The 113154-nt window shown below is 71.8% G+C and carries 98 protein-coding genes and 2 pseudogenes (1 of these 100 running past the window's edge); 34 read left to right on the forward strand and 66 right to left on the reverse strand.

All coding sequences use genetic code 11. The features are described from left to right. Window positions 1-310: 310 nt before the first annotated feature. Window positions 311-1087, reverse strand: coding sequence for a GNAT family N-acetyltransferase (locus tag ACFRFC_RS20815; protein WP_382679034.1), 777 nt, complete (start codon window positions 1085-1087; stop codon window positions 311-313). A gap of 188 nt (window positions 1088-1275) precedes the next feature. Here ACFRFC_RS20815 and ACFRFC_RS20820 point away from each other — a divergent pair, with 188 nt between their 5' ends. Next, a complete protein-coding gene (locus ACFRFC_RS20820) occupies window positions 1276-1758 on the forward strand; it encodes a nucleoside deaminase (protein WP_382679031.1) in 483 nt (160 codons plus the stop codon). A gap of 197 nt (window positions 1759-1955) precedes the next feature. Here the strand turns inward: ACFRFC_RS20820 and ACFRFC_RS20825 are convergent, their stop codons facing one another. After that, window positions 1956-2666: a chaplin family protein gene (locus tag ACFRFC_RS20825; RefSeq protein ID WP_382679028.1), complete on the reverse strand. Its 711-nt coding sequence runs from the start codon at window positions 2664-2666 to the stop codon at window positions 1956-1958. 387 nt (window positions 2667-3053) lie between these two features. On the opposite strand from ACFRFC_RS20825, the gene ACFRFC_RS20830 reads away from it, so the two are divergent. The 3 genes from ACFRFC_RS20830 (at window position 3054) to ACFRFC_RS20840 (ending at window position 7262) form a co-directional block, all read left to right on the forward strand. Continuing rightward, a complete protein-coding gene (locus tag ACFRFC_RS20830; protein ID WP_382679025.1) occupies window positions 3054-4958 on the forward strand; it encodes an alpha/beta hydrolase in 1905 nt (634 codons plus the stop codon). Between the two features lie 95 nt (window positions 4959-5053). After that, the gene (locus tag ACFRFC_RS20835; protein WP_382679022.1) at window positions 5054-6148 is read left to right on the forward strand and encodes a chemotaxis protein; all 1095 of its coding nucleotides are present in this window, start codon (window positions 5054-5056) and stop codon (window positions 6146-6148) included. A gap of 97 nt (window positions 6149-6245) precedes the next feature. Beyond that, entirely contained in the window at window positions 6246-7262 is a 1017-nt protein-coding gene (locus ACFRFC_RS20840) for a Gfo/Idh/MocA family protein (RefSeq protein WP_382679019.1), read from the forward strand. Window positions 7263-7623: 361 nt separating this feature from the next. On the opposite strand, the gene ACFRFC_RS20845 is transcribed toward ACFRFC_RS20840, so the two are convergent. Both ACFRFC_RS20845 and ACFRFC_RS20850 read right to left on the reverse strand, forming a co-directional pair. Continuing rightward, window positions 7624-8709, reverse strand: a complete 1086-nt coding sequence (locus tag ACFRFC_RS20845; RefSeq protein WP_382679016.1) for a maleylacetate reductase — start codon at window positions 8707-8709, stop codon at window positions 7624-7626. Continuing rightward, window positions 8699-8911, reverse strand: coding sequence for a hypothetical protein (locus tag ACFRFC_RS20850; RefSeq protein ID WP_382679013.1), 213 nt, complete (start codon window positions 8909-8911; stop codon window positions 8699-8701). The genes ACFRFC_RS20845 and ACFRFC_RS20850 overlap by 11 nt, the downstream gene beginning before the upstream one ends. 216 nt (window positions 8912-9127) lie before the next feature. On the opposite strand from ACFRFC_RS20850, the gene ACFRFC_RS20855 reads away from it, so the two are divergent. Further along, a complete protein-coding gene (locus ACFRFC_RS20855; protein ID WP_382679010.1) occupies window positions 9128-10063 on the forward strand; it encodes a dioxygenase in 936 nt (311 codons plus the stop codon). A 58-nt stretch (window positions 10064-10121) separates the two neighbouring features. Here the strand turns inward: ACFRFC_RS20855 and ACFRFC_RS20860 are convergent, their stop codons facing one another. Further along, the gene (locus ACFRFC_RS20860; RefSeq protein WP_382679007.1) at window positions 10122-10532 is read right to left on the reverse strand and encodes an SsgA family sporulation/cell division regulator; all 411 of its coding nucleotides are present in this window, start codon (window positions 10530-10532) and stop codon (window positions 10122-10124) included. Between the two features lie 417 nt (window positions 10533-10949). Here ACFRFC_RS20860 and ACFRFC_RS20865 point away from each other — a divergent pair, with 417 nt between their 5' ends. Continuing rightward, the gene (locus tag ACFRFC_RS20865) at window positions 10950-12371 is read left to right on the forward strand and encodes a PP2C family protein-serine/threonine phosphatase (RefSeq protein WP_382679004.1); all 1422 of its coding nucleotides are present in this window, start codon (window positions 10950-10952) and stop codon (window positions 12369-12371) included. A gap of 54 nt (window positions 12372-12425) precedes the next feature. Here the strand turns inward: ACFRFC_RS20865 and ACFRFC_RS20870 are convergent, their stop codons facing one another. Then, the gene (locus tag ACFRFC_RS20870) at window positions 12426-13916 is read right to left on the reverse strand and encodes a hypothetical protein (protein ID WP_382679001.1); all 1491 of its coding nucleotides are present in this window, start codon (window positions 13914-13916) and stop codon (window positions 12426-12428) included. A gap of 245 nt (window positions 13917-14161) precedes the next feature. Here ACFRFC_RS20870 and ACFRFC_RS20875 point away from each other — a divergent pair, with 245 nt between their 5' ends. Together ACFRFC_RS20875 and ACFRFC_RS20880 are read left to right on the forward strand one after the other, a co-directional pair. Beyond that, entirely contained in the window at window positions 14162-15334 is a 1173-nt protein-coding gene (locus ACFRFC_RS20875; protein WP_382678999.1) for an aminoglycoside phosphotransferase family protein, read from the forward strand. A 717-nt stretch (window positions 15335-16051) separates the two neighbouring features. Continuing rightward, complete coding sequence (locus ACFRFC_RS20880) at window positions 16052-18022, forward strand: N-acetylmuramoyl-L-alanine amidase (RefSeq protein WP_382678996.1); 1971 nt, start codon at window positions 16052-16054, stop codon at window positions 18020-18022. Window positions 18023-18031: 9 nt separating this feature from the next. On the opposite strand, the gene ACFRFC_RS20885 is transcribed toward ACFRFC_RS20880, so the two are convergent. The 3 genes from ACFRFC_RS20885 to ACFRFC_RS20895 form a co-directional block, all read right to left on the reverse strand. Further along, window positions 18032-18529, reverse strand: a complete 498-nt coding sequence (locus tag ACFRFC_RS20885; protein WP_382678993.1) for a hypothetical protein — start codon at window positions 18527-18529, stop codon at window positions 18032-18034. Window positions 18530-18814: 285 nt separating this feature from the next. Beyond that, window positions 18815-19708: a universal stress protein gene (locus ACFRFC_RS20890; RefSeq protein ID WP_382678990.1), complete on the reverse strand. Its 894-nt coding sequence runs from the start codon at window positions 19706-19708 to the stop codon at window positions 18815-18817. A gap of 109 nt (window positions 19709-19817) precedes the next feature. After that, on the reverse strand, window positions 19818-20060 hold the full coding sequence (locus tag ACFRFC_RS20895) for a DUF397 domain-containing protein (protein ID WP_382678988.1): 243 nt from the start codon (window positions 20058-20060) through the stop codon (window positions 19818-19820). 181 nt (window positions 20061-20241) lie between these two features. On the opposite strand from ACFRFC_RS20895, the gene ACFRFC_RS20900 reads away from it, so the two are divergent. Beyond that, complete coding sequence (locus tag ACFRFC_RS20900) at window positions 20242-21960, forward strand: sulfatase (RefSeq protein WP_382678985.1); 1719 nt, start codon at window positions 20242-20244, stop codon at window positions 21958-21960. 45 nt (window positions 21961-22005) lie between these two features. Here ACFRFC_RS20900 and ACFRFC_RS20905 read toward each other — a convergent pair whose 3' ends face one another. Together ACFRFC_RS20905 and ACFRFC_RS20910 are read right to left on the reverse strand one after the other, a co-directional pair. After that, window positions 22006-23454: a hypothetical protein gene (locus ACFRFC_RS20905; RefSeq protein WP_382678982.1), complete on the reverse strand. Its 1449-nt coding sequence runs from the start codon at window positions 23452-23454 to the stop codon at window positions 22006-22008. Continuing rightward, window positions 23451-24950, reverse strand: coding sequence for an acyl-CoA synthetase (locus tag ACFRFC_RS20910; RefSeq protein ID WP_382680150.1), 1500 nt, complete (start codon window positions 24948-24950; stop codon window positions 23451-23453). Before ACFRFC_RS20910 ends, ACFRFC_RS20905 begins: the two co-directional genes overlap by 4 nt. 951 nt (window positions 24951-25901) lie before the next feature. Between ACFRFC_RS20910 and ACFRFC_RS20915 the strand changes: the two genes are divergently transcribed. The 3 genes from ACFRFC_RS20915 to ACFRFC_RS20925 are packed head-to-tail and all read left to right on the forward strand — an operon-like array spanning window position 25902 to window position 27902. Then, window positions 25902-26507, forward strand: a complete 606-nt coding sequence (locus ACFRFC_RS20915) for a hypothetical protein (RefSeq protein ID WP_383112639.1) — start codon at window positions 25902-25904, stop codon at window positions 26505-26507. Further along, window positions 26504-27307, forward strand: coding sequence for a hypothetical protein (locus ACFRFC_RS20920; RefSeq protein ID WP_382678976.1), 804 nt, complete (start codon window positions 26504-26506; stop codon window positions 27305-27307). Before ACFRFC_RS20915 ends, ACFRFC_RS20920 begins: the two co-directional genes overlap by 4 nt. A gap of 43 nt (window positions 27308-27350) precedes the next feature. Next, window positions 27351-27902 carry a YciI family protein gene (locus ACFRFC_RS20925; protein WP_382678973.1) on the forward strand — a complete coding sequence of 184 codons (552 nt, stop codon included), beginning with the start codon at window positions 27351-27353 and terminating at the stop codon, window positions 27900-27902. 208 nt (window positions 27903-28110) lie between these two features. On the opposite strand, the gene ACFRFC_RS20930 is transcribed toward ACFRFC_RS20925, so the two are convergent. After that, window positions 28111-28905 (reverse strand): recombinase family protein, encoded by a 795-nt coding sequence (locus tag ACFRFC_RS20930; RefSeq protein ID WP_382678971.1) that lies wholly within the window; start codon window positions 28903-28905, stop codon window positions 28111-28113. A 107-nt stretch (window positions 28906-29012) separates the two neighbouring features. On the opposite strand from ACFRFC_RS20930, the gene ACFRFC_RS20935 reads away from it, so the two are divergent. Continuing rightward, window positions 29013-29183 (forward strand): hypothetical protein, encoded by a 171-nt coding sequence (locus ACFRFC_RS20935; RefSeq protein ID WP_383112640.1) that lies wholly within the window; start codon window positions 29013-29015, stop codon window positions 29181-29183. A gap of 48 nt (window positions 29184-29231) precedes the next feature. On the opposite strand, the gene ACFRFC_RS20940 is transcribed toward ACFRFC_RS20935, so the two are convergent. Further along, window positions 29232-29933, reverse strand: a complete 702-nt coding sequence (locus ACFRFC_RS20940) for a TetR/AcrR family transcriptional regulator (protein ID WP_382678965.1) — start codon at window positions 29931-29933, stop codon at window positions 29232-29234. An 87-nt stretch (window positions 29934-30020) separates the two neighbouring features. Here ACFRFC_RS20940 and ACFRFC_RS20945 point away from each other — a divergent pair, with 87 nt between their 5' ends. Next, window positions 30021-30878 carry an aldo/keto reductase gene (locus ACFRFC_RS20945; protein ID WP_382678962.1) on the forward strand — a complete coding sequence of 286 codons (858 nt, stop codon included), beginning with the start codon at window positions 30021-30023 and terminating at the stop codon, window positions 30876-30878. Between the two features lie 199 nt (window positions 30879-31077). Here ACFRFC_RS20945 and ACFRFC_RS20950 read toward each other — a convergent pair whose 3' ends face one another. Beyond that, window positions 31078-31545 carry a Tn3 family transposase gene (locus ACFRFC_RS20950; RefSeq protein ID WP_382678959.1) on the reverse strand — a complete coding sequence of 156 codons (468 nt, stop codon included), beginning with the start codon at window positions 31543-31545 and terminating at the stop codon, window positions 31078-31080. A gap of 430 nt (window positions 31546-31975) precedes the next feature. Between ACFRFC_RS20950 and gap the strand changes: the two genes are divergently transcribed. Further along, window positions 31976-32986 (forward strand): type I glyceraldehyde-3-phosphate dehydrogenase, encoded by a 1011-nt coding sequence (gap, locus tag ACFRFC_RS20955; protein WP_382678956.1) that lies wholly within the window; start codon window positions 31976-31978, stop codon window positions 32984-32986. A 174-nt stretch (window positions 32987-33160) separates the two neighbouring features. Here the strand turns inward: gap and ACFRFC_RS20960 are convergent, their stop codons facing one another. The 4 genes and pseudogenes from ACFRFC_RS20960 to ACFRFC_RS20975 form a co-directional block, all read right to left on the reverse strand. Next, a complete protein-coding gene (locus ACFRFC_RS20960; protein WP_383112641.1) occupies window positions 33161-33508 on the reverse strand; it encodes a hypothetical protein in 348 nt (115 codons plus the stop codon). Window positions 33509-33529: 21 nt separating this feature from the next. Continuing rightward, a pseudogene (locus ACFRFC_RS20965) lies at window positions 33530-34378 on the reverse strand (beta-ketoacyl synthase N-terminal-like domain-containing protein); the annotation flags it as partial. 17 nt (window positions 34379-34395) lie between these two features. Beyond that, entirely contained in the window at window positions 34396-35988 is a 1593-nt protein-coding gene (locus ACFRFC_RS20970; RefSeq protein WP_382678950.1) for a phytoene desaturase family protein, read from the reverse strand. A gap of 793 nt (window positions 35989-36781) precedes the next feature. Then, window positions 36782-39175, reverse strand: coding sequence for a tetratricopeptide repeat protein (locus ACFRFC_RS20975; protein WP_383112642.1), 2394 nt, complete (start codon window positions 39173-39175; stop codon window positions 36782-36784). Between the two features lie 351 nt (window positions 39176-39526). On the opposite strand from ACFRFC_RS20975, the gene ACFRFC_RS20980 reads away from it, so the two are divergent. Then, complete coding sequence (locus ACFRFC_RS20980; protein ID WP_382678944.1) at window positions 39527-39898, forward strand: DUF6479 family protein; 372 nt, start codon at window positions 39527-39529, stop codon at window positions 39896-39898. 62 nt (window positions 39899-39960) lie between these two features. Here ACFRFC_RS20980 and ACFRFC_RS20985 read toward each other — a convergent pair whose 3' ends face one another. From ACFRFC_RS20985 to ACFRFC_RS21000, 4 genes are all read right to left on the reverse strand, one after another. Next, complete coding sequence (locus ACFRFC_RS20985) at window positions 39961-40857, reverse strand: NAD(P)-dependent oxidoreductase (RefSeq protein ID WP_382678941.1); 897 nt, start codon at window positions 40855-40857, stop codon at window positions 39961-39963. 4 nt (window positions 40858-40861) lie between these two features. Further along, complete coding sequence (locus ACFRFC_RS20990) at window positions 40862-43282, reverse strand: glycoside hydrolase family 65 protein (protein ID WP_382678938.1); 2421 nt, start codon at window positions 43280-43282, stop codon at window positions 40862-40864. Between the two features lie 58 nt (window positions 43283-43340). Continuing rightward, on the reverse strand, window positions 43341-43826 hold the full coding sequence (locus tag ACFRFC_RS20995; protein WP_382678935.1) for an RpiB/LacA/LacB family sugar-phosphate isomerase: 486 nt from the start codon (window positions 43824-43826) through the stop codon (window positions 43341-43343). Window positions 43827-44005: 179 nt separating this feature from the next. Continuing rightward, window positions 44006-44986: a RimK family alpha-L-glutamate ligase gene (locus ACFRFC_RS21000; protein ID WP_382678932.1), complete on the reverse strand. Its 981-nt coding sequence runs from the start codon at window positions 44984-44986 to the stop codon at window positions 44006-44008. 1303 nt (window positions 44987-46289) lie between these two features. Here ACFRFC_RS21000 and ACFRFC_RS21005 point away from each other — a divergent pair. Further along, on the forward strand, window positions 46290-49658 hold the full coding sequence (locus tag ACFRFC_RS21005; RefSeq protein ID WP_382678929.1) for a CARDB domain-containing protein: 3369 nt from the start codon (window positions 46290-46292) through the stop codon (window positions 49656-49658). An 86-nt stretch (window positions 49659-49744) separates the two neighbouring features. Here the strand turns inward: ACFRFC_RS21005 and ACFRFC_RS21010 are convergent, their stop codons facing one another. From ACFRFC_RS21010 to ACFRFC_RS21030, 5 genes are all read right to left on the reverse strand, one after another. Then, complete coding sequence (locus ACFRFC_RS21010) at window positions 49745-52441, reverse strand: immunoglobulin I-set domain protein (RefSeq protein WP_382678926.1); 2697 nt, start codon at window positions 52439-52441, stop codon at window positions 49745-49747. Window positions 52442-52529: 88 nt separating this feature from the next. Next, window positions 52530-53075, reverse strand: coding sequence for a hypothetical protein (locus ACFRFC_RS21015; RefSeq protein ID WP_382678923.1), 546 nt, complete (start codon window positions 53073-53075; stop codon window positions 52530-52532). Window positions 53076-53232: 157 nt separating this feature from the next. Beyond that, window positions 53233-53778: a hypothetical protein gene (locus ACFRFC_RS21020; protein ID WP_382678920.1), complete on the reverse strand. Its 546-nt coding sequence runs from the start codon at window positions 53776-53778 to the stop codon at window positions 53233-53235. 238 nt (window positions 53779-54016) lie between these two features. Next, window positions 54017-55024: an HtaA domain-containing protein gene (locus tag ACFRFC_RS21025; protein ID WP_382678918.1), complete on the reverse strand. Its 1008-nt coding sequence runs from the start codon at window positions 55022-55024 to the stop codon at window positions 54017-54019. Window positions 55025-55062: 38 nt separating this feature from the next. Then, on the reverse strand, window positions 55063-55902 hold the full coding sequence (locus ACFRFC_RS21030; RefSeq protein WP_382678915.1) for a hypothetical protein: 840 nt from the start codon (window positions 55900-55902) through the stop codon (window positions 55063-55065). An 85-nt stretch (window positions 55903-55987) separates the two neighbouring features. Between ACFRFC_RS21030 and ACFRFC_RS21035 the strand changes: the two genes are divergently transcribed. After that, complete coding sequence (locus ACFRFC_RS21035) at window positions 55988-57130, forward strand: hemin ABC transporter substrate-binding protein (RefSeq protein ID WP_382678912.1); 1143 nt, start codon at window positions 55988-55990, stop codon at window positions 57128-57130. 172 nt (window positions 57131-57302) lie between these two features. Here ACFRFC_RS21035 and ACFRFC_RS21040 read toward each other — a convergent pair whose 3' ends face one another. The 3 genes from ACFRFC_RS21040 to ACFRFC_RS21050 all read right to left on the reverse strand — a co-directional run bounded on the left by ACFRFC_RS21040 (window position 57303) and on the right by ACFRFC_RS21050 (window position 60123). Further along, complete coding sequence (locus ACFRFC_RS21040) at window positions 57303-58163, reverse strand: hypothetical protein (protein WP_382678909.1); 861 nt, start codon at window positions 58161-58163, stop codon at window positions 57303-57305. A gap of 7 nt (window positions 58164-58170) precedes the next feature. After that, window positions 58171-58461 (reverse strand): DUF6343 family protein, encoded by a 291-nt coding sequence (locus ACFRFC_RS21045; protein WP_382678906.1) that lies wholly within the window; start codon window positions 58459-58461, stop codon window positions 58171-58173. A gap of 126 nt (window positions 58462-58587) precedes the next feature. Then, entirely contained in the window at window positions 58588-60123 is a 1536-nt protein-coding gene (locus ACFRFC_RS21050; protein WP_382678903.1) for an MFS transporter, read from the reverse strand. 394 nt (window positions 60124-60517) lie between these two features. On the opposite strand from ACFRFC_RS21050, the gene ACFRFC_RS21055 reads away from it, so the two are divergent. Further along, complete coding sequence (locus tag ACFRFC_RS21055) at window positions 60518-61345, forward strand: lipase family protein (protein ID WP_382678900.1); 828 nt, start codon at window positions 60518-60520, stop codon at window positions 61343-61345. A gap of 51 nt (window positions 61346-61396) precedes the next feature. On the opposite strand, the gene ACFRFC_RS21060 is transcribed toward ACFRFC_RS21055, so the two are convergent. The 7 genes from ACFRFC_RS21060 to ACFRFC_RS21090 form a co-directional block, all read right to left on the reverse strand. After that, on the reverse strand, window positions 61397-62608 hold the full coding sequence (locus ACFRFC_RS21060) for a cytochrome P450 (RefSeq protein ID WP_382678897.1): 1212 nt from the start codon (window positions 62606-62608) through the stop codon (window positions 61397-61399). Window positions 62609-62684: 76 nt separating this feature from the next. Then, window positions 62685-64070 carry an NAD(P)/FAD-dependent oxidoreductase gene (locus tag ACFRFC_RS21065; RefSeq protein WP_382678894.1) on the reverse strand — a complete coding sequence of 462 codons (1386 nt, stop codon included), beginning with the start codon at window positions 64068-64070 and terminating at the stop codon, window positions 62685-62687. Beyond that, complete coding sequence (locus ACFRFC_RS21070) at window positions 64060-64269, reverse strand: ferredoxin (RefSeq protein WP_382678891.1); 210 nt, start codon at window positions 64267-64269, stop codon at window positions 64060-64062. The genes ACFRFC_RS21065 and ACFRFC_RS21070 overlap by 11 nt, the downstream gene beginning before the upstream one ends. A 334-nt stretch (window positions 64270-64603) precedes the next feature. Beyond that, window positions 64604-65002 (reverse strand): hypothetical protein, encoded by a 399-nt coding sequence (locus tag ACFRFC_RS21075; protein ID WP_382678888.1) that lies wholly within the window; start codon window positions 65000-65002, stop codon window positions 64604-64606. Between the two features lie 42 nt (window positions 65003-65044). After that, window positions 65045-66130, reverse strand: a complete 1086-nt coding sequence (locus ACFRFC_RS21080) for an ABC transporter ATP-binding protein (RefSeq protein WP_382678886.1) — start codon at window positions 66128-66130, stop codon at window positions 65045-65047. After that, window positions 66127-67689: an ABC transporter permease gene (locus ACFRFC_RS21085; protein ID WP_382678883.1), complete on the reverse strand. Its 1563-nt coding sequence runs from the start codon at window positions 67687-67689 to the stop codon at window positions 66127-66129. Before ACFRFC_RS21085 ends, ACFRFC_RS21080 begins: the two co-directional genes overlap by 4 nt. Before the next feature lie 29 nt (window positions 67690-67718). Then, a complete protein-coding gene (locus tag ACFRFC_RS21090; protein ID WP_382678880.1) occupies window positions 67719-68780 on the reverse strand; it encodes an iron ABC transporter substrate-binding protein in 1062 nt (353 codons plus the stop codon). 397 nt (window positions 68781-69177) lie between these two features. Between ACFRFC_RS21090 and ACFRFC_RS21095 the strand changes: the two genes are divergently transcribed. Then, on the forward strand, window positions 69178-70302 hold the full coding sequence (locus tag ACFRFC_RS21095; protein WP_383112643.1) for a tyrosine-type recombinase/integrase: 1125 nt from the start codon (window positions 69178-69180) through the stop codon (window positions 70300-70302). Between the two features lie 34 nt (window positions 70303-70336). Here ACFRFC_RS21095 and ACFRFC_RS21100 read toward each other — a convergent pair whose 3' ends face one another. From ACFRFC_RS21100 to ACFRFC_RS21110, 3 genes are all read right to left on the reverse strand, one after another. Continuing rightward, on the reverse strand, window positions 70337-70567 hold the full coding sequence (locus ACFRFC_RS21100) for a helix-turn-helix domain-containing protein (protein WP_382678874.1): 231 nt from the start codon (window positions 70565-70567) through the stop codon (window positions 70337-70339). Beyond that, window positions 70546-71136: a WhiB family transcriptional regulator gene (locus tag ACFRFC_RS21105; RefSeq protein WP_383112649.1), complete on the reverse strand. Its 591-nt coding sequence runs from the start codon at window positions 71134-71136 to the stop codon at window positions 70546-70548. The genes ACFRFC_RS21100 and ACFRFC_RS21105 overlap by 22 nt, the downstream gene beginning before the upstream one ends. 939 nt (window positions 71137-72075) lie before the next feature. Then, on the reverse strand, window positions 72076-72690 hold the full coding sequence (locus ACFRFC_RS21110) for a helix-turn-helix domain-containing protein (protein WP_382678871.1): 615 nt from the start codon (window positions 72688-72690) through the stop codon (window positions 72076-72078). A 161-nt stretch (window positions 72691-72851) separates the two neighbouring features. On the opposite strand from ACFRFC_RS21110, the gene ACFRFC_RS21115 reads away from it, so the two are divergent. The 3 genes from ACFRFC_RS21115 (at window position 72852) to ACFRFC_RS21125 (ending at window position 77165) form a co-directional block, all read left to right on the forward strand. Further along, a complete protein-coding gene (locus ACFRFC_RS21115) occupies window positions 72852-74090 on the forward strand; it encodes an IS110 family transposase (RefSeq protein WP_382678868.1) in 1239 nt (412 codons plus the stop codon). 889 nt (window positions 74091-74979) lie between these two features. Further along, window positions 74980-75657 carry a CHAT domain-containing protein gene (locus ACFRFC_RS21120; protein ID WP_382678865.1) on the forward strand — a complete coding sequence of 226 codons (678 nt, stop codon included), beginning with the start codon at window positions 74980-74982 and terminating at the stop codon, window positions 75655-75657. A gap of 572 nt (window positions 75658-76229) precedes the next feature. Beyond that, on the forward strand, window positions 76230-77165 hold the full coding sequence (locus ACFRFC_RS21125; RefSeq protein WP_382678862.1) for a helix-turn-helix domain-containing protein: 936 nt from the start codon (window positions 76230-76232) through the stop codon (window positions 77163-77165). Between the two features lie 21 nt (window positions 77166-77186). Here ACFRFC_RS21125 and ACFRFC_RS21130 read toward each other — a convergent pair whose 3' ends face one another. Then, window positions 77187-78014: an SAM-dependent methyltransferase gene (locus tag ACFRFC_RS21130; RefSeq protein WP_382678859.1), complete on the reverse strand. Its 828-nt coding sequence runs from the start codon at window positions 78012-78014 to the stop codon at window positions 77187-77189. 251 nt (window positions 78015-78265) lie between these two features. Continuing rightward, window positions 78266-78496, reverse strand: coding sequence for a DUF397 domain-containing protein (locus tag ACFRFC_RS21135; protein WP_382678856.1), 231 nt, complete (start codon window positions 78494-78496; stop codon window positions 78266-78268). 541 nt (window positions 78497-79037) lie between these two features. Between ACFRFC_RS21135 and ACFRFC_RS21140 the strand changes: the two genes are divergently transcribed. Together ACFRFC_RS21140 and ACFRFC_RS21145 are read left to right on the forward strand one after the other, a co-directional pair. After that, a complete protein-coding gene (locus ACFRFC_RS21140; protein ID WP_382678853.1) occupies window positions 79038-79271 on the forward strand; it encodes a hypothetical protein in 234 nt (77 codons plus the stop codon). 131 nt (window positions 79272-79402) lie between these two features. Further along, on the forward strand, window positions 79403-79663 hold the full coding sequence (locus ACFRFC_RS21145; RefSeq protein WP_382678850.1) for a helix-turn-helix domain-containing protein: 261 nt from the start codon (window positions 79403-79405) through the stop codon (window positions 79661-79663). Window positions 79664-79975: 312 nt separating this feature from the next. On the opposite strand, the gene ACFRFC_RS21150 is transcribed toward ACFRFC_RS21145, so the two are convergent. Beyond that, the gene (locus ACFRFC_RS21150) at window positions 79976-80527 is read right to left on the reverse strand and encodes a YciI family protein (protein ID WP_382678847.1); all 552 of its coding nucleotides are present in this window, start codon (window positions 80525-80527) and stop codon (window positions 79976-79978) included. Window positions 80528-80694: 167 nt separating this feature from the next. On the opposite strand from ACFRFC_RS21150, the pseudogene ACFRFC_RS21155 reads away from it, so the two are divergent. Together ACFRFC_RS21155 and ACFRFC_RS21160 are read left to right on the forward strand one after the other, a co-directional pair. Continuing rightward, window positions 80695-80946: pseudogene (locus ACFRFC_RS21155) on the forward strand (IS5/IS1182 family transposase); the annotation flags it as partial. Beyond that, a complete protein-coding gene (locus tag ACFRFC_RS21160; RefSeq protein ID WP_382678845.1) occupies window positions 80943-81347 on the forward strand; it encodes a hypothetical protein in 405 nt (134 codons plus the stop codon). The pseudogene ACFRFC_RS21155 and the gene ACFRFC_RS21160, both read left to right, overlap by 4 nt. A 17-nt stretch (window positions 81348-81364) precedes the next feature. Here ACFRFC_RS21160 and ACFRFC_RS21165 read toward each other — a convergent pair whose 3' ends face one another. Beyond that, window positions 81365-81877 carry a hypothetical protein gene (locus tag ACFRFC_RS21165; RefSeq protein WP_382678842.1) on the reverse strand — a complete coding sequence of 171 codons (513 nt, stop codon included), beginning with the start codon at window positions 81875-81877 and terminating at the stop codon, window positions 81365-81367. 344 nt (window positions 81878-82221) lie between these two features. Between ACFRFC_RS21165 and ACFRFC_RS21170 the strand changes: the two genes are divergently transcribed. The 3 genes from ACFRFC_RS21170 to ACFRFC_RS21180 all read left to right on the forward strand — a co-directional run bounded on the left by ACFRFC_RS21170 (window position 82222) and on the right by ACFRFC_RS21180 (window position 85326). Then, entirely contained in the window at window positions 82222-83226 is a 1005-nt protein-coding gene (locus tag ACFRFC_RS21170) for a helix-turn-helix domain-containing protein (RefSeq protein WP_382678839.1), read from the forward strand. 143 nt (window positions 83227-83369) lie between these two features. Beyond that, complete coding sequence (locus ACFRFC_RS21175) at window positions 83370-83765, forward strand: hypothetical protein (protein ID WP_382678836.1); 396 nt, start codon at window positions 83370-83372, stop codon at window positions 83763-83765. A gap of 484 nt (window positions 83766-84249) precedes the next feature. After that, window positions 84250-85326 (forward strand): S1 family peptidase, encoded by a 1077-nt coding sequence (locus ACFRFC_RS21180; protein ID WP_382678833.1) that lies wholly within the window; start codon window positions 84250-84252, stop codon window positions 85324-85326. Window positions 85327-85393: 67 nt separating this feature from the next. Here the strand turns inward: ACFRFC_RS21180 and ACFRFC_RS21185 are convergent, their stop codons facing one another. From ACFRFC_RS21185 to ACFRFC_RS21265, 17 genes are all read right to left on the reverse strand, one after another. Further along, on the reverse strand, window positions 85394-85621 hold the full coding sequence (locus ACFRFC_RS21185) for a hypothetical protein (protein ID WP_382678831.1): 228 nt from the start codon (window positions 85619-85621) through the stop codon (window positions 85394-85396). 141 nt (window positions 85622-85762) lie between these two features. After that, window positions 85763-86776 carry an alpha/beta hydrolase gene (locus tag ACFRFC_RS21190; protein ID WP_382678828.1) on the reverse strand — a complete coding sequence of 338 codons (1014 nt, stop codon included), beginning with the start codon at window positions 86774-86776 and terminating at the stop codon, window positions 85763-85765. A gap of 96 nt (window positions 86777-86872) precedes the next feature. Beyond that, on the reverse strand, window positions 86873-87832 hold the full coding sequence (locus ACFRFC_RS21195; RefSeq protein WP_382678825.1) for an alpha/beta hydrolase: 960 nt from the start codon (window positions 87830-87832) through the stop codon (window positions 86873-86875). Between the two features lie 11 nt (window positions 87833-87843). Further along, window positions 87844-88347 (reverse strand): carboxymuconolactone decarboxylase family protein, encoded by a 504-nt coding sequence (locus ACFRFC_RS21200; RefSeq protein WP_382678823.1) that lies wholly within the window; start codon window positions 88345-88347, stop codon window positions 87844-87846. A gap of 143 nt (window positions 88348-88490) precedes the next feature. Then, entirely contained in the window at window positions 88491-89294 is an 804-nt protein-coding gene (locus tag ACFRFC_RS21205) for an SDR family NAD(P)-dependent oxidoreductase (RefSeq protein ID WP_382678820.1), read from the reverse strand. A 100-nt stretch (window positions 89295-89394) separates the two neighbouring features. Beyond that, on the reverse strand, window positions 89395-91014 hold the full coding sequence (locus tag ACFRFC_RS21210; protein WP_382678817.1) for a flavin-containing monooxygenase: 1620 nt from the start codon (window positions 91012-91014) through the stop codon (window positions 89395-89397). Further along, the gene (locus ACFRFC_RS21215) at window positions 91011-91952 is read right to left on the reverse strand and encodes an SDR family NAD(P)-dependent oxidoreductase (protein WP_382678814.1); all 942 of its coding nucleotides are present in this window, start codon (window positions 91950-91952) and stop codon (window positions 91011-91013) included. Before ACFRFC_RS21215 ends, ACFRFC_RS21210 begins: the two co-directional genes overlap by 4 nt. After that, complete coding sequence (locus ACFRFC_RS21220; protein WP_382678811.1) at window positions 91949-92836, reverse strand: SDR family NAD(P)-dependent oxidoreductase; 888 nt, start codon at window positions 92834-92836, stop codon at window positions 91949-91951. The genes ACFRFC_RS21215 and ACFRFC_RS21220 overlap by 4 nt, the downstream gene beginning before the upstream one ends. 100 nt (window positions 92837-92936) lie before the next feature. Continuing rightward, on the reverse strand, window positions 92937-94058 hold the full coding sequence (locus ACFRFC_RS21225; RefSeq protein WP_382678808.1) for a zinc-binding dehydrogenase: 1122 nt from the start codon (window positions 94056-94058) through the stop codon (window positions 92937-92939). A gap of 41 nt (window positions 94059-94099) precedes the next feature. Then, on the reverse strand, window positions 94100-94711 hold the full coding sequence (locus ACFRFC_RS21230) for a TetR/AcrR family transcriptional regulator (protein ID WP_382678805.1): 612 nt from the start codon (window positions 94709-94711) through the stop codon (window positions 94100-94102). 63 nt (window positions 94712-94774) lie between these two features. Continuing rightward, entirely contained in the window at window positions 94775-95788 is a 1014-nt protein-coding gene (locus tag ACFRFC_RS21235; protein ID WP_382678801.1) for an alpha/beta hydrolase, read from the reverse strand. Further along, window positions 95785-97269, reverse strand: coding sequence for a flavin-containing monooxygenase (locus ACFRFC_RS21240; RefSeq protein WP_383112644.1), 1485 nt, complete (start codon window positions 97267-97269; stop codon window positions 95785-95787). The genes ACFRFC_RS21235 and ACFRFC_RS21240 overlap by 4 nt, the downstream gene beginning before the upstream one ends. A gap of 282 nt (window positions 97270-97551) precedes the next feature. After that, on the reverse strand, window positions 97552-98814 hold the full coding sequence (locus ACFRFC_RS21245) for an acyl-CoA dehydrogenase family protein (RefSeq protein ID WP_382678795.1): 1263 nt from the start codon (window positions 98812-98814) through the stop codon (window positions 97552-97554). A 6-nt stretch (window positions 98815-98820) separates the two neighbouring features. Further along, a complete protein-coding gene (locus tag ACFRFC_RS21250; protein ID WP_383112645.1) occupies window positions 98821-99855 on the reverse strand; it encodes a phosphotransferase family protein in 1035 nt (344 codons plus the stop codon). A 145-nt stretch (window positions 99856-100000) separates the two neighbouring features. Next, complete coding sequence (locus ACFRFC_RS21255; protein WP_382678788.1) at window positions 100001-100618, reverse strand: TetR family transcriptional regulator; 618 nt, start codon at window positions 100616-100618, stop codon at window positions 100001-100003. Window positions 100619-100650: 32 nt separating this feature from the next. Then, window positions 100651-102321, reverse strand: coding sequence for a class I adenylate-forming enzyme family protein (locus tag ACFRFC_RS21260; protein ID WP_382678785.1), 1671 nt, complete (start codon window positions 102319-102321; stop codon window positions 100651-100653). A 19-nt stretch (window positions 102322-102340) separates the two neighbouring features. Further along, the gene (locus ACFRFC_RS21265; protein WP_382678782.1) at window positions 102341-103309 is read right to left on the reverse strand and encodes an NADPH:quinone oxidoreductase family protein; all 969 of its coding nucleotides are present in this window, start codon (window positions 103307-103309) and stop codon (window positions 102341-102343) included. 456 nt (window positions 103310-103765) lie between these two features. Here ACFRFC_RS21265 and ACFRFC_RS21270 point away from each other — a divergent pair, with 456 nt between their 5' ends. After that, window positions 103766-105097 (forward strand): SGNH/GDSL hydrolase family protein, encoded by a 1332-nt coding sequence (locus tag ACFRFC_RS21270; protein ID WP_382678779.1) that lies wholly within the window; start codon window positions 103766-103768, stop codon window positions 105095-105097. A gap of 247 nt (window positions 105098-105344) precedes the next feature. Continuing rightward, a complete protein-coding gene (locus tag ACFRFC_RS21275) occupies window positions 105345-106127 on the forward strand; it encodes an enoyl-CoA hydratase/isomerase family protein (RefSeq protein ID WP_382678776.1) in 783 nt (260 codons plus the stop codon). A 309-nt stretch (window positions 106128-106436) separates the two neighbouring features. Here ACFRFC_RS21275 and ACFRFC_RS21280 read toward each other — a convergent pair whose 3' ends face one another. From ACFRFC_RS21280 to ACFRFC_RS21300, 5 genes are all read right to left on the reverse strand, one after another. Beyond that, on the reverse strand, window positions 106437-107321 hold the full coding sequence (locus ACFRFC_RS21280; protein WP_382678773.1) for an enoyl-CoA hydratase-related protein: 885 nt from the start codon (window positions 107319-107321) through the stop codon (window positions 106437-106439). Between the two features lie 81 nt (window positions 107322-107402). Next, on the reverse strand, window positions 107403-108323 hold the full coding sequence (locus ACFRFC_RS21285; protein WP_382678770.1) for an SDR family oxidoreductase: 921 nt from the start codon (window positions 108321-108323) through the stop codon (window positions 107403-107405). 83 nt (window positions 108324-108406) lie between these two features. Next, a complete protein-coding gene (locus ACFRFC_RS21290; RefSeq protein ID WP_382678767.1) occupies window positions 108407-109372 on the reverse strand; it encodes an acyl-CoA dehydrogenase family protein in 966 nt (321 codons plus the stop codon). Beyond that, on the reverse strand, window positions 109357-110562 hold the full coding sequence (locus ACFRFC_RS21295) for an acyl-CoA dehydrogenase family protein (protein WP_382678764.1): 1206 nt from the start codon (window positions 110560-110562) through the stop codon (window positions 109357-109359). The genes ACFRFC_RS21290 and ACFRFC_RS21295 overlap by 16 nt, the downstream gene beginning before the upstream one ends. Window positions 110563-110793: 231 nt before the next feature. Then, window positions 110794-111609 carry an enoyl-CoA hydratase/isomerase family protein gene (locus tag ACFRFC_RS21300; protein ID WP_382678761.1) on the reverse strand — a complete coding sequence of 272 codons (816 nt, stop codon included), beginning with the start codon at window positions 111607-111609 and terminating at the stop codon, window positions 110794-110796. A gap of 54 nt (window positions 111610-111663) precedes the next feature. Between ACFRFC_RS21300 and ACFRFC_RS21305 the strand changes: the two genes are divergently transcribed. Continuing rightward, on the forward strand, window positions 111664-112401 hold the full coding sequence (locus ACFRFC_RS21305) for a TetR/AcrR family transcriptional regulator (protein ID WP_382680147.1): 738 nt from the start codon (window positions 111664-111666) through the stop codon (window positions 112399-112401). Window positions 112402-112544: 143 nt separating this feature from the next. Further along, window positions 112545-113154, forward strand: the start of a protein-coding gene (locus ACFRFC_RS21310) for an amidohydrolase family protein (RefSeq protein ID WP_382678758.1). It continues 698 nt past the right edge of the window; only the first 610 of its 1308 coding nucleotides appear in the window; its start codon is at window positions 112545-112547; its stop codon lies beyond the right edge, outside the window.

Raw genomic sequence — 113154 nt, forward strand, 5'->3', positions numbered from 1 at the left:
GACCGAGACTCCGACCGCGCGGAATCACGAGGGCGACCGAGACTCCGACCGCGCGGAATCACGAGGGCGACCGAGACTCCGACCGCGCGGGGTGACAGGGCCGACAGGCACTCCGTCGCCAAGCAGTCACCGGGGCGACCGGCCCTCCGACCCCGCGCGGTCGCCAGGCCAACCGACACCCCCGCCCCGCCCCGCGCGGTCACCGGGCCGACCGGCAACCCACCACATGCCCCGAAACACCGGCCGGCCCGAACCCGTACGGGCCGGTCGCTCACGCCCAAAGGGCCACCCGGCGCTGACCGCCCGCCCCCTACGGCACGTACACGTACGGCGTCGTCGGGGTCAGTGGCTGGAAGCCGAGGCGTTCGAGGACCGGGCGGCTCTGGGCGCCCGCGTCGACCTGGAGGTAGCGGTAACCGCTGGCGACGGCGACGCGGGCGCGGTGCGCGACGAGGGCGCGGTATATGCCCCGGCCGCGGAAGGACTCGACCGTGCCGCCGCCCCACAGCCCGGCGAAGCGGGTGCCGGGCATCAGCTCCAGCCGGGCCGCGCTCACCGGCTGGTCGCCGGCCAGGGCGAGCACGGCGACGACGGAGTCCGGGTCGGCCTTCAGCTGGGCGAGCATCCGCTGCCTGAGCCGCGCGCTGTCCGTGCCGAAGGCCAGTTCATGCACCTCGGCGACGAGATCGACGCCGGGCTCGTCCGTGACAGGGACGATCCGGATGCCCTCGGGCGGCTCGGCGTCCAGGGTGAGATCGTCGACGCCACCCACCATCAGCGTCTCCTCCGGGTCCGGGGTGAATCCGGCCGCGGCGAGCCGGTGCCCGAGGTCGACGGGGAGGTCATGACCGTAGATCTTCCACTCGAACTCCCGGCCGAGCGCGGTGAAGTCGGCGATCTGGCGGGCGATCGCCGCGTCGGCGGTGGACTCGTCCAGGTCGGACCAGAGGACACCGTTCCAGCCATGGGCCGGGGCGATCTGCCGGACCACTTTCCCCACTCGTTCGATCGCCGCGTCGGGCCCGTCGGGCCGCGCACCTTCACGCATGTCCCGGTCGAACAGTGCGAGTACCCCGGAGTGATCCATACGTCACACTCCATCACCGGGACGCCCGCAAAGCAACGAAATTCGGCGAACCTCACAGTCCGGGCACCGCCGACACCGCCCAGCGCGGCGGGCGGTGGGAGCGGGCGGGACCGGGCCGGACGTAGGCTGCCGAGAAGATCGCCCATCCGGTCACCCGTCCGAAAATCGCCCCGAGGAGGCCCCGCGCCATGGTCGACCAAGCCGAGCTGCCGTATCTGCGCCGCTGTCTGGAACTGGCCGGTGAGGCGCTGGACGCCGGGGACGAGCCGTTCGGGTCGGTGCTCGTCGGGGCGGACGGCACCGTACTGGCCGAGGACCGCAACCGGATCGCGGGCGGCGACCGCACCCGGCACCCCGAGTTCGAACTGGCCCGCTGGGCGGCGGCGCGGCTGTCACCCGAGGAGCGCGCGGGGGCCACCGTCTACACGTCCGGCGAGCACTGCCCGATGTGCGCGGCGGCGCACGCCTGGGTGGGCCTGGGGCGCATCGTGTACGTGGCGTCCTCGGCACAGCTCGTGTCCTGGCTCGCGGAGCTGGGCGTCCCGGCCGCCCCGGTACGGCCGTTGCCCGTGCACGAGGTGGCCCCCGGGGTCACGGTGGCGGGACCGGTGCCGGAACTGGAGGCCGAGATCCGGGAGTTGCACCGCCGCTGCCACGCGACGAAGAGCTGACCCGGCGTTCCGCCGAGAACCATCGATCCGCCAAGAGACCTCGACCCGCCGAGAACCATCGAGCCGCCGAGCCGTCGAGCCGTCGAGAGCCGCCGCTCCACCCAAAGCCACCGCCACCACCCCCGCCACCACCCCCGCCGACACACCAAGGCCCCGCCGGAAGGGGTGACCGGCGGGGCCTGCTCGGGGGAGGTGGGTCAGCGCACCGCCCCGGGCCGGTAGCGGCGGTAGAGGGCCGCTCCCGCGAGGACCAGCGCGCCCGCGCCGAGCGCGGTGGGCACCGTCGCGTCCGCGCCCGTGTGGGCCAGCGTGGCCGTGGTGACCGGCGAGGGGTCACCGGGGGGCGCCGGGGCCGGGATGTGCCGCACCGGAGGTGCCGGCTTCGGCTCCGGCGTCACCGGACGCTCGGGCTGCACGGGCCGCTCCGGTCGGACGGGACGCTCCGGGGGCTTCTGCGGGCCCGGGCCGTTGACCGACTCGTTGCCGATGACGGGGTTGCCGACACCGACGACGTTGACGCTGTTCCCGCTGATGTTCACCGGCAGATCGACGGGCAACTGCACCCCGTTGCCGGACAGCACCCCCGGTGAGCCCTTGGACTCGCCCTCGGCCGCCGCCCCCGCGGGTGCCCCACCCGGCTTCTTCTCCCCGGTGTCCTGATTGGCGCAGGTGTTGCCCGCCGCCGGGTTGAGGAGCCCTACCACGTTCACGGTGTTGCCGCACGCGTTGACCGGGATGTCCACCGGGAGCTGGATGGTGTTGCCGGAGATCAGCCCTGGTGAACCGGTCGCGCTGCCGGACGCCCCCGAGCCGCCCGCCGCAAAGGCAGCCTGCGCGGGAAACGCCACTGCCATCGCGCCGGAGGCGGCGGCGACGGCGATCACACCGTTCCGGGTAACCCGTTTCATAGGTTCCCTGCCTTCCAGACTTGGTCACGGGCGCTCGCCCGCAACGGGTAAAACGCAGGTGAACCATCCGAGTTATGGTCAATCCTCCTTTCACTCCATCGAGTGGGCAGAGTTATCGAACTGGTCGCAAAACCGGGTATCGATCACATCACGTGATCATCCCGGCGGAGCGGCACCGTCACGGCGAACACCCCGGCAGCGCGCCCGCCGCACCCACGCAGCACCCACGACGGACACACAGCGCACACGCAAGGGCCGGAGGATACGGCGGAATCCCCGGCTCCGCTCGCCGGCGGGCGGCCCGGACAGGGGCCGCCTATGGTGGGCGAGGGCCCCGTTCCCCCGGTTCGCGGCGGCACCGGCCGAACGCCGCTCTTGGAGGCATCGATGCTGACCAGGCTGTTGGTGCGCCCCCCGGCCGGCCGACGCGCCGGCCGACCACACTCCCTGCGGCGCCGCGCCCTGCGGCACCGGGCGGTCATCGCCGCCGCCGGTCTCGCACTGCTCGGCACCACACTGCCCGCCACGGCGGCCGAGGCCGCGCCCACCGGATCCGCCGCGTCCACCGGGTCCGGCAAGTCCACCGGGCCCGGCAAGTCCAAGTCCGCCGCGTCCAGGACGTCCGTCCAGCGGGCCAGGACCACCGAGCGGGCCGAACCCGACCTCACCTCCTTCTACCGCCAGAAGGTGACCTGGGCCGCCTGCCAGGGCGAAGGCATGCCCCGGGACCTCCAGTGCGGAAAGGTCACCGTCCCCCTGGACTACGCGAAACCCGCGTCCGGGACGCTGGAGCTGGCCCTCGCCCGCTTCCGGGCCACCGGCGACAAACGGGGCTCGGTCGTCCTCAACTTCGGTGGGCCCGGCGGCTCCGGGGTGACCGAACTCGCCTACGGCGGCGAGGACTTCATGAACCTCACCGACGGCTACGACGTGGTGAGCTTCGACCCGCGCGGGGTCGGCCGCTCCGCACCCGTGACCTGCGGAACCGCCGCCTATGAAACCGACAGCGGATCGGCCGCCGCCGACTCCGCCGACCCGCTCAGCGACCCCGAGGCGCTGTTGCGGCAGTTGCGCGCGGCGGCGGCCGAGTGCGCCAAGCACTCCGGACCGGTCCAGAAGCACATAGGCACGGTCGATGTCTCCCGCGACCTGGATGTGATACGTCAGGCGCTCGGCGACCGAACCCTCAACTACCTGGGGTTCTCGTACGGCACCCGGCTCGGCGCGGTGTATGCGGCGCAGTTCCCGGACAAGGTGGGCCGGATCGCCCTGGACGGCGTGGACACCCTCACCGAACCCCTCACCGAGCAGGGCATCGCGGGCGCCAAGGGCCAGCAGACCGCGCTGGACGACTTCCTGAACTGGTGCACGGGTGACGTCGCCTGTCCGTTCGGGACGGATCCACGCCGGGCGCGCGAGGACGTCGTGCAACTGGTGCGCTCGCTGGACGAGGATCCGGTGCCGACGACCTTCAGCGGGCCGTTCACCGGTCAGGATCTGGTGGCGGCGATCGGGACGGCGCTGTACAGCGAGGAGCTGTGGCCGCTGCTGGAGCGGGCGCTGGCCTCGCTGATGGAGGACGGGGACACCCGGGGCGTGGAGAGCTTCACGGGCGGCGGCATGACCACACCGGGCGGGACACCCGTCCTGCCCCCCAAGCCCACCACCCCGACCCCCAAGCCCACCGAACGCACCGCCCCCACCGCCAAACCCACCACCCCCGCCACTCAACCCACGACCCCCACGACCCCCACCACCCCCGCCAAACCCACCGCCCCCGGCGTCGCGTCCCGGCCTGCGCCGGACGCCACCCAGGGCACGCTGACCGACGCGGAGGACGTGCCGATGGACAACCTCCCGGCCGCACTGGTCGCCGTGAACTGCGCGGACGACCCGGACCGGCCCGGCGCCGAGCGGATCACCGGCGATCTGGCCCGGCTGCGCTCGGCGTACCAGCAGGCGTCGCCGGTCTTCGGCACCTTCCGGCTCACCCAGGTGCTGCTCTGCTACGGCCGCCCCCAGGGCACGGATTTCATCCGCGAGCAGGTCAAGGACGTCGACTCGGCGAAGATGCTGCTGGTCGGCACGCGCGGCGACCCGGCGACCCCGTACCGCTGGACCGAGCAGACGGCGAAGCGGCTCGGCGACGCGGCGGTGGTCCTGGACAACAAGGGCGACGGCCACACCGGATACGCGTCCTCGAAGTGCGTGCGGGGCAAGGTGGACGCCTTCCTGCTGTACGGCTCACTGCCGCCGACCGGCAGTTCCTGCGGCGACGAGGACGACGGCTGAGGCGGCGCTACGGCTCGGTACATGACTCCCGTCCGCCAAGAAAATCCCCCGTCGCACCAAATGCCCGATCCGTGATTCCGCCCTATGGTGCTGTCATGGAGCACGCACTGAGTCCCGCGACCCTTGCCGAGCTGCGCCGCCCGCGCCCCTATCCGGCCGTCTCCGTACTGGCCCCCACCCATCGCCGTGAGCCGGACAACGCCCAGGACCCGGTCCGGCTGCGCAATGTCGTGGCCGAGGCCAAGAAGCAGTTGGAGGCGGATCCGGCGGTCACCCGGGAGCGGCGGGCCGAGGTGGTGACCCAGCTCGACCAGGCGCTCACCGAGGTCGATCTCGCGCACTCCGAGGACGGTCTGGTGATCTTCGCGGCGCCGGGCGAGCACCAGGTGTGGTCGCTGGCCCGGACCGTGCCCGAACGGGTCGTGCTCTCGGACACCTTTCTGACCCGCAATCTGGTCTCCGCGCAGGCCGCCGAGCGGCCCTTCTGGGTGCTGTCGGTCGCGGCGGACCGGATCACCCTGTGGAACGGCGGCGGGGGCCGCGTCCGCGAGGCCCGGACCGGCGGTTTCCCGCTCACCCGGGCGCCGGAGAACTTCGACCCCGAGCGGCAGGAGCGCATCGGGGACACCCCGAGCACCTACCGCGACGAGCGCACCCGCGCCTTCCTGCGCGAGGCCGACACCGCGATGGACGCCGTACTGCGCGCCCACCCCAGGCCCCTGTACGTCAGCGGTGAGACGACGGCGCTGGCCACGCTGGACGAGGTCGGCGGGGTCGCCAAGGACGCCGTGCACGTCCCGCACGGCGGGCTGGCGCAGGGCACCGGGGAGGCGGTCTGGCAGGCCGTTCGCCCGGCGGTCGAGCACGAGGCCGCCCGCGGTATCGAACGCGTGACCGGCGAACTCGAAGCCGCCCGGGGCCGCAAGGAGTTCGCGGCCGGGGTCGACGAGGTCTGGCGGAACGCCCGCGAGGCGCGCGTGCGGCTGCTCGCCGTGGAGGAGAACTTCCGGGTCACCGTCCGCGACGACGGCGACCATCTGATGCCGGCCCTGAGCGGCGATCTCGACGCCCGGGAGGACATCGTGGACGAGATCGTGGAAAAGTGCCTGGAGACGGGGGCCGCCGTCCGCTTCGTACCGGACGGCACGCTGGGCGACGCCCGGGGCATCGCGGGCGTCCTGCGCTACTGAGCGCAACACCGGCCCGGCGCCCCGCGATCCACGCCGGCCGAAGAGGCCACGCAAGGGCCGCAGAAGGGCCACACAGGGGCCGTGAAGGGGTGGGTACGTGGGTGAGCTGGGCGTTGCCGTGCTGGGGGCCGGACATATGGGTGCCGACCATATTCGGCGGCTCGGGCGGGTGGTGAGCGGGGCGCGGGTCGTCGCCGTGGCCGACCCCGACGGCGCCCGGGCCGAGCGGGCGGTCGCCGGACTGGACGGGGTGGCGCTGCACACGGACGCGGAGGCGGCGCTGGACACGCCCGGCGTCGGGGCCGTGGTCGTCGCCTCCCCCGACGTCCTGCACGAACCTGCGCTGCTCGCCGCGCTGGAACGGCGGCTTCCGGTGCTGTGCGAGAAGCCGATGGTGCCGGACCCGGCGGGCGCGCTGCGGGTGCTGGAGGCGGAGGCCGCAGTCGGGCGGCGGCTGATCCAGATCGGGTTCATGCGGCGCTACGACGCCGAGTACCGCCGGCTCAAGGAGGTGCTGGACGCGGGGCGGCTGGGACGGCCGCTGATGCTGCACTGCGTGCACCGCAATGTCTCCTCGCCGCCCGGTTTCACCTCGGCGATGCTCATCAGTAGCTCGGTGTCGCACGAGATCGACGCGGCGCGCTGGCTGCTCGGGCAGGAGATCACCGCCGTGACGGCGCTGCGGCCCGCGGTGTCCGGGCTGGCGCCCGAGGGGCTCCAGGACCCGCAGTTCCTGCTGTTCGAGACCGCGCTGGGCACGCTGGTGGACGTGGAGATCTTCGTCAACTGCGGCTTCGGCTACCAGGTGCGCTGCGAGGCCGTGTGCGAGGCGGGCAGCGCGCGCGTCGGTGCAGGGCACGGCATGGTCGTGACCCATGACGGCGAGGCGCGCGAGGACGTCCCGCAGGACTTCGTCGTACGGTTCGCCGACGCCTATGACACCGAGCTGCGGACATGGGTGGACGCCGTGCGGGACGGGCTGGTGACCGGCCCGAGCGCCTGGGACGGCTATGCCGCCACGGCGGTCGCCGAGGCGGGGGTGCGGGCGCTGGCGAGCGGCGTCCGTACGGCGGTGGAACTGGCCCCGCGCCCACGGCTGTACGCGGACACCTGACGCCTGACGCCCGCCGTACCGAACCCCGTGTGCCGTCCGCTGGGTCGAAGACCGGGTCAACCCAACGGACGATCCCTGTCGGTCCGTTCGGCCGTCGCGGGCCTTGCGGGCGGCCGGACAGAATCCAGACGTCGGCTGCTCGTCACCGGCCCGCACGCCCCGCAGGATCTGGTGGACGTGCGGGGCGGCAAGTCGCGTTCAACGGCTGGTCGGGCCCGTACGGATGTCTCCCCCGGCGCCCCGGCCAGCCGTCGCAGGGCCGCCAGGCCGCCCAGGCCGCCGGGTGCCGGACCCGCCGGGCGCACGGGCCTGTGCCACCGCACCGCTCACCCATGTCACCACCCCACCCGCCCCACCCACCTCACACGTCCGATCCCGCGTGCGCCCCCCGCAGCAGCCCGCGTACGTCGTCCAGGGAGACCGGCCGTGGATTGGCGAACGGCGTCTGGGCGAGGACCAGTTCGGCGATGCGGTCGATGTCGTCCGCCGCCATGCCCAGGTCGGCGAGCGAGCGCGGCGCCCCGAGGTCGCGCGCCAGTTCCTGGAGGGCCGTCGGCGGATACCAGGTGTTGAGGGCCCGCTTCAGCGGCTCCAGCCGGACCCGGGCGGCCTCCTCGTTGAAGGCCAGCACATAGGGCAGGACGACGGTGTGGGTCTCGGCGTGCGGCAGGTCGAGCGCGCCGCCGAGCGTGTGGCACAGCTTGTGGTGCAGGGACATCGTGGTGACGCCGAGGCAGGACCCGCACAGCCAGGCGCCGTACAGGGCGTCGCCGCGCGCCACCCGGTGGCCCGGCTCCCTGACGATCTCCGGCAGGGCGGCCACCAGACGTCGTACGCCTTCTTCGGCGAGGAGGGCCACGAAGGGGGAGGTGTCGGGGGCGTACAGGGCCTCCACGGCGTGCGCGATGGCGTTCATGGCGCTGGTGACGGAGGTCCGGGCGGGCAGGGTGAGGGTGAGGTCGGGGTCGTAGAGGACCGCGCGGGGCAGGACCGCGGGGTTCTTGCCGGTGGTTTTGCGGCCCGCGTCGGTCAGGCCCCAGACCGGGGTCATCTCCGAGCCCGCGTAGCTCGTCGGGACGGCGAGGTAGGGCAGGCCGGGGTCCAGCGCGAGCGCCTTGGCCAGACCGGTGGTCGAGCCGCCCCCGACGGCCACGCAGCCGTCCGCCCCGAGTTCCCGGGCCACCGCGCGGGCGCGGTCCGCCACGGCCACGGGGACATGCATCCGCGCCTCGGTGAACTGTCCCGCGCAGCGCGCCCCGAGCAGGTCGGCGGCCGTCGCGGCGAGCGCGCCCCGGCCCGGCGTGGACAGCACCAGCAGGCGCCGCAGGCCCAGCTCGGCCGCGAGCCGGGGCAGCGTGCCCAACGCGCCGGCGCCGAACCCGACCCGCGTGGGCGGTGGCTGGTAGTCGAACGCGAACACATCACGTCGGGCATCGTCAGGGCCCATACGGACCTCCTTCGGTGGGGTACGGGGAACGCGGAGCGCGGACTTGAGGATCGTCCCGGCCGCGTGGCGCGGCAGGGCGCCGGCGATGGCCGTACAGCACATTCTCGATCTCGGTGGGACAGACGTTCTCGCCGCCGGAGATGAGTATGTCCGCCACCCGGTCGACGGTGTACGTGTACCCCTTGTCGTCGGCGACGGCCACGCCGCCGGAGCGGAACCACCCGGGCGCCGCCCCGGGACCCGCTCGGGAAGAGCCCGGTCGTGCCGCGCGCCACCGAACGGGGCTTCCGGCACAGCCGGGACATGATGGGGGCCGGGCGGGGGATCATCACAACGCCGAGCCGGAGCAGTCCCGGCCGGGTCCGGTGGCGTGCGAGCGCTCCGTCCCGACGGCCGACCGAGCGGGATCCGAGGAGCCATGATGACCAGGGACGACAACACACAGGGCGCCACACCGGTCGCCGAGGTCATGGCGCCCGAGGAGATCACCTCGGCCGTCGTGGCGAGCTTCGCCGGTACCCCGGCGCCCCGGCTGCGGCTGCTGCTGGAGCGCCTGGTGCACCATCTGCACGCCTACGCCGCCGAGGTGGGCCTCACCCAGGAGGAGTGGTACGCCGGGATCCGCTTCCTGACCGACGCCGGTCATCTCACCACCGAGGAGCGGCAGGAGTTCATCCTCCTCTCGGACACGCTCGGGCTGTCCATGTTCGTGGACGCCCTCGACCACGAACAGGGCGGCGCGACGACGGAGTCCACCGTGCTCGGCCCGTTCTGGGCGGCGGGCGCACCGCTGCGCCCCTACGGCGGCTCTCTCGCCGAGCGCCCGGCCGGTCCGCCCGCCTGGGTGCACGGTCGGGTGCTGGACACCTCGGGCGCCCCGGTCCCCGGCGCGGTGCTCGACGTGTGGCAGAACGGCGACGACCGGCTGTACGCCGTGCAGGACCCCGGGGCGCCCGAACACCATCTGCGGGGCCGCTTCCGCACCCGCGAGGACGGCGGTTACGCGTTTCTCGCGGTGCGGCCGACGGCGTACCCGATCCCGGACGACGGGCCGGTCGGACGGATGCTGAGCGCCACCGGACGCCATCCGTGGCGGCCCGCGCACCTCCACATCAAGGTGGACGCGCCCGGCCACCGGTCGCTGACCACGCACATCTTCGACGCGGACAGCGAGTACCTGGACTCGGACACGGTCTTCGCGGTCAAGCCGTCGCTGATCCGTACGTTCGTGCCCCGTGACGCCACCGACCCCGAGCGGCCTCCAGGGGTGGACAGCGCCTGGTTCTCGGTGGAGAACGACCTCGTGCTGTCCCCGTCGCCGTCGCGGCGGCGGACCGTACGACCCACACCCTGAGCCCGGTCGCCTTCCCGTCGCCGGGGCGGCGCTTCCCGGCCCCCCGGCCCCCCGGTTCTCAGGGCTGCTCGGTCAGCTCGTGCAGGCAGCGCTCCACCGCCGGCCCCAGGTCCTCCGCTCCGGGGGCCACGACGGCGTACGTGCGCACCAGGAACCGCCGTAGCGGTGCCGTGTCGAACTGGAGCAGGGCCAGTCCGTAGGGCGAATGGAATTCGAGGACCGTGCGCGCCCGGCCGCTGGGCCAGACGTGCACGTCCCCCCACCCGGCCGGGCCGTCCAGGCCGTCCGCGAGCAGGGACCGGGCGAAGGTCCAGACGACGTCCTCGCCGGCCAGGGTGACCTCCGGCGGGAAGGCCACGTGCACGGCCAGCGGGTCGGTGGAGACATAGCGCAGGGTGGCGGGGACCGGGACGTCCTCCTCGCCGGTGATCAGGCGGGCGCGGGCGGGCTGTTCGAGGGTGATCTCCATGGGCGTCTCCCCTGCGCTGTGAGGTCGTCCGGATTTCCGGTGTGCTGTTACGACCCCGCAGACCCCGTTCACATGACGTCTCCACCATGATCAATTCATGTGATGTGCGTCACACCCAAGGGGGTGCGGACCCCGAGCGCACCGGGCCGCGCACACGGTGTCATCCGATGGTCCGTCAAGTCGCGTACGGCCTCTACGACCCGTGCCGCCCGGCGCTGTACGCCGAAGGCGCAGGACAGTCCACCTGTGAAGACGGTGGCATATGTCAGAAGCACCACCGTATCGTGTGTTGCCAAATCCCTTACGGGGCGTCGCGGGCTGTGCCACAGTCGTAGCGGTCCCATCGACAGCCCTCGTCGTACCTCTCCCGTGCCCGGCTCCGCTCGAACGGGAGACCACTTCCCCTCGGAGTGCGTCATGCCGTCCCCTCTCTCAGCGGACCGCCCTGCCGCCCAGCCGCCCGGACGCGGCCCGGTCGAAGCACTGATAACACAGACCCGACGCCTCAAGGGCGATGTGGACGCCGTACGACGGGACACCTCACGCGACGACTGCGAACCGCGCCAGCGCTGGCAGCGCGCCCTGTACGACCTGGCGCTGCATCAACTCGAAGACCTGGACGAGCACTTGGCACAACTGCGCGACGGCCCCCGCCCGGCCACCCTCGCGCGACGACCCGAGCCGCCCGCCCCCCACCCCGCCCCACGTCATGGCTCACTGCTCAGCCGGGTCGGCAGCGCGGAGTGGAATCTGCTGACCGACGAGGCCAACTGGTCCGGTGAGCTGTACGCGATCCTGGGCCGCGACCCCGCCGCTCCCGCGCTGACCCTCGACGAACTGCCCTCCCTCGTCCACGAGGAGGACCGGCCCCGGCTCACCACGATGGTCACGGACTGTCTGGTCGACGCCAAGCGGATCGACGGCGAGTTCCGGGTGCTGCGCCCCGACGGCCGGCTCCGGACCGTGCACATGATGGGCGAGCCCGTGCTCGACGCCGACGGCAGCACCGCCTCCATGTGGGCCGTGCTGCGCGATGTCAGCGCACTGCGCCGCAGCCAGGCCGCCGTGAGCGAGACCCGTGACTCGCTGCGGCGCCACCGGCAGCGGGCGCACTCCGAGCACCGGCCCGCGGTCGGGTCGCGGGAGGCCGTGTCGCTGGCGTGGCGCGGCTCCCTGCGGCTCCCGCGGCCCAGCGCCGGCCTCGACCTCGCGGCCCGCGCACTGCCCGCCTCGCCCACCGGACTGACCGGCGGCGACTGGTACGACGTACTCGAACTGCCGGACGGCGACACCCTGCTCACCGTCGGCGAACTGACCGGACGCGGGCTCGCGGTGACCTCGGACGTGGCGATGGTGCTCGGCGCGCTGCGCGGCCTGGCGATGGCCGGGACCGGGCCCGGCCAACTGCTGTCCCTGCTCAACCAGTTGCTCGACAACAGCGCCCAGCCGGCCCTCGGCAGCGCCATCTGCTGCCGCTACCGGCCGGGGAGCCGGACGCTGCGCTGGGCGCGCGCCGGACACCCCGCCCCGCTGCTGTTCCGCGACGGGACGGGGGGCCGACTGAGCGCACCGGACGGGGTGCTGCTGGGCGCGACCTCGGGTGCCGAGTACGGCGAGACCGAGACAGCCCTGGCACCGGGTGATCTGCTGCTGTTCCACACCGACGGACTGGTGCCCGCCCGGGGCCACTCCTACGGGGAGAGCCCGCTCCTCGACCTGGCCCCACGGCTGTCCGGGGCACGGACGGCACAGGACGGCCTGGACACGGTGGCGGAGGAATTCGGCGGGACCGAGCGCGAGGACGACGCCTGCGTGCTCATCGCCAGGGTGGCGTTGTAGGTGCAGGTGTAGGTGTAGGGGGAGCGGGCGGGTGCCCGCCTACGATGGGTCCGTTCATGCCGGGGTGCTGTTCCCGCCTCTCCCCTTCGCCTTGCTCAGGGCGACCTTGATCTCCTCCCGGAGTTGGCTGACCTTCTGGTTGTCGGAGTACTGGGCGGTGAGCCGGTACATCTGCTGCATCCGGTCCCAGGTGCGGTGCGAGGAGTTGTTGCCCATCGAGCGCAGGGCCTCGGACGCGTGATCGGCGCCCCGATCGGGGTCGTTCGCGATGAAGCACGCGGACGCCATCGAGAGATAGTCGAAGATCTTCGACCGCTCCCGCCCGTCGTTCCGCAGGGCGAGCGCCTTCTCCGCGTAGTGCTGTGCCTGGGTCGCGGCGGCCGGATCGAACTCCGCGAGGCTGCGGTACGACAGGGCCTGCATCCCGTACAGATCCTCGTCCTTGAAGGTCTTCATCCAGCTCGGGGTCTCCTCGTCGCTCTTGGCGACGAACAGGTCCTCGGCCTGTCCCAGGGTGCGGCGCATGGCCTGGCCCTTGCCCATCGACGCCTGTGCCCAGGCCTCAATGGTGTGGAACATGGACCGGGTGCGGGGCAGCATCTGCTCGCCCGCGCCCGTCCGGGCGAGTTTCATCAGATCCAGCGCCTCGTCGGGCCGGCCCAGATGGACCATCTGGCGGGCCGCCCGGGAGAGCGCCTCGCCGGCCCGGGGCCGGTCACCGCCCTCGCGGGCGGCATGGGCGGCGATCACGAAGTACTTCTGGGCCGTGGGTTCCAGGCCCACGTCGTGCGACATCCAGCCCGCCAGGGCGGCGAGGTCGGCGGCCACGCACCACAGGCGTCGTTGCAGATGCGGAGGGTGCTGGTAGGCGAGCATGCCGCCCACTTCGTTGAGCTGGCCCACGACCGCCTTGCGTTGCAGCCCGCCCCCGCGGGCCGCGTCCCATTCCCGGAACACTTCGACCGAGAGCTCCAGTTCCTCGATCTCCTGCGATCCGATGGGGGCGGCCTCATAGCGGTCGTACCCAGCGGGGTCGGCGTGCAGGGGGTTGTCGAGTACGGGAGCGTCGGGGGTCAGGGCCGGATCGGAGTGCAGCCAGTCGTGCATGGCGCTGCTGAGTGCGGATCCCGCGGCGAGCACGGCGCCCGCGCCCACCAGACCGCGTCGGTTGAGCATGAGGTCCATTCCCGTGAAATCGATGAGGAACGCGGCCGTCCGTCCGGGCGCCCAGGACAGCTCGCCGGGATGTTCCGCACTCCCGTCGCCCTGTCGTTTCCCCACGCGCCCGTGCCGGACCAGACCGAGGTCCTCGATGGTCACGACACGGCCGAGACGCTCGGTGAACAACGCCGCCAGCACCCTCGGTACGGGATCGCGCGGGATCTCTCCCATGTCGATCCAGCGCCGCACCCGTGAGGTGTCGGTCGACAGCTGGGGGTGGCCCATGGCCGCCGCCTGCCGGTTGACCAGCCTCGCGAGTTCGCCCTTGGACCAGCCGACCAGGCCGAACAGGTCCGCCAGGCGGGTATTGGGTTGTCCGCTCACGTCAAGCCCCCAGGTTCTCGGCTGCGTTGACATTAGCCCGGTGAGAGTTGCCGAGCGACTATTCGCCAGGGTTCGCCAGGGTGCGCCAGATGGTGTGCCACGGGACGCCGGGTGTCAGGTAGGAAAGCGCCACCCCGACCCGGCGGCCGTAACCGGTACCACGGTGCACTCCCCAGGGTGTACCAGGTCAGCCGGGCCGGGTGGCGTCAAGACGTCGCAGGCACACGAAGGGATCTGTCTCGCCTATGTACGCAGCATCGTCCTCCGTGTCCGCACCACCCCGGCCGCTCCGTCCGCGTCCCCAGGTGCCGGTCCCCGCCCGTCCCGGCGAGGCCCCCCTGTCGGGCGGCGGCCCGTATCTGGCCCCCGCGCGAACGGCCGGCGCCCTGCTCGGCGCGGGCCGCAACCGGCGTGCGGGACTCGGCAGCCAACCGCTCAGCGGGAGACTCGACTTGTCCGGCCCCCAGGGCGCCCAACTGCGGACGGCGATCGCGTCGGTGCACCGGATCTGCCCGGAGTTCGCGCCGGTGCAGGTGCTGCGCCGCAGCGGCCGTTCCGTGCTCCTCGTCGGCACCACAGGACGCAGTACGGCGGTCGCGAAGTGTCTGCTGGACCAGTCCCCCGCGTGGGCCGAGCGGATCCGCCACGAGATAGCGGCGTACCGCTCGTTCGTCCGGCACCGCCCCCCTGTGCGGGTGCCGAGGCTGATCGCGGCGGACCCGGACAACTGCACCCTGGTCATCGAGCGGATGCCGGGCCGGGCCGCGGCCCTGCACCGCCACCCCGCCGAGGCACCGCCGCGCGCGGACATCCGTGCCGCGCTCGGCGCGATCTGCCGGCTGAACGCCTGGCGTCCCCCGGCGGGCACCTTCGACGCCCCGCTGGACTACGCGGCCCGTATCTCCCGCTACCACGAACTGGGGCTGCTCACCGACCGGGACCTCGGCGATCTCCAGAAGCTGCTGCACGGCATCGCGGCGACCGCGGGCCGCCACGGCATGGGCCAGTTCTGCCACGGGGACGCGCTGCTGTCCAACATTCTGCTGTCGCCGGCCGGTCCGGTGCTGGTGGACTGGGAGCACGCGGGCTGGTATCTGCCGGGCTATGACCTGGCCACCCTGTGGTCGGTGCTCGGCGACGCCCCGATGGCCCGGCGGCACATCAGCCAGATCGCCCAGTCCGCGGGGCTCGCCTCCCGGGACGCGTTCCTGGTCAATCTGATGCTGGTGCTCACCCGGGAGATCCGTACGTACGAGACGGCCGTGCAGCGTTCGATGCGCGAGCCGGCCCCGGCCGGGGTGCCGGGCCAGCAGGTCGCCACGCCCTCCGGCGAGGAACAGCGCCTGCTGCTGCGGCGGCTGCACGACGACTGTCAGATGGCCCGCCGGGCGGTCCGCGCGGCGGTCGGGACCCGCTGAGGGCCCCGCCGGAGCCCGGCGTGCGCCCCGCACTGGGACGGAACGCGCGCCCACCGCGCGGACGTCGTGAGGAGTGGCCGCGCGCGGCCCGGCAGGGAGGGAGCGGCCCGGGTTGGCCGGGGTGCAGAGCCCCGAGCGGATGGAAGGGTGCGGCCCCGTGAGGAGGGGGCGGAGCAAGCCTCCTCGGGCTGCCAGGAGCGGCCCGATCGGACGGAGATGAGCGGCCCTGCCGACAGGGCCGAGCAATCTCGATCGGGTGGGGAAGAGCGACCCCGATGAACCGGGCGGAGAGTACCGAGCGGACGGAAGAGTGCGGCCCGTGAGGAGCGGCGGAGCAAACCTCCTCGGAGCTGCGAGGAGCGGCCCCTGAGCAGACGGAGAAGCGCGGCCCCGCCGACAGGACCCGCCCACTCCGCTCGGACAGGAAAAGGCGGCCCCGATCGGAAGGGGCCGTGTGGCCCGTGGTGTGCCAGGCAGCGGCCGGTGCATCGCGGGCCTTGGTGTGCCAGGTGGCAGATGTGCGGCGGGGCGGTCGTCGGGGTACGGCGGTGACGCGCCGCGGGTGGTGGGGGGCGGGCGCGAAACTCCCGGCGACCTGCGCTGACACGGTATGACCGGCTTCCCTGGGCATGATTGACGGACCGTCGGGGACGGGCCGCCACGGTCACCTCCGGCCCCGTACGGCTCTTCGCGCCCCGCCCGTCCCAGGAGGCTGTCTTGCGTCACCCCGACACCGCCGCTCAGCGGGCCGTGCGCCCCGCGACCGTCCGCCGGACCGCCGGTGCGCTGGTCACCTCCGCGCTGCTGCTCCCGCTGCTGGGCGCCGCCCCGTCCACGGCCGGGCCCGCCGACGCCCGGCTCCAGCGGGCGTTCGCCGCCGCTGCCGCCGAGTACGGGGTGCCGCAGAGCGTGCTGCTGGGGGTGTCGTACCTCCAGTCCCGGTGGGACGGGCACGGCGGTGCGCCGAGCGTGAGCGGCGGCTACGGTCCGATGCACCTCACCGACGCCCGTACCGCCCTGGCGAGCGCGCCGCACCACAGCGAGGGCACCGAGGACCCGCGGGGGGACAGCGCCCGCCCCGCCCTGCTGCCGGTGGCGCAGCCGCCGCCCGACGCGGAGCTGCCCGCCCGGCTCACCACCCTGCGCAGGGCGGCCGGACTGACCGGGCTGAGCGCCGAGCGGCTGCGCACCGACCCGGCGGCGAACGTGGCGGGCGGCGCGGCGCTGCTGGCCGACGCGCAGCGGGCGCTGGGTGCCCCGGTGAGCGCGGATCCGGCGCGGTGGTACGGGGCGGTGGCCCGTTTCTCGGGCGCGGACGACTCGGCGACGGCGGCGGCGTACGCGAACGATGTGTTCGCGGTGATCCGCTCCGGCGAGCGGCGGCTGACGGACTCCGGTCAGCGGGTGGCGCTGGCCGCGCGGCCTGGGCTGGCGCCGGACACCGCGCAGTTGCGCGAGGCGGGGCTGCGGGTGGCGGAGGCCGATGGCACTCAGTGCCCGGCGACGGTGGCGTGCGAGTGGATCCCGGCGCCGTACGAGCGGTTCGGTGACGGTGACTACGGCAATCACGATGTGGGCGGGCGGCCGGGGTCACAGCGCATCGAGTACATCGTCGTCCATGACACGGAGGGCCGCTGGGAGGGGGTGCTGGACATGGTCCAAGATCCGGCGTACGTCTCCTGGAACTACTCCCTGCGCTCGACGGACGGACATATCGCCCAGCATGTGAAGGCGCGGGACGTGGCCTGGCACGCGGGGAACTGGTACATCAATTCGACGTCGATCGGTCTGGAGCACGAGGGCTTTCTCGCCTCGCCGGACGCCTGGTACACGGAGGCGATGTACCGCGCGTCGGCGCGGCTGGTCCGCTATCTCGCCGACAAGTACGGCATTCCGCTGGACCGGCAGCACATTCTGGGCCATGACAATGTGCCGGGCCCGACGGCGGCGTCGGTCGGCGGTATGCACACGGATCCCGGCCCGTACTGGGACTGGGCGCACTACTTCGAGCTGCTGGGCCGCCCCTTCGAGGCCGCCGCGACGGCGGACGCGGGCCTGGTGACGATCCTGCCGGAGTACGCGGCGAACCGGCCCGCGTTCACCGGCTGTGTCACCAAGGGTGAGGCGTGTGCGGTGCACGGGTCGAGCGCGGTGCGGCTGCGGACGGGGCCCGGTGCGTCGTATCCGCTGGTGAAGGATGTCGGTCTGCGGCCGGGCGGGGAGGCGTCCACGATCGATGTGAACGACATCGGGTCGCGGGTCTCCACCGGCCAGCAGTACGCGGTGGCGGAGCGGGACGGGGCGTGGACGGCGATCTGGTACCTGGGGCAGAAGGCGTGGTTCCACAACCCGGCGCAGGCGCCGGTGGCCGTCCCGGCGACGGGGGAGGTGATCACGCCCCGGGCGGGACTGGCCTCCGTGCCGGTGTACGGCAGGGCGTATCCGGAGGCGTCGGCCTATCCGGCGGGGGTCCCGGCGCAGGAGGTGACCGCGCTGCCGTATGCCTTGGCGGCGGGGCAGGAGTATGTCGTCGGGGGTGAGGTGCGGGGGGCGTACTACTACGCGGTCACGTTCGATCCGGCCGGGCATCGGGTGGTGACCGGGGAGGATCGGTACTACGAGATCCAGTTCGGTCACCGGGTGGCGTATGTGAAGGCGTCGGATGTGACGCTGCGGGCGTCGTCGTAGAGGGGGGCCTCAGCCCTGTTGGAACAGCTCCGCCGGGAGGGGCTTGAGCAGGGCGTAGAGGTCGTCCGTGATCGGGCGGTCCCAGGCGGCGATGGTGACCAGGACGCCGTCGCTGCGGTCGAACTGGACGCAGGAGATCCGGCTCTCGGAGAGTTTGACGCGGCGCACGATCAGGAGGTTGTCGCCCTGCATCACCGGGACGTCCTCGGTGCCGGTGACGGTGACGTCCTCCTCGTTCTCCAGCGCGATCAGCAGTTGTCCTACCTCGAAGGGGACCTGGCCGTCGGCCACCTCGCGGGCCGGGGAGCCGTCGGGGAGATTGCCGATGATCATCGCGGGGCCGCGGCCGCCGAACAGGTCGTAGCGCAGGAAGACACCCTGGCAGCTGCCGTCGGGCGCGGGGAGGAGGCCGGCGCCCAGATTGCCGGGCCAGTCGCCCGGGTCCATGGCCAGTACGTCGAATTCGGGCCCGGCGGGGGAGGCGCTGCGGCGGCGGAGGAACGACATGCGGTCAATGGTACGTGGCGGGGGGCTGCCGGCGGGAATTTGGGGGTGGGGTCGGGGGTGGGGGTCGGGTGTTCGGGGCGGGCTCGTTTGGGGGGGTTGCGCAGTTCCCGCGCCCCTGAGGGTGGGGGCTCTTGGTTGGGGTCCGGTGCGGGTTCGTTGTGGTTGTTTGCGCAGTTCCCCGCGCCCCTGGGGGGGGTGGGTGGCTTGGGTTTGGTGGCTGGTGCGGGATCGTTGTGGCTTTTCGCGCCGTTCCCCGCGCCCCTGGAGGGGGTTGTTGTGCTGGGTCTATGGCTTGGGGGGGATTACTGCGATGGGGCTGGGGGCGTGCAGGAGTACCGCTTGGGTTACTGAGCCCAGCATGGGGGCCGGGGAGGTGAGGCGGCGGCGGTGGCGGCCCACTGCGGTCAGGGTGGCGTTCTTCGCGGCGGCGACGATGTTGCCGGCCGCGTCGCCGGGGACCGCGTAGGTGTCGGACCGGACGTCGGGATGGTGCTCGCGGTGGGGGGCGAGGAGGGCTTCGGCGAGGGTGCGGGTCTCTGCCTCGATGGCTTCCTGGTCCAGGGCCGGTGGGACCAGCTCCGCCGGAGTGGTCCAGACCTGGATGGGCCAGGGGTAGGAGGCGACCGCGTGGACGCGGGCCCCGCGGTGGGCCGCCTCGGTGAAGGCGAAGTCGAGGAGCGCGTCGTCGGGGCTGTCGACCTTGACGCCGACCACCACGCGGGGGCCGGGCTCGACCTCGGGGGCGTCGTCGACCTCGCGGCCGGGGCGGGGCACCACGACGACCGGGCATCCGGCGTCGCGGGCGACGGCGATGCCGTTGGAGCCGAGCAGCAGGCTGGCGAAGCCGCCGCGGCCCCGGGAGCCGAGGACGATCAGCTGGGCGCTGTCGCCGAGTTCGGGCAGGACCACCCCGACCGCGCCGTCGACCCCGAGGTACTCCGTCTCCGGCACGTCGGTGAGCTTGGCGAGATAGTCGCGTACGTCGTCGAGCACGGGGTCCTCGGCGGGGCCGGGCGGCAGGACCACCGGGGCGCCGGGCTGGGTCCACGCCGCGTACTGCCGCACATGGACCACCCGCAGGAGCGCCCCGCGCCCCCGGGCGGTGTCCACGGCCCAGTCCAGGGCTCGCAGACTGTCCTCGGATCCGTCGACCGCCGCGATCACCGGCAGTTCGCTCATGGTCCTCACCTCCGGAGTACGACCTTCCGTTCCCTGGACCGTATCGGTCGGAAACGGTCCAGGACGGTTCGATGGTCGCATGCCGGGAATTCGGGGCGCCCAGGGGGGTCTAGGTGAGGTCGAACTCCCCTTCCCGTGCTCCTGACACGAACGCCCCCCACTCCGCCGGGGTGAAGATCAGGGAGGGGCTCTCCGGGCGCTCGCTGTTGCGCATCGCGATGAAGCCTTCGACGAAGGCGATCTGGACATCCCCCCGCCCCCGGCTGCTGGAGTGCCACTCCGCATTGCTCAGGTCCAGGTCCGGCTTGTCCCAGCCCATGAGCGGCTTGTGCTGGGTGGTGGTCTCGGCCACGTCCGTGCTCCTCCCGCTTTCCGTCGTCCGCGGCCAGCCTAGCGATCGTGTCCCGGGGCCGACAGGCCACATGGCGAGCCGCTGAGGCCGGGGCGGATTCGTGGCGTGGTGCCTGAACGGGCGGTGGCTCACGGACGTATGGGTGGGGGCAGGCCGGTCCCCCGTACGGAAGGAACACCGGGTGTCGCTCTTCACTCGCCCTCGTCAGGAGGCCGACCGGACGGACGGGGAGGGCGGCGGGGCGGGTGGTGATCGGGTCGGCTGGTTCGGCCGGCGGCGCCGCTACCCGCGTACGGCACGTGGGGTCGGCGTCGGGGCTACGGGGCTGGCCGGGCTGCTGCTGTTCGGTGCGCTGCTGCTGCCCAATCGGGTCGAGCGGCTGTCGGTGGGGGCGTTCGTGCGGCTTCCGGCGGAGGGGATTCTGCTCGCGGGGCTGCTGCTGGCGCTTCCGGCGCGGGCGCGGCGGATCGCGGCGGTGGTCTCGGGGGTGCTGCTCGGGCTGGTCACGGTGCTGAAGCTCGTCGACATGGGGTTCTACCAGGTGCTGGCCCGGCCGTTCGATCTGGTCCTGGACTGGATCCTGCTGGACGACGCGACGGATTTCCTGCGGGAGTCCTTCGGCCGGGGCGGGCAGGTGCTCGCGGTCACGGGGGTGCTGGTCCTGTTCGTCGCGCTGCCGCTGTCGATGACGCTCGCCATGGTGCGGGTGACGCGGCTGATGGCCCGGCACCGGCACACGGCCACCCGGACCACGGTGGTCCTGGGCACGGCGTGGATCACCTGCGTCACGCTGGGCGTGCAGCTCGCGGGCGTCCCGGTGGCCACGAAGGGGAACGCGGAGTTTCTGGGGAACCGGGTGGAGCAGGTGCGGGCGGGGCTGCGGGACGCCGAGGTGTTCGAGCGGCAGGCCGCGGTGGACGCGTTCGCGGATGTCCCGCCGCAGGACTTGCTGACCGGGCTGCGCGGGAAGGATGTGCTGTTCACGTTCGTGGAGAGCTATGGGCGTACGGCGATCGAGAATCCGGCGATGGCCGAGCGGGTCGGGGGTGTGCTGGACGAGGGGACGGAGTCGCTGGCGGCGGCCGGGTTCGCGGCGCGCAGCGGCTGGCTGCGGTCGCCGGTGACCGGGGCCGGGAGCTGGCTCGCGCACTCCACCTTCCTGTCCGGGCTGTGGATCGACAACCAGCAGCGGTACCGGTCCCTGACGACCAGCGACCGGGCGACCCTGACGAGTTACTTCCGCGAGAGCGGCGAGTGGCGCACGGTCGGGATCGTGCCGGGGGTGCGGCGGGCCTGGCCGGAGGGGGAGTTCTTCGGGCTCGATCACATCTACGACTCCGAGCGGCTCGGCTATCAGGGCCCGTATTTCAGCTGGACGCCTGTGCCGGACCAGTTCAGCATGGAGGCGTTCGAGCGGCTGGAGCACGGGCGGGGCGACCGGCAGCCGGTGATGGCGGAGATCATCCTCGCCTCCAGCCACAGCCCGTGGGCGCCGCAGGCTCCCGTGCTCGACTGGGCGGACCTCGGTGACGGCTCGGTCTTCCACCAGGTCAAGGAGGAGGGCGCGGACCCCTCGGAGGTGTGGAAGGACCCCGGCCGGGTGCGGACCGAGTACGCCAAGGCCGTGGAGTACTCGCTGACCACGCTCGTCCAGTGGCTCGAACGCTACGGCGACGAGAACACCGTGATGGTCTTCCTCGGCGACCACCAGCCGGTCCCGACGGTCACGTCGGGCAGCACCAGCAAGGACGTGCCGGTCACGGTCGTCGCCAAGGACGAGAAGGTCCTCGACCGGATCGCCGGCTGGGACTGGACGGCGGGGCTGAAGCCGGCCGCCGACGCCCCGGTGTGGGGGATGGATGAGTTCCGGGACCGGTTCATGACGGCGTATGAGGAGTGACGTCGGCGGGCGACCACGGGGTGGTGCGGGGTGGCTGACGGCGTCTCACCCGCGTGCACGGCCTCGCAGCGAGGCCAGGACGAGGCGGCCGTACCGTGTTGTCAGGGCCGCCGCCGTGGTCGCGCAGGCCAGTCCGAGGGCCAGGAGCAGGTGCCGGGGGTTCTCGTCGCCCAGGACCTGGAGGATGGACAGGGCGGTGCCCAGGGGCAGGCCGAGGATGGTCAGGATGCCGAGTGCGCCCGCGATCTGCCGGCTCTCGCGGGTCTGCACCAGACGGCCGTAGTCGGCGGCCTCGGCGAGGATGTCGGTGAACAGGCCGGGGAGGCGGTGCTGGGTGTGGAAGGCGCGCAGCAGACCGGCGGCGGGGCCGTGGACGTTCTGGTGGGGTCGCCAGTACGCGCTGCGGAATGTGGCGATGTCGTCCTCCAGGGCCGCCACCCGCCGGGCGAGGCCGGGGCCGGTGTCGAAGACCGTGGAGAGCTGGTCGCCCAGGGCGTTGAGGTGGTCGCGCTGGATCATGCCCAGGAGGAGGGTGTCCAGGTGGACGGAGCGGATGTGGGCCTGGGCGAAGGCGTAGAAGTCGCCCTCGCCCCGGTCGGCTCGGTGGCCGAGGAACGCGGTGCCGTGCCGGCCGACCAGCGCGCTCCAGTCGGCGGAGAGGCGGATGGCTTCCTGGGCCAGGCGCTCGCGCCGCTGCGGGGTGGGCGGGTTGTCCCGTTCGGCGGATCGCGCGGCGAGTGCGCCGAGCCAGGTGTCGGCGGTGGCGGGGAGTTCGCCATCGGCCTGCCGCAGGACGGAGGGATGGCTGGTGTCCGGCGTGAGGAAGGCGATGGTGTAGGGGCGGGCTATCGCGAAGGGCTCCACCGGAGGGGTGGTGTCGGCCGCTGCTCCGAAGAGGGTCGCCGGGGACAGGGGGCCGGTCAGTGGGTCGGGCAGGGCGCCGGGGCGGTGGCCGATGGCGCGCAGTACCTCCAGCAGGGCGGGGCCGGTGACATCGAAGTGCAGGACGCCTAGGGCGCGGTGGGGGGCGGCGGGGCGGGCCGTGCCCAGCAGTTCCAGGCCGATGAGGGTCAGGGGGCCGTGGGTCACCGTCGTCGTGCGGTGCCAGCGGCGGCCGTGCAGTGCGCGGGCGACCGCCGGGGCGAAGTACTGCCGCCGGTACTCGGCGTCCCGTGCCCGCTCCCCCATCGGGAAGGGCAGCGGGCCGTGGGCCCAGTCCGGTTCGCCGGGCAGCAGGACGGGCAGCACCACGGACAGGCTCTGCCGTACGCCGGTTGCCGTGGAGAGGTCGTCGGGGGAAAGGTTGTGTGTGGAACGGTCGTCTGTGGAACGGCCGTTGGGGGAAGGGGCGGTTGCCGAACGGCCGTTGGTGGAACGGTCGTTGGTGGAACGGCCGTTGGTGGAACGGTCGTTGGTGGAACGGCCGTTGGTGGAACGGCCGTTGGTGGAACGGTCGTTGGTGGAACGGTCGTTGGTGGAACGGTCGTCGGTCACTGGGTGAACCTGTCCCGCAGCTCGCGCTTGAGGATCTTGCCGCTGGCGTTGCGGGGCAGCCGGTCCACGAAGAAGACCCGCTTCGGCGCCTTGAAGGGGGCCAGGCGTTCGCGGGTGTGGGCGATCAGGTCGGCCTCCGACACCTCGCCGCGCGCGACGACCACCGCGGTGATCGCCTCGATCCAGCGCGGGTCGGGCAGCCCGATGACGGCGGCCTCGGCGACCGCCTCATGGGTGTACAGGGCGTCCTCGACCTGGCGTGAGGCGACGACGACCCCGCCGGAGTTGATGACGTCCTTCACCCGGTCGACGATCGTGAAGTAGCCCTCGGCGTCCCGGACGGCCAGGTCCCCGGAGTGGAACCAGCCGTCCCGGAAGGCGTCCGCGCTCTCCTCGGGCTTGCCCCAGTAGCCCTCGCACAGCTGCGGTGAGCGGTAGACGATCTCGCCGGGGGTGCCGTCGGGCACGTCCTTGCCGTCCTCGTCCACCACCCGCGCGTCCACGAACAGCACGGGACGGCCGCAGGAGTCCATCCGGCCCTCGTGTTCGTCGGGTCCGAGCACGGTGGCCAGCGGGCCGATCTCGCTCTGCCCGAAGCAGTTGTAGAAGGCCAGCTGCGGCAGCCGTTCCCGGAGCCGTTCGAGCACCGGCACCGGCATGATCGACGCCCCGTAGTACGCCTTGCGCAGGCCGGTCAGGTCCCGGGTGGTGAAGTCCGGGCGCTGGGACAGGGCGATCCATACCGTTGGCGGGGCGAACAGGCTGTCCGCTCGGCCCTGTTCGATCAGTTCGAAGATGGCGTCGCCGTCCGGCGCGTCCAGGATGGTGTTGGTCGCGCCGACCGCGAGGTAGGGCAGCAGGAAGACATGTGTCTGGGCCGAGTGGTAGAGCGGCAGCGAGTGCACGGGGAGGTCACCGGCACTCAGGTCCAGCGCGGTGATGGCGCTCAGGTACTCGTGGACCAGAGCGCGGTGGGTCATCATCGCGCCCTTGGGCAGCGCGGTGGTGCCGGAGGTGTAGAGCAGTTGCACCAGATCCTCGGAGCGGGCCTCGGGGCCGTCGTACGGGGCCGTTCGCGGGAGCATCTCCAGGAGCGAGCCGCCGGTGTCCCGCAGAGGGAGGGACCGGGTGCCCGGGGGCAGGCGGTCCGTCAGGGCGGGGTCGGTCAGGACCAGGGAGGCACCGGACTGGGTGAGGAGGTAGGTGAGGTCGTCGCCGGTCAGGTTCTGGTTGACCGGGACGTGGACGAGGCGGGCGCGGGCGCAGGCAAGGAGGGCGATGAGGTAGGCGTCGGAGTTGTGGCCGTAGGCAGCGACGCGGGCGCCTGCGGTGAGGTTCTGGGCCAGCAGGACGGTCGCCGCGCGGGACACGGCGTCGTCCAGTTCGCTGTAGGTCCAGGTGCGGTGGGCGTACTCGACGGCTACTCGGGCGGGGGTGCGGTGGGCGCTGCGGCGCAGCATGCCGTCGACTGTGCTGTGGGCGCTGCGGGGTGGCATGTCGCCGACTGTGCTGTGGGCGCTGCGGGGTGGCACGTCGTCGACCGTGCTGTGGTGTCCGGGCGTCGTCGTCATGACGGTTGATCCTCTGCCGGGGGGCGGGCCAGGTCAAGGGACCTGGGGCGTGGTGGGTGGGTGCGGGTTCGGTGGGGGCTGGTCGCGCAGTTCCCCGCGCCCCTGGGGGGTTGGGGGCCGCGCTTTGTTCAAGGTTCCCGGCGATCCTGGGCAGGGGGGCGCGCTCGCTCACGGGCCACCCGTTCCATCCGGACGCGTCGCCTTCGGTCAGTTCGGGCACGCCGCGCACTCGGCTCCGGGCGACCACCCGCCCAAACGATTTCGGCATGTCGTCATAACGGGACCAGCCAAAACCGGCCGCTTACCTCTCCCCTACCCCGTCTGATCAGCGGCTCCGGCACTCGGTGCCTGATCAGGCAAGAGACACTGCCCGAACAGGCGATGAGAGCGGTTCCCGTGACCGGGTCCCCGACACGGACTGCCCGAATCCTTTCCTTAAGCGCGAGGCAAATCAAAGGAGCGCAAAAGGACACCCGCTCGGCGCAGCAGGAGAGTAAGCAGGAGTCGGCGACAAGAGGGAATTGACAAGGTCAGTACTCGCGGATAGCCAAACTCGCGGATGACCCGAATGAAAGTCGGCAGCAATCCGTCCGAATCATTCTGCCCGTCGGACTTTCGACCACCTCGTGGTCGTACGGTGTGCTCACCCCGACTTCCCCCGGGAAGACAGCCGGCCGCACAGCCGTTCCGCTCACGTTCATGGGGGGCGACATCACCGCCGGACAGCGGCGCACCGGGCTTCTCCGGGCCGAGGTGACCGGCTCGTGACGGAATGGGCGGGACAGCGCGCGACCACTCGGAGAAAGAATCTAGGGGGCACCTGCGATGCACCTGTCGGCCGTTCGCTGCCGCCGATGTGACCTGGGCACCATCACCATGGGGAAGATCAGCGAGAACAAGCCGGCGGCCTCCTGCACAGGCTGTTTCGCCTGGGGACAGCTGCCCGGCCGGTTCTGCCGCGGCTGCTACACCTACGGCCAGCTGCACGCCGTCGGCGAGTGCGTCGGCTGCCGGCGGCAGGCGCCGGTCGATAACAAGCACGGCTACTGCCGGCTATGCCGGGCTCAGGCGACCTGGGCGATCAAGGCCAGCGGCAAGGCTTCGGTGATCGAGCCGTACCTGCGACAGGTGACCTGTCAGCAGCTGTTCTTCGCAAACCTCCAGCGGCCCAAGAACGGCGGCCCCCGGGTCGGCAAGGCCGGGCGGCGCGTCCTGAAGCCGCCACCGCTTCCCGAACCACACCGCCTGACGAAGGCAACGCAACTGACGCTGTTCACTGCCACTCGGGACTTCCGCCGGTTCGACCGGGAACTCCACGCCCACCTGGCCAACCCCTGGCTGGTCCGGGCCCGGCAGGCCGCTCGGGCGCTGGGAGAGGCCCGCGGCTGGAGCCGCTGGATCACCAGCGATGTGAACCGAGCCCTGGTCATCGGGCTGTCCGGCTATCGCGAAGGTGAGCCGATCCGATACTCGACGGTATGACCCCGGGCATCCATCGCGCCGTCGAAGCCTGGGTTCGTACTCTCCTCGATGGTGGCCCGCGGTCCGAGCCCAGGTCCCGGCATACGACTTGGGCCTACCTGGGTGAGATCCAGCCGGTGCTGCTGGAGTGGTCCGACCGCTACGATCACCTGCGGGAAGTCACCCGGGACGACATCCTCGCGGCCCGGGACACCGTCACCGGCAAACAGCGCGAAAACCGGATCGTCGCACCGCGGTCACTGTTCCGGCACGCGAAGAAGAGCGGCCAGATCTTCCGCAACCCCACGATCCGCATCCGTGTCCCCCGGCAGACCGGCGGTGTCCTCCAGGCTCTTGTCCAGGCGGACATCGACGAGGCCATCGACGAGGCCATCGCCACCGCCACCACCCCGGACATCCGGCTCATCGTCGCTCTGGCCGCCGTTCACGCGGCACGGCCGAAGATGATCCGCACCATGCAGCTGGAGGATGTCGAACTGGGCAACCGGCGCATCACCGTCGGCGGCCACGTCCGCCCGCTCGACGACCTCAGCCACCGCGCGGTCCTGGACCGGCTGGACTACCGTCGCAGCCGCTGGCCGAACACGGCCAACCCCCACCTGCTGATCACTCAGAAGACGGCCGTCGAGCTCGGCCCGGCCGGCAAGCTCTGGACCACCCGGGCCACCCGCAACCTCACCGCCACCCTCGACCCGCTCCACCTGTCCCTCGTCTTCGGCATCGACGAGACGACGGCCATCCGCTACGCGGAGTCGGCACGGGTGCTTCTGGGTGAGGCGGCCGAGCAGTCATCGCGGTGAAAATCGCTCGCCCTGGTTACCTCCTTGAAGAGACCCTGTGGGCATGGAGTTCCTCTGCTACCACCGCGACCGGCCCGGCTCCCTGCCGCTGCGTGACGAGCTGCTGGAAGATCACTGGTCCTACATGGACCGGTACGCGAAGGAGATGATCGCCCGGGGCCCAACCCTCGCCGACGACGGCGACACACCCACCGGAAGCGTGCACATCGTCGACCTGCCCGATCCCGCCGCTGCCCGCGCTTTCGCCTTCGATGAGCCGAGCTACCAGGCCGGCGCCTACCGGGACGTGCTGCTGCGACGGTGGCACAACACGCTGGGGCGCACCATGTGGGACTTCCCCGGCGGCCGGACCGGCGGCAACCGGTATCTGGTGCTCGGCCTCGGCACAGGGCAGGCCGCCGACCTCGCAGTGCCGCATGACCGGGACGAGCTGATCGCCTACGGGCCGCTGCTGTCCGACGACGGCACCACCTGGCTGGGCACGGCGGTGTTGCTCCGGGCGCCGGACCCGGAGACGGCACGGGCGATCCTGACCCCGGACCGGTATGCCGACATCGAGGTGCACAACTGGCAGTTCGGCGGGCGGCCCTCCTGACGGAGGACGTCCAGTCCGACGTCACCGCGGAAGTCCGTTGGATCGCTCGGTATCCCCGTGTTTCTCCCGAACCCGCGGATGGATCGGCCTGACGCATACTGGCGCACCCGTGGGTTCACGCTGAACAACTTTCAGTTTCCCCGAGCCCACGGGGATCCGGGCCCTGTTCTCGTATAGCTACCGTCAAGTGGCGTGTAGCGCTGAGTGACTACTTGGGGCTGCGGTTGCGCTGCTGGAGGGCGGCGAAGTCGGCGTGTGCCGTCGCGACGGCTTCCGGGTAAGCCTGGACCTTCTCGTGCTCGGCGAGTGCCCGGTAGATGCTCGACAGACTGGGGTTCTGGCCCTTCCGGCGGCCGGTGGGGATGAGTAGGTCGGGCTGAATGGCCTCGACGATCTCGCCGTTCGCGCGACGGCGGAGCACGGTGTGCGGCATGTCATCGGTGATCACCGGAGGCCGGCCGCCGTGCTTGCCCTTGCGGGAGGCGGCATCGAGTCCTTCGAGGGTGGCCTCGCGGATGTTCTCTCGCTCGGTCTCCGCCATCGCCGCGAAAAAGCCGAACAGCAGGCGGCCGGGTCCGGTGGGGTCGTAGATCCCGGCCAGGGGCCCGGCGAGCATCTCCAGCACCGAGCCGTGGGCGGTGAGGTGGTCGGCGAGGGCGGTCAGCTCGGCAGCGTCGCGTCCCAGGCGTTTCATCTCGTACACGGTGAAGATCACGCGGCAGTGCGGGGCGTGTGCCTTGATCTCCCGGGCGGCGGTGAGCGCGGCTTCGAACTGCGGGCGGACTCGTACCCGGGTGCTGATCTTCTCGGAGAAGATTTTGTCCCGGGGGATGTTCTTGGTGGCGAGGGCGTCGAGCTGCGACTGGAGTTCCTGGGTGAGGCTGGAGCACCGGGCGTACCCGATGCGAATGTCCGCGCTCGGGGTGTCCGGGTCGGCCGGCGTTGGGACGGGGGTGCCGGGCCGCCAGGGCTGACCCGGCCCGCGGTCGGCGGGCTTCGGCACGCGCAGGAGCTTGGCGAGTCGGGGCACCTTCGTGAAGCGGCCGGTGTGGTAGGTGCCGGCGACCGCGCCGGAACGCGAGCGGCAGTCGTTTGTGACATGGTCGCCCCATGTTCGGCTGCGACCTCCGCTGGGTGCGAGGGGAAAGTCGCGGCACGTCGTACGGCGAGGTGGTGATCTTCGTCGTCCAGCGGATGAAGGGCGGCGCGTCCCGCTGCACGGAGTCTCCGTGCGCCGGCGACGCGGACGCGCTGTATGCGGTGGCCACGGCCGGCCGCTGATCAGCGCACCCACTCGTCATCGCCATTCACCCGATGTCGACGATCACGCTAGCGGGCGAGTTGCTGAAGCCAGTCGTGCAGGAGTGCGGTCTCGACGGGACGGAGCGGGAGGGTGGCTTGATCGGCCCGGGCAAGAGCCGCGTCGAGTGCGAGGGCGCGCGAGGCGAGGGTGGCATCGGGGGTCGGACTCGCATGGGTGGCGAGGGCGTCGATGAGTGCTTCCCGCATACGCGTGGAGACTTCCGGGTCGCGGTCGCTCCCGGCGGCGCTGATCAGCGAAAGCGTGATTCCGGTGACGGCTGCCAGCATGAGGCGAGCGGCGAGGACGGGTGGTACCCGCAGGCGGCCGTCATGGGCGGCCCGGTCGAGGAAGCCCATCAGGAGCTTCTCGGCCTCCCGTGCTGCGGGCGGGACGCGGCCGGGGCGGTCGGTGCCGTACATCAGCAGGTAGAAGGCGGGGTGCTCCAGGCCGAAGTCGACGTGCATGTCCCATCCGCGGCGCATGTCCTCGACCGGGTCGCCGCTCGGCGCCAGGGTGTGCTTCTGCGCCAGGTAGAGGTCGAAGGCGTGAATGGCCAGCGCCGAGAGGAGCCCGTCCTTGTCGCCGAAAAGCTGGTAGAGGGATGCTGCCCGGATGCCCGCCGCTGCCGCGACGGCGCGGGTGGAGAGCGCCTGGGCGCCCTCCCGTTCCAGGAGTTCGGCTGCCACGTCCAGGATCTGCCGACGGCTGCGGGTCTTCGCGTCATCCACGGTTGCAACGATACGCCATCAGGCGTATCAATGGTTCGCACAGTGATACGCGCCAGGGCGTTGCAGTGATACGGCGGGAGAGATTCGATGAATCGTGTGGGATACGGCGCCATGCGGCTCGCGGGGCCGAAGGTCTGGGGGTTCCCGGAGAACCTGGAGTCGGCAAGTCAGGTGCTGCGCCTGGCCGTGGAGCTGGGTGTGACCTTCTTCGACACCGCGAACGCTTACGGTCCACGAACGGTGAACCAGTTGATCGGCCAAGCCCTGCGGCCGTTTCCCGAAGGCGTGATCGTGGGCAACAAGGTAGGTGCCGAGCGCGGCCTGGACCAGTCCTGGATCGTCGACGGCCGCCCCGAAACGGTCCGGCGCCAGGTCCACGAAGCTCTGACCGACATGGGAACGCAAGCGAGCGAGCTGACCTACCTCCGGCTCGTCGGCGACACACCCGGCGCGCACCAGGACATCCCGATCGAGGAGTCGCTCGGCGTCCTCGTCGAGCTGCGCGACAAGGGACTCATCCGCCGTATCGGCCTCTCCGGAGCATCCCCACAGATGCTGGCTCGCGCCCAGCAGATGACCCCGATCGCGGCGGTCCAGAACCGCTTCAACCTGCTTGACCGCAGCGGAGTACAGGTCCTCGCCGACTGCGAAGCCCAGGGCATCCTGTTCATCCCCTACTTCCCGCTGGCCGCCGGACGACTGAGCAGCTACCACGAACTGACCGGCCCTGCCGAACGCCTGCACGCCACACCGGCCCAGGTCGCGCTGGCCTGGCTGCTGCGCCGGTCGCCCTCCATGGTCGTCATCCCCGGCACGAGCAATCCCGAGCACCTGCGCGCGAACGTCGCTGCTGCTGAGGTCGCCGAACACCTGACCGAGGTCGAGGTCACTCGCCTGACCGAACTCGTCGACGAGTCGAAAGCGGTCCTCATCCAGCCCACATGACGCTCAGAGCAGCCGATGAACGAGCCGCCGATCTCGCCGCAGACGAGCTGGAGCGCGAACTCTGACGACCAGCCAGACAAAGCTGCCATCGGGCTGCTACGGCGCTCGCTACTGAATACCGCCCAGCCCTTTCGTGCCTACCCCTGATGGCGGACGGTGCCCGCGCGGCCCTGGCCGCAGCGGGCGCGGTGCAACCCCGTCAAGCCTGGGCTGCGGCGCCCTGCGCCTGCGGGCCGCGCGGCCGGGGCCGCGCGAGCGCTCGCGCGGTCAGGTTCAGATCGAGGCGGCTGTTCATGTCCAGCTCGAACCGGCCGTACGGATTCACATGGGTCCAGAACAGCGGTGACAGCGCCCTGCGGTCCGCGTCGGTGAGTTTGTCGGCCCACCTCGGGTCGGCCAGGACCTCCTGCATCAGCAGCGTGTTGACGTGCACCAGCGCGGACTGGAGCAGGTGCAGCGCGAGCATGCTGACCTCCTGGGACTCTTCCGCCGGACCCCTAACCGCCCCTAAGGGCAGTCCGGTTGCCCCTCCGGACCTCCCACACCAGTCCCCGGCGGGGCTTGGCAGGGGAACGTATGAAATCGGTCCGCATATTTGCTTATGCAATCCATCTGGGCCGGTGTGGCACGCGGGGAGATGGCTGGATCCGGTGGCACCTGGGGGCATCCGCGCGCGGGACCAGCCGGGGCGCCGCGATCACCTTGAGGTCGGCGCCGGGTCATCACGGGGGTCAGCGGTTCGGGCCTCGCCGAGCGTGGGGGCCTTGATGGCTCACGGGAGTAGTATCCGCGCCATTCTCCTTGGTGGGAAGGGTAGTTGGGGCCCGCCCATCTGACCCGGCAGGTGATCGTCCGGCCGCAGGACGCCGTCGGCGTGAACCCCTGACCGCCCGCCACCATCGACCCGGTGCGGCCGGGGCCGCGGGTGCGGATCGAAGCTCCTCCGGGAGATCCCGACGCCCCACCGACGCTGCTCCCGCCGCGCACCGTCGCCGTGTCGGGCGATATCCTTTTGCGCGAGGAGACACCGCCGTCTACCGAGCACGACACCCCCCGCGGCCAGCGCCGCGGGGCTCCCAGTACCGAGGACGGGAATCATGACAATCACTGTGGGAATCAACGGCTTCGGCCGCATCGGCCGTGGCTACTTCCGCGCCCTGCTCGCGTCCGGCGCCGACATCCGGGTGGCCGCGGTCAACGACCTGGCCGGCGCGCAGACCCTGGCGAACCTGCTGAAGTACGACAGTGTGTACGGGGTGCTGCCGCAGCAGGTGACGGTCGAAGGCTCGTCGATCAGGGTCGGGGACACCGTGATCGAGGTCCTCAGCGAGCGTGACCCCGGCCAGCTGCCCTGGCGCCGTCTCGGCGTCAACGTTGTCATCGAGTCGACGGGCGTGTTCAACGACGCCGCCAAGGCGCGGGCACACATCGACGCCGGGGCCGAGAAGGTGGTCGTCTCCGCCGCGGCGAAGAACGCGGACCTCACCCTGGTCATGGGTGTCAACGACCACCTGTACGACGCCGAGCGGCACACGATCGTCTCCAACGCCTCTTGTACGACGAACTGCCTGGCGCCGATGGCCAAGGTGCTCGACGACGGGCTCGGTATCGAGCACGGCACCATGACCACGATCCACGCCTATACCCAGGACCAGAACCTCCAGGACGGCCCGCACCCCGACCCCCGGCGAGCCCGCGCGGCCAACCTCAGCACCATCCCGACCACCACCAACGCCGCCAGTGCGATCGGCCTCGTGCTCCCCACCCTCCAGGGCAAGCTCGACGGGTACTCGGTGCGGGTTCCCGTCCCCGTCGGCTCGCTCACCGACCTGACCGTCCGGGTGAACCGCGAGACGACGGTGGAGGAGGTCAACTCGCTGTTCCGCAAGGCGGCGGAGGGAGAGCTGTCGCGGATCCTGCGCTACACCGCGGACCCGGTCGTCTCGGCGGACATCGTCCGGGACCCGGCCTCGTGCATCTTCGACTCCCTGCTCACCCAGGTCATCGAGGGACGGCACGTGCACATCTTCGGCTGGTACGACAACGAGTGGGGATTCTCCAACCGCCTCGTCGACACGACCCGGCTGGTCGGAGGCGCGGCCGCCTGACGGCGTCGGGCGTTGAACGCTGAAGGGCCGGTACCGGATCTCTCCGGTACCGGCCCCTCGGCATTCCGGCGCCGGACCGGCGCGCTCCGCCGCTGCCGGTGCGGCCCAATTCGGCGGCCAGGCAGCGCAGTTACTCCCGGGAGAGGCCGAGGCCCCTCAGCGCGTCGCGGCGGCTCATGCCGTACGGAACCGGCTGTCCGGCGACGAGCGGGTGGTCGCGTTCGACCGGGCCGAGGCCGACCGCGCCGCCGGGTGAGCCGAGGTCGTCGAGCCGGCGGCCATCTCGTCGAGCGGTTCGTCCACATGGTGCTCGATCCGGGGCTTCATCAGGCGCATCCGGCGCGTGGAGAACCGGGGCACGAGCAGGTCGCGCATCCGGGGATGCTCGGTGGCCTCGGTGTCGTGGTCGTCACCGGCGGTCCGCACCCTGGCGATCGGCCCCTCCTGCTGGCGTGCGCGCATCCTGGGCGCTACGCCTATCGCGGCGGGATTGTCGAACGGTAACTTCGGGAGTTCGTTCATGAATTCATGCTCGCACGCTCAGACGGCGCTGCCGCGGATGACGGCGAGCACCGGGTGGCCGTGGCGGCGGGCGGCGGCGAGCCACTCCAGCAGCAGCATGCCGGCGCCCTCGCCCCAGCCGGTGCCGTCGGCCGCCGCCGCGAAGGCTTTGCAGCGGCCGTCGGGCGCGAGGCCGCGTTGTCGGCTGAAGTCGACGAACGTCTCCGGCGTGGACATCACGGTCACCCCGCTGGCCAGGGCGAGCGAGCACTCGTCGGCCTGGAGGGCGCGGACGGCCCAGTGCAGGGCGACCGGGGAGGAGGAGCAGGCGGTGTCGAGGGTGACTACCGGGCCTTCCAGGCCGAGGGCGTAGGCGACGCGGCCTGAGGCGATGCTGGCGGCGCTGCCGCCCGCGAGGTAGCCGTCCAGGTCGTCGGGGGCGGAGGTGAGCCGGGTGGCGTAGTCGTTGTACATCACCCCGGCGAACACGCCGGTGCGGCTGCCGCGCAGGGCGGCCGGGACGATCCCGGCCCGTTCGACGGCCTCGTGGGAGGTTTCCAGCAGCAGCCGCTGCTGCGGGTCCATGGCGAGGGCCTCGCGCGGGCCGATGCCGAAGAAGCCGGGGTCGAAGTCGGCGGCGTCGTGGAGGAATCCGCCGGTGCGGGCGTAGGTCTTGCCGGGGGCGTCCGGGTCGGGGTCGTACAGCGCGTCGGTGTCCCAGCCGCGGTCGGCGGGGAAACCGGACACGGCGTCGGTGCCCGACGCGACCAGCTCCCACAGCTCCTCGGGGCTGGTGACACCGCCGGGACAGCGGCAGCCGACACCCACCACGACGTTCGTCCCATGCGCCCGCCGCTCGTTCTCACGCAGCCGCCGACGCGCCTCCCGCACGGCTGGTCAGCAGCTGGTCAGCCGGCCGACGAGTCGGCCTCGTCGGCGAGCACCGCCATCGCCGCGTTGTGCCCGGGCACCCCGCTCACCCCTCCCCCGCGCACGGCGCCCGCCCCGCACAGCAGGACGTTGGGGTGCGGGGTCTCCACGCCCCAGCGGCCGGTGCGGTCGTCGGCGTGGGGCCAGGACAGCTCGCGGTGGAAGATGTTGCCGCCGGGAAGTCCGAGATCGCGTTCCAGGTCCAGCGGGGTCCTGGCCTCGATGCAGGGCCTGCCGTCGGCGTCGGTGGCCAGGCAGCCGGCGATCGGTTCGGCGAGGTGGGCGTCGAGCTGGGCGAGGGTCGCGGCCAGCAGCTCGTCCCGTACGGCGTCGTTGTCGTCGGCGAAGAGCCGGGCCGGGGTGTGCAGTCCGAAGAGGGTGAGGGTGTGATGGCCGCTCGCGGCGAGGTCCGGGGCGAGGATCGTCGGGTCGGTGAGCGAGTGGCAGTAGATCTCCGAGGGCGGCGCGACGGGCAGCCGGCCGGCGGCGGCCTGGGCATGGGCGGCGGCCAGTTCCCCGTACCCCTCGGCGATGTGGAACGTACCGGCGAACGCCTCGCGCGGGTCGACGGAGCGGTCGCGGAGCCTGGGCAGCCGGGTGAGCAGCATGTTGACCTTGAGCTGGGCGCCCTCGGCCGCCTCGGACGGGGCGTCGCCGGTGAGCGCGGCGAGCTGCTGCTGCGGGGAGGCGTTGACCAGGACGTGCCGGGCGGCGGCGACGCCTTCGCCGTCCCGCGTCCGGTACGTCACCTCCGCCCGCCGCCCGTCGGTGTCGATCCGTACGGCGTCATGGCCGGTGGCGATGACGGCACCCGCCTTGCGGGCCGCGTCGGCGAGGGCGTCGGTGAGGGCGCCCATGCCGCCGACGGGGACGTCCCAGTCGCCGGTGCCGCCGCCGATGACGTGGTAGAGGAAGCACCGGTTCTGCCGGAGGCCGCTGTCGTGGGCGTCGGCGAACGTCCCGATGAGCGCGTCCGTGAGGACGACCCCGCGCACCAGGTCATCACGGAACTCCCGCTCGATGGCGACCCCGATCGGCTCCTCGAACAGCGTCCGCCAAGCCTCCTCGTCGTCCACCCTCCGGCGCAGTTCCGCACGCGTGGGCAGCGGTTCCGTCAGCGTGGGGAACACCCGCCGGGCGACCCGGCCCGTCATCCCGTAGAACCGCCGCCAGGCCGCGTACTCCCCCTCACCACCGGTCAGCCGGGCGAAGGCCGCACGGGTCCGCTCCTCACCACCCCCGACCAGCAGTCCGGTCGGCCGCCCGTCGCGCTCGGCGGGCGTGTACGAGGAGATGGTCCGGCGCCGGACCCGGAAGTCCAGGCCGAGATCCCGCACGATCTTCCCGGGCAGCAGACTGACCAGATACGAGTACCGCGACAGCCGCGCGTCGACCCCGGCAAACGGCCGCGACGAAACAGCCGCACCCCCCACATGCCCGAGCCGCTCCAACACCAGCACGGATCGCCCCGCCCGCGCCAGATAGGCGGCGGCGACCAGCCCGTTGTGCCCGCCACCGACGATCACGGCGTCATGGACGGTCACGGACCCGGTTCCCTCGTCAGCAGGCATGGCTTCTTGTTAACACGAGGTGATCGCGATGGGCCAGGGGGCCAGGGGGTGAGGGGATGCGGGTGGTGGGGGTGGGGGGAGGTGGTGGGGCGCGGCCCCAGGCGGGAGGGGGGAGGGCGGCGGGCCGCCTTGGCGCGGGGGATGGGAGGGGAGCCGGGGGCCACCCGGCACGAGGAGAGGGCGGGAGGCGGGGGGGGCCGCCCGACGCGGGCAGTCACGCGAGACCGGGGGCCGCCCGATGCGGGAGACGGCACATCCGTCTCCGACAGGCGGGCGACAGCGTTGCCGAGCCCGGCGGGGAAGGTGCGGGCGGCAGGCACCCGGCCCGGCGGGGAAGGCGCGGGCAGCAGGCACCCGGCCCGGCGGGGAAGGCGCGGGCAGCAGAGACCCGGCCCCGTGGCGAGGCGGGACGGCAGACACCCGGCCCCCGCCACAAGGACCGAGACGGGACGGCACGCACCACACACCCGCCCCCGCCGAAACCCACGAGTCGGCGGGTTCAGCGACCGCCGGACAACCCGGGCGGCGGGCACCCAACCCCAGCCGGAAGCCCCGGACGCCGAGCAGCCGCCCCACCTCCCCCGGACGGCAGCCTCTCGGCGCGTTCAGCCGCCGGCCGGCCGGCAGGAGCCGCCGGATTCAGCCCGGCCGCACCGCGCGAACCGCCAGGTTCACCCCCGCCGCACCGGCCGAGGGCGAACCGCCAGGTTCACCCGCGCCGCACCGGCCGAGCCGCCAGGCTCAACCCCACCCCACCACCCAAACCACCCGCCACGCCCCCCACCCACTCGCCTCAACCCCCACCCGACGCCCCCTGCCCCCGCAGAGCGGCAATGTGGCGGTACAGCTGGCCTGCCTCCGCGGTGCGGCCCAGTTGTTCCAGGCAGTGGGCCTCGTCGTTGCGGCTGGCGAGGGTGTCGGGGTGGGCGGCGCCCAGGACGCGTTCGCGGGCCTCGGCGACCCGGCGGTACTCGGCGAGCGCGTCGGCCCAGCGGCCCAGCCAGCCGAGGCCGACGGCGACCTCGCGGCGGGAGACCAGGGTGTCCGGATGGTCGGGGCCCATGGTCCGCTCGCGGATCGCGCAGACGTCCCCCGACTCGGTGAGCGCCTCCTCCCAAAGGTTCAGCCGGCCGAGGTTGACGCCGAGGCCGTGGCGGGCGCGGAGGGTCTCGGGGTGGGCGGGGCCGTGCACGCGGGTGCGGTCGGCGGCCAGGGCGCGGTAGAGGGTGAGGGCTTCGGCGCTGCGGCCGAGGCGGCCGAGGCTGATGCCGATCTCGTAGCGGGCGGCGAGGGTGTCGGGGTGGTCGGGGCCCAGCGCACGCGCCCGCGCTTCGGCGACCTCGCGGTATGCCTGGAGGGCCTGCGCCCAGTTTCCCAGCTGGCCGAGCGCGTAGCCGACCTCGTAGCGGGTGACGAGGGTGTCCGGGTGCTGTGGGCCGAGGACCCGGGCGCGGGCGTCGGCGACCTCGCGGGCCATGTGGTACGACTCGTCCAGGCGGCCGAGCCGGGAGAGGTTGAAGGCGAGGTTGTGGCGGCAGCGCAGGGTGTCGGGATGGTCGGGGCCCATGGCGTGCTCGCGGGCGGCGAGGACGGAGGTGTAGACCTCGTGCGCGTCGGAGGGCCGCCCCAGCTGGCCCAGTACGTACGCCATCTCCTGCTGGGCGGCGAGGGTGTCCGGGTGGCCGGGGCCGAGGGCGCGGTGGCGGGCCTCGGCGACCTGGGTGTACTCGGCGAGCGCGTCGGCGGCGTGGCCGGTGCGGCTGAGGGTGAAGGCGATCTCGTAGCGGCTGGCGAGGGTGTCGGGGTGGCCGGGGCCGAGCAGCCGCTCGCGTTCGGCGGCGACCGCGCGGTGCGCCTCACCGGCCTCGGACCAGCGGCCGAGACGGCCGAGGCCGAGCCCGGCGTGGTGCCGGCCGGCGAGGTCGGCGAGCACCTCGGGGGACGGGGTGGGCGGGCCCCCGGGGACGGGTTCGGCGCGGACGGGTTCGGCGCGGACGGGTTCGGCGCGGTCGGGTTCGGCGCGGACGGGTTCGGCGCGGTCGGGTTCGGCGCGGTCGGGTTCGGCGCGGTCGGGTTCGGCGAAACGGCCAGTGTCCGGGCGGGCGGTCCAGTCGCCGGTCAGGGCCGCCCAGGTGTCCGGCGGGGTGGGGTGCGGTCCGGCGCCGGTGGCCTTGTGGCCGGTGGTCATGCCCCGGGTCCAGGCGGGCAGCCGGCCGGCCGGGGCGGCGGGTTCGGGCGCGGGCCGGGGGCCGGGCGTCGTCGGGCGGGGGCCGGGAGTGGCGGTACGTACGCCGGGCTGGGGGCGGGTGGCGGCCAGGGTCGGCACCCGGACGGGTGTGGCGCGGGCCGCGTTGATCCGGCGGCCCAGTTCGCGGGCGTCGTCCGGGCGCTCGTCGGGCTGCTTGGCGAGCAGGTCGAGGATGATCTCCTCCAGGTACGCGGGGAGTTCGGCGCGGTGGGTGCGGGGCGGGGTGGGCGCGGTGTCGCGGTGGCCGACGAGGATCGCCCAGGGGTCGCCGAGGTCGAACGGCGGCACGCCGGTGGCGATCTCGTACAGCACACAGCCCAGGGAGTAGAGGTCGCTGCGCTGGTCGACCTCGCTGCCGCCGATCTGCTCGGGGGACATGTAGTGCGGGGTGCCCATCGCCACGCCGGTGCCGGTGAGCTTGGAGGTGAAGCCGATGTCATGGCCGAGCCGGGCGATGCCGAAGTCGCAGATCTTCACGGTGCCGTCGCCGAGCCGGACGATGTTGGCGGGCTTCAGGTCGCGGTGCACGATGCCCTGCTGGTGGGTGTAGGCGAGGGCGGCGGCGACCTGGTCCGCTATCTCGACGACATCGTCGACGGCCAGCGGGTGCTGCCGGTTGTCGTCCAGCAGCTGGCTGAGGTTGCGGCCCTCCAGCAGTTCCATCACCAGGAACAGCACGCCCTCGGACTCGCCGAAGTCGTGCACCACCGTGATCCCGCGGTGTTGCAGCGCGGCGGCCACCCGGGCCTCCCGGCGGAAGCGTTCGCGCAGGACGCGGGTGAAGGACGGGTCGTGCTGGGGGCCCATCGGCTTCAGGCACTTGACGGCCACCTGCCGTCCCAGCGACTCGTCACGCGCCCGCCACACCTCGCCCATGCCGCCGCGCCCGATCAGGTCGAGCAGCCGGTACCGGCCCTGGATCAGCCTGGTCTCCGCCATCGCCCGCAGTCGCCCCCGTCACCTGTTGCCGCGCCCTCCCCTGGCCCGTCCAGTATGGCGACCGGCCGTCCGACTTTGAACGGCGCCGGGCCCGCACCACGACAGAGTCGGCCAGGACCCGCCGAAAGTGATCAGGAGGCGGGGCCAGCGTAGCCGTGCGGGGACGGCTCGCGGCAAGCGGCGGGGCCGGGCGCGGCCGGGGCCCCTACCGCCGTCCCCACGGCATCCCCAGCCCGATCCGGGCCGGGGCGGCGGCGACCTCCGTCATCAGCCGGGCGCAGGCGTCCCGGCGGGCCTCGGAGCCATGGACCTCGACTGGTCACCGTACCCATTTGGGGGTATTCATGAGGTATGAGCAGTGCACCTATGCAGTTGGCCGCGGCGAGCGGACTGCTCAGCCTCGGTCTGTTCGTGATCGCCGTGGCGGTCCTGGCCGTCCTGGCGGGAAGTTTCTGGCTCGGCAACCGGATCAAGGACCGTGAGCCGCCCACGCCACGGCCCGAGGAGCATCCACGGCCACCGGAGGACGGCCCGGTCCACGAGGTGCTGGAGAGCCGCGAGCCCGACGAGGTGCCCAAGGTGCCCAAGGGCGGACGGGCGATGACCCCGTACGAGCTGACCAATATGCAGACCCGGCCCAGTGCGTCCCCGTCCAAGGACCGGCCGAAGTGGAGCAAGGGCAGCAGCGGGTCCTTCGGCGGGGGCGGGCTCGGCGCCCACTGACCGGCCCCCGGGATGACCCGTGGGTCACTCCGCCGTGGGTCATACGGCCGCGAGCGCGTGGGTCACACCGCCGTAGGCGGCCGTCCGTCGAAGCTGGCGTAGTACGCCGCCGCCATGTCCTCGTCGCCGTGCCCCTGCGCCTGCGCACGCGCGAACCGCTCCGCGCTCGCGGCGGTCAGATCGAGGCGCAGGCCATGCCGCTCCCCCGCCGCGACGATCAGCCGCGCGTCCTTCGCGGCGGTGGAAACGGCGAACTGGGCCGGGCTCAGCCGCCCCTCCCGCAGCAGGGCGGTCTTGGCGTGCAGCAGGGGCATGTCGAGCGTGCCGCCCGCGATCACCTCGAAGAACCGCTCGGGGTCCACGCCGAGCGCCTCGCACAGGGCGAGGGTCTCGCCGGTCGCGTTGGTGGCGGTGACGAGCCAGCCGTTGGCGACCAGCTTGAGCCGGGTCGAGGTGGCCGCCGCCGTGTCGTCGCCGGTCCACACGGTCCGGGCGCCGATGGCGTCGAAGACCGGCGTGATCCGCTCCCGCCCGGCCACCGGTCCTGCGGCGAGCACGGTCAGCTGACCGGCCTCGGCGGGCTGGCGGGTGCCCAGGACCGGGGCGTCGTAGCAGATCACCCCGTGCTGCCCGGCCAGGGCGGCCAGCGCGGCGACATCCTCCGGGCTCGCGGTGGTCGACTGGGACCAGACCGTGCCGGGGCGCAGCCCAGGAGCGGCCTCGGCGATGACCTGCCGGACCGTGCCGCCGTCGTACAGCATGGTGAGCACGGCGTCCGCGTCCCGTACCGCCTCGGCGGGGCTGTCCGCGATCCGGATGCCGTCGGCGGCCAGCGGCTCCGCCTTGGCGCGGCTGCGGTTCCAGGCGCGCACGGAGTGTCCGGCGCGGGCGAGGCTGCGGGCCATCCCGGCGCCCATGATGCCGGTGCCCAGGACACCCACGGTGAGCTTGTCGGTCATGGTGTCAACTCTCCTGGTGCGAGGGATGGGGGCGACGCCCCTGCGTGCCGTCCTCCGCCGGGAGCAGCAGCCGGGCGGTCTCGCCCGGTCCGAGGGAGAACGCGCGGTCCGGGAGGCGTACGTCGATGGGGGCGGCGTCGGTGTGATTGGGCACCGTGATCTCCAGGTTGCCCTGGCGCAGCCGGAAACGGACGCCCCAGTGGGCCTGGTAGCGCACGGAGAAGCCGTACGACGACAGCTCGGGGAGCGGCACCGGGTCCAGCCACAGCGCGCCGTCCCGGGTCTCCAGGCCGGTCAGCCCGCGCTGGACGAGATCGAGGGTGCCGGCCATCGCGCCGAGGTGGATGCCCTCGCCGGTGGTGCCGCCCTGGATGTCGGCGATGTCGCCGCGCAGCGCCTCCTGGACGAACTCCCAGGCCTCCGCGCGGCGGGCGCGGGCCAGCACCCAGCCGTGCACCAGGCCGCTGAGGGTGGAGCCGTGGCTGGTGCGGTGGAGGTAGTGGTCGACGGTGCGCCGCCAGGTCTCGTCGTCCAGCGGCATCCCCAGCCGGTGGAAGAGGGCGTGCAGTTCGGCCGGAGAGAAGAGATAGCCCAGCATCAGGACGTCGGCCTGCTTGGACGCCTGGTAGCGGTTGACGGTGTCGCCCTCGGCCTCCAGGATCCGGTCCAGGCGGCGGATGTCGCCGTACCGCTCGCGGTAGCGCTGCCAGTCGAGTTCGGCGAGGTCGCCGTAGCCGTCGAACTGGCTGATCACGCCTTGGTGGAAGGGCACGTGCAGCTTGTGCGAGATGTCCTCCCACTGGTCGAGTTCGCCGTCGTCCAGGCCGGTGCGCTCGGTGAGTTCGCGGCGGCGCGGCGCGGGCAGGCCGGCGATCAGGTCCAGGGTGCGGGCGAGCACCCAGGCGGCGGTGACATTGGTGTACGCGTTGTCGACGAGCCCTGGCTGCTTCGCGCCCGGGTAGGCGTCGTGGTACTCGTCGGGGCCGACGACCCCGGCGATGCGGTAGCGCCCGAGGCGCGGGTCGAAGTCGGCGGCGTCGGCCCAGAAGCGGGCGATCTGGAGCATGGTCTCGGCGCCCTTGGTGTGCAGGAACTCGGTGTCGCCGCTGGCCTCGCAGTACTGCCACACGTTGTAGGCGATGGCGGAGCCGACGTGGTGCTGGAGGTGGGAGTGGTCGGGCAGCCAGCGGCCGGAGTTGGGGTTGAGATGGAGCTGCTGGGTCTCCTCGCGGCCGTCGCTGCCGCTCTGCCACGGGTACATCGCGCCCCGGCGGCCCGCGTCCCGGCCGGCGGTGCGGGCCTGTTCCAGGCGGCGGTGACGGTAGAGCAGCAGGGCGCGGGAGACCTCGGGGAAGTGCAGGTTGAGATAGGGCAGCACGAAGAGTTCGTCCCAGAAGACATGGCCCCGGTACGCCTCTCCGTGCAGGCCGCGCGCGGGGACTCCGACATCGATGTCGGCGGTGTGCGGCGAGAGTGTCTGGAGGACATGGAAGAGGTGCAGCCGCAGGATCCGGCCCGCCTCGCCGGGCACGTCGAGATCGGCGCGGCGCCACAGCTGGGCCCAGGCGGCGCGGTGGGAGTCGAGCAGCGCGTCGAAGCCGGGGGCGCGTTCGACGCGGGACAGGGCGGCGTACAGGGGGTCGCTGATGGCGGGGTCGCGGGAGGTGTGCAGGGCGACGGTCTTGTCGACGGTGGCGGTGGTGCCGGGGGTGAGGCTCAGGGTGAGGTACTGGATCGCGCGGGGCGGGGTGTGGCGTACGCCGAGGGCGGCGTCCGTGGTGACGCGGCTCGCCATGCCGATGCGGATGTCGGAGGTGCGGGTGCGGCAGCGCAGCCAGACGGTGTCGGGGGTGTGGGTGCCGGTGTGGACGTGGGTGAGGTGGTGGCCGTCGAGGTCGCGGTAGCGGGCGACGCCGGAGTTGCGGACGCCGCCGTCGAGAGCGGCCTCCACCTCCAGCTCGATGTCGGTGCCCTCGGCGGTGAACTCGGTGCGCAGCGCGGCCAGATGCGGATCGCCCATGTGCACGAGCCGCAGCTGCCGTACCGTCAGCTCGCCACCGTCGGGAAGGGCGTAGCGGGTACGGCGCTCCAGGGTGCCGGCGTCCAGGTGCAGGGCCTGGTGGTGGTCGAGGACGGTGGCCTGGTCCGGGGTGAGCCAGCGGCGGCCGAGCGGGCGGAAGCGCAGGGGCAGCCAGTTGGGGACGTTGACCATGTCCTCGTTGTCGACCTCGCGGCCGGCGACGGAGGAGGTCAGCCGGTTGTAGCAGCCGGCGACGTAGGTTCCCGGGTAGTGGATGCCGTTCGCGGCGCACTCGGGCAGGGCGCCGCGGGTGGCGAAGCTGCCGTTGCCGAGGGTGCACAGGGACTCCCGCAGCCGCTGGTCGGCCGGGTCGTAGCCGTCGTACTCCCAGATCCAGCGGGTCACTCCGACGCTCCTCACGCAGCGGGCGGTGTCCGGTACGGGTCCGAGGGGCGGCGCGGGCCTAAGGGGCGCCGCCGGGGACGGCCGGGTCGGCCGCGCGGGTGCGGGCGGCGCCGATACGGTCCACGCGGAGGACGTTCTCCCGGTCCTCGGGGTCCGTGCTGGCCTCGCCCGCGAACCAGGCGTCGAGGATCTCCCTGAGCAGGGGTTCGGAGGTCAGTCGCAGGCTGAGGGCGAGGACGTTGGCGTCGTTCCAGCGGCGGGCGCCGTCGGCGGTGTGGGCGTCGGTGCACAGGGCGGCGCGCACGCCGGGCACCTTGTTCGCGGCGATCGACGCGCCGGTGCCGGTCCAGCAGCAGACGACGGCCTGGTCGGCGGCCCCGTCGGCGACGTCCCGGGCCGCCGCCTCCGAGCACACCGCCCACCGCGGGTCGTCCCCGGGGCGCAGCGCCCCGCGCGCCACCACATCGTGCCCACGCTCCCGCAGCTCCACGACCAGCCGGCGGGCAACGGGTTCGTCCATGTCGGAGGAAACGGAGATCCGCATGTCTCGGAGCGTACATCGGGGCTCCGGACGGGGCCGGTCGAGCGGGCGGCCCTGCGGGAGGTGGGGAGCCTCTCAGGGGAGGACCGCCGCCCGCGCGGGCCCTGTCGAGGCTCGGCCGCCCCCGCCGCCGCAGGCCGGAACGGGCCCGCGCGCGTTACGCCGCCGGGGGCCGGCCTCGCTCAGGCGCACCCCGCCCTTCGGTCCGCCGGGCGCTGCCGTCCCGTGTGCTGGGACTTCAGTGCCTGGAGGTGGGCCTCGATGTAGGGGACGGCGGCCTTGGGGAGTTCGCCCGGGATGAAGGCGGGCTGGACATTGACCTCGAAGACGACGCCGCCGTTCTCGACGGCGAGGTCGACGCCGGAGAAGGGGAGGCCGATCGAGGCGGTGGCGGCCACGGCGAGGTCGGTGAGGCGGGGGTCGAGTTCCTCGGGGGCGAGGAAGACCGCCGTGGCGCCCTGGCTGGTGTTGCAGGGCTCGTCGGGCTCCGGCTGGAGGTGTTCGCGGGCGTGCACGACCCGGCCGTTCAGGACGAAGACCCGGAACTGGTGGCGCATGCCGTCGGGGGTGATGTTCCCGGCGTCCTTGGAGAGCATCCAGTCGGTGCCGCGTTCGGCGTAGAAGTCGGTGACGTGCTCCAGGCGGTCGAGGCCGGTGACATGGAAGGTGTCGTAGCCGCCGGTGCCGATCACCGGGCGGGCCCAGACGTCGCCGCCGAGTTTCCCGAAGGCGGCCGACGCCTCGTGCGGGCTCGGCCGGGACAGGACGATGGTCTCCATGTGGGCGACGCCGTCGCGCTGGAAGCGCTCCACGGTGAGGTTCTTCTCGGTGGCGGTGCGCCAGGCGGACACCCCGGTGCCCAGGGTCACGACGTCGTGGCGGACCAGCAGGCGCTGGAACCCGGCGAGGGTGTGGCGGCGGTGCGGCGGTATCTCGTACAGGACCACCACGTCCGGCTCGACGTCGAGCCCCTGACCGGGGACGATCAGCCGCAACCGGTTCCCGGACCGGACGCCGCGGCCGGTACCGCCGGTGGCGAAGTGCCGGGAGTCGATCCGCACCGGGGGGCGGCCGGTGAGCTGCTCGACGGCTTCGGCGAGGACGTCCCCGCAGCCTTCGGGCGAGGTGGGATCGGTGACGAGGGCGACGCACGGTCGGGACACAGCGGCCTCCAACGGCTCGGGACGCGCCGGGGCCGCGCGCAGATCCGCCTGCGCGGCGGCCGGGCGCTCTCACGGGTGGTGCCTGACACACGCGGTCACCGCCACCCGTCGCGCCGGAGCCGGTCCGGGACGCCGGCCGCGGGGCGCCGGGGCGGGCCGGGCGGTGACCGTACAGGTGGGGCAAGATCCGTACAGATGGGGCTCGGCCCTGCCGGCCGGGCCGCAGGGCTGTGGGGGACACACTGTAAGTGCCCGGCGCCGCGGAGTGACAGGGCGCATGTGAACACGACCCCTGCTCCCATCTCTGCGCCGCTCACCCCTCCCGTGCGCCGTCGGTACGTCCGGCGCGCTCGGGGTGGGGGTGGGGGTGGGGGGATGGCGTGGGGCGGCGCGGGGTGGTGCGGGGTGGCGGCTGGGCGGATGCCGTCGGCTGGCCCGCGTGCCCGGGGTGGCGGCTGGGCGGATGTCGTCGGCTGGCCCGCAGGCACGGGGTGGCGGCTGGGCGGATGCCGCGGGCCGGCCCGGGGTGCCTACGGTGGCGGCCGAGCGAACGCCACAGGCCCGCCCGGGGTAGCGGCTAGGCGAAAGCCGCACGGACCGCCCGGAGTGCCCGAGGTGGCGGGAGGGCGAATGCCGTGGGCACGCCCGGGGGGCCGGGGTAGCGGCGGAGCGGATGCCGTGGACCGCCCCGCAGGCACGGGGTAACGGCTGGGCGAAAGCCACGGAGCCGTCCACCGGGCCCGGGATCGCGGCCGAGCGAATGCTGCGGGCCAGCCCCAGGGCGCCCGCGCTCGCGGCGGAGCGGATGCCGTGGACCGGCCCGCGTGCCCGAGGCCGCAGCCGGGCGGATGCCACGGGCCCCCGGGCCCGCCCCGGTTCGCAGCCGCCCGCACACCGTCTCCCCGGTCCCGCGCCTCACCCCCGCCCCCGGGCCCGTTCCTCAACCCACCCTCCTCAGCCGCCGAGGTGACGGGAGACGAGCAGCCCACCCTCCTCAGCAACTGCGGTGGGTGGAGACGAGGTCGACTCCGGGTGAGGTGCCGCGGTGGGGCGAATCAATGGATATCGCCCGCCACTTCGCACCGCGGGCCGGAAACCAACCCCCCGCACCCCGGCGCCCCGCGCATCTCTTCGTGTTCATGCCATTGACAAACGGGAACCCGGCCAGAAATCTATCACCCAAGCCACGCAAACTTACGATCGATTCACGCAAAATCCCAACCCAACTCCGGTAGTTCCGGACAACAGGTCCAGCGCACCCGCACTCTCCCCCCGTCGTCCCCCGCCATGGAACGAGGACGCCATGAGACGGACAAGACACGGTCTGAGGACGATCACCGGCCTGATTCTGGCCGCGCTGGTCGCCTTCGGCCTGCAACCCGGCACGGCCGGCGCCGCAACCGCGGCCGTCGGCCCCAATCTCGCCCTGGGCAGGACCGCCACCGCGAGCGGCTCGGTCGGCGGCTACCCGGCCGCCAACGTCACCGACGGCAGCCAGCAGTCGTACTGGGAGGGCCCGACCGGGTCGTTCCCGAGCTGGGTCCGCGTCGATCTGGGCAGCGCCGTCGAGGTGAACCAGGTGGTCCTGAAGCTGCCCGCCTCCTGGGGCGCCAGGACCCAGACCCTCGCCGTCGAGGGCAGCACGGACGGCACCACCTTCACCCCCCTGTCCGCCTCCGCCGCCCGCAGCTTCGCCCCGGCGTCCGCCAACACGGTGACCGTCGACTTCACCGCCCGCAGCGTGCGCTACGTACGGGTCCAGGTGACCGCCAACACCGGCTGGAACGCCGGTCAGCTGTCCGAGCTGGAGATCCGCGGCACCGATCCCGGGACGGGCGAGCCGCCGGTCGGCACCAACCTGGCCCGCGGCAAGCCGATCACCGCCACCTCCACCGTCCACTCGTTCGTCGCGGCCAACGCCAACGACGGCCAGGTGGGCACCTACTGGGAGTCCAACGGCCACCCTGCCTCGCTGACCGCGGAGCTGGGCGCCGACGCCGACCTGTCCGGCATCACCCTCAAGCTCAACCCCGACGCGGCCTGGGCGGCCCGCACCCAGAACATCGAGGTGCTCGGCCGGCCACAGGGCTCATCGGCCTTCACCTCCGTCAAGGCCCGCGCCGACTACGCCTTCAGCCCCGGCGCCAACGCCAACACGGTGACCATCCCGGTCAGCGGGCGCTACGCCGACGTACGGCTGACGGTCCACTCCAACAGCAGCGGATACGGCGCCCAGATCGCCGAGTTCGAGGTGCTCGGGACGGCCGCGCCCAACCCCGACCTGGTGGTGGGCGAGCTGACCTGGACCCCCGCCGCGCCCACCGAGTCGGACAGCGTCACGGCCCAGGTGACCGTGCGCAACGCGGGCACCGCCGCCTCCCCGGCCTCCACGGTCGACGTCAGCCTGGAGGGCACCGTCGCGGGCAGCGCCCCGGTGGCCGCCCTCGCGGCGGGCGCCTCCGCCACCGTGCCGGTGACCGTGGGCAAGCGGGCCACGGGCAGCTACACCGTCTCGGCGGTGGTCGACCCGACGGACACCGTGCCCGAACTCGACAACAGCAACAACAGCCGGACGGCGGCCACCAAGCTGACCGTCGCCCAGAGCCCCGGCCCCGACCTGGAGGTCCGCGGCATCAGCACCAACCCGTCGAGCCCGGCGGCCGGCGCCTCCGTGTCCTTCACGGTGTCGGTGCACAACCGCGGCACGACGGCCGTCCCGGCGGGTTCCGTCACCCGGGTCACGGCCGGCTCGACCACCCTCAACGGCACGGCCGGATCGATCGCGGCGGGCGCCACCGCCGAGGTCGCCGTCTCCGGCACCTGGACGGCGACCAGCGGCGCGGCCGTGCTCACCGCGACCGCCGACGCCACGAACACCGTCACCGAGACCAACGAGAACAACAACGTGTACTCCCGCTCGATCGTGGTCGGCCGGGGCGCGGCGGTGCCGTACATCGAGTACGAGGCGGAGAAGGGCACCCACAACGGCACCCTGCTGACGGCGGACGCGGAGCGGACCTTCGGGCACACCAACTTCGCCACCGAGTCCTCCGGCCGTCAGTCGGTGCGGCTCAACTCGATCGGCCAGTATGTGGAGTTCACCTCCACCGCGGCGGCCAACTCGATCGTCGTGCGCAACTCCATCCCGGACGCGGCGGGCGGCGGCGGCACCGAGGCGACGCTGAGCCTGTACGCCAACGGCACCTTCGTACGCAAGATCAATCTGTCGTCCAAGCACAGCTGGCTGTACGGCACCACGGACGACCCGGAGGGGCTGACCAACACCCCGCAGACGGACGCGCGGCGGCTGTTCGACGAGTCCAACGCGCTGCTGGCGCAGTCCTACCCGGCGGGCACCACGTTCCGGTTGCAGCGGGACGCCGGGGACACGGCCCCCTTCTACATCATCGACCTGATCGATCTGGAGCAGGTGGCCCCGCCCACCCCGCAGCCGGCCGGATGTGTGTCGATCACCCAGTACGGGGCCGTGCCCAATGACGGGCTCGACGACACGGACGCCATCCAGCGGGCCGTGACCGCCGACCAGAACGGGCAGATCGGCTGCGTGTGGATCCCGGCGGGCCAGTGGCGCCAGGAGCAGAAGATCCTGACCGACGACCCGCTCAACCGGGGTCAGTACAACCAGGTCGGCATCAGCGATGTCACCATCCGGGGCGCCGGCATGTGGCACTCCCAGCTCTACACGCTGACCCCGCCGCAGGAGGCGGGCGGCATCAACCATCCGCACGAGGGCAACTTCGGCTTCGACATCGACGACAACACCCAGATCTCCGACATCGCGATCTTCGGTTCCGGCACCATCCGGGGCGGCGCGGGCGGCGCGGAGGGCGGCGTCGGGCTCAACGGCCGGTTCGGCCAGGACACCAAGATCAGCAATGTGTGGATCGAGCACGCCAATGTCGGGGTGTGGGTCGGCCGCGACTACAGCAACATCCCCGAGCTGTGGGGTCCGGCCGACGGCCTGGAGTTCACCGGGATGCGGATCCGCAACACCTACGCGGACGGCATCAACTTCTCCAACGGCACCCGCAACTCGACGGTGGAGAACTCGTCCTTCCGCAACACCGGGGACGACGCGCTCGCCGTGTGGGCCAACAAGTACGTCAAGGACCAGGCCGTCGACATCGGCCACGACAACACCTTCCGCAACAACACCATCCAGCTGCCCTGGCGGGCCAATGGGATCGCGGTCTACGGCGGCTATGACAACACCATCGAGAACAATCTGATCTACGACACCATGAACTACCCGGGCATCATGCTGGCGACCGACCACGATCCGCTGCCCTTCTCCGGGCAGACCCTGATCGCCAACAACGACCTGTACCGCACGGGCGGCGCCTTCTGGAACGAGGACCAGGAGTTCGGGGCGATCACCCTGTTCGCCCAGGGTCAGAGCATCCCGGGAGTGGTGATCCGGGACACCGAGATCCATGACTCCACGTACGACGGGATCCAGTTCAAGACCGGCGGTGGCACGGTGACCGCGCAGATCTCCGACGTCGTCATCGACAAGTCCAACCACGGCGCCGGCATCCTCGCCATGAGCGGGGCCCGGGGCAGCGCGACCCTGTCGAACGTGACGATCACCAACTCGGCCGACGGGAACATCCTGGTCCAGCCGGGATCGCAGTTCGTCATCAACCAGTAGGGGCCGCGGCCCCTGCCGTGCCGGCCGCCAGTGGCCGGTGTCCCCCACCAGGGCCCGCACCCCGTACCCGGGGTGCGGGCCCGCCCTCACTCGGCGGCGGCCGCCGGTACCGGGTCCGCGGTGGCGCGGGCGCGGGCGCGGCGGTGGACGAACCAGCCGGTGGCCGTGAGCAGCGCGGCCAGCGCGGCGGCGGTGCCGATGGTGGCGCCGGTGGAGGCGAGGCTGCCGCCGCCGGTGGTGGTCGTACCAGTAGAACCGGTGGTGCCGGTGGTGCCGGTGGTGCCCGTCGAGCCGGAGGTGGTGCCGCCGCTGCCGCTGCTCGAACCGCCGCTCGTGGAACCGCCGTCGGTGCCTTCCGTGCCGCCGGTGCCACCCGTACCGCCCCCGGTGTCACCGCCGGTGTCACCGCCTCCGGTGTCACCGCCGTCGGGGTCGGTGTCCACCGGGTCCTGGCCGGTGAAGGCCACCGGCACCTTGACGTCCTGGGTGCGGTCGCCGGACAGGGTGTGGTCGGCGCGGGTCGCGAGGACGCAGGTCACCTCGAAGCAGTCGGTGAACTCGTCCGCCGCGTCCACGGTCAGCTCGACCTCGAAGGTGCCGCCGTCGCCGTACGGGATCGCCAGGTCCTCGCCGTAGTCGGGCGGGTTGGAGGAGATCCACGCCGAGGAGTGCGAGGTGCCGGTCATGTCGACGCCGCCGACGCAGGGGCTGGGCAGTTCGCCGGGGCCGTTGTCGACGCACAGGGCGACATAGACGCCCTTGTCGGGGTCGTAGCCGGAGCCGGTGACGGTCAGCCTCTGGTCCTCCACCGCGAGGTGGTTGACCGGGGTGACGGTGAGCTGCTGTCCCTCGGGGCCGGTCCCGGTCCCGGTGCCCGACGGCTCCTCCTCGCCGCCGTCACCGCCGCCGGTGCCGCCGTCGTCGGGCTCCTGCACGGTGAGGGTGATCGGCGCGGTGCGGGTGGTGCCGGCCGCGTTGGTGAACTCCGCGCGGTAGCGGTAGCCGTCCTGCGACTGCTTCGCCGTGAAGCGGTACGCGTTCTGGGTGGCGCCCTCGATGGTCGTCCAGGTCTGGCCGTCGTCCGGGCTGACCTGCCAGCGCACGGCCGGTTCCGGGGTGCCCTCGGCCGTCGCGACCAGGGTGACCTCGTCGTCGGGGGCGACGGTCCGGTCGGTCGGGGACTGGGTGACCTTCGGCGACATCCGGCGCTCCAGCCGCAGCACCTCGCTCTCCGCCTGGTTGGTGACGAAGACGGTGCCCGCGCCCGGGGTGACGGCGACGCCCGCGAAGGCCCCGGCCCGGCTGCCCGGCAGGGCGAGGGACTCGGCCGCCTTCTCGTAGGTGGTGGTGGAGTGGACGTCGAGGGAGCCGACGTTGTCGGCGCCGTCCTCGGCGCTGCCGTAGTCCTCGCGCAGCACGAACGCCGAGCCGGTCTCCTGGTCGAAGGCGACGGCGGTCGGGCGGTCGGTGCCCGTGAGGGTGGTCAGGAGGGTGGCGTCCTGGTCGAAGACGAGGACGTCGTGGCCGCTGCCCACCCAGACGTTGCCGGTCGCCGGGTCGACCTGGACGAAGGCCAGCAGGTCGGAGGTGAGATCGGCGGTGGCGGTGACCGCGAGGGTGCCGGTGTCGATCCGGCGCAGTTTCCTCGTCGTGTAGTCGACGGACCAGACGGTCTGGCGGGCGGTGTCGGTGGCGAGTTCGCCCACGCCGTCGAGGGTGACCGTGCGCCGGACGGTGCCGGTGGCGTACTCGATCTCGGACAGGGTGGTGCCCTGGGAGACCAGCACGGTGGCGGCGTCGGTGCCGGGCGCGATGCCGGTGATGGAGGCGCCGGCCGGCCAGAAACCGGCGGCGGCGGTGTCGCCGTCCTTGGCGGTGCCGATGCCGCGCACCGGGTACTGGAAGACGACGCCGTCCCCGGCGAGCGGTCCGGCGATCCGCTGGACGTTGCGCGGCGCGAGCACCCCGGTGGAGCTGGGCGCCTGGGCGACATGGCTGAGGACCGTGCCGTCCTGCGGGTCGAGGACGTACAGACCGGACTCGTTGACATCGGCGGTGTCGGGGATGTTGTTCGAGCCGACGTACAGCTTCCCGGACTCGGGGTGCAGCAGCAGGGCGTTGGGCTGGCCCGCGGTGCCGTACTCGGCGGCCCGGACATAACTGACCGTGCCGGCGGGCACGTCCACGCCGCCGCCGGGCTCACCGGGGTCCTGGCCCTCGAAGGTGACGGGGACCCGGACGTCCTGGGAGCGGTCGCCCGCGGCGCGGTGGTCGACGCGGGTGATCACCGAGCAGGCGACCTGGAGGCAGTCGAGGCCGCCGTCCTGCGCCGTGACGTCGATCTGGACGTCGAAGGTGCCGCCCGCGCCCCAGGTCTCGGTGAGGTCGCCCTCGTTGGGGTCGCCCGGCGGGACGATCCACTGGGAGGAGCCGCTGCCGCCGGTCTGGTCGGCGCCGCCGAGACAGGGCGAGGGGATCCGGTTGTCCCCGTTGTCCTTGCACAGGGCGACATACAGGCCCTTGGTGGCGTCGTAGCCCGCGCCGGTCACGCGGAGCGTCTCGCCGTCGGGGTCGAGGTTGGCGGAGGCGGAGACGGTCAGTTCCTGGCCGTCCTGGCCGAGTCCGGTCCTCGGGGTGTCGGCGGCCTGCGCGGGCGGGCCGATGGTGAGGGCGGTGGCGCCCGCGGCGATCAGCGCGGCCGAGCCGATGAGCGCGGCGGGGCGGCGCAGGCGGGGTCTGGCCGGGGCGTCCGGGCGGCTGGTGCCGGTGGTGTCGTCAGTCATGGGGTTCCTCGTGGATGGGTGGCGTCCGGCTGCCCACAGGCCATGGGCCGGGCGCCCCGCGTACTGCGGGACGCCCGGCCGGACGGGACTACGGGAAGCTGATCGGGACGTGCACGTCGTACTTCCGGTCGGTGGTGTCGGTGTGGTCGGCGCGGGTGACCACCGCGCAGGTGACGTCCTCGCCGCAGACGCTGCCGTCGTCCAGCGTGGCCTTGACGAAGATGTTCACGGAGAAGGTGCCGCCGGTCCCGAAGCGGGAGCTGTTGGCGACCGTGCCGCCGCCGAAGTTGGACACCCAGTGGGAGGACCCGGTGGTGCCGGTCTGGTCGGCGCCGCCCAGGCAGGGCCCCGGCTGGCTCTGGCCGGGGGCACCGCTGACGGCACACAGGGCCACGTAGACGCCCTGCGTGGTGTTGTAGCCGGACCCGGAGACGGTGATGATCTGGCCGGCGGCGGTGGCGGTGTTGGGAGCGGTGAGGGACAGGTTGTAGGTGGTGGTGCCGTCGGTGATCGTGCGGGTCGAGGTGGCGGCGGAGGCCGAGCCCGCCAGGCCCAGGGTGAGCGCGGCGGACGCGGCGACGGCCAGACCGGCACGGGCGGCGTTACGGGCGGTGCGGGGGGTTGCTGCTCGCATGGGGGGGGGGACCTTTCGGGCTACGAGATCCGGACCCGGGCAACCGGATCCGGACTACGGGGATCCGGACTACGGGGATTCGGGCTACGGGGATTCGGGCTACGGGGATTCGGGCTACGGGGATTCGGGCTACGCGATGCGGACCACGGGATCCGGGCTACGAGAAGGAGATCGGCACGTGCACGTCGTACTTGCGGTCGTTCGTGTCGAAGTGGTCGGCACGGGTGACCACGGCGCAGGTGACGTCCTCGCCGCAGACGCTGCCGTCGTCCAGCGTCGCCTTGACGAAGATGTTCACGCTGAAGGTGCCGCCGGAGCCGAACGTGGAGCTGTTGGCGAAGAGCCCGCCGAAGACGTTGTTGACCCAGTGCGAGGCGCCGGTCGAGCCGGACTGGTCCTGGCCGCCCAGGCACGGGGACGGCTTGTTCGCGCCCGCGGCGCCGTTGACCACGCACAGGCCGACGTAGAGGCCCTGGCCGGGGTTGTAACCGGACCCGGAGACGGTGATGACCTGGCCCGCCGCGGACGCCGTGTTCGGCGCGGTCAGCGAGAGGTTGTAGGTGGTGGCCCCGTCGGTGATCGTGCGGGTCGAGGTGGCGGCGGAGGCCGAACCCGCCAGGCCCAGGGTGAGCGCGGCGGACGCGGCGACGGCCAGACCGGCACGGGCGGCGTTACGGGCGGTGCGGGCGGAAACGGGTCTCATGCGAGGTTCCCTCTCTCGGAAGCGGCCCCAGTTAGGTAAGGCAAACCTAAGTCTGATCGAGGGATCCTTGTCAATGGTTTGCAAAATTCCCAACTCCCGTTTTTTCACGGGGGGTTGGGGTGCGCTTCACGGGCGGTCCGGGCATGCCGAGGAGCGGACCCGTCGCCGAGCCCGCTCCTCCTTCACCCCGGGTGATCCCCCGCGTCGACGCGCGGGCGGTCGGCCGTCAGCGCATGGGTCAGTCGGTGCCGCGCACCTCGAACCGGGCCACGGCACCGCCGCCGCCCCCGGTCACGGGCGTCAGCTCCACCTCGTGCTCCCCCGCCAGGGCACTGGCGTAGACGGGGAACGCCCGCTCGAAGCGCCCCGTTGCGTCGGCGACCGCCTGATAGCGCGTGTCCCCGTCGATGGCGACCAGCACCACCGCGCCGGGCGTGAACCCGGCCCCGGTGACCCGCTGTTCACCACCGCCCGTCAGAACGGGCGTGACCACGGCCGCGGTCGGCGCGGCGCCGCTCGCGGGTGACTGCGGCTCCGCTGCCGGTGGTGGCTGCGGCGGCTGTGGTGACTCTGGTACGTCCGCCGGGGCGGGCGGCGCGGTGGCGGGGTCCGTGTCGTCCCCGGCCGGGGCGGCCGGGGCTTGCGGGGTGCCGCCGCCGGTGCCCACGGTCACGTCCAGCAGCCCGAGCGTCTCCCCGGCGGCGAACTCCTGCCCACTCCAGCCGGACAGCAGCTCGGCGCCCGCGTCCGTCAGGGACATCCGCAGCCCGGACCAGGTGGCCCCGGTGTCCCGTACGACGGGAGCGGCGCCGCTCTGCCGCACGGCGGCGAGGGCGAATTCGCCCCGGTCGCCTTCGAGTCGGCGGGCGTACAACGTGCCCGTTCCGCCGTCCAGGGTGAGCCGCAGCTCGCCGAGGAGCAGCCCGTGCGCGGGCTCGTCGCCGGATGTGAACGAGGCCGTCCCGGCCAGGTCGACCTCGGCGGACCCGGCGTCGACGGTGCCGCCCTCGGCCCGGAACCAGCTCCGCCCGGCGGACGCGGTGCCGCTCGTCAGGGTCAGTCCACCGGCCGCCAGTTCGGCCGTGGACCAGCCCACGTACCCCCCGGAGATCTCACTCCCGGCCGGTGCCGCCTGCGCGGTCGCCGCGCCCGGCGCGAACAGCGCGAGCACGGCACCGCCCGCCACCACCAGTGCGGCGGCGGGCCGCTTCCTGGCCTTCACCTTCACCTTCACCGTCCTTGTCACCCGCTCCGTCCCCCTTCTTCGAAGAAACCGGTCGTGCGTCACTCGGCGCCCGCCGTCGGTGTGGCCGACCGGCGCCTGCGGGCCAGGGCCCAGGTGGCGCCGCCCACGACGACCAGACCGGCGGCGGTGAGCCCGAGCGGCACCGCGAGATCCGAACCGGTGCTGGCCAGCGGGCCGTCCGTGGTGGAACCGGAGTCCGAGCCGTCACCGCCCGTGGAGGAGCCGGTGGTCGAGCCGGTGGTCGAGCCGGTGGCGGTCTCACCGCCGGTCGTCCCCGCACCGGCCGAGGCGGTCGGCGTCGAGGACGCCTCGGCGCCGGACGACGCCTCGCCGTCCGTCGCCCCGAACGTCACCGGGACGCGGACCGTCTGGGTCTGGTCACCGCCGCGCGTGTGGTCGTTGCGGGTGATGACGGCACAGGTCACACCGGACGCCGTGCAGTCGGTGCTCGCGTCCTTGGCGCGGACCGTGAGCTGCGCGGAGAACGAGCCGTCGTGGCCGCTGCCTTCGTAGGGCGTGGCCAGTCCCTCGCCGTACGACGGCGGGTTGGAGGACACCCAGACCGAGGCGCCGGACTCGCCGGACATGTCGACCCCGCCGACACAGGGGGTCGGTGTCTGCCCGGCCCCGTTGTCGACGCACAGGGCGATGTAGATGCCCTTCTCGGTGTTGTAGCCGGTGCCGGACACGGTCACCGTCTCGCCCGCCTCGGTGAGGCCGGACGTCTTGGACACGGTGAGCGTCTGCCCCTCGGGGCCGGTCGCCGAGCCCTCCGCCGCGACGGCCGGTGACGGGACCGCCAGCGTCAGCGCCGCCGAGACCGCGACCACGCCGGTCCAGCCGATTCGCTTGCCGCGCGGGCCACTTGCCGATGACATGAAACACCCCCACCTCAGAAAACTTAGGTCAGCCTAACCTAAACTATCGCCCAACTGAGTGCCAGCGAAGAGGAAAGGCCGAGTCATGAGAGCCACGAGTGCCGCCGGTCGTACGAGGGCCGTCCGACGCCTGACCGCCACGGGACGGCCGACCGCCACCACCCGCCCGACGCGCGCCGCCCGACGCCGGGGCCTGGCCGCCCTCGCCCTGTCCCTCGCGCTGCTGAGCGGGGCGTGCGCGGGTGGCTCGGGGGGCTCGGGGGGCACGGAGACCTCCGGTGACCAGGGGAGCTCCGGTGCCACCTCCGCGTCGGCGGGCGAACGCGCCGAGGCCGCGCTGGAACGACTCGACGCGAACACCCTCGTACCGCTGGAAGGGGCGCCGCCCGAACCGGAACTGCCGGTCACCGTGGACTCCTCGGACGGCCGTCAGGTCACCGTCGAGGACGCCGCACGGATCCTGCCGCTGAACGGCGGCGTGGCCGAGATCGTGTTCACGCTGGGGCTGGGCGAGCGGGTGGTGGGCCGGGACATCACGGCCACCTTCGAGGAGGCGAAGGATCTGCCGCTGGTCACCAAGGCCCATGACGTCAGCGCGGAGAGCGTGCTGTCGCTGCGGCCGACCGTGGTCCTCGCGGACACCGACACCGGCCCCTCGGAGGCCATCGACCAGATCCGCGACGCGGGCGTGCCGGTGGTGGTCCTCGATCCGGCCACCGAACTCGCCGATGTCACCACGCGCACCACCCGGATCGCCGAGGCCCTCGGGGTGCCCGAGGCGGGCCGGGCCCTCAACTCCCGTATCGACACCGAACTCAAGGCGGCGCGCGACGCCGTGCCCGACGGCAGCACACCCAAGGTGGCGTTCCTCTACATGCGCGGCACCGCGGCCGTGTACCTCATGGGCGGCAAGGGTTCCGGGGCGGACTCCCTCATCGCGGCGGCGGGCGCGGTCGACGCGGGCGTGGACGCCGGTCTCGACAAGCCCTTCACCCCCCTGACCAGCGAGGCCCTGGTCGACGCACAGCCCGATGTCCTGCTGATGATGACCAAGGGCCTGGAGTCGGTGGGCGGCGTGGACGGCCTGGTCGAGATCCCGGGCATCCGCGAGACACCCGCCGGAATGGACCGAAGGGTGGTCACCCTGGAGGACGGCGTCCTCCTCAGCTTCGGCCCACGAACCCCCCTGGTCATCGACATCCTGGTGGCAGGCGTGCACACGACGTGAGCGGACGCGGGGTCGGCCGGGGGGTGTCGACGCAGGCCGCCCCCGATCCCCTAAAGGGCCCGAAGACGGTGAGATGTCAACGCAGGCCGCCCCCGACCCCCTGAGGGGCGCGGGGAACTGCGCGACCAGCCCCCACCCACCCGCACCCGACCACGCACCCCACGAGCCCCACTCACACCCCCCTCACCGCACCCAGCACCTCATCCGCCAACGCCTTTTCGAGCGCCACACGCACAAGCGCGTCGGCCAACCTGGGCCACTCCCGATCCGGCACCAGCCGACTCAGCCGCCGGACCGAGACCGGAAGCCCCAGCCGCCGCGCACCTTCCAGCGCCTTACGGTCGAAGTAAGGAGCCAATTCCGGCCAGATCCCCTGCACATCACGGAGAAAGATGGCCGCCCCGGTCGGCCCGATCCCGGGAAGATCGAGCAGGGCCCGTCTCGGATCACCCTCCGCCCGGAGCCGCCGCAGATCACCCCCGTACCGCTCAAGGAGCAACTCCGCTCCCCTGCCGAGCAACGTCGCGGTGCTCTCGTCGTACCGCCGATAGCCGCCCCGGCCCAGCGCGTCGACCCGGTCCTGCCAGGAGGCATCCGCCATCGACCGGGCGTCCCGCATCCCGGCGGCGAACAGTTCCCGCGCCGCCGCCACCGCCGTACCGGCCCTGATCCGCGCGCTGAGCAGCACCGCGAGCACCAGCGTCTGGTACAGCGGGGCCGGGGTGTTGCGCAGCCGGATCCCGGCCCCGGCGGGGTAGGTGCGCGGGCGACGGTCGAGGAGGGCGCGGACGACGGCGTGGTACGTCGCTTCGGCGCCGGTACGGCTCGTGCCCCGCGCGGTCGTGCCCCGCGCGGTCGTGCCCCGCGCGGTCGTGGCCCGCTTGGTGGCCCGCGTGCTCTTCGTGGGGCTCGTGCGCGAGGCGGGGCTCGTGCTCTTGGCGACGTTCGCGCCACGCGCCGCGGTCCGCTTCCTCACACTGGCTCTCGTCGCCGTGGTGGAGGTCTTCGCCGCCTTGGTCGATCCGGTCGTCATCGCCACCTCACCTCTTCCCCGTCCCGAGCGTGGTGTCACCGGCCCGCCCTTCCTCCCGTACCCGTCGGACCAGCACCGCCAGGTCCACCCCGGCCGCCAGTGCCAGGGCCGCGCACACGGCCGCGAGGGTCGCGGTGACGGCTCGGCCGGGGCTGTCCCCCGGTCCGGACAGCGCCGCCCAGATCGCGAACCCGACCGCCCCGGCGACGAACACCGGCAGGAAGATCCCGCTGAGCAGCATCCGCAGGCGCAGGGGGCTGCGGGCGGTTCTCGGCTCGGTCCCGGTGCGCTGGGTCACGGGCGTCCCTCCTCGGTCGCGGGCGTCGGCCCACCTTCCAGCCAAGCAGCCCGGCCCGCTGTCGGCATCAGGGAGCCCGTCCGCACCCGCCCCGTCCCAGGGCGGGCGCGGCTCACCACCTGTCACTCACATGTGGACCGTGGGGGCGGCGTCGGCGGCGGCCGCCGGGACACCGCGCCGGTAGAGCACCAGCGTGAGCAGGGCACCGACGGCGAAGAAGCCGGCGGACCACCAGTAGGCGGTGGAGTACGACTCCAGCGCGGCCTGCGCCTGGACCAGCGGGTCGGCGGCGTCGCGGCCGGCCAGGTAGGACGTGGCAGCTCCGGCGGCCAGGGTGTTCAGCAGGGCCGTGCCGATGGAGCCGCCGATCTGCTGCATGGTGTTGACGGAGGCGGAGGCGACTCCGGCGTCGTCGGCGCCGACCCCGCTGGTGGCGAGGCTCATCGCCGGGGCCATGACGAGGCCGATACCGATCCCGGAGACCACCAGGGCGGGCAGCACATCGGCGGCGTAGGCGCTGGTCAGGTCCAGGCGGGTGAGCCAGGCCATGCCGACCGCGCCGAGGGCCATGCCCAGCCCGACCACGGCCCTCGGTCCGACGCGCGGCAGCAGCAGGCTGGTGGCGAGGGTGGCGGCGGCCATCAGGGAGAGCACCATCGGCAGGAAGGCCAGACCGGTCCGGACGGCGGAGAAGCCGAGGGTGAGCTGGAGGTAGTAGGTGAGGAAGAGGAACACCCCGAACATTCCGGCGCTGACGATCAGCATCGCGGCGAAGGACGCCCCGCGGTTGCGGTCGAGCAGGACGCGCAGCGGCAGCAGCGGGTGCGCGGCCCTGGTCTGCCACCGGGTGAAGACGGCGAGCAGGACGGCTCCGGCGGCGAGGAAGCCCCAGGAGAGGGCGGAACTCCAGCCGTGCGACTCGGCGTTGGAGAAGCCGTAGACGACGGCGAACAGTCCGGCGGTGACCAGGACGGTGCCGGGGATGTCGAGCCTGGCGCCGGATCCACGGGTGCCGCGCTGGAGCAGATACCAGCCGCCGACCAGGGCGAAGGCCGCGAAGACCACGTTGACGTAGAGGGTCCAGCGCCAGTCCAGGTACTCGGTGAGCACACCGCCGAGCAGGAGTCCGACGGCCGCGCCGGAACCGGCGACCGCGCCGTACAGGCCGAATGCCTTGGCCCGCTCCTTGGCGTCGGTGAAGGTCGTCGTGAGCAGGGAGAGCGCGGCGGGGGCCAGCAGCGCGCCGAAGACGCCCTGGAGGGCGCGTCCGGCGACGAGCATCTCGAAGCTGGTGGCGGCGCCCGCGACGGCGGAGGCGAGGGCGAAACCGGCGACGCCGGTGAGGAAGGCGAGCTTGCGGCCGAAGAGGTCGGCGATGCGCCCGCCGAGCAGCAGCAGGCTGCCGAAGGCCAGCGAGTAGGCGGTGACGATCCAGGTGCGGTTACCGTCGGTGAAGCCGAGGTCGGCCTGGGCGGACGGCAGGGCGATGTTCACGATGGTCGCGTCCAGGGTGACCATCAACTGGGCGGTGGCGACCACGGCGAGGATCCACCAGCGGTGCGGCGACGCCGCCGCCTCCCGCCGGGATCCGGTCTTCGCCGGTGAGGTCGCGGCCGGGGCCGGGTCGGACGCCGCGTCGGACTCCGTGTCGGTGTGGGGCATGCAGACGCACTCCTGTCAGGGACGGGGCTCAAAGCCTGAGGAGAGAGCGAAACGAAACCGTTTCGTACGGCAAATAGCCTAGACCCCGATTCCGCGAAACGCAAAAGTTTCGATAGGGACGCGACACGGAGGTGAAGAAGGTCACGCCGAGCCTGTGAGACGGCGGTGAGCCGGACCGGACCTCCGGTGGACCTGGCCCGTCACCAGCCACGAGCCCCCGCTCCGGCGCCCGCCCGGCGGTCTCGTCCGTCCGGGTGATCGTGGCCGTGGCCGGGCCTTTCACGACCGGGCGGACGGCTACGTTGCCTGCGACCGGAGCCCGTATCCGCTCCGGATCCCATATCCGCTCCGGAGCCCGTATCCGCTCCGCAGCCCGCTGTCGCGAAGGACACCGATGACCATTCCCCCGCTGGATCACTCGACGACCCGCTACTCCCTGGAGCACGCCTACTGGATGGGCCGCGCGGCCGGACTGGCCTCACTGGACCCGGACGGCATCGAGACACAGGCCCGCGCCTGGGGATTCGGCGAGGTGCGGCACTTCGCCTCGACGCACCGGATGCCGTTCCCGATCGAGGACACCCAGGCGTACGTCATGGCCAGTGACCGCATGATCGTCGTGGGCTTCCGGGGCACCGAGGTCACCCAGATCCGCGACTGGCTCACCGACGTCAACACCCCGCCCGTACCCGGGCCCGGCCGGAAGGGCTTCGTCCACTTCGGCTTCCACCAGGCCCTGCAATCCGTCTATCCGCAACTCCGCGACACCGTCCTGGAACTGCGCGACCGGGGGCAGAGCATCTGGTTCACCGGCCACAGTCTCGGCGCGGCGCTGGCGATGCTGGCCGCCGCCCGGCTGTACTTCGAGGAACCGCGGCTGCTCGCGGACGGCGTGTACACCTACGGCCAGCCCCGCACCTGCGAACGGCTGCTCGCCGACGCGCACAACAAGGCGTTCGCCGACCGCTGCCACCGCTTCGTCAACAACAACGACATCGTCCCCCAACTCCCGCCCGAGCCCGTCTACACCCATGTCGCCGCGCTCCGCTACTTCGACGCGGACGGAAAGCTGCACGACGCCCTGCCGCTGCTCGCCACACTGCGGGACCGCGCCAAGGGCGTCGGGAACGACCCGTTCGCCCCGGAGACCGATGCCATCAAGGATCACCATCTGGCCAACTACCTGGCCGCGCTGGAGAAGAACCTCGCGAACTCCCGCTGAGCACCCCCCTCATGACACCGCCCTCGGCGGGTGGGGCCCCCGGGGGCACCGTCAGCGTTCGATCCACAGATGGCGGGGGCCGCGCAGCAGCGGGCTCGTGCGGTACGGCGGCGGGTCCTCCACCAGGTGGGTGCCGTCGCCGAGCCGGCCCAGGAGCGCGGTGAGTGCGAGGTCGGCCTCCAGCCGGGCCAGCGGGGCGCCGAAGCAGCTGTGGATGCCGCTGCCGAAGCCGAGGTGCTGGTTGTCCCGGCGGGCCGGGTCGAAGCGGTCGGGGTCCGCGAACCGCAGCGGGTCACGGTTCGCGGAGGCGAGGACCAGGATCAGGGGCGCGCCCTTGGGGATGGTCACCCCGGCCACCTCGATATCGGCGAGCGGGGTCCGCTGCGGCAGGAAGTGCACCGGAGGCTCGTAGCGCAGCAGTTCCTCGACCGCCGAGGGCATCAGCGCCGGGTCGTCCCGGAGGCGGGCCGCCAGGTCGGGCCGGCGCAGCAGGGTCAGTGCCCCGTTGGTGATCAGATTGACGGTGGTCTCGTGTCCGGCGATCAGCAGCAGGGCGGCGGTGGACATCAGTTCCTGCCGGGTGAAGGTCCCGTCGGGGCCCGGGTCGCCGACGAAGGACGACAGCAGGTCGTCCGAGGGGTGCTCGCGCCGGAAGTCGGCGAGGTCACCGAAGTAGACGGCCATCGCCGTACGTGCGTCCTGGCCGCGGCGGCGCTTGACGGCGGGATCCTCGCCCTGGGTGAAGTCCAGGCTGGTGATCATGTCGTCGGTCCACTCGCGGAGTTGGTCCATGTCCCCGGCCGGGATGCCCAGCAGCTTCCCGATCACGGTGACGGGCAGCGGGTAGGCGAAGTCGTCGACGACATCGACGCGCTCACGGCCCTCGAAGCCGTCGGTCAGATCCTGGACGATGCGGGTGATGTCGCCGCGCAGCGCGTCGATCCGCCCGGGGGTGTGCGGCGGCCCGAACGGGCGCATGGCGATCCCGCGGAGCCGTTCGTGCTGGGGGTCGTCGAGGCGGATGAAGGTCGGCGCCATGTCGGCGGCCTCCTCGACGGCCTCGTCGGGCTCGGCGCGGTTGCGGAGGTCGGAGCTGATCCGTGGATCGTGGAGCAGCTGGACGACCTCGTCATAGGTGCCCACCAGATACGAGCCGTCCTGCTGGCGGGCCACGCCGTGCTCGCGGAGTTCGGCGTAGAGGGGGTAGGGGTCGGGGCGGTTCGCGTAGTCGGTGATCCGCTCGAAGAGGGTCTCCGTGGGCATGTCGGCACTCCTTGCGGCGGGTCGGCGAGTCGGCGGCCGGCGGGGCGTTCGTCGAGGCATGGGCGGATGGGCCGGTTCATTCCCTCCGCACCACGGCGAGGCGCCGGTCCGGCAGATGTCCGGTGAGGGCGACCGTCGGGCCGTGGGACAGCACCGCGGGGTCGGGTACGGCGGAGGGAACGGGGACCGGTTGGCCGTGCCGGTCGGCGGTGTCCGGCGGGGGCGGGAAGGGCGCGGCGGTCTCGATCATCCGCTGGTAGTACTCCAGGTACTTGGCCCGGTTGACGGCCACCGCCGCGGTGACCCGCCCCCGGTAGCCGTAGACCGCGACCATCCGGCCCTCCTCGGGTGAGCCTTGGGCGATCACCACCCGGTCGGAGAAGGTCGGCACCCCGACGGACTTGATGGTGAGGCCGAACTGGCTGGACCAGAAGGCGGGCACCGCCAGATGGGGGCGGCGGCGCGGCCCGGGGCGCACCATGTTGTGCGCGGCGACCTCGGCCTGGGCGACGGCGTTGCCCCAGTGCTCCAGGGACAGCATCTGGTACTCGAACAGGGGGTGCGGGAACCGGGCCACATCCCCGGCGACGAACACATCGTCGGTGACGATGCCGTACATGTCGAAGGCCCGGCAGCCCGCGTCGCAGGCCAGGCCCCGGGGTCCGGCCGCCAGCCCGGAGCCGTCGAGCCACTCGGTGTTTCGGACCGCGCCGAGGCACACCACCGCGACCTCGGATTCGACCCGGCTGCCGTCGGAGAGCCGGGCGCCGGTGAGCCTGCCCCGGTCGCCCTCCAGCGCGGTGACGGTCACCCCGCAGCGCAGATCGACTCCGTGGGCGCGCTGGACGTCCGCCGCGAAGGTGCCGAGGACCCCGCCGAGCGCGCCCACCAGGGGGGCGGGGCCGCGTTCGACGACGGTGACGTCGAGGCCCCTCTCCCGGCAGGCGGAGGCGATCTCGGATCCGGTGAACCCGGCGCCGATCACCAGCACCCGGCGGGGTCCGGCGTCGAGCCGCCGGGCGAGTTCGGCGGCGTCGTCGCCGGTCCGCAGGGTCAGCACCCCGTCGAGCGCGGCCTCCTCCGGCACCGGCCAGGGGCGGGCCCGGGTGCCGGTGGCGATCAGGAGGCGGTCGTAGGGCAGCCGGTCGCCGTCGGCGAGCAGGACGTGTCCGTGCAGCGGATCGACCCCGGCGGCCCGCACCCCGAGCCGCCAGTGCGCGTCGACCGGTCTACGGGCGGGCAGCCCCACGTCGTACGGTCCCGCCTCGCCCAGCAGCACCTGTTTGGACAGCGGGGGGCGGTCGTAGGGAAAGGCCCGCTCGTCGCCTACGAGGGTCAGCTCACCGGTGAAGCCCACGTCCCGCAGCGCCTCGGCGGCCCGCAGTCCGGCGAGCGAGGCGCCGACGACGACCACCCGCCGTACGGAGGTGTCGATCCGCGGCAGGGCACGGTCAGTCGACATCGGCGCCCGCCGCGGGCCCGGCCGAGATCGCCTGTACCGGACAGGCGGCCACCGCCCGGCCGACCCGTTCGCGCTGGTCGTCGGCGACCCGGGGGTGGTACCTGAGGGATTCGTCGCCGCGCAGGACAAAGATGTCGGGCGCCAGAAAAGCGCACTGCGCGTACCCCTGGCACCGGTTCAGATCGACCACGACCCGCATCCCACACCCGCTCCTCGCCCGTCACCACCCTGCACGACCCCCTCCCGTCCTACGCCCCGCGGGGGAGGAGCGCAGCCGGGGGCGGGACGTGTGGGTGACGGGAGGGGCGGGTGAGGGCTCGGGGCAGGCGATCGGCGGCATACGTCACCGGTTCCGGGACCAGCCCGCCGGATTCCACGCCGGCCTGTGCGTCGAATTCCCCCGCTGCCTGCCCCCGCGCATGATCTCCCAGCATCGTCGGCACTCTGGCCACGGAGTTTCGCCCACTGGATCGAGTTCGCGTTCAGCCGGAGGGGTTGAGCCGCCCTCCCTCCCCACCCCCTCCCCTCCCCCCTCAGACGGGCTCCGGGAGCGGACCGAGGTGTTGGCCGACCCGCTCGCGCAGCAGGAGGTACTCCTTCCAGCGTCGGCGCAGCGGGCCCGGCGGGCGCTCGATGACACGGGCGGCGGTGATGTGCTGCCCGTACTCGAACTGCTCCCGTGTCAGGTCGAGTTCCACACCGCTGGGCAGCCGGTTCCACCAGTGGAAGCCCCGCTGGGTCCCGTCGAGGTACACCTCGCCGACGACCAGGTCACCGCCGAAGACGTCATGGACGACGAGGGCGGTGATGTCACAGTGCCCCCAGGCCGGATTGCCCGGCCGCCAGTCGGCCTGATCGTCGGGGGAACAGGTGTCGGCGGCCCAGGCGGCGCGCAGGGCTCTGTCGAGATCGAGCAGGTTCCACGGGGTCATGCCGACAGCATCGCAGCCACCACTGACATCGCAGGGCGCAGATCACCGCGTCGGAAGTGGCCCCCCTGGCGGGTGGAGGGTCGCCGTGCCCGTGACGTGTACGCCGGTCTCGTCGCCCGCGCGGAGGGTGAGCGGCCCGGCTGCCCGGACGGTGATGGGTGTGCTCAGGGCGTCGGCGGCCAGGAGGATCAGGGCGTCGTGGCCGTGGTAGCGGATCTCTGTCACGCGGGCGCGGGTGACGGAGGGGCCGGAGGGCTCGGAGGGGCCGGAGGCGGGGACGAGCCGGAGTTGTTCCGGGCGCAGGACGACCGTGCCTGTCCGGGTGCCGTCCGCCGTGGTTTCGGTCAGCGGGATCCGGCCGAGGGCGGTGACCGCGTGGCCGGCGTCGACGGTGGCGGGCAGCAGGACGGCCTCGCCGACGAAGGAGGCCACCCAGGGGTCCGCGGGCCGGGCGTACAGCTCCTGGGGGGTGCCGGTCTGTACGACCTTGCCGTCGCGGATGACGGCGACCCGGTCGGCGGACGACAGGGCCTCCTCCTGGTCGTGGGTGACCAGGAGGGCGGTGGTGCCGGCGGTCCGGAGCGCGCCGCGGACGTCGGAGCGCAGAGCGGCGCGCAGGGCGCTGTCGAGGGCGTTGAAGGGTTCGTCGAGCAGGATCAGCGCGGGGCGGGGCGCCAGCGCGCGGGCGAGGGCGACCCGCTGTTGCTGGCCGCCGGAGAGTTCGTGCGGCATCCGGTGTCCGTAGCCGCCGAGGCCGACGAGTTCCAGCATCTCGGCGGCGCGCGCCCGCCGTTCGGCCCGGCCGGTGCCCCGCAGTCCGAAGGCCACGTTGCGGGTGACGTCCATGTGCGGGAAGAGCGCGCCCTCCTGGGCGACGATGCCGACGCCGCGGCGTTCCGGCGGTACCTGGACGCCGGGGCCGCTGACCGTGCGCCCGCCGAGGACGATCTCGCCCGCGTCGGGCGTGAGGAACCCCGCGATGACCCGCAGGAGGGTGGTCTTCCCGCAGCCGGACGGGCCGAGCAGGGCGGCCAGTTCACCGTCGGGGACGGTGAGGTCGAGGCCGTCGAGGACCGGGCCGCCCGACCCGTACGACGTGGTCACCGACGTCACGCGCAGTCCGGTCATGAGCGCCTTCCGAGGAGGTAGGAGGGGATGGCGGCGAGCAGCACGATGGACGCCGCGTAGGGGGCGGCTCCCGCGAAGGCGCCCGCTCCGGTCTCGGTCCACAGCCGGGTGGCGAGGGTGTCGGTGCCGGTGGGGCGGAGCAGCAGGGTCGCCGGGAGTTCCTTCATGATGACGACGAAGGTCAGTGCGGCACCGGCGCCGATCCCGGGCGCCGCGAGCGGCACCGTGATCTCGCGCAGCACCTGGAGCGGGGAGCGGCCCAGGGAGCGGGCCACGTCCTCCAGGACGGGCGGCGACTGGAGGACGGCCGCGCGGGCGGAGGCGACGGCGACGGGGAGGAAGAGGACGACGTACGCGGCGATCAGGAGCGGGAGTTCCTGGTAGAGCGGGTAGGCGTAGCGGACCGAGAAGAACACCAGGGCCAGGCCCACCGTGATGCCGGGCACCGCGTGGCCCGCGTACACGGACTGTTCGAGCAGGCGGGCGAGGCGGCCGCGGTGGCGGGCGGAGAGCACGCCGACGGGCAGCGCCAGCAGCGTGGTGACGGCGGCTCCGGCGGCGGCGACGGTGACCGTGGCCACGAGCGCGGACCACCAGCGCTCGGGGTCCCAGCCGGAGTTACCGACGGTCAGCCAGTAGCCGAGGGTGCCCAGCGGGAAGGCCACGGCCGCGGCGGCGACGGCGGCGCACCAGGCGAGCGCGGGCGCCGTCCAGCGGCCCAGGGCGAGCGCGAGGGGCGGCCGGGCGCTGCCGCGTCCGGTACGGGAGTGTCCGGCCCGGCCCCGGGTGCGGTTCTCGGCCAGGACCAGCAGGACGGTCATCGCGACCAGGACACAGCCGAGGACGGCGGCCGGGGTCCGGTCGAAACTGGCCTGGTACGAGGAGTGGATCGCCCGGGTGAATGTGTCGTACCGGGTGATGGACACCGAGCCGAAGTCGGAGAGCACGTACAGCGCGACCAGGATCGCGCCACCGGCCGCGGCGGGCCGCAGTTGGGGCAGTGTCACCCGCAGGAAGGTCTCCCAGGGGCCGCTGCCCAGGGAGCGGGCGGTCTCCTCCTGCGCCGGGTCGATGCCGCGCAGGGCGGCGGCGACGGGCAGGAAGACGTACGGGAAGCAGGCGAAGGTGAGGGTGATCGCCGCGCCCGGCAGACCGGCGAGGGAGGGCGCGGCGGACATCCAGGTGAAGGCGGCCACGTAGCTGGGGACGGCCAGGGGCAGGGTGGCGAGCACGGCCCAGACCCGGCGGCCGGGCAGGGTGGTGCGGACCGTCAGCCAGGCCAGGGAGATGCCCAGGAGCAGTGAGGCGGCGACGACGATCGCGGTCAGTGCGAGGCTGCGGCCGAGGAGTTCGAGGGTGCGCCGTTCGGCGACGATGTCCCAGGCGTGACCCCAGCCGTGCTCCATGGCGCGCACGCCGAGATAGCCGAGCGGCAGCAGGGCGAGGAGCGCCGCCGCCGTGGCGGGGAGCAGCAGGACGAGCGGGGGCCGACGGCGGCCGGCCGCCGTGTGGAACGCGGCGGCCGGGGTGCGCGCGGACAGCTTGGGGCGCGTGGTCATGGTGGTGGGGCGGGTGACCGTGGGGCGGGTCAGACCAGTCCGGCTTCCTTGAGCATCTCCAGGGTCTGCTGGAGGGATTCCAGCTTGCCGAGGTCGACCTCGGGGGCCTTGAGGGTGGCGAGCGCGGGCAGGTCCGGCACGGTGCTGGTGACGCCGGAGGCCAGCGGGTACTCGAAGGTCTCGGTGGCGAAGTAGGTCTGGGCCTCGTCGGAGAGGAGGAAGTCGACGGCCTTCTCGGCGGCGTCGCCCTGGCCGCCGTTCTTGAGGACACCGACACCGGCCGCGTTGATCAGCGCGCCGGGGTCGCCGCCCGGCAGGAAGTGGATCTTGGCGTTGACCTTGTCGGCGCCGACCTCGGCGACCTTCTCGTACCAGTAGTAGTGGTTGATCAGGCCGAGGGAGACCTCGCCCGTGTCGACCGCGTCCAGCACGGCGCCGTTCTTCGGGTACTGCTTGGCGCCGTTGGCCTTGAGGTCCTTCAGCCACTTCAGGGTGGACTCGTCGCCCTCCAGGACGCGCATGCCGGTGACGAACGCCTGGAAGGAGGCGTTGGTGGGCGCGTAGCCGACCTTGCCCTTCCACTCGGGCTTCACCAGGTCGTGGACGCTGTCCGGGGCCTTGGGGGCCTGCTCGGGGTGGTAGGCGATGACCCGGGAGCGGCCGGAGACGCCGATCCAGTCGTCCTCGCCGCCCCGGAACGCGGCGTCGACCTTGTCCAGCGACTTCTCGGGGAGCTTGGCGAGCATCCCGGCCTGGGAGAGCGCGCCGAGGGCGCCCGCGTCCTGGGAGAAGAACAGGCCGGCCTTGGTTCTGTCGCCCTCCTCCAGGATCTGCGCGGCCAGCTCGGCGCTGTCGCCGTAGCGGACCTCCACCTCGGTGCCGGTGGCCTTCTCCAGCTGCGCCAGGATCGGGGAGATCAGCTCTTCGTTGCGGCCGGAGTAGATGACCAGTTCGTCGGCGCTCTCCGTCGCGGCGTCCTCGCCGTCCTTGCCGCTCGTGGCATCCGTGCTGCCGCAGGCGGCGAGAACGGGAAGGAGCAGGGCGGATATGGCGAAAGCAGCCGTGCCGCGGCGAACGAGCGGGCGACGCATGTGGGCCTCCTGTGACAACCCGCTCCGCAGGCTGTGACCGGCCTGTGGAGCGCGGGAGTGAATCCGGGAAACCCTATAGATACGGTCAGGCTTACCTAACTGTCAATTTTTGGCCAAGATTACTGAAAATCGACTCCCCTTCGCCCGAGGCTTCCCCGGGCACGCCGATGACGCTCCTGCGCGTGCCCTTCACTTCCACAAGGCCGATACTGCCGACAGCGGCACCCACCGAAGACCCGCCCGACCACCGGAACCACTCAGCCCGTCCGTGACCGTTCCCAGGAGGTACCCATGAGGATGCTCATCAACATCTCGCAGTTTGGCGCGGCCGCAGGTCACGACCATTCTTGGAGGTCCATGGTCAGCAAACTCTCAGCATGACTCAGGAGACATGTACTTGGCGACCCAACTCGTCCGCGGGATGGGCAGTTTCTTCAAGAGCTGCACCTGCGCCCGCCAGAACCGTTGCGCACACCCCTATTCCATTCGCTACCGCGATGCATCAGGCCGCCAGCGGGAGGAGACCGGCTACACGACACAGCAGACGGCACTCGACCGACTGACCAAAGTTTACGAGGAGAAACGGAGCACCCCGCGCGCACAGGCCGAACTGAAGCGTGAAACCGGGCAACAGCGGTTCGGCAACTACGCGTCAGCCTGGCTGGCCCGGCAACGGCACTACGCTCCAGGCAGTGTGCGCTCGGTCACACAAGTACTGAACAGTCAGATCCTGCCAGTGGTCGAGTCACGGCGGATCAACACGTTCACGGCGACGGTCGTCGATGACTTCATCATGTCGATGGAGGAACGTTCCGTCGGGTTGGCAGCTCAGCAGAACGCATACGACACCTTGAAAAAGATCCTCCTCGACGCGCGCCGTCGCGGCGGCATTACCGAGGACCCGTTCGAGGGAGTCATTCCGCCAGAGTACGTTCCTCGCCGGATCACCATCCCGACACTAGCTGAGATACACGCCCTCAAGGCCGCTAGCAGCGACGGACTCCGGCTTATCATCGACCTGATGGCGGGCTGCGGTCTCCGTAACGGGGAGGCGTACGCTGCGAATCTGGAGCGGATGGTCGCGGATGACGTGTACCGCGTTGCCGAACAGATCGAAGGCAAGACACGGAAGCGGGCTCCGCTCAAGCACCGCAAGTTCGGGGCATTCCGCGAAACCCCGATGCCGCTGGCTGTGCGAGAGTCTCTGCTCGGCTACGCGAACGCACACGGCACCGACACGGATGGATACCTCCTGCGAACCCAGCGCTCTGCCTACTGGGCGCATACAACGCTCGACTACCAGTGGGGTACAGCCAGGAAGCGAGCCGGCATCACCAGAAGGCTCACCGCGTACTCCTTGCGCCACTTCTTCGCCTCGAACTGCCTAGCCAAGGGCATACCCATCACAGACGTCGCGGAATGGATGGGCCATAGGGACATCAACATGACCTTCAAGATCTACCGGCATCTCATGCCAGCCTCTATCGGTCGCGCGGCCAAGCTCTTGAACGAGGGACTGTAACGCGAAAGGGGGGCGGGTGGAGCCCCGCCCCCCTTCAGAGGGTCTTCTGCTGCTGTACCCACCTGTCCAGTTCAGTGGTGCTGAACCTGAGATTCCCCCCGAAATAGTAGCGCGGTATCCCATGCCGCCCGGACTCTCGGTACATCCAGCGCCGACTCACGGCAAGGTAGGCGGCCGCCTCGCCGACCGTCAGATACCGGCCCGCCCCATCATTTCCGGCCTCCTGAGCCGAGCCTGCACGCTTCAAGCCGGTACCACCCCGCATTCAGCCCGTGCTGCGACTGGATTTCGCAGATCCATAGTTGAGCTGGATCGCCGCCCTTGCCGGACAAGCTTCTCCGCATGCGCCTCCGATACTTTGAGCGCCCTGGCCAACAGCAGAGCGGGCGTCCGGATCTGGACGGCCCGACGGATCAACTCCTGCCTCTCCGACGTGGAAAGGTGCACGTCTCTACCGTCCAGCGCTGCCGACACCCTGGCGGGGTCGCATCGCTGTTCGAAGTCTGCTCGGGCAGCCACGAGCTCGGTCTCGGTCAGACCACCGCGTATCCCCGAAGAGTCACCACTCTCCAAAGCGGCTTCGAGGCATGTTTCCCTAACTGCACATGACGAGCAGATAACTTTGGCAAGACGGATCCGCTGCTCATCGCCGCGCTCTGGGAAGAAGAGATCAAGGTCTCTGGCTGCCTCAACGGCCGTGCTGCATGCCGCCTTCTCTTGCCAGGACTGATTACCTCTGGATCGCGGAACGAGTGATCCTTCACGCATCACGGGCGCTTCCTGTTCGATACTTGTGCTGAGTCGGTTGCCGTCAGCAGACGGAGGTACAACCATCCGGACGATCGCCGATTTCTCTAACCGGCGATCGTCGGCTACGTTTCGCCGCTCTCGGCGCGCCAACGTCGCGCTCAAACTCTGATGCTGTCCGCTGATCCAGATCGTGCTTGAGTCCCGCCCTCGGCCTTCACTGGTGTGTAGCGGAGCAAAGCACACCTCAGCAAAGCGTAGGGCGTTCCTTCAGACGGCGGCCAGTGGATACTCCCCGTAGGTGGCCGTTGATCTAGCGGTGGTTTGTTGGCGGCAGGTCAGGCCAGCGGTAGGTCGGTAGCAGAGGAATGTCACCTCGGCGCCTGGGGCTGTGATGACCCGTCGTTTGCCGTGTCGGCCCGCTCCGGGCCCGCTGGAAGCCTACGCCGCGTGTTTCAATGACCTCGTCTCCGCGCTGGCGCAGCGGCGCGGGTTGCGGGAGTACCTCGCGGGGCTGCTGCTGCCACGGGACCATGACCAGACGCTGACCTGTCTGGCCGGCGCAGAGCCGGTGGCTGGCGCCCAGCACCGGTCGGTGCAGCGGCTGCAGTTCTTCCTGTCCGAGTCGACATGGGACCACGAGAAGGTCAACGCCCACCGGGTCGAGATGCTCCTGGCCGATCCGGCAATCGCGCCGCACCCGGACGGCGGATTTCGGGGCACAGCGCGCAGCCCCTGGGTACCTGGTGCCCTTGTGAGAGTGGAAACAGCACGACGTCCGCGAGGTGGATCAGCAGTTGCTTCGACGTGGTGGACAAGCATGTGCTGTCGACGACAAGCGGGCGGATGCTGTCTGAGCGGGTCATCACCGCCTCCGTGATCAGAGTGTGCGGTGTTTCAGAGGGCTGGGACGGCGCCCTCAGATCCGTCGCGGGCTGTGCGGCGGCCCGCGGTCACCGGGCCCTGTCAACGGCCCGGTCCGGGCCCGTCACGGGCGGCCCGGTGAGTTGGCCACAGGCTCGGGCTTCACTCCAGGTGACGTTCGTCGGTGGTCGCCCACCACACGCCGAGCGCGAAGGACTCGCCGGGGGGAATCCCGAGGGCTTCGTAGACAGCGGCAAGGCGCTTGCCCACGGTGCGCGTGGCGACTCCCAGCGTCTCGGCGATCCGGGCGTGGGACTTCCCCTCTGCCCAGAGCCTCAGCACGGCCCGGGTTTTCGCGGTCGTGACCGGCCGGACCGGCTGGGCGGGCTCGTGTCCCGGGGGGTAGGCCCCGGGCTGGGTGTCCCCGCCACGCGTAGCAGGGATCTGCGTGTGGAGTTCGGTGGGCCACAGGGTCCGCTGGAGCGCGGCCTCCAAGAGGAGCAGGGTGCGGAAGTCGGGCAGGCCTTCGCCTCGGAGGATCCGGCCGATGGACGTGTGGCTGAGACCGCTGCGTGTGGCGAGCCCGCGGTCGGTGAGTCCTTCTTCGGTGAGCGCGGCGTGGAGGTTGCGGGAGATTCCGAGGGCGATGCGGGCGCTGAGGGGGGCATCGTCGGTGAGAGGTCCGAGCGGCCAGGGCTCGGGGTCGGCCCGGTAGTCCGCGGGCTGCTCGTTGGGGGCCTCGCGCACGTCCCGTCCCGGCGTTGTCAGCAGATGCATCGTCAGACCTCGGATTCTCTCGGGTGAGGGAGCGGGACCGGCCCCCGCCTCGCCGTTGGTATTGTTCTCGACCGGAACACTGTAGTTACTGTCCACGCAGTGCCGTGTCGGCCTTCGCCCGGGACCCTTTCCTTTCGACCTGTCTTGTGGAGGCTGCGGCTATGACGTCGGCGACGATGTACGCGGGGATCGACTGGTCGGATGCGTGGCTGGACTGCGCCGTCATCCGGCGGGACGGAACCCGGCTCAGCCACACGCGGATCGTCTACGCCGAGACCCAGGATCCGGTCGGCGACTACCTCGACTTCCTCCGGACCAACAACCGCACCCGGTGGCGGTGGATACCGACCGCGATCGAGAGCCCCCATCTGCTGGTCGTCGACGAACTCCTTGAACTCGGAATGACGGTCATGCATGTGGACCCGACCATCGCCGCCCGCGCGCGCAAAGCGGCGAGCATCGGCGGACAGGAGCAGAAGAGCGACCGCGAGGACGCCTTCCTGCTCGCGGGCATGATCCGCCAGCGCCGCTTCGAGCCTCTGGTCCGCTCGACTCCGCAGGTCCGCGCACTCAGAGTCCTGACCCAGGCCCAGGACAGCGCGGCACAGACCCGGGCCAGGACGCTGCTGAGACTGCGGGCCGTCCTGAAGGACTACCACCCGGCGGCGGTGTCCGCCTGGCCGTCCGCAGGGGTGCGCCACCCCCAGGCCCGGGCCGTCCTAGCGATCGCGCCGACCCCGACCGCGGCAACCCTGCTCAGCCGCGACGAGATCGCCGCAGCGCTGCGCCGGGCCGGGCGGACGCGCACGGTCGACGACGAAGCGCGCCGGCTGCGGATCCACTTCCGGCGGCCCGCGCTGCGCACCCACCCCGCCATCGAGGAGGCGCGGGGGGTGCAGATGCTCGCGGTCCTGGACGAGGCCAACAGCGCCTGCATCCGCGCCGAACGCCTCGCCGAGCAGGCGGCCGAGGCGTTCCGGCGCCACCCGCACTACCCGTACATCGTCAGCTTCCCCGGCATCGGAGACCTGCTCGGGGCCCGGATCCTGGGTGAAATCGGCGACGTCGCGGGCCGGTTCACGGCGCGGGGGCTGTGCGCGTACGCGGGCATGACGCCTGTGACCTGGTCCTCGGGGACGGTGACCCGGACCTCGATGCGTCGCGCAGTCAACGAGAACCTCCGCCAGGCCCTGACCCACGCGGCGTTCACGTCCCTCAGCCACTCCCCGGGGGCCAACGCCTACTACCGCACACGCCGCGACCGGCGAGGCGCGCACTTCACCAGCCTGCGGGCGGTCGGCGCCCGGATCGCCCGCGCCCTGCACCACTGCATCGAGCACCGGGTCGTGTACGACGAGGCCAGAGCCTGGACCCCGGGACCCCGCCCGCACCCGCTCTGACCGGCAGTGCCCCTGACGGAGAGGCGGAGGCGCCGGCCGGATCCGTATCCGGCCAGTCCCCCCGCCCCTCGGCCAGGGGCGGGAACAGGACGGACGGCACGGGTACGCCCTCTACATCTCCCGGGCCACGAGCCCCACCGCGGGAATCGGCGCCCCGTGCCGTCCGTCCCACCCAGCCCACAGCCCAACCAACCCACCCGAGGATGGAACTACCTATTTATGGTTGCGTTTTCAACCAGAGCGAGAGCGGACGAGCTCCAGTTGGTCCCAGAGGCGTCTGTCGGACGGCGCTGAAGATTTCAGTACCGCAAGATTCATTTCAGTAGAGATTTCAGTGCCGCATGAAAGATTTCAGTTGATCGCTGAGAGTTACTGGTTCGCTAGATTGCCTGCTGGTCTAGGTCTCGATGTCTGCTGCAACAACTCCACCCGTGCACTGTGTGCATGGAGAACATGATCATCCTGCCGGGGCACCGAAGGCCGCCGATCGACCGGACCGGTGCGCGCACAGCATCGGTTGAGCTGGAGCATGTGAGGTTCTACCAGTCCGAGAAGGACAGTCTGGAGAAGCAGTTGGAGACCAACATGGCTGGGATCAGTCGGGTCCCGGGCTTCGAGCGCTTCCTGGAGCCCCCCGCCCTGGCGGAGATTCTGCGTAGCTGCGCGGCGGGCCCGGTGGTGGTCCCGCTGCTGCAGGAGGGCGGTTCCATGGCGCTGATCGTGACGGCGTCGGGCGTGCGTCTCCTCCCGCTGCCGGACCTGACGCTCAAGACGCTGCGGCAGCTGGGCCGCGACATTCTCGGCGGGGCCAAGGCAGCGCTGGACGCTGAGCTGCCGACGACGCGGCGGATGCTGGGCGAGTACGCGATATCGGCGGGGCTGCGCTGCTGTGGGACGTGGTGGTGGGGCCGGTACTGGAGGAGGTGGAGCTGCCCCGACCCTGCGGGCGCTGGCCAGCGCCCGCCCATGGCAGCCGGCTCCGGACACCAGGCCCCTGGTGGTCGCCCTGCCGCGGACCCCAGGGAGCACGGTCGCGCTGCCGGCGGCCGACCTGGAAGCGGCGTTGCTGACGACGCTCTTCCCCGGCTGCCGGCTCCTGCGCGGGCCGGCCGCGAGCCGCGGGAACGTCACGGCGGCGCTGCCGGACCACGAAATGGTGCACCTGGCCTGCCACACGGGCCAGGACCGGGACCAGGGCTACGAGTCCCACCTCCTGCTCCACGACGGCAGACTCCACCAGCCCGACCTCCCGCTGACCGGTACCCGCCGCGGCGGGCTGGCGTTCCTGTCGGCCTGCGGCACCGCGCTGAGCCGACTGGACCTTCCCGACGAGTCGCTGAGCCTCCTCAGCGGCTTCCACGCGGCCGGCTTCAGCCAGCTGATCGGTAGCCTCTGGCCGGTCGATGACCACGCCGCCACGCGCATTGCGGAGGCCTTCTACACCAACCTCCTGCCCCCGGCCCGGATGACCGCGGCGGCGGCACTGCACGCCGCCGCCCGTACCCACCGCGACCGTGAACCGGACCGCCCGTCGCGGTGGGCGGCCTACCTGCACGTGGGGCCGTGAGCCGCCGCGCCCCGCCAGATCCGGCATGCCGCACACGTCTCCGCGTCCGGCGCCGACCCGCCTCCCCTGGGGGCAGTTCGAAGTTCGGATCCTTTGAGGCCCGGCGTTGTGCCGGGTGGGGGCGGAAGTTGTACTGGGTGCATGTGATGCGATAAGGCAAGTCGGCTTTTCGAGGGGTGCCTGGGACGCGACGGCCGTGATCGAGAACCGGACGCGTCCACCGGTCCCCGTCCTCGCCGGTTCCGGCGTCGACGGCGGGATTCTACGGCTGCTGGGGAGCCTCACGGGCACGGGTACATCGTCGGTCAGCGGGGCTCCGGGGCCACGAACGCAGCTTGCCTGTTGTGCAGTTGGCCGTCGCGATTCCATCACGGCAGCGTGCCGGGCACCGCGAGCCAGGGGGTCGCATCAGGGTGCGAGGGGGAACCGGGCGGTAGGTGCCTGGAGGGCGGGCCTTGCCACAGTCGTTAACAGTATTGGGCTTTTTTACGATTCCATCCCCAAGCCCGAGCGAATCATGCACTATGAGCGCCGAAAGCCTCACTCTCCGTTCACAATGTCGAGGAGCGACAGTGGTCCAGCAGTTGACGTCTGCCGGGGAACCGGGCGAGGGGGACAATCCCCGGGCCGGCCGCGGGGTGCGGTATCTGCGCGATGAGACCGCACCGTCCGCGCAGCGGATGGTGCTGGGCAATGCGTTGCGCAGGCAGCGCACCAGCCTCGGCCTGAAGCAGGAAGATGTCGCCCCTCACCTGAAATCCTCTTCGTCGAAGGTCAGCCGTATCGAGAACGGGCACCACCTGTTCAAGCAGGATGACATGCTGCGGTTCTTCTCGATGTACGGCATCAGCGATCCGGTGGAGCAGGAGCAGCTTCTGTCGCTGGCGGCGAGTGCCAACGAGCCGACGTGGTGGCAGTCGTGGTCGTGGGTCGCGCCGAAGTTTCTCCAGGCTGTGGTGAGTTTCGAGGACATGGCGGAGCGGATCAGGTCCTACGAGCCGCTGCAGTTGCACGGGTTGGTGCAGACCCGGGAGTACTCGCGGGCTGTGATCAACCGGGGCGGACGCACCGGGGAGGAGCGTGATGCTCTCGCGGAGCTGCGTGAGGAGCGCAAGGCCCGGTTCGCCGCCGGTCCGGAGCACAAGAGGATGATCTTCATCATCGACGAGGTCACCCTGCTGCGGCCCGTCGGGGACGCAGCGCTCATGCGCGGGCAGCTGGAGCATCTGCTGGATCTGTCGGCCGATCCGCGATACCAGTTCCGGGTCGCTGAACTGGGGCGCTACAACCTGCCGGTCGATCTGGGGTCGACGACGATCTACGACTTCGCCGGGATCCTTCCCACCATCGTGTACGCGGAAGGGTTCGACGGAGGGCTAATCGTCCAGGACGAGCGGGCGGTCGACCAGAGGCTGCGGGCTTTCGACGCCCTGCTGGTCGCCTCCCTGGCGCCCGCCCAGTCGGCCCGCAGGATCCGTGATCTGCTGTCGCACAACTACCGCCGCTGAACGCGGAGGCTGTCTGCGTCGTCAGGGCCTGCGGGCCACGCCGGCGTAGAGGGACGACTGGGTGTCGCTCACCACGCCGGGGCCGCTGCCGGGTTCGGGCCGCCAGCGATGTGCGACGACCACGCGCGGTGAGATGAGTTCCAGTCCTTCGAAGAACCGCTCGACCTCGGCCTTGGTGCGCACCTGGGCGGGGGTTCCGCTCCGTGTGTAGGTGTCGACGATCGTCTGCCAGGCTCCGGGCGCGAAGTCGCCGGTGGCGTGGGACAGGCTCAGATAGGAGCCCGGAGCGAGCGCGTCGAGGAAGCGGCGCACGATGCGGTAGGGCTCCTTGTCTCCGGGGACGAAGTGCAGGAGCGCGTGCAGACTGAGCGCGACCGGCTGTGCGAAGTCGATGATCTCCTCGTTCTTCACCGCGTTGATGACGTCCTGCGGCCGGGTGGCGTCCCCGTGCACGTAGCAGGTCCGGCCATCGGCACTGCCGTGGAGGAGTTCGTCGGCGTAGACGAGCACGATGGGGTCGTTGTCGACGTAGGCCACCCGGCACTCGGGGGCGACGGCCTGGGCCACTTCGTGGAGATTGGGTGAGGTGGGGATGCCGGTTCCCACATCGATGAACTGGCGCACTCCCAGGTGGGCGAGCGTGCGCACCGCGCGGTGCATGAAGGCCCGGTTGACGCGGGCCGTGGTCCCCACCGCCGGGAAGGCGCGGATGACGGTCTCGGCGGCGTCGCGGTCCACGGCGTAGTTGGTCTTCCCGCCGAGGTAGTAGTCGTACATCCGCGCGCTGTGCGGCCGGTCCTGTCCTAACTCTGTTTCCTTGCCCAGGTCTGGATCGGACTGTTCTCCCATGTGGCCTCCCCGGCGCCTCATGACCCTCCGCCCACGTCAGGGGGCGGAATGCACTTGCATTGTGCTCATGCTTACTGGCTGGTCACCCTGGATGTCCACCATTGAACGACCCTGTTCGGCTAGGTGCGCGTCCGGGTCCGGTCCTGCTCGCGGAATCACAGATTCCGATCTTCGGGCGGGGCCGGCGGCCGTCCGGACAGGTTCCGTTGCACATGCAGACACCTCCGGGCGGCCCCGGCCCCGCCGGACGATCACACCTGCCCGCGTGCCACAGCAGTGACGAAGGCGGCCGTCAATGCCATCGACACCATGATCACGGGGCCGTCCGCCGTCTTCGAGTCACGGAACCAGACCTGCCCGGACGCCTCCGCCACTTCCACGCACGCCCCTTGGGGATTGCTGTGCGAACTCTTCCGCCAGCTGATGCCGGCTCGGCCGCCGCGGGCCGCGAGAGTGCTTTCCCTGCACGTCGTCTTCTCCACCGGATGGCCTCCTGCGGTGAACGAATACCCCGTCGCCCGAATGCAATTGCATTCGGGCCCGACATCAGCAGGATCACCGCCCTCCGGCGAGGTATGCGCGCTTCCGGCAACAATGTCTTGTTCCAACCGCTGGTCCCGGTGCAAATGCGCCGCCGCGCCGGGCGCACTTTCACACTGTCGGACTGCCCCGCGAGCGCGCCCCGGACAGCCTCGCCAGAACCGAACACTGTGGGGTGCGGTGCGGCGGCAGTCCTCAGAGCCGCAGCGCCTTGATCAGCATCAACGAAGAGTGGGCGGCAGACGCACCCGCTGCCGCCCACTCGAACACCATGCGCGGCTCATCACAGCAGCAGAGCGGCACGGCAGGTGATGTCACGGCGCGAGCGCGAGGAAGAACACGGCGGAGCGCCGGACGGCTGGCTACGTTCCGCTTAGCGTCGTTCGCGCTCGGCCACGAGGCCGGGCGGCACCAGGCCCCGGCAGCAGCGATGTGGAAGTCCTCCGCCGGGGCCTGTGTCCACGACTCCGTCCGGAGACCGCAATGAGCCCATCCCCCTGGCGACGACGCCGTAAACCGCGCCCCACCCAGCCCTGTCCGGCGCACACGCACCGCCTGTGCGAGCCGTGCCTCAGCGAGTACCTGCAACTCGCCCTCGAAGCCGCCGGCCAACTGGCATTCCCCCACGAGCACTGGCTGACCACCGCGGGATCCCTTCTCGTCCTGTGCCTGGCCCGCTACCACGCCAGAAGCTGCACGACAGGCCAGCACCACTGATCAACGCGGGGCGCCGCCCGGCGCGGCGCCCCACCGCCCGATCGCCCCTTCCCCACCACACCCAGGGCTCCCTACGCATGCGCCGAACGCCACGCCCCTCACTTGCCGAGGCAACCCACATCGGCCTGGTCATGCAACAGATATGGCACCACAGCAGACTGACCGCCGAAGCACTCATCCACCAGACCGGAGCGGACCCGGCGTACCTCACCGCCGTCCTGAACGGGACCCACTTCCCCGGCCGACGCTTCACCGTTCGATACGCCCGCGCGTGCGGCGCGGACCAGCACATCCTGCTGAAGGTGTGGGAGGACGAGCGCCAGCGCCACTCCCACCCGCAGCAAGAAGCACGGCCACCACCCGCCGTCCCGGGTCCGGCACAGCCAGGGTGAAGCCCACCGGGCGGAACCGGCCGGCAGGTTGACGATCACCGGCGGCGCGGCGTTCGCGGAGCAAGGGGCGGAGCGCCGCCGGCCGCGGAGGTGCGCATCGTCCGTACGTTGCGCGAGCAGTTGGTGGCGGCGGACCGGTGAGGACGTCGACGACGACCTGCATGGCGTCGGCCTGGGCTCTGATAGCGGCCAGTTGGTTCTCCCCGCCCGTGGCCACTTCAGCTCCCCGTTGTGGCCACTTCAATTCCCCGTTGGCGGCCACTTCCTCTACAGAGCGTGATGCGCCCGCGATAGCACCGGTGGGCGCCTCGTTCATGACGGCCGCCCGCCGGACTCCCAGTTGTGCACCTCGATGTCGGCGTACAGGTCGTGGGTGAGGATGGCGCGTGCGGTGGCCGGGTCCGGGGCCCGGAGCAACGCCGCCGTGCCCAGCCAGAGAGTCCCGTCGTCGGACAGCAGCGGTCCGTAGGCAATCAGCTCCTTCGGCTCGGGCGGCAGCGCGAGGTCGGCGGCCTCTCCTGTGCCGAGGCCGAGCACCAGGTATCGGTTGCCTCCGGTCCGGCCGCCGGGGAAGTCCCACATGGTGCGCCCCAGGGCGTTGTGCCACCGTCGCACGAGTACGTCCCGGTAGGCGCCGGCCTGGTAGTTCGGCTCGTCGAAGGCGAACGCGCGGGCGGCAGCGGGATCGGGCAGGTCGAGGATGTGCACGCTGCCGGTGAGGGTCTCGCCGTCGTCAGCGAAGGTCGGCCCTCGGGCGATCATCTCCTTCGCGAATCCGTCCATGTAGGACAAGTGCGCATCGTTCAGTTCGTAGCGCAGCGACAGTGAGCCAGTGCGGTCGCGGTGGTAGCAGAGGAACTCCATGGCCGCAGTGTTCCCTTGAACAGGCGCCGATGGCGAGGGGGTTCCACTGCGATGACCGCACGGCGGACTCGCGCGAGTCGTCGAAGACCGCCCAGGGTTTCGACTACTGAGTGTGGCAATCCAGTGGGGAATCACGCTGGCCGTACGCGGGGATTTTCCATTGGCCGCCGACAGGCATCGACGTCGAGCTCGTCGAACGCAACCCGCAGTTCAAGGGGTTCGTTCCGCAGCCAGAGCGGTGGAGGGCCGAACAGACCTACGGGATCCTGATACTGCACCGCCGCCTGCTCCGCGACTACGAGCACCGCCCCTCCTCCTCCGCCTCCCGCGTCTGCTGGGCGATGCCCCATGTCATACCCCGACGCCTCACCGGCCCGACCGCCCCCACCTGGCGCGAGAAGCAGGCGGCGGCAGCGTGAACATCCAGCCTCAGCTCGACGCCCTGGGCCTCCAGGAAGACGCCGCCCGGGCCATGGCCGACGACCTCGGCGCACAGATCAACGGCCTGCAGACCCGGTTGCGGGAGGCCGAGATCCACCTCGAACACCTCGCGATCACCCGGAAACCCATCACCGGCCCTGCCGGCCGGCTCCCGGTCCAGACCTCCTCGCCCGACCTGCCCGAGACCCGGGACCACTCCCGCATCCTCGCCGTCTTCGACGAGGCCACCAGCGCGCTGAGGGCCCGCGACGTCTGCCAAGCCCTCGACCACGAACTGCTGCCGAAGAACATCGAAGGCACGCGCGTCAAGCTGAAGCGCCTGGTCAAGCTCGACATTCTTGCCGAGAGCGACACCGGCAGCTTCGCCAGGAAGCAGTAACCGACCGAGTATCGCGATCAGAAGCCCTGCTGGGCACCGCTCGATGGCGATCGATAGCGGGCCAGGATCTGGTGTGCGTACTGATCGTCCGTGCCGAGGTCGTGGACCGCTCGATGGGCCTCTCGGGGCCGACTCGTCTCACGCAGCAGCCGAACAAGGACATACAGGGCATCACGGTCACCGGCTTCGGCGCGGTTGCGCAGGGCCGCCTCCATCCCCCGCTCGCGAAGCGCCCTGTTGAGTCTCCGACGCGCGTGAACATCCCTGAGAGAGCGCTCTGCGAGTTCCGAGAGCCGCTCCGCACGGGCAAGCAAATCCATGTGCCACAGATGGCTGTCGTGCCTGGACGGATCGGTCGAGTAACACTCGGCATGGGCGCTCACCAACGCGATGGCCGCGTCCCAATCTCGGCGCTGTTCCGCGGCCTGGGCCTCCTCGAACCACTCCACAGGACGAGTATCGCGCAGCACTGCCCCGTAGAGCGTCGTGGGAGTGGTCGCCGACAACCGAAGAATGTCCGCAAGGATCAAGCCCCCACCGCTGCCAACCAAACACTCTCAGAATGACCTCTGAGAGCCCGTTGGCAGCCGTGCGTCCACACCCACGACCGCCCCTGAACCTCAGCCGCACAAAGCGAGACGGTCGTGATCACGTTGACGACCGTCTCGCCGCTGCTCAGAAACACGTGACGTCGGTGCTCCACCGAAGCGGCAGGTGGAACGACCGGCGCCATGGTGAGGGTGCGCGGCTGAGGGGCCGGATCACGCCGAGTGGAGCGAATCTCTGTGCCGCTTCTTTGCCCCTCGGCATGCTGGTGGTGTGCCCGGACCGGCCGGGAACGGTGTTCATCCACGCTGCGACGGGGGCAGAAGCGATGATCGAAACAGTGTTCACCACCGAGGACCTGCCGGTGGCCGACCGGGTCGACGCGTGGCGGGAGAAGTTGTCCCGGACACACGCGCCCGTGGACCTGGTCTGCCGTCCCGGCTCCGACTTCCGTGCGCAGCAGCGCGTCCTCCATCTGGGGAGCGCGCTCGTGTGGCCCGCGGTCATGTCGCCTCTCGCCATCAGGCGGACACCGCGACTCATCCGCGGCTCCGACCCGGAGACGGTTCACCTCTCGCTGATCACCAAGGGCACCATGGGTTTCCGTATGGGCGGCCCGGACGCCCTGTACGGCCCCTACGAGCTGCGCACCAACGACTCCTCCCGCCCTTTCGAGATCTTCGTGGGCCCTCAGGGGGACGTCGTGGAGGCTGTGAGTGTCGAGGTGCCCCGGGCCTGCCTGCCCCTGTCCTCGGACGATCTCGACCAGGTGATCGGTCACCGGATGACAGGACGAAAAGGTGTCGGAAGGCTGCTGACGGCCTTCCTCACCACCCTGGTGGACAAGCCGTGTTCGTACACCGCTGCCGACGCGCCCCGGCTGGAGACAGTCCTGTTCGGCCTGCTCACCGCCGTGTTCGCGCACGAGCTCGATGCCGTGCACTCCCTGCCCGCCGAATCCCGGAGACGGACCCTGACGCTGGCTATCGCGGCGTTCATCCGCAACCACCTGCACGACCCGGACCTGACGCCCGCCGCCATCGCCGCCGCGCACCACATCTCGACCAGCCATCTCCACCAGCTGTTCCAGGACCGCGACAGCACCGTATCCGGCTGGATCCGCCACCTGCGTCTGGAGCGCGCCCGCGAACAGCTCGCCGACCCGGCCCAAAGCGGCATCCCGGTGCATCTCGTCGCAGTACGCGCGGGCTTCGGGCACCATCCGGTCTTCACGCGCGCGTTCCGCTCGGCCTACGGCATGTCGCCCCGCGACTACCGCCGCCGCGCCCTGCTCCAGGCGACCGGCGACGGACCCGCAGCCGCAGCCGACTGAGCGTGGACGGATCGTCAAACAACCGTGGACCCGGCGTCAACATATCCGCGTCCGCACCCCAGAAGATGACACCAGCCGCCTGACACCGGGCGGAACTGCGACGCTGCAGTAGGTAGCCGATTTACTTCCTTCAAGGGGGGCATATGAAGATGAACAAGGTTACCCGCGCGTTGATCACCGTTGGTGGCGCGGCAGGTCTGGTGTTCACGATGCAGGGCTCTGCATGGGCTGCGCAGACCGTGTCGATACCTGGTGCCGGGTACGGCCAGTGGCAGGCGGATCCGGACGGCTCGATACCGGGTGACTCGATCAGGGCTTGCGACGACGTCGCAGATGGGTTCGGAATCCAGGTGCAGCTCGACATTGGCCGGGATTGGGATATAGATCGACTCGCCACGACGGAGGGGCATGATTCGCCGTATTGCTCTGCATGGAAGTCGGGCAATATTACCGAAGGAACCCCGGTTACCATCTGGGTCTACAAGGTCAAGGGCGGCGAAATCTATGGCGAGCCTTACTACATGAACAGTACCGCCTGATCCGTGTTGAAGGCGGGCGCCGCCCATGTGCCCGTCGAGGTCGGCTATCCGGCCGAACTTTGCCTATGCGTACAAACTCCCGCGCTTTCTGCCCGTACGGGACAACAGCTTCTGCTGGCCGCGACGGCGCCTGGATCGTGCTGTGGTCCGCAGCGCAGGAAACTGCGGACGGCGGCCGACGTACCGTACTGCGGGCGGCCGTTCCTCTCGGGCCCGGCGCAGCGCCAGGGCATGGATGGTTTCGGACTCGCGTCGGTCTTCCGCGCAAATCCGGCTGCGCCGGTGGCGCGCGGTGGCTCCCTTGGCCTTCACCGGGCCCGGAACCCAGAGACAAGGTCCAGCTCCTGAATGCTGACGCCCAGCATCGCCTCGGCACGGGCGCAGTTTTGTAGAGCAACCATCCCACCATCGCTGCCTGGCAGCACCCGGCCTACCCATATATGCCTGGACCGGAAGTTGTCGTCCCGATAGAGAAGGGGAACTCATGGCACACCGTCGTCCTCGTGCGGTGCTGACAGGCATAGGCTGCCTGCTCGCGCTGCTGACCCTGCCCCCCGCGCACGCCCGCGAGACACCGGAACCGTCCACCGATGCCGCGGCGATGACCGCGCTGGCAGCCGAGCTCGGCGACGGCCGCTCCGGGGGCGTTTACCACGCCAACGGCCGCCTGGTCGTCGCGGTGACCGACGCGGCGGCCGCAGAGACCGTCCGAAATGCCGGGGGGACAGCGGAACTGGTCGCGCACAGCATGAAGGACCTCAAGGCCATCCATGCCGAGTTGGACCAGCTGGGCTGGATCGGCAACACCTCCTGGGGCGCCGACCCCAGCACCAACCAGGTGTCCGTTGAGCTCTACGACGGTGTCTCGGCCGCCGACCGGGCCCGCATCGAAGCGGTCGCCGCGGCGCACCCCGGTACCGTGCGCATCGACCGGCTCTCCGGCACCCTACGGGAGGCCGAGACCGCGCTGCGCGGCGGCATGATGATCAATAACGGCTCGAGCGGCCACTGCAGCGCCGGGTTCAACGTGCAGGGCAACACCGGGAACAAGTACCTGCTCACTGCCGGACACTGTGTCAGAAGCGGGGGCAGCAACTGGTACGTGGGCGAGGGAAGCACCTACATCGGCACAGTGATCGACTGGAACGACAGGCCCGGCGACTGGGCGGTCATCGACTACCGCAACGCCGACGTCACCCCGTACGGGACAATCCGGTTCAGGGACGGCACGATCTCGCAGATCGACAGTTCCCGTTACCCCAGAGACGGGGAGACCGTCAGACGTACCGGCGCGACCAGCGAGGACATGTCGGGCACGGTGCTGCAGGTGGACACGACGGTCAACTTCGAGGGTGGCATCACGCGCGAACACATGATCGAGACGACGCTCTGCTCGGAGGGCGGTGACAGCGGAGGCCCGCTCTTCATCGGGACCACCGCACTCGGTATCACGTCCGGCTCCCTCGACGACAAAGAGCCCTGCAGCGACTCGGTCGTCAGCAGGAGCTACTACTACCCGGTCCAGAGGCTGCTCGACGCGAAGAGCATGTCCGTCTACTGATGGGCCGACGGGACCCGCACCGAGGCGTTCGGTGCGGGTCCCGGTGCGCGACCCTGCCGCTCGTGCCTCAGCCGTGGGCTTCGAACAGCACGTTGGGGCTTGCGGCCAGCCGCTTCTCACCCAGCGGGTCGCGGGTACCGTCCTGCTCGGCGATCCAGTGGGCTTCGTAGCCGAGACGGCTGAACTCCCGGACGGGCGCGTCCGACAGAGCGCCCAGGAGCCCGCCGCCGCTCTCAAACCCGCCGTCCTGGGAACCGATCTGGAAGCGGCTCCGCCTGCCTGCTCGACCTGGCACTGCGCACCTACCCGGCCGTCAGGTCGCGGAGGAGCTGGCGTCCATCGACTGCCCTAGCGGCGGCGGCCGGCTGATCGCGGGCTCGCCGATCGGCTCGGCAAGGGACACCTCCGGCACTGGGACGCGGTCGCGACCCGGTGCTCACCCCCCGGTGGCCCTGCGGAGGAATTCGTCCCGGGTGGCGACCGCGGCCCTGGACAGAGCGGTGTCAGGGGCGAGTCCGTCGAATCCGTGGAAGCCGCCACCCCACATATGGAGGTCCACGCTCACACCGGATTCCGACAGCCGCCCGGCGTAGCCGAGGACCTCGTCGCGGAAACTCTCCACGGAGCCGGTGTCGAGGTAGGTGCGGGGCAGGCCGGAGAGATCCTCCGCGCGGGCGGGGGCTGCGTAGGGTGACACGTCGGGTCCCCCGCGGCGCTCGCCGAGGAGGGCCGTCCAGCCGTAGAGGTTGTCGTTGCGGTCCCAGTTGCCCTCGCCGTCCAGCATCCGGCTGCTGTGGGTGCCGAGGCGGTCGTCGAGCATGGGACAGATCAGCACCTGGTGGCTGAGCCGGGGGAAGCCGCGGTCTCGGGCGAGCAGGGCGATCCCGGCCGCGAGGCCCCCGCCGGCACTCGTGCCGATCACGATCAGCCGGTCGGGATCGATCCCGAGTCCGGCCGCGTTGCGCGCCGTCCAGACGAGTCCGGCGTAACAGTCCTCGACCGGTGCGGGGTCGGGGTGCTCCGGGGCCAGCCGGTACTCGACCGAGATCAGGACGGCCCTGCCCTCGGCGACCAGGGGCAGGAAGCCGGCCGCTCCCAGCCGACGGTCCCCGATCACCATTCCGCCGCCGTGCATGTGATAGAGCGCGGCTACGGGCTCGTGGGCGGCGGTGGGGCGGAGGATCAGCAGGGTGATGTCGGGTGCGCCCTCAGGACCGGGCACCTGGCGCTCCTCGACCGACACCCGGCCATCGGCCGTCAGGTCGGCCGCGCCCGCGGCGGTGAACCCGGCTGTCGCCGCCCGCCGCAGCGAGGGCAGCACCTCGTCGCTCAGGCTGGGCAGGAGAGCGGGCAGCGCCTCGACCACCGGGGTCAGCTCCGGGTCGAACGGCGGTCGGCGGGTGACCTTTCCCAGCGGTGTGCGGCCGGTCTCATCGGTCTCCAGGGTCATGGCCACTCCTCGGAACGTGTTCGGGCCGGTCGGTCTCTGCTTTCGGTGGGCGGACCTGGTCGGGGGCGGGCGTCGGCGCGCCCGTCCCCGCCGGGCTCAGAAACTGGTCAGCGCGCGCAGGCGGTCCGCACGGGAGCGTCGCACGACGTCGGCCTGGGCGCTCATGTGGTCGAAGCCGTGGGGGCAGCCGGGGTGGACATGGAGTTCCACGGACGTTCCGACGGCCAGCAGGCGCCGGGCGTACTCCAGGGACTCGTCCCGGAAGATGTCCAGTTCCCCCACCTCGATGTAGGCCGGGGGAAGGCCGGCCAGGTCACGGGCGCGGGCGGGCGCCGCGTACATGGGCACATCGGCGCCGCCCACGGCGTCCCCGAGCAGGGCGTGCCAGCCGGTGTAGTTGTCGTCGTAGGTCCAGGAGGCGAACGGCGCGAGCACCGGGTCGGGCTCGGTGGTGCGGTCGTCGAGCATGGGGTAGACGAGGATCTGCCGGGCGACGGGCACTTTCCACTCACGGGCCATGAGGGCGGCTCCGGCCGCCAGACCGCCACCGGCGCTCTCGCCGAACAGGGCGATACGGGCGCGGTCGACGCCGAGTTCCTCGGCGCGTCCGACGAGCCAGCCGAGTGCCGCGTAGGTGTCCTCCACCGGGGTCGGGTGGGGGTGTTCGGGGGCGAGGCGGTAGTCGACGGCCAGCAGGGGTACGCCGCTGTCGGCGGCGTAGGCGGCGATCACCGGGTCGTGCAGGTCGACCGAGCCGGCGATCATGCCGCCGCCATGGACGTAGACGGCGGCCGGTCCCGGCCGGTCCGCGGCCGGTCCGGGCGGGGTGTACCAGCGGGCGAGAACCTTGGCTCCGTCGTAGGAGACGAACTCGTGGTCGGTGCGGACGACTTCGGGGTGCCGGGGCAGCACGCCGCCGAGCGCGGTCCACGCGCGCTCGGAGTTGGTGCGTCGCGCCTTCCAGTCATCGCGCGGTGCCGGCTCGGGGCGGGCGGAGCCGGCGGCGGCCATCGCGGCCCGCACCGCTTCCATGAGCTGGGCGTCCAGGGCGAACATATGAGGGTCCTTCACTGTCGCGGGGTGGCGCGGGGGGTGCGCGGAGGGTCTGTGGGGGTGGTGTGGGAGGCGTGCGGCGCGCCGGGGGCAGTCCGGTCCGCCGGGACGGGTGAGCCCGGCTCCTTCGCCGGGGCGGTGGTCCCGTCCGCGCCGAGTACGTCGGTGGCGATCCGGGCGGCGTGCACGGCGGCGGGGAAACCGGCGTACCCGGTCGCGTGGTAGATGACCTCCTCCAGCTCTTCGCGGGTGAGCCCGTTCCGCAGTGCCATCAGTAAGTTGATCCTCAGCTCGTCGCCGGCGCGCAGCGCGATCAGCAGGCCCAGCGTCACCAGGCTGCGCGAGCGCCGGTCGAGTCCTTCCCTCCCCCACAGACGGCCGTACACATTCGTCATCGCAAGTTCCGCGAGGCCCGGGGCGAAAACGCCCTCGGGCACGCTGGCGGACGCTGCCCAGACCGACTCCGGGATCATGTCCCGGGCCTGCTCGATCCCGCGGTCCAGGTCACTTGTCGTCATCGGATTCGCTTTCTTCACAAGGGCCCGGGGCTGCCCGGGGGCGGGCCGCCCCGGACGGAGAGGTGCCGGCTTGAGGGGGTGTCAGTGCCACCGTGCCGGTGCGTTCGTCACGGGCACCGCGCGGGCGCCCGGCAGCGGACCAGTCACCAGCGGCCGGCGGCGAGGGAGGTCCCGCCGTCGACGGCCAGCACCGCGCCCGTGATGAACGCCGAGTCGTCGCTGGCCAGGAACAACGCGGCGTTCGCCACGTCCCAGCTGGTGCCCTGATGCCCCATCGGGATCATCGTGACCCGCTGCGCCACCACGTCCGCGCGGGAGGCCCCGGTCGCCCGGACGATCTGGTCGACGCCCATGGGCGTGTCGACCATGCCCGGAGCGACGCAGTTCACCCGTACACCGTGCGGCGCGTACTCCAGGGCCAGTGAGCGGGTCAGGGACATCACCGCCGTCTTGGCCGTGGCGTAGGCGATCGCCTCACCGGCGGCCAGCAGACCGGCCAGCGAGGAGATGTTGACCAGGGCTCCGCTCCCCTGCTGCCGCAGCATCGGCAGTACGTACTTGCAGGTGAGCCACATGCCGGTGAGGTTGACGTCGAGACCGGTCCGCCACTGCGCCAGGGGCAGCCGTTCCGTGTTCCCGGCCGGCACGAAACCGACGTTGTTGTGCAGCACGTCGACCCGCCCGAAGAGCGCCGTCGCGGCCTGCGGGATGCCCCGGCAGTCGTCCTCGCCGGTGATGTCGGCCCGATGTGCCTCTGCCGTACCGCCCTCGGCCCGCACCAGGTCCACCGTCGCCTGCGCCGCGTCGGCGTCCCGGTCGACCACGAGCACCCGGGCGCCCTCGCGGGCGTAGGTGAGGCAGGCCGCCCGCCCGTTCCCGGTGGTCTCTCCCGTCATCTGGCCACCGCCGACGACGATCGCGACCCGGCCCTCCAACTTGCCCGTCATCGCGTCACCCACAAGGTGTCCGGGTGACCCGCGGGCATGGCTGTACCCATGCATGCGCCCTTTTCCATGATTTCTATTACGTGACGTACCGTAACAGAAATTAGCCATGACCGGCCCCGTCGAACACGAAGCCCTCGTAGCCCGCCTCGACCTGCTCGGCGCAGCGGCGGGTGTACCGGTCGAAGCCGCCGACGTAGACCATGAAGACCCTTGGCTTGCCGGGGATGTTCGCGCCCAGGTACCAGGAGTCGGCCCGCTGGTGCAGGGTGCGCCGGGCGGCGCCGGACACCTCCGCGTGCCAGCGCTCCTCCCACTGGGTCGTCGTGTCGACCCGCCGGTGTCCCGCGCTCTCCATGTGCGCGATGAACCGGGTGATCCAGTCGACCTGCCACTCGCCGCCGGTGATCATCTGCGCCAGCACCCCCGGGCTGCCGGGACCGTGCACCATGAACAGGTTCGGGAATCCGGCCACCAGCATGCCGAGGAACGACGTCGGCCCCCCGGCCCACTTCTCCCGGAGTGCGACACCGTCCACCCCGACCGCGTTCAGGGCGGTGAACGACCCCGTCACCCCGTCGAATCCGGTGGCGAAGACGATCACGTCGAGGTCGTACTCGGCGGCGGCCGTACGCAGGCCCGTCGGGGTGACCCCGGTGAGGGGGTGGGCGCGCACATCGACCAGAGTGACGTTGTCCCGGTTGAACGTCTCGTAGTACCCGGTGTCCATGCAGATGCGCTTCGCGCCCACCGGGTAGGTCTTCGGGCAGAGCAGTTCGGCCACCTCGGGGTCCCTGACGATGCCCCGTATCTTGCCGCGGACGAACTCGGCGACGATCTCGTTGGCCTCGGGGTTCACCATGGTGTCGGTGAACGCCTGGAGGAACAGCAGCCCGTTGCGCGCCGCCCAGGCCCGTTCCAGGATCTCCTGGCGTTCGCGCGGGGTGTGGTCGAGGGCGGAACCGAATCGCTGGACGGTCGGATAAACCGCCGAGGGGTTGTCCCGCATCACCGCCCGGCGCTCGGCGTAGTGCGCCTTCCACTCCCTCTCGTGCGCCGGATCCAGCGCCCGCTGCACCGCGGGCACGCTGAAGGCCGGGGTGCGCTGGAACACATGGAGGTGGGCGGCGCGCTCGGCGGCGACGGGGGCGATCTGGATGCCGGTCGAGCCGGTGCCGATCAGGCCGACCCGTCTGCCGCTGAGATCGACCCCTTCCTTCGGCCATCTCGCGGTGTGGTACCAGGTGCCCCGGAACGAGTCGAGCCCGGGCAGGGCCGGGACGTTGTGCGCGTCCAGGCTGCCGGTCGCGGCGACGACGTAGCGCGCGGTGACCGCTGCTCCCCGTTCGGTCCGCACCTGCCAGCGGTCGTGCTCCCCGTCGAACCGCAGCCCGGTGACCCGAGTCCCGAAACGGATGTGCTCGCGCAGCCCGAACCGGTCGGCCACATGGTTGGCGTACGCCTCCAGGTCCGGCTGCGCGGAGAAGTGCTCCGGCCAGGTCCACTCCTGCTGGAGCCCCTCGTCGAAGGAGTACGAGTACTGCATGCTCTCGATGTCGACCCGTGCGCCGGGATAGCGGTTCCAGAACCAGGTGCCCCCGGCCCCCTCACCCGCCTCGAAGCACACCACCGACAGTCCGAGCCGGCGCAGCCGGTGCAGGGCATAGAGACCGCTGAACCCGGCCCCGACGACCACTGCGTCGAACGCGGTTCCGCCGGTCACCGCGGGCCCGATCCTGCCCCGGAGCGGGCGGCGGCGATGTGCCGGGTGTTGGCGTCCGACCAGGACTTGGTGTCGGTGCACAGAACGTGGTGGCCGGTGTCGCTGATCGTGTCCCAGTGCCCGAGCAGATCCTCGGGGGTGAGGTCGAGACCGGGGTGGACGTATCCCTGGGTCTCCGCGAGGAACAGCCGGGTCACCCGGCGCATGCCACCGATGTACGTCTCGCCGTTCGAGGGGCAGTCCCGGTGGCACAGGACGGCGACGAGCGGCGCCACGAGCGAGGGGTCCCGACCGGGGTCGTCGGGCACCTCGGCCTCGCCGGTGTGGGCGTTCATCATCCTGGTCATGGCCATCGGAGCCACGATGTTGACCTTGATACCGAGGGGTGCGCCGGCCATCGCCAGGGCCCGCCCGAGGCCGATCACCCCCGCCTTGGCCGTGCCGTACGAGGTGTGGGCCGCGGAGCCCAGTGCCGCGCTGGAGGTGGTCATGACGACGCGGCCGTGGCCGGCGGCGGCCAGATGGGGCCAGGCGGCACGGGTGACGTGGAAGCCGCCCTCGATGTGCAGGGTGAGCTGCCGGCGCAGTGCGTCGGGGTCGGTGCCGGGGAACGTGTCGGTCCAGTAGATCCCGGCGTTGTTCACGACGGCGTCCACCCGTCCGAAGGTGTCGATCGCCCGGGCTATCAGGGCCTCGGCTCCGTCGGGTGTGGCGATGTCGGACGTGTCGTCCACGGCGGTGCCGCCCGCCAGGCCGATCCGCTCCGCCTGCCGGGCCGCCGGCGCACGGTCCGCGCCCGCCCCGTCCATGGCGGAGCCGATGTCGTTGACCACGACTCTGGCGCCGCGCGCGGCAAGGAGCGAGGCGTGCGCGGCACCGATTCCGCGGCCGGCGCCCGTGACGATCACGACCTGCTCGTCGAAGCGCAGCACCGTCATTCCTCCCCGCCGGGCTGTCCCGCCGTGACCCCCAGCTGCGCCAGGCCAGCCACCGGGTCGGGTGGGGGGCTGAGTTCGTGCAACTGCCGGGCACGGTTCTCGGTCAGGGGCCGGCAGTACTGTTCGTCGGAGAAGACCCAGAAGTCACCGCGCGCGACCGACTCCAGCATCTGCCGGGCGGCGTCCAGGGCGTCGTGGGCGATGGTCTCGTGGATGTTCTCCAGTGCTGTCAGCATCTGCCCGGCCAGGCCGTCGTCGGCCGGCGTGTCCCGGCGGACGGCGTCGAAGAGACGGCTGCGGACCGGGCCCGGCAGGACCGCGGAGACCTGGATGGGGAACCCGGCCAGGGCCACTTCCTGGTGCAGGCACTCGGTCAGCGCGAGAATGGCCCGCTTGCTCGCGATGTACGGCGCCTGGAAGGGCGAGGTCGTCATGCTCGCGACCGAGGAGACATTGACGATCACCGCCTCGGTGCCCTGTGCGCCGAGGCGTGGCACGAAGGAACGCACGCCGTGGAAGACGCCGTTGACGTTGATCGCCATGATCGTGTTCCAGCGTTCGACGCCGATGTCCCACAGTCCCGCGGAGTCCTCCACCCCGGCGTTGTTGATCAGCAGCTCGACACTGCCGTACCGGTCGAACACCGCGGCGGCCAGGTCGTCCACGGACCGCGCGTCGGTCACATCGACGAACCGGGCGTCCGCGCGGGCGCCGTCGGCGGTCAGGCTGTCGGCCACCGACCGGGCCCGGCCGGTGTCGATGTCGGCCACCACGACCGTCATGCCCAGCGCGGCGAGGTGCCGCGCGAATCCTTCGCCGATGCCGGAGCCCGCCCCGGTTATCACGGCGGTTCCCTTGTCGAATCGTTGAGTTGCGGTCAGCACGGTGTCTCCCGTCGACGGGTGGAGGTGCTTCTTGCCGGCACGCCGTGGGGCTGGTCCGATGCCGGGGCGTCCGTTCACGCGCAGGAGGCCGCCCGGGGGGTCATACGTGGCGCGGTACGGCCGGAAGGCCGAGCCCGGCCTGGTGCGGGGTCAGCAGTTCGTCGGTGTCCAGGTCCGGCAGGACGAGGATCTTGACGTGTTCGGTGACGGCGCCCTGCGGGCGCAGCGCGTCGAACGCCTTTTGCGCACCGGCCAGACCGGTGCAGGCGGTCACCATGAGCGCGGGGTCGTAGCGGCCCTCCCGCAGGTGTTCGTAGGCCCGCCAGACGGCTTCGTAGCGCGGTTCGCCGTGGGCGGGGCCGGAGATGCAGCGGACGGTGAGGTTCTGCATGACCGCCGCGATCGGGCGGAAGGTCTCCGGTTCGGTTCCGCCGCCGACCACGGCGATGACCGAGTGCGGCGGGACGGCGGACAGCAGGCCGGCGAGCACCCCGGTGGCGCCCGACGCCTCCACCAGATGAAGGCGGGCGCCCAGGGGTGCCAGTTCCCGCCACAGCTGGACGGGATCGGTCTCCCGTGGGTCCACGGCCGCGGTGGCACCGTAGGCCAGGGCGATCTCGCGCCGCTTCGCCGAGGGGTCGGAGACCACGATCACGCCCGCCCCACGGGCGGCGAACTCGACGACCGCGCCCAGGCCGACCGGGCCCGCACCGGTCACCAGCGCCGCTCCGCCCTCTTCCAGCCCGGTCCCCCGGGCGCCGTTGACGCCGGTGGCGACCGGTTCCAGGGTGGCCGCGAGCACCGGGTCGACGCCGTCCAGCGGCACATGCATCATGCCCATCACGATGGCTTCGGTGCTCATGCCGCCCGGGTAGTCGTTGTCGAAGCCGAGGCCGTGCAGGGCTCCCTGGTCGTCCAGGACGGCGGGCAGCACGAACAGGGTCTGCCCGACACGGAACTCCTCGACGCCGGGACCCAGTTCGGTGACCTCGGCGGTGAACTCGTGGCCGAGCACCAGCGGGCGCCCGGGGTCGAACCGGTACATCTCCTGCCCGGTCTCCCCGGCGGCGGCGAGGAAGTCCTCGGTGTGCGCCCGTGCCGACAGGTCGGTGCCGCAGATTCCGTTGGCCAGGGGGCGCACCCGCATCTGTCCCGCGGACAGCGGCGGCAGCGGGAAGTCGTCGACGGTGAATCGCCCACGGTGGTAGATCGCGGCACGCATGGTGTTCGCCTTCCGTGTGTGGGCCCGGTACGGCCCCTTCGTTACCCCGGCTCCTCGGCGAGGGCCGGTGCGAGCAGATGACAGACGACATCGGTGACGAGGTCGAGCGGGTCCTCCAGGGCCGGCTTCCAGTCGGCGACGATCAACGCCGAGAAGAACGACTCGATCTGGCCCAGCGCCATCAGCACCCGTTGCCGCGCTTCCGCCGGGGGCACCTTCCGCCAGCGGCGGCGGTCGTCCGCGAGCCTGCTCAGGTAGCGCTCATGTGCTTCGACGGTGCCGCCCGAGGCCAGTGCCGGACCCGCCATGGTGAGCGCCCTGACGCAGTCGGCCTGCTCCCGCCAGCGGGCCTCCACGCCTTCGAGCCAAGTGCGCAGCGCGGAACGGGTCCAGTCCGGCACCGCCGCGAGTTCGGCGTACACCTCGTCGGCCAGCTCGTACTGCCGTTGCGCCAGGGCCACCACCACCTCGGTCTTCCTGGTGAAGTGGGTGTACACGGTGGCCCGGGCCACTCCGGCGGCCTTCGCGAGGTCGTCCATGTTGACCTCCATGGCCGATCGCCGGGAGAACACCTCGACGGCGGCGTCGAGCAGTCGCTCCCGGGTGAGCCTCTTCTGCTCCTCGCGTACGCTCGGGCGTCGTTCGGCACTCATGCGATCAGACCCATTCATCGGTTGCCTCACACCGGTCGGGACGGCAGCGTCAGCGGCAGTGTGTCAGCCGGCCGGCCCTGGGCCCCGGGAGTGATCGGCGTCCGCCGGCGGGCCGGCCGCGGCCGGCAGCAGCCGGCGCAGCGAGTCCGTCACCTCGGTCAGGGCGTGCACCGCGGTCGGGAACAGTCCGGGAGCGGACAGGAAACCGTGCGCGGCGCCCGCGTACGTGGTCTGCCGCACCGGCACTCCGGCCGCCCGGAGCACCTCGGCGTAGGCGGCGCTCTGGTCCCGCAGCGGATCGTGCTCCGCCGCGATGATCACGGCCGGGGGCAGGCCGCGGTGATCGGCCGCGAGCAGCGGCGAGGCCCGTGCGTCCGCCCGGTCGCGGTGGTCCAGGTAGTGCGCGAGGAAGGTCTCGGACTCGGCGGTGGTGAGCATGAGGGAGTGCGCGTGCTCGGTCGCCGACGGGTAGTCGCCGACGAGGTCGACGGCGGGGTAGAGCAGGACCTGGGCCCGCAGCGGCGGACCGTCGCCGCCGGCCGATTCCAGCGCGGCTCCCGCGGCCAGATTGGCTCCCGCGCTGTCCCCGAGGACGGCCGTCCGCCCGGGGTCGGCGCCCCACCGCGGTGCGCCGCGGGCGGCCCAGCGCAGCGCGTCGACGGCGTCGTCGTAGGCGGCGGGGAACCGGTGCTCGGGAGCGAGCCGGTAGTCGACGGAGACCAGGACGGCGTCCAGTCGCGCGGCGAGGGCTCCGTTGAACCAGTCCTTCAGGCCGGGGGCGCCGATGACGAAGCCGCCGCCGTGGAAGTCGACCAGCAGGGGCCTGGGTGCCGTCGTCTCCCGCAGGGGGCGGTAGCGGCGTACCCGCAGCCTTCTGCCGGGCAGGTCCGCCTCGATCCAGTCGACCCGCACCGACCTGGGGGGCCGTCCCGTCAGCAGGGTCGCCGGACCGCGCTCGGGAACCGTGAGCCGGCGCCGCAGCGCGGGGATCTCCTGCGGCGTCCTGCCCTCGATGCGGTACGCGGCCGACCTGCGCTGGGGCGCGGTCAGCAGCCGGGCGCGCAGCGGGATTCTCATGATGTCTCCCGCCGGGCCGGCCGGCCGTCGCCGGACGCGTGGGTCAGATCGTAGGCACGCGGGTCGAAGCGCCGGGTGCGCAGTTGGTATCCCGCGGTCCAGGCGGGCCACATGACCACGTTCTCGCCCTTGCGGTTGAGGTAGTAGCTGCGGCAGCCGCCCACCTCGTAGGTGGTGCGCGCGGACATCTTGCGCACCCGGCGGGTCCACTCCCGCTCGCGGTCCGGGCGCACATGGACCGTCGCGATGTCGTTCCTGGCGAACCGTCGCAGGGCGTCGGCGATGTAGCCGGCCTGGGCCTCGCCGAACATCAGCGCCGAACTGACACCGCTGGTCGCGTTCGGCCCCTGCATCAGGAAGAGGTTGGGGAAGCCCGGTACGGTCACTCCCTTGTAGCCGCGTGGATCGTCGGCCCAGTACCCGGCCAGGGAGACGCCGTGCGCGCCGTGGATGCGCCGGGCGATCGGGCTGGTGATGCCGATGTCGAACCCGGTGTTGAGGATGACGGTGTCGACCTCGGCCTTGCCGCCGTCACCGGCGATCACGGTGGAGCCGCGCACCTCCACCAGTCCCCCGGTGTGCAGGGTCACATTGGGGCTGCCCAGGGCCGGCAGATAATCGTTGGAGATCAGCGGGCGCTTGCACATGTACTCGAAGTCCGGGCGGAGTCTGCGGCGCAGCTCCGGGTCGGGCACCTGCGCGTCCAGGTGCTTGAGACACACCTTCTCGAACTGGGCGCGGATCACCCGGACCCGGCGCCCGGCGGCGACCGCCTCGGTGATGGCGTAGTACAGCAGCCGCTCGGCCGCCATGAGGGCGGGCCTGCGGCGCAGTCGGCGCCGGGTCCGTTCCGGGATCGCGTGGTCCGCCTTGGGCATCACCCAGGCCGCCGTGCGCTGCACGACATGCAGTTCCGCCACGAGTGGCTGGATGAGAGGGACGAACTGGACCGCGGACGCGCCCGTGCCGATCACGGCGACCCGGCGGCCCCGCAGGTCGTGGTCGTGGTCCCAGCGGGCCGAGTGGAAACGCACCCCCGGGAAGTCCGCCAGCCCCGGCACGTCCGGGACGCTCGGGTCCGCCACCGCGCCCGCCGCGCTGATCAGGAAGCGCGCGCGATACACCCCGCGGGAGGTGGTGAGCACCCACATCCCCTCGTCCGGGTCCCACCGCGCGTCCTCGACGGCGTGGCCGAACCGGAGATGGGGAAGCAGCCGGTGCCGCGCCACCACCTCCCGGGTGTACGCGAGGAGCTGATCGCCCTTCGCGAAGAGCCGCGCCCAGTCCGGATAGGGGTCGGTGGACAGCGAGTAGAGCTTCGACGGGGTGTCCACCCCGACCCCGGGATAGGTGTTGTCCCGCCACACACCACCGACTTCGGTATCCCGTTCGAAGATCGCGAAGTCCTGGACTCCTTCACGGAGCAACCGCACACCCATGGCGATGCCGGAGAACCCGGCTCCTATCACAGCCACTCGCATGAACCGCTGGATCTCGCCAACCACAGCGTCTGCTGACATGCCGCCAGCAGACCATACGGTCCGTCGGCTGTCCAGACAAAGTGTCACTGAAACTTTTCCCCTGCGGGGAGCTGGGTCCGGGCGCCGTTCACGCACCCCGGCATGCCCCGCCACCTGCGCGAACGCCGGCGCACGCCACAGCGCTCCACCCGCCGGGAGGGCAGGTGGAGTCGCCCCGCGCACCTGTCCGGGCACGGGGGTACGCACATCCCCCGCGCCCGGTGCGGGCGGGGGATCAGCGCGTCATGGGCGGTCCGTGATCCGACGCAATTCGGCCTTGGCCACGGCCCGCAGATGCACCTCGTCGGGGCCGTCCAGGATGCGCAGGGCGCGGTGCCAGCCGTACATGGCGGCGAGCGGGACATCATCACTGACACCGGCCCCGCCGTACACCTGGATGGCGCGGTCGATGACATCGAGGGCGACCCGGGGCACGGCCACCTTGGCCGCGGACACCTGGACGGCCGCCGCCCGGTCACCGTGCAGATCGATGGTCCTGGCCGCGAGCTGGCACAGCAGCCGGGCCTGGTCGATGGCGATCCGGGACTCGGCGATCCGCTCCCGCACCACGCCCTGGTCGGCCAGCGGCCGGCCGAAGGCGATCCTGGACCGGGCCCGCGCCGTCATCAGGGCGAGCGCGCGCTCCGCGGCGCCGAGGGCCCGCATGCAGTGGTGGATCCGGCCGGGGCCGAGCCGGGCCTGGGCCATGGCGAATCCATCGCCCTCCGCGCCGAGCAGACCGGCCGCCGGTACCCGGACGTCGTCGTACACCACCTCGCCGTGGCCGTGCTGGTCGTGGCGGCCGAAGACCGGCAGGTCCCGGACCACCGTGACACCGGGTGTGCCGGTGGGGACCAGGATCATGGACTGCCGGCGGTGCCGGGCCGCGGCCGGGTCCGTGACTCCCATGACGATCAGCAGCTCGCAGCGGGGGTTGGCCACGCCGGTGGTCCACCATTTGCGGCCGTTGACGACGTACTCGTCCCCGTCCCGTTCGATCCGGGTGCGGATGTTGGTGGCGTCGGAGCTGGCCACGTCCTTCTCGGTCATGGAGAAGGCGGAGCGGATCTCGCCGGCGAGCAGGGGTTGGAGCCACCGCTGTTTCTGTTCGGCGGTCCCGAACAGATGCAGCAGTTCCATGTTGCCGGAGTCGGGGGCCTGTCCGTTGGTGGCCTCGGGCGCGAGGTGCGGGCTCCAGCCGGTGATCTCCGCGAGTCCCGCGTAGTCCAGCCGGCTCAGGCCGGACACGTCCGGCAGGAAGAGGTTCCACAGGCCCCGCTCACGTGCCCGCGCCTTCAGTTCCTCGACCACCGGGGGGACGCTGTGGTCGTCCGGTCCGTGCCGCGCGCGGTACTCCTCGTAGTCTCGCTCGGCGGGCAGGACATGGGTGTGCAGGAAGTCGGCGAGCGTCTCACGCAGGCGCTGGGCGCGGGCGGAGGGGCGCAGGTCGAGGGTGTCGGCGTCCGGCGTGACGGGCAGGGTCCCGCGGGCGGAGAGGTGCTCCACGGCGCCTCAGCTCCGCAGTCCGGCGACCGAGGAGTCCGCGGCGCGCGCGAGCGCCCGGTCGAGCAGCGCGTCCACCACCGCGTCCAGTCCCTCGAACCGCGCCCCGCTGGTGTGGCCCTGGAGGTGCCGGGCGTGAATGCCTTCGAGGATGACCGCGATCTTGAAGTCGGCGAAGACCAGGTACCAGTCGAGATCGGTGATGTCGATGCCCCGGGCGGCACCGTACCGCTCCACCACGTACCACCGGCCGGGGAAGCCGTCCAGGGCGGTGGCGCCGGCCGAGATCGGGTTGGGGAGTTCCCCTGCCTCGTCCCAGAAGGAGCACAGGATCCCGAGGTCGCTGAGGGTGTCGCCGAGGGTGGACATTTCCCAGTCCAGGACGCCCAGGACACGGGCGGGGTCGGCGCGGTCCAGGAGCATGTTGTCGAGCTTGAAGTCGCCGTGGACGATGCCCGGGTGACGGTCCCGCGGCAGGGTCTGGGTGAGCCGCCGCAGCAGGGTGTCGACCTGGGGCCGCGGCCGGGTCCGGGACGCCGTCCACTGGTCGCTCCAGCGCCGGAGCTGGCGTTCGAGGTAACCGTCGGGACGCCCCCAGCCAGCGAGGCCGATCGCGCCGGGGTCCACCTCGTGGAGCCGCACCAGAGTGTCGACCATACGGTCCGCCAGCCGGGCGCGCTGGACGGGGGTGAGCCGGGCGGCGTCGTCCCGGCCGCGCAGGGTGATGCCGTCGAGCCGGTCCATGACATAGAACGGGGCGCCGACGATGCTCTCGTCCAGGCACAGCCCGACCAGCCGCGGCACCGGGACACCGCTGTCGCGCAGGGCCGCCTGCACCCGGAACTCACGCCCCATGTCGTGGGCGCTGGGCAGGACATGACCGAACGGCGGGCGGCGCAGGACCCAGAAACTCCGGCCGTCGGTCACCTCGTACGTCGGATTCGACCGGCCGCCCGCGATCGGCGTGACGGACAGTTCACCGGCACCGCCGTCCACATTTGCGTCGAGCCAGCGGCGCAGCGCGCCAAGCCTGAACTCCACCACGCAACCACACTCCTTTACCAAACGAGCGTTCGGCATCAGCTTAGGCAGTGGCACGCCCAGGGACAATGAGCGTGCACGACCGACCGAACAGTCACTAGGAGACGAAGCGTCGGGCGGGACGATCCGGGCGGGTGCGTCCCGCCGGTCAGGTCGGCTGGACGGCCCGTACGGAGCCCACCGTGCCCAGGGCCAGGGCGGCGTACCGCTCGGCCATCCGTGCGGGGCTCACCCCGCCGTCCGGCCGGTACCACGAGGCGATCGACGAGCCCATCGCGAGGATCGCGCGCACCGCCTCCTGCGGGTAGGGCGTCAGGAACTCGCCCTCGGCCGCGCCCCGTTCGACGATGTCCCGGAACATGCGCTCCTGCTCGTCGCGGAGCGCGACCACCAGCCGCAGGCCCACCTCGTCCAGGCTCCGCAGTTCCGAGGCGCCGATCAGCGCCTCGGCACGACGGCTGGTGTGGAACAGGGCCCAGGCGTGCGTCACCGCTCCGAGCTGGCCGCTCGGATCGGTGCCGGCCCGCATCAGGGCGTTGCGGGTCAAGGAGATCACATCGCTGAGCACCCGGACCATGATGTCCTGGAGGATCCGCTGTTTGGAGGGGAAGTGGTGGTAGATCGAGGCGACGGTGATGCCTGCGTCCCGGGCGATGTCCCGCATGGACGTGCCGTGGTATCCGAGCCGCTGGAAGTTGTCGACCGCGGCGTCGAGGATGGTGTCCTTGACCCCGCCCTGCGCCCTGGTGCGACGGCGTTCCGTCATCCGGACACGTCCTCCCGGTCCTGCAACGGCCGTCATCGCTCGCGCAACTGCCGTCTGAGCACCTTTCCGCTGGTGTTCCTCGGCAGTTCGGCGACGATCTCGACCTCGCGTGGGTACTTGTAGGCCGCCATTCTCTCCCGGCAGAACCCGATCAGCTCCGCGGGGGTCGCCGTCCGGCCGCGCACCAGGGAGACGAACGCCTTCACCGTCTCGCCCCGGTACGCGTGCGGCACACCGACCACCGCCGCCTCGCGTACGGCGGGATGCCGCTGGAGCACGTCCTCGACGTCCCGCGGGAAGATCTTGTAGCCGCCGGCGTTGATCAGGTCCTTCAGCCGGTCCACGACGAACAGCCAGCCGTCCTCGGTCTCCTTGCCGATGTCGCCGGTGTGCAGCCAGCCGTCCTCGACCGCGCGGGCCGACTCCTGCGGCAGCCGCCAGTACCCGGGCACCACCATCGGTCCCGAGACCATGATCTCGCCCGGCTGCCCCGCCGGCAGGGTCCGGCCGTCGACGGGGTCCACGATGCGCACCCCGCAGCCCGGCACGGGGACGCCCACGGCGAGCGCGCCGGAGTCCTCGTCCAGGGGCGGCTCCACACCGGGCGGACCGAGATGGGTGGGTGAGGTGGTCTCGGTCATCCCGTAGACCCCGTGCACGGTCCAGCCGGTGGCGTCCCGCACCTTCGCCACCAGGGCCGGGCTCACCGGGGCGCCGCCGGAGAGTGTCTTGGTCAGCGAGCGCACGTCGTAGCGGTCCAGCTCCGGATGCTCGCTCAGCGCGAGGTAGGCGGTGGCGGCGGCGACGGTGAAGGTGGCACGCCGGCGCTGCACGGCCGACAGCGTGGTCCCGGCGTCGAAGCGGTGCAGCAGGACCACGGGGACACCCGTGACGATGCCCGCCCCGAGTCCCGCGATCGCGCCGGTGATGTGGAACACGGGCGCGAGACACAGGATGACGTCCCGCTCCGGCCGCAGGTCCCACCAGGCGCCGTAGACGGTCGCGCTGTGGACCATGGCCGACTGGAGGTTCATCGCCCCCTTGGCCCGCCCGGTCGTCCCGGAGGTGTAGGTCAGCATCCCCACGTCGCGCGGCCCGGGAGGGGCGACGGCGGGCCGGGACGGGCCGGCGTCGTGACGGGCCACGACGTCCTGCCAGTCGGCGACACCGTCCCAGGTGCCACGCACGGCGGGGACATGGCGGGCCACGGCGTCGGGGAGGCGGGTGCCGGGTGCCAGGTCCAGCGCATGGGTGACGAGCACATGCCGCACCGCCGTGTGCGGCACCACCTCCCGCGCCACCTCGCCGTAGAGGGTGTCCAGGCAGATCAGCGCGACCGCGCCGGAGTCCACGAGCTGGTGGGTCAGCTCCTCGTGACGCAGCATCGGGTTCACCGCGACCGGCACGGCGCCCGCCTTCCACGCGGCCAGCATGGCGGCCGGCCACTGCGGGTCGTTCTGGAGGTACAGCGCCACCCGGTCGCCCGGCCGGACACCGCGCTCCCGCAGCCAGCACGCCAGCGCCTGTGCCGCGTGGTCGAGGACGGCGTAGGTGAGCACGGTGTCGAAGTAGTACACCGCCGGCGCGTCCGGGCGCCGGCGGACCTGCTCGTGCCAGGCGGACAGCATGGTGGGATGGGCCCCGGCCAGATCGGGGCCGACCGGGGGCGGGTAGAGCCTGCGCCAGGGCGCGGTGGATTCCATCGGGTCTCCTTCGACTGGGTCAGAGCACCACGACGCCCTTGCCCGGGACCAGCCCCCGGTCAAGGCGGCCGAGCGCCTCGGGCAGGTCCTCGAACCGGAACCGGGCGCCGATCCGCGGTCGTACCGTGCCGTCGGCCACCATCCGGTCGAGGGACCGGGCCTGCTCCGCCATCAGGCCGGGCGCCCGCTCCAGGAAGGCTCCGAAGGCGACCCCGGTCACCGACACATTGCGCAGCAGCAGCCGGTTCACCCGCACCTCGGGTATCCGGCCCGCGGCGAAACCGACGACGAGCAGCCTGCCCTCCGGGGCGAGCGCCCGAAGGGCCTCGCCGAACAGCCAGTCGCCCAGCGGATCGACGACCGCGTCCACCCCCCGTCCGCCGGTCAGTTCCCGGACCCGGCGCGCGAAGTCGGGACCGAGCACGATCACTTCGGTCGCACCGGCGGCCCGCGCGATCGCCGTCTGGCCCTCGTCGGCGACGCCCGCGACGACCGACGCGCCGAGCCCGAGGGCGACCTGGACCGCCGCGGTGCCGATGCCGCCTCCCGCTCCCATCACGAGCACGGACTCGCCCGGCCGGACCTGCCCCCGACGGACCAGGGCGAAATGGACGGTGTGGTAGTTGACGACCATGGCGGCGGCCGTTGCGAAGTCCATGGCGTCGGGTATCGGCACGATCGAGGTCGGCGGCAGCACCGCCCGCTCGGCGAAACCGCCCTCCCGGACGAACCCGGCGACCCTGTCCCCGGGTGTCCAGACCGAGTCGGCCGGAGCCTGGAGGACCACGCCGGCGACCTCGCAGCCGGGCACGACGGGCAGGTCGGGCCGGTACTGGTACTCCCCCTTGGTCAGGAGCAGGTCGGGGAAGTTCACGCCGATCGCCCGTACTCCCACGAGCACTCCGTCCGGTCCCGGCACCGGTGCCGGGACATCGGCCTGCTCAAGTCCGGCGGGCCCCCGGTACTCCGTCAGCTGGAACACACGCATACGGCGCCCTCCTGGCTCGGCCGACGGGCCGCCCTGGGCCCGCCCCCTGTGCTCGCGGTCGGCTTCCCGATGGTTCCGTGCCGAACAATCGTTAGTCAACATGCGGGCACCAACCGCCGCAGGTGGACTGTGTACCTCAGGAAATTGCCGAACGATTGATTGGGACCGAGGGGTGGCCAAAGACGGGACCCGTGGCTATACACAAAGGGGTTGCGCCCGATGAACCGGTCCCCCGGCGGGCCCCGGCGAGCAGCGGTCAGGGACGACACAGCCGCTCACCGTGGTCCGCACGGCATGTGTGTGTCCTCACCGTGTCGCGGCGGGCCCGTTCCGTCCGGCGCCGTGTCGAGCGGCTCCGCGTCTGCCCTTCGTCTCCCGTCGCTCGCCACTTGGCAGCTGATCGTGGGGGCTCGCGCCCCGAACCGCCAGAAGATCACGTCAAGAGAGGACCGGATCATGACCGATACGGCGCCACACATGTGGCGGCGCACAGCGGCTCTGTTCACCCTGGCCACCGCCCTGCTCCTCGGGGTGGTCAGCCCGGCCGGGGCCGCCGAGGCACCGCAGTCCCTGAACGTCGGGTGGGTCAGCGCCTGGACGGCGAGCCCGCAGCCGGGCGACACCGGCATTCCCGGCTTCCCCCCGGCCGCGCCGCTGCGCAACGAGACACTGCGGCAGGTCGTACGCCCGCACACCAGCGGGACGGCCGTCCGCGTCCGGCTGTCGAACCTCTTCGGAGACCGGCCGCTGACCCTCGGCGGAGCCACCATCGCCCGCCGCACCACGGGGGCGGCCGTGGACACCTCCTCGGTCCGGCAGTTGACCTTCATGGGCCGGCAGTCGGTGACCCTCGCACCGGGTGCCGAGATCACCTCCGACCCGGTACCGCTCGCCCTCACCGCCGAGCGTGACATGGCCGTCGACCTCTTCCTCCCGCAGCCGACGGGCGTGCCGACCCAGCATCTGGAGGCCGCGCAGACCTCCTATGTCTCGACCTCGGGCAATCACACGGGCTCCGCGTCGCTGCCGGTCGGCCGGACGGTGTCGAGCTGGTACTTCCTCACCGACGTCGAGGTCATGAGTCCCGCCAAGTCCGGTCTGGTCACCTTCGGCGACTCGATCACCGACGGCACCGGGTCGACCCCCGACGCCAACCGCCGCTATCCCGACCGGCTGGCCACCGGGCTCGCCGCGCGGCCCTCGACGAGCCATCTCGCCGTCACCAACGCCGGCATAGGCGGCGGCCGGCTGCTGCACGACCGCATCGGGCCACGCGCCCTGGACCGGTTCGACCGGGACGTCCTGTCCAAGCCCGCCACCCGCTACGTACTGGTCCAGATCGGCATCAACGACATCGCCCTGCCGAATCTGCTCGATCCCGGCGAGCATGTCACCGCGGACGAGATCATCGCCGGGTACCAGCAGCTCATCGACCGTGCGCACCAGCGCGGGGTGACCGTGTACGGCGCCACCCTGCTCCCCGTCGGGGGCTCCTTCTACGACATCCCCCTCAACCAGCAGAAGCGGGACGACGTCAACCGCTGGCTCCGGTCGAGCGCCGGCAAGCCCGGAGGCTTCGACAAGGTGGCCGACTTCGACGCCGCGCTGCGCGACCCGGCCGACCCGTCGCGGCTGCTGCCCGCCTACGACAGCGGCGATCACATCCATCCGTCCGACAGCGGCCACGCCGCGATGGCGTCGGTCGCCGAGAGCCTCTTCGTGAGCACCGCCCAGCGGGGCGCCGGTACGGCCGACAGTCCCGTCCTCGTTCCGGCGGGCCGTAGCTGACCACCGGCCGGCATGCCACCGGGGCTGTGCACCGGCGGCGCGTCGTCCACCCCTTCGGGGGCACCGCAGGAGGGCGGGGGAGCTTCCCGCCCGCCCGGGGCGCAGGCCCGCGATCCGCTCTCGCCGGCCTGCGCCCGCGCGGCGAGCCCCGCTCGTGCGCGTGCCGCCCGCACCGAGCACCTGCCTCACTGTCCCCCGTACCCCCTGTCACCACCTCACCGACGACGATCGCGGGAGCTGAGGAGCCATGACCGACAACGCACCGGGCGGCGAAGTGTCCTACCTGGCCGAGGGGCCGGTGGCCCGGCTCACGCTGGAGCGGCCCAAGTCGGCCAACGCGTTCGACCTGGCCACCGCTCGGGCCTTCGCGGCGGCGGTCCGCGAGGCCGCGGACGAGGACGTCCTCGCCGTCTGTCTCACCGGGCGGGGCGGACGGTTCTGCGCCGGTGGCGATGTGCGTTCCGTCGCACGGGCGCGGGACCGCGGCGCCCACATCCACGAACTAGCGACCTGCCTCGGCGAAGCCCTGCACCGGCTGCGGGAGTTGCCCAAGCCGGTGGTGGCCGCCGTACAGGGGGCCGTCGCCGGTGCGGGGATCGCCGTGATGCTGAGCGCCGACGTGATCGTGGCCGAACGGTCCACCAAGTTCCTGATGGCCTATGCCGCCATGGGGCTCACCCCGGACTGCGGGGCCTCCGTGCTGCTGCCCCGGGCCGTCGGGCAGCAGCGGGCGCTGGAACTCGCCCTCACCGGACGCACCCTCACCGCCTCCGAGGCGCTCTCGTGGGGGCTGGTCACCGAGGTCGTGGACGACGGCGACGGGGCGGCGCGGGCCCTGGAGATCGCCCGGTGTCTCGCCACGCGGCCCCCGTTCGCGCTGGCCGAGGCCAAGCGGCTCGTCCGCGGGTCGTGGGACTCCCCGGCGGAGGTGACACTGGCCGACGAGGCGAGGACGATCGCATCGGCCGTCGTCACCGAGCGGGCGACCGCGCTGATCGACACGTTCACGGGGACGCCTGAGCGGTCGTGACCGGGCGGGGTGGTGCGGGGAGCAGGGAGCCGGGAGCGGGAAGCAGATGTTCGGCGCCGTGGCATGGCTCGGCCACGGCTCGTGGCATGACTCGTGGCATGACTCGTGGCGTGGCTCATGGCGTGGCTCGGCCACAGCTCACCCGGCGATCCGCGGCCCGGCAGGCCGCCGCCCTCCCGTGGTGCGTGACGGACAGGACCGGGCGTAGTGGGTCGGCCGGTCCCGTGCTGATACGTGGTGCGGCACCGGAGCGCCCCCTTCCCCACCCGATCCGGCCCCGGCAACCGCCTGGGAACGCACCGCCCACTGCTAATCCTCGGGCGCGAACGGCGGTGACCAGCGCCATGGGTAGAAGTCCGGCAGGCCGTCGGAGACCCGGTCGGGGAACCGCGGCGCCCGCTTCTCCAGGAACGCGGCGATTCCCTCGCGGACATCGGCGGAGGCGCCCCTGGAAGCGAGGGCCCTGGAGTCCAGCCGGTGCGCCGTCATGGGATGGTCCGCGCCCAGCATCTGCCACAGCAACTGCCGGTTCAGAGCCACCGAGACCGGCGCGGAGGTGTCCGCGATCTGCCGGGCCAGCGACATCGCCGCGCTGCCCAGTGCGTCCGGCGGGTGGACGGCCGTGATCAGGCCCGCGGTGTGCGCCTCGGCAGCGTCGATGAGCCGTCCGGTGCTCACCCACTCCAGCGCCCGGCCGACGCCGACGATGCGGGGCAGGAACCAACTCGACGCGGCCTCCAGGACGATGCCGCGCCGTGCGAAGACAAAGCCGAACGTCGCCTCGGACGAGGCCAGCCGTACATCGGCGGCGAGCATCATCGTGATGCCGGCGCCGATGGCAGGGCCGTTGAAGGCGACGACCACCGGTGTGAGGGACTCGAAGACGCGCAGCGAGATCCGGCCTCCGAGGTCACGGTGACCAGCCGGGTCGGGATAGGCGAAACGGGACCCGCCCGAGGCGAGATCGGCGCCGGCGCAGAAGGCCCGGCCGCTGCCGGTGATCAGTACGGCGCGGACGCCGTCGTCGGCGTCGGCGTCGTCGAGCGCGGCCAGCAGCTCCGCGCCCATCCGCGGGGTGAAGGCGTTGAGCCGCTCGGGGCGATGGAGGGTCAGGAGCAGTACCGGCCCCTGCCGTTCGACCCGCACCTGTGGCTCCCCGTCGTCACCGGGCCCGCTGTCGCGGTGCTCAGCCATGTCGGCCCTCCCGTCCCGTCTCGGTCGGTACGGCCCGGCGGAGCACGGGCGCCGGGCGACCGGAGCGGGCGGCGCGGGCGGTCATCCGCGCGGCCCGTCGGCGGCGCCCCGGCCCGGCGCGGCATCGGGCTCGGGCGGGTCCACGTACAGGTCCAGGGTGGGGTCCGTGCCGCCGCCGTAGCGGGCGAGGTCGGTGACGCCGGCCGCGGCCAGCACCTCCACGTCGAGGAGAGTGCGCCCGGTCAGGGTTCGCGGGGGGTGTGCCAGCACCTCCACCGCGGCGTCCGCCATGATCTCCGGCTGCCGGGCGCGCGCCATCGCCTCCTCGCCGCCAAGCAGGTTGCGGACCACGGCGGTGGCGATCCGGGTCTGCGGCCACAGGCAGTTGGCCGCGATGCCGTCGTCCGCGAATTCGGCCGCCCAGCCCAGAGTGAGCAGGGTCATCGCGTACTTGGAGGCGGTGTAGGCGGGAAAGGGGCCCAGCCATCTCGGTGCGAGGTTCAGGGGCGGCGACAGGGTCAGGATGTGGCCGTGTCCGGAGCGTCGCAGGTGAGGCAGGCACGCCTGGGTCAGCGCGAAGGCGCCCCGGACATTGACCTGGTGCATGAGGTCGAAGCGTTTCATCGGCAGGTCCAGGGTGCCGCTCTTGCTGATGACGCCCGCGTTGTTGATGCACACGTCCACACCGCCGAACCGCTCGACGGCGATGTCCACGGCGCGGGAGACGTCCTGCGCCGACCGGACGTCTCCCGCGACCCCGACGGCGGCACCGCCCGCGGCCTCGATCTCGGCCACGGCGGAACCGATGGTGCCGGGCAGCCGGGGGTCGGGACGTTCGGTCCGGGCGAGGATGACCGCGTTGGCTCCCCGGCGGGCCGCGGCGCGCAGAATCGCCAGGCCGATGCCTCTGCTCCCACCGGACATCACGATGGTGCGCCCACGCAGCGACTGCTGCGGGCGCACCGCCTCGGCACTCTCCGCGACACTTTCCTCGGCGTTCACGAGGCGATGTTATATATATTATATACATTCGTCAAGGTCGTTGGTGGCGGTCTCGCCACCCCGCGCGGCGCCCCGTGGCCGCGTCACAGTGTCCGGGCCAACAGGTCGGCGTGCTCGTCCGCCGTCCCGAAGGCGGTCTCCTGGACCCAGGCCCGCTTGAGATACAGATGGGCGAGCGCCTCCCAGGTGAAGCCCATCCCGCCGTGCACCTGGACACAGGTACGGCCACCCGCGCAGGCGGCGGTGTCGGCGAGCACCTTGGCCGCCGCGACGGCCTCGCACGCGTCGCCGCACCCGGGATCGTCCAGGGTGAGCGCGGCGACGAGCACCGCCGCGCGGGCCAGGTCCACCGCCACCAGCGCGTCGGCCAGCAGATGCTTGACCGCCTGGAAGGAGCCGATCGCCCGCCCGAACTGCACTCGCTCACCGGCGTAGCGCACCGCCAGGTCCAGTGCGCCCCGCGCCACCCCGGTCTGGAGAGCCGCGGTCAGTACGGTCCCCCGGGCCCGGTCGAGCGCGGCGTCCCCGGCCGTGCCGATCCGCTCGCCGGGTCCCCGGCGGCCGGTCACCACGGCCGCCGGGGTGAGCGGGTCCAGCGGGGTGTCCACGGGCATGGTGGTCACCTCGTCCCCCGGGTGCAGATACAGACCGGAGTCGGCCATGACGAGCAGGTGGGTCGCCCGGGGCAGATGCTCCACGACGGCGGCGCCGTCCCGCTCGTCCAGCAGCGCCACCACGCTCTCGCCGGTCATGACGCCGGGCACCCGCCCAGCCGTCAGCAGGACGGGCACCAGCGGACCGGGGACGAGGAAGCGGCCCAGTTCCTCGCACAGGATCACCGCCTCGGTCAGGCCGAGCCCCATGCCGCCCCGGTCCTGCGGCACCGTCACTCCGAACATGCCCAGCTCGCCGAGCCGCTGCCAGAGCGTCAGGCCCAGGGCCGGATCGTCGGCGGCGGCGCGCAGCCGGCCCGGCGGCCACTCGCCCTCCAGCAGGGCGACCAGCCCGTCACGCAGGCCACGCTGATCGGCACTCAGGGTGAGGTCCATCGAGGCTCCTTGGGCAGGCCGAGAGCGCGCTCGGCCAGAATGTTCCGCTGGATCTGCGAGGTGCCCGCCGCGATCGTGAAGGCCAGCGTGGTCAGCCGGTCCTCGGCCGCCCGGGCGTTGTCCCGGCCGGGCAGCGGGCTCAGCGCCAGCGCCGCCCGGCCCAGCACCCGGGCGGCGAGGTCACCGATCCGCTGGCGGTTCTCGGTGAAGCGGAGCTTGAACACCGAGGCGCCCTGCACCGGGATCGTTCCCGCGCTCGCCTCGGAGACGTTCTTGCGGATGAGGGACCACAATCCGATCACCTCGGCGGTCAGCCGCCCCACGTCCCGCCGCAGCCCCGGGTCGTCCCAGAGCGGGCGGCCCCCGGGACCCGGCGCCGTCCGGGCGACCCGGGCGATCTCGGCGAGCAGGTTGCGGGACTCCACGACATCGGCGATGAAGGCCGTGCCCCGTTCGAAGGAGAACGTCACCATCGCCACCCGCCATCCGTCGTTCTCGGCACCGACCAGCTGTCCGGCCGGGACCCGGACGTCGTCCAGGATCAGCTCGGCGAACTCGATGCCGCCCGCGGCGTTGCGCAGGGGTCTGACCTGCACGCCGGGGGTGTCCATCGGAAGGATGAGCCAGCTGATGCCCCGGTGCGGCGCTGCCCCGGGGTCGGTGCGCACCAGCAGTTCGCAGTAGTCGGCGACCTGCGCGTAGGAGGTCCACACCTTGCGGCCGTTGACCACGTACGTGTCGCCGTCCCGGACCGCCGCCGTGCGCAGGGAGGCCAGGTCGGAACCGGCGTCGGGTTCGGAGAATCCCTGGCACCACACCTCCTCGCCACGCAGGATCCGGGGCAGATGACGGGCCCGCTGTGCCTCGGTGCCCTCGACGATCAGGGTGGGCCCCGCGTGCAGCAGGCCGACGAATCCGGCGCCGACCCCGGGCGCCCGCATCCGGGCGCTCTCCTCCAGGAAGATCAGCTGCTCGGTGGGGGACGCGCCGCGGCCACCGTGCGCCGCCGGCCAGTCGACGCCCGCGTACCCGGCATCGAACAGCAGACGCTGCCATGCGGCGTCGTAGGCACGGCGGGCGGCCCAGTCCTCACCCGCGGGCGGGTCGGACAGTGTCGGCAGGGTGGCGGCGAGCCAGGACCGCAGCGATTGACGGAACGCCAGCTCGGCATCGGTGAAGCGCAGATCCATACGGCTCCCTCTTCTGGTCCTCGCCCGGCCCGCGTCCGGTCCCTGTCCGCCCGCCCGGCCTTTTGTCCGGGCCCAGTCCGGGCCCCCCTGTTCGGGCCCTGTCCGGCCCTTGTCCGGCCCTTGTCCGGTCCCGTCAGGCCCGTGCCCGGTTCTTGCCCGGTTATTGCCTGGCTCCTGTCCGGCTTCTTGTTCGGTCCTCTTCGGCCGGCTTCCTCTTCGACCGTCCGCGCGCTACCAGCCGCGGAACACCGGGGGCCGGCGTTCGGCGAAGGACCTGAGGCCTTCCTGCCCGTCGGCGCTGGTCATATTGATCTCGGCGGCCAGCGCCTCATGGGCGAAGGCCGTGGCCCGGTCGCTGTCGAGCGACTGGTTGACCAGCCGCTTGCCGAGGCCGAGGGCGACCGTCGGCCCGGCCGCCAGCCGCCGGGCCCAGTCGTCTGCCGCGTCCGCCAGGCCGGCCGTGGGCACCACCCGGTTCACCAGACCCATCCGGTGCGCCTCCGCCACCGGGAGATCGTCCGCGAAGAAGATCAGTTCCTTCGCCCGCTGCGGTCCGATCAGCCGGGCGAGAAGATACGCCCCCGCCCCGTCGACCACCAGCCCCCTGCGGGTGAACACCTCCACGAATCGCGTCCCCTCGGCCGCGAGCACCAGATCGCAGGCGTAGGCGAGATGGCATCCGATGCCCGCCGCCGTCCCGTTCACCGCGGCGACGACCGGTTTCTCGCAGTCAAGCACGGCGGCGATCAGCCGCTGGGCACCGGTTCCGATGGCGCGCGCGACCGACCCGGCCGGGCGCTCCGGGGCGCCTTCGGGCAGGGGTGGCCGATCGGCCACCGCGCTCAGGTCCGCACCGGTGCAGAAGTGCCGGTCCCCCGCCGCGCTCAACACCACGACCCGGACGGCCTGGTCGGCACTGGCCTCGGCCAGCCGCGCGACGAGGCGCTCTCGCATGGCGGGCGTGAGCGCGTTGCCGGCCCGGGGCCGGTTCAGGGTGAGCCGGGCGATCCCGTCCGCGTCGACGTCCCAGAGGACATCCTCCGTCACAGCCAACCCACCTCCATAATTGTAGACTATATATAGAATCACATCTTGAGGCAGATGGCCTTCTCGCCGACGGTTCCCGTCCCCGGCGCCCCGACTACCATGTCCGGGATCACCCCGACGAGCCCGGAAGCGGACCAGGAGAAGGAGAAGGCGGCGCCGATGGCCGGACACAGCCTCCGTGACGAACGGCGTGAGCGGCGCCGGAAGATGAGCAGGGACCAGATCCTGGACGTCGCCGAGCGGATCTTCGCCCGCGACGGATTCCACGGCGCCGCGCTCCGCGAGATCGCCGAACTGGCCGAGTACTCCGTCGGCTCGGTCTACACCTTCTTCCCCGGCGGCAAGGACGACCTGTACCGGGCGACCTTCCACCGCCGCAGCGCCCTGTTCATGCCGGAGATGCGGGCCGTCCTCGCCACCGGGGCGAGCCCTCGTGAGCAGTTGATCGCCCTGGCCGACTGGCAGGTGGACTTCTTCCGCAGGCATTGTCACTTCGGACGGCTGGTGCTGCGCGGCGGCGCCATCGCGCCGCCGCTGGCCGAACCGACCGGAGACCCGCGCATCACCCGCAACTTCCAGGAGGCCCAGGCGCTCCAGGCGGAACTCTTCACCCGGGGCCAGGCCGCGGGCGAGCTGCGCCCCGGAGCGGCGCCCGTGCTGGCCAGGATGTTCTCCGGCCTGATCGCCGCGTACCAGGCGGCCGAACTCGCCGACCCGCAGGAGACCCAACCGCCCATGAACGCCGGGGAGTTCCACGATCTGCTGGCGCGGGCCTTCTTCACCGAGCACTGAGCCCAACCCCCGTCCGCCACTGGCCCGCCTGGCGCCGCCCTCGCCTCGCCCACGACTCGGGGAGCCGGTCGCACGAGTCTATGTGCGAACTCTTGTCGAGCGCGTTGAACCATAGTTCACTTTGCTGAATTCCAGTTCAACCCATGCTCGGCATCGCTCGCTGGGAGAACTCCTTGAATCCGGAAGACCTGATCCTCGTCAGCGTCGACGACCATGTCGTCGAACCTCCCACCCTCTTCGACGCCCACATCCCCGACAAGTACCGCGACCGGGCGCCGCGGGTCGTCCGCACCGACGACGGTCTGGACATGTGGGTCTTCAACGGCGCACATATCCCCAACATCGGCCTCAACGCGGTCGCGGGCCGCCCCAAGGAGGAGTACGGCGTCGACCCCACCTCGTTCGACGAGGTCCGGCCCGGCTGCTACGACATCCACGAACGCGTCAAGGACATGAGCGCCGGCGGCCTGCTGGCGTCGATGAACTTCCCGTCCTTTCCCGGCTTCAGCGGCCGGATCATCGCCGCGGCCGAGGACAAGGACCTCGCCCTCGCTGTCGTGCGCGCCTACAACGACTGGCACATCGACGAATGGGCCGGCACCTATCCGGGCCGGATCATCCCGATGGCGCTCCCGGTCCTGTGGGACGCCGAGGCGTGCGCCGCGGAAGTGCGCCGGGTGGCCGCGAAGGGCTGTCACTCGATGACCTTCACCGAGAACCCGGCGACGCTGGGCTACCCGAGTTTCCACAGCG

It is taken from the genome of Streptomyces sp. NPDC056734 (assembly GCF_042790455.1).
In the GTDB taxonomy this organism is placed as follows: Bacteria; Actinomycetota; Actinomycetes; order Streptomycetales; family Streptomycetaceae; genus Streptomyces.

Excerpts from the sequence above, each read along its gene's own strand:
- ACFRFC_RS20815 (WP_382679034.1), bottom strand. The coding sequence starts at position 1,087 with ATGGATCACTCCGGGGTACTCGCACTGTTCGACCGGGACATGCGTGAA.
- ACFRFC_RS20820 (WP_382679031.1), top strand. The coding sequence starts at position 1,276 with ATGGTCGACCAAGCCGAGCTGCCGTATCTGCGCCGCTGTCTGGAACTG.
- ACFRFC_RS20825 (WP_382679028.1), bottom strand. The coding sequence starts at position 2,666 with ATGAAACGGGTTACCCGGAACGGTGTGATCGCCGTCGCCGCCGCCTCC.
- ACFRFC_RS20830 (WP_382679025.1), top strand. The coding sequence starts at position 3,054 with ATGCTGACCAGGCTGTTGGTGCGCCCCCCGGCCGGCCGACGCGCCGGC.
- ACFRFC_RS20835 (WP_382679022.1), top strand. The coding sequence starts at position 5,054 with ATGGAGCACGCACTGAGTCCCGCGACCCTTGCCGAGCTGCGCCGCCCG.
- ACFRFC_RS20845 (WP_382679016.1), bottom strand. The coding sequence starts at position 8,709 with ATGGGCCCTGACGATGCCCGACGTGATGTGTTCGCGTTCGACTACCAG.
- ACFRFC_RS20855 (WP_382679010.1), top strand. The coding sequence starts at position 9,128 with ATGATGACCAGGGACGACAACACACAGGGCGCCACACCGGTCGCCGAG.
- ACFRFC_RS20860 (WP_382679007.1), bottom strand. The coding sequence starts at position 10,532 with ATGGAGATCACCCTCGAACAGCCCGCCCGCGCCCGCCTGATCACCGGC.
- ACFRFC_RS20865 (WP_382679004.1), top strand. The coding sequence starts at position 10,950 with ATGCCGTCCCCTCTCTCAGCGGACCGCCCTGCCGCCCAGCCGCCCGGA.
- ACFRFC_RS20875 (WP_382678999.1), top strand. The coding sequence starts at position 14,162 with ATGTACGCAGCATCGTCCTCCGTGTCCGCACCACCCCGGCCGCTCCGT.
- ACFRFC_RS20885 (WP_382678993.1), bottom strand. The coding sequence starts at position 18,529 with ATGTCGTTCCTCCGCCGCCGCAGCGCCTCCCCCGCCGGGCCCGAATTC.
- ACFRFC_RS20890 (WP_382678990.1), bottom strand. The coding sequence starts at position 19,708 with ATGAGCGAACTGCCGGTGATCGCGGCGGTCGACGGATCCGAGGACAGT.
- ACFRFC_RS20910 (WP_382680150.1), bottom strand. The coding sequence starts at position 24,950 with ATGCCACCCCGCAGCGCCCACAGCACAGTCGACGGCATGCTGCGCCGC.
- ACFRFC_RS20915 (WP_383112639.1), top strand. The coding sequence starts at position 25,902 with ATGGGGAAGATCAGCGAGAACAAGCCGGCGGCCTCCTGCACAGGCTGT.
- ACFRFC_RS20920 (WP_382678976.1), top strand. The coding sequence starts at position 26,504 with ATGACCCCGGGCATCCATCGCGCCGTCGAAGCCTGGGTTCGTACTCTC.
- ACFRFC_RS20925 (WP_382678973.1), top strand. The coding sequence starts at position 27,351 with ATGGAGTTCCTCTGCTACCACCGCGACCGGCCCGGCTCCCTGCCGCTG.
- ACFRFC_RS20935 (WP_383112640.1), top strand. The coding sequence starts at position 29,013 with ATGTTCGGCTGCGACCTCCGCTGGGTGCGAGGGGAAAGTCGCGGCACG.
- ACFRFC_RS20945 (WP_382678962.1), top strand. The coding sequence starts at position 30,021 with ATGAATCGTGTGGGATACGGCGCCATGCGGCTCGCGGGGCCGAAGGTC.
- ACFRFC_RS20950 (WP_382678959.1), bottom strand. The coding sequence starts at position 31,545 with ATGCCCCCAGGTGCCACCGGATCCAGCCATCTCCCCGCGTGCCACACC.
- gap (WP_382678956.1), top strand. The coding sequence starts at position 31,976 with ATGACAATCACTGTGGGAATCAACGGCTTCGGCCGCATCGGCCGTGGC.
- ACFRFC_RS20960 (WP_383112641.1), bottom strand. The coding sequence starts at position 33,508 with ATGAACGAACTCCCGAAGTTACCGTTCGACAATCCCGCCGCGATAGGC.
- ACFRFC_RS20970 (WP_382678950.1), bottom strand. The coding sequence starts at position 35,988 with ATGCCTGCTGACGAGGGAACCGGGTCCGTGACCGTCCATGACGCCGTG.
- ACFRFC_RS20975 (WP_383112642.1), bottom strand. The coding sequence starts at position 39,175 with ATGGCGGAGACCAGGCTGATCCAGGGCCGGTACCGGCTGCTCGACCTG.
- ACFRFC_RS20980 (WP_382678944.1), top strand. The coding sequence starts at position 39,527 with ATGAGCAGTGCACCTATGCAGTTGGCCGCGGCGAGCGGACTGCTCAGC.
- ACFRFC_RS20985 (WP_382678941.1), bottom strand. The coding sequence starts at position 40,857 with ATGACCGACAAGCTCACCGTGGGTGTCCTGGGCACCGGCATCATGGGC.
- ACFRFC_RS20995 (WP_382678935.1), bottom strand. The coding sequence starts at position 43,826 with ATGCGGATCTCCGTTTCCTCCGACATGGACGAACCCGTTGCCCGCCGG.
- ACFRFC_RS21005 (WP_382678929.1), top strand. The coding sequence starts at position 46,290 with ATGAGACGGACAAGACACGGTCTGAGGACGATCACCGGCCTGATTCTG.
- ACFRFC_RS21010 (WP_382678926.1), bottom strand. The coding sequence starts at position 52,441 with ATGACTGACGACACCACCGGCACCAGCCGCCCGGACGCCCCGGCCAGA.
- ACFRFC_RS21015 (WP_382678923.1), bottom strand. The coding sequence starts at position 53,075 with ATGCGAGCAGCAACCCCCCGCACCGCCCGTAACGCCGCCCGTGCCGGT.
- ACFRFC_RS21020 (WP_382678920.1), bottom strand. The coding sequence starts at position 53,778 with ATGAGACCCGTTTCCGCCCGCACCGCCCGTAACGCCGCCCGTGCCGGT.
- ACFRFC_RS21030 (WP_382678915.1), bottom strand. The coding sequence starts at position 55,902 with ATGTCATCGGCAAGTGGCCCGCGCGGCAAGCGAATCGGCTGGACCGGC.
- ACFRFC_RS21035 (WP_382678912.1), top strand. The coding sequence starts at position 55,988 with ATGAGAGCCACGAGTGCCGCCGGTCGTACGAGGGCCGTCCGACGCCTG.
- ACFRFC_RS21040 (WP_382678909.1), bottom strand. The coding sequence starts at position 58,163 with ATGACGACCGGATCGACCAAGGCGGCGAAGACCTCCACCACGGCGACG.
- ACFRFC_RS21050 (WP_382678903.1), bottom strand. The coding sequence starts at position 60,123 with ATGCCCCACACCGACACGGAGTCCGACGCGGCGTCCGACCCGGCCCCG.
- ACFRFC_RS21055 (WP_382678900.1), top strand. The coding sequence starts at position 60,518 with ATGACCATTCCCCCGCTGGATCACTCGACGACCCGCTACTCCCTGGAG.
- ACFRFC_RS21060 (WP_382678897.1), bottom strand. The coding sequence starts at position 62,608 with ATGCCCACGGAGACCCTCTTCGAGCGGATCACCGACTACGCGAACCGC.
- ACFRFC_RS21065 (WP_382678894.1), bottom strand. The coding sequence starts at position 64,070 with ATGTCGACTGACCGTGCCCTGCCGCGGATCGACACCTCCGTACGGCGG.
- ACFRFC_RS21070 (WP_382678891.1), bottom strand. The coding sequence starts at position 64,269 with ATGCGGGTCGTGGTCGATCTGAACCGGTGCCAGGGGTACGCGCAGTGC.
- ACFRFC_RS21075 (WP_382678888.1), bottom strand. The coding sequence starts at position 65,002 with ATGACCCCGTGGAACCTGCTCGATCTCGACAGAGCCCTGCGCGCCGCC.
- ACFRFC_RS21080 (WP_382678886.1), bottom strand. The coding sequence starts at position 66,130 with ATGACCGGACTGCGCGTGACGTCGGTGACCACGTCGTACGGGTCGGGC.
- ACFRFC_RS21085 (WP_382678883.1), bottom strand. The coding sequence starts at position 67,689 with ATGACCACGCGCCCCAAGCTGTCCGCGCGCACCCCGGCCGCCGCGTTC.
- ACFRFC_RS21090 (WP_382678880.1), bottom strand. The coding sequence starts at position 68,780 with ATGCGTCGCCCGCTCGTTCGCCGCGGCACGGCTGCTTTCGCCATATCC.
- ACFRFC_RS21100 (WP_382678874.1), bottom strand. The coding sequence starts at position 70,567 with ATGCGGGGTGGTACCGGCTTGAAGCGTGCAGGCTCGGCTCAGGAGGCC.
- ACFRFC_RS21105 (WP_383112649.1), bottom strand. The coding sequence starts at position 71,136 with ATGGTTGTACCTCCGTCTGCTGACGGCAACCGACTCAGCACAAGTATC.
- ACFRFC_RS21110 (WP_382678871.1), bottom strand. The coding sequence starts at position 72,690 with ATGCATCTGCTGACAACGCCGGGACGGGACGTGCGCGAGGCCCCCAAC.
- ACFRFC_RS21115 (WP_382678868.1), top strand. The coding sequence starts at position 72,852 with ATGACGTCGGCGACGATGTACGCGGGGATCGACTGGTCGGATGCGTGG.
- ACFRFC_RS21130 (WP_382678859.1), bottom strand. The coding sequence starts at position 78,014 with ATGGGAGAACAGTCCGATCCAGACCTGGGCAAGGAAACAGAGTTAGGA.
- ACFRFC_RS21140 (WP_382678853.1), top strand. The coding sequence starts at position 79,038 with ATGAGCCCATCCCCCTGGCGACGACGCCGTAAACCGCGCCCCACCCAG.
- ACFRFC_RS21145 (WP_382678850.1), top strand. The coding sequence starts at position 79,403 with ATGCAACAGATATGGCACCACAGCAGACTGACCGCCGAAGCACTCATC.
- ACFRFC_RS21150 (WP_382678847.1), bottom strand. The coding sequence starts at position 80,527 with ATGGAGTTCCTCTGCTACCACCGCGACCGCACTGGCTCACTGTCGCTG.
- ACFRFC_RS21170 (WP_382678839.1), top strand. The coding sequence starts at position 82,222 with ATGATCGAAACAGTGTTCACCACCGAGGACCTGCCGGTGGCCGACCGG.
- ACFRFC_RS21175 (WP_382678836.1), top strand. The coding sequence starts at position 83,370 with ATGAAGATGAACAAGGTTACCCGCGCGTTGATCACCGTTGGTGGCGCG.
- ACFRFC_RS21180 (WP_382678833.1), top strand. The coding sequence starts at position 84,250 with ATGGCACACCGTCGTCCTCGTGCGGTGCTGACAGGCATAGGCTGCCTG.
- ACFRFC_RS21190 (WP_382678828.1), bottom strand. The coding sequence starts at position 86,776 with ATGACCCTGGAGACCGATGAGACCGGCCGCACACCGCTGGGAAAGGTC.
- ACFRFC_RS21195 (WP_382678825.1), bottom strand. The coding sequence starts at position 87,832 with ATGTTCGCCCTGGACGCCCAGCTCATGGAAGCGGTGCGGGCCGCGATG.
- ACFRFC_RS21200 (WP_382678823.1), bottom strand. The coding sequence starts at position 88,347 with ATGACGACAAGTGACCTGGACCGCGGGATCGAGCAGGCCCGGGACATG.
- ACFRFC_RS21205 (WP_382678820.1), bottom strand. The coding sequence starts at position 89,294 with ATGACGGGCAAGTTGGAGGGCCGGGTCGCGATCGTCGTCGGCGGTGGC.
- ACFRFC_RS21215 (WP_382678814.1), bottom strand. The coding sequence starts at position 91,952 with ATGACGGTGCTGCGCTTCGACGAGCAGGTCGTGATCGTCACGGGCGCC.
- ACFRFC_RS21225 (WP_382678808.1), bottom strand. The coding sequence starts at position 94,058 with ATGCGTGCCGCGATCTACCACCGTGGGCGATTCACCGTCGACGACTTC.
- ACFRFC_RS21230 (WP_382678805.1), bottom strand. The coding sequence starts at position 94,711 with ATGAGTGCCGAACGACGCCCGAGCGTACGCGAGGAGCAGAAGAGGCTC.
- ACFRFC_RS21235 (WP_382678801.1), bottom strand. The coding sequence starts at position 95,788 with ATGAGAATCCCGCTGCGCGCCCGGCTGCTGACCGCGCCCCAGCGCAGG.
- ACFRFC_RS21240 (WP_383112644.1), bottom strand. The coding sequence starts at position 97,269 with ATGCGAGTGGCTGTGATAGGAGCCGGGTTCTCCGGCATCGCCATGGGT.
- ACFRFC_RS21255 (WP_382678788.1), bottom strand. The coding sequence starts at position 100,618 with ATGACGGAACGCCGTCGCACCAGGGCGCAGGGCGGGGTCAAGGACACC.
- ACFRFC_RS21260 (WP_382678785.1), bottom strand. The coding sequence starts at position 102,321 with ATGGAATCCACCGCGCCCTGGCGCAGGCTCTACCCGCCCCCGGTCGGC.
- ACFRFC_RS21265 (WP_382678782.1), bottom strand. The coding sequence starts at position 103,309 with ATGCGTGTGTTCCAGCTGACGGAGTACCGGGGGCCCGCCGGACTTGAG.
- ACFRFC_RS21270 (WP_382678779.1), top strand. The coding sequence starts at position 103,766 with ATGACCGATACGGCGCCACACATGTGGCGGCGCACAGCGGCTCTGTTC.
- ACFRFC_RS21275 (WP_382678776.1), top strand. The coding sequence starts at position 105,345 with ATGACCGACAACGCACCGGGCGGCGAAGTGTCCTACCTGGCCGAGGGG.
- ACFRFC_RS21280 (WP_382678773.1), bottom strand. The coding sequence starts at position 107,321 with ATGGCTGAGCACCGCGACAGCGGGCCCGGTGACGACGGGGAGCCACAG.
- ACFRFC_RS21290 (WP_382678767.1), bottom strand. The coding sequence starts at position 109,372 with ATGGACCTCACCCTGAGTGCCGATCAGCGTGGCCTGCGTGACGGGCTG.
- ACFRFC_RS21295 (WP_382678764.1), bottom strand. The coding sequence starts at position 110,562 with ATGGATCTGCGCTTCACCGATGCCGAGCTGGCGTTCCGTCAATCGCTG.
- ACFRFC_RS21305 (WP_382680147.1), top strand. The coding sequence starts at position 111,664 with ATGGCCTTCTCGCCGACGGTTCCCGTCCCCGGCGCCCCGACTACCATG.